The sequence below is a fragment of the Nocardia sp. NPDC127579 genome (assembly GCF_042672005.1).
GTDB lineage: Bacteria > Actinomycetota > Actinomycetes > Mycobacteriales > Mycobacteriaceae > Nocardia.
Map to the genome: position 1 here is coordinate 641,779 of NZ_JBHXVZ010000001.1, position 115,343 is coordinate 757,121.

69 protein-coding genes, 1 tRNA gene and 1 pseudogene (2 of these 71 only partly in view) are annotated in these 115,343 nt (G+C 69.3%); 39 read left to right on the plus strand and 32 right to left on the minus strand.

Annotated elements, in window-relative coordinates; genetic code table 11:
* A protein-coding gene (locus tag ACFVMC_RS02535) for an NAD-dependent epimerase/dehydratase family protein (protein WP_379206186.1) crosses the window boundary here: on the minus strand, window positions 1-129 show its 5' end (the start). 783 nt of this gene lie to the left of the window's left edge; 129 of the gene's 912 nt are visible here — the first part of the coding sequence; its start codon is at window positions 127-129; its stop codon lies beyond the left edge, outside the window.
* Window positions 130-262: 133 nt separating this feature from the next.
* On the opposite strand from ACFVMC_RS02535, the gene ACFVMC_RS02540 reads away from it, so the two are divergent.
* Window positions 263-961: a TetR/AcrR family transcriptional regulator gene (locus ACFVMC_RS02540; RefSeq protein ID WP_379206188.1), complete on the plus strand. Its 699-nt coding sequence runs from the start codon at window positions 263-265 to the stop codon at window positions 959-961.
* 124 nt (window positions 962-1,085) lie between these two features.
* On the opposite strand, the gene ACFVMC_RS02545 is transcribed toward ACFVMC_RS02540, so the two are convergent.
* The 4 genes from ACFVMC_RS02545 to ACFVMC_RS02560 all read right to left on the minus strand — a co-directional run bounded on the left by ACFVMC_RS02545 (window position 1,086) and on the right by ACFVMC_RS02560 (window position 3,897).
* Entirely contained in the window at window positions 1,086-1,655 is a 570-nt protein-coding gene (locus tag ACFVMC_RS02545) for a hypothetical protein (RefSeq protein WP_379206190.1), read from the minus strand.
* A gap of 183 nt (window positions 1,656-1,838) precedes the next feature.
* Window positions 1,839-2,618 (minus strand): hypothetical protein, encoded by a 780-nt coding sequence (locus ACFVMC_RS02550; RefSeq protein WP_379206192.1) that lies wholly within the window; start codon window positions 2,616-2,618, stop codon window positions 1,839-1,841.
* The gene (locus ACFVMC_RS02555) at window positions 2,615-3,133 is read right to left on the minus strand and encodes a hypothetical protein (RefSeq protein WP_379206194.1); all 519 of its coding nucleotides are present in this window, start codon (window positions 3,131-3,133) and stop codon (window positions 2,615-2,617) included. The genes ACFVMC_RS02550 and ACFVMC_RS02555 overlap by 4 nt, the downstream gene beginning before the upstream one ends.
* Window positions 3,130-3,897 (minus strand): hypothetical protein, encoded by a 768-nt coding sequence (locus ACFVMC_RS02560; protein WP_379206196.1) that lies wholly within the window; start codon window positions 3,895-3,897, stop codon window positions 3,130-3,132. The genes ACFVMC_RS02555 and ACFVMC_RS02560 overlap by 4 nt, the downstream gene beginning before the upstream one ends.
* 199 nt (window positions 3,898-4,096) lie before the next feature.
* Between ACFVMC_RS02560 and ACFVMC_RS02565 the strand changes: the two genes are divergently transcribed.
* Entirely contained in the window at window positions 4,097-4,384 is a 288-nt protein-coding gene (locus tag ACFVMC_RS02565; protein WP_379206198.1) for a hypothetical protein, read from the plus strand.
* Here the strand turns inward: ACFVMC_RS02565 and ACFVMC_RS02570 are convergent.
* On the minus strand, window positions 4,277-5,848 hold the full coding sequence (locus ACFVMC_RS02570; protein WP_379206200.1) for an FAD-dependent monooxygenase: 1,572 nt from the start codon (window positions 5,846-5,848) through the stop codon (window positions 4,277-4,279). The genes ACFVMC_RS02565 and ACFVMC_RS02570 overlap by 108 nt on opposite strands.
* Before the next feature lie 90 nt (window positions 5,849-5,938).
* Here ACFVMC_RS02570 and ACFVMC_RS02575 point away from each other — a divergent pair, with 90 nt between their 5' ends.
* From ACFVMC_RS02575 to ACFVMC_RS02590, 4 genes and pseudogenes are all read left to right on the plus strand, one after another.
* Complete coding sequence (locus ACFVMC_RS02575) at window positions 5,939-6,592, plus strand: TetR/AcrR family transcriptional regulator C-terminal domain-containing protein (protein WP_379206202.1); 654 nt, start codon at window positions 5,939-5,941, stop codon at window positions 6,590-6,592.
* 483 nt (window positions 6,593-7,075) lie between these two features.
* Window positions 7,076-21,136, plus strand: coding sequence for an SDR family NAD(P)-dependent oxidoreductase (locus tag ACFVMC_RS02580; RefSeq protein WP_379206204.1), 14,061 nt, complete (start codon window positions 7,076-7,078; stop codon window positions 21,134-21,136).
* Between the two features lie 24 nt (window positions 21,137-21,160).
* Window positions 21,161-42,166, plus strand: coding sequence for an SDR family NAD(P)-dependent oxidoreductase (locus ACFVMC_RS02585; RefSeq protein ID WP_379206206.1), 21,006 nt, complete (start codon window positions 21,161-21,163; stop codon window positions 42,164-42,166).
* Window positions 42,167-42,186: 20 nt separating this feature from the next.
* A pseudogene (locus tag ACFVMC_RS02590) lies at window positions 42,187-53,373 on the plus strand (type I polyketide synthase); the annotation flags it as partial.
* 49 nt (window positions 53,374-53,422) lie between these two features.
* On the opposite strand, the gene ACFVMC_RS02595 reads toward ACFVMC_RS02590, so the two are convergent.
* The 6 genes from ACFVMC_RS02595 to ACFVMC_RS02620 form a co-directional block, all read right to left on the minus strand.
* Window positions 53,423-54,280, minus strand: a complete 858-nt coding sequence (locus ACFVMC_RS02595; protein WP_379206208.1) for a class I SAM-dependent methyltransferase — start codon at window positions 54,278-54,280, stop codon at window positions 53,423-53,425.
* A gap of 52 nt (window positions 54,281-54,332) precedes the next feature.
* The gene (locus tag ACFVMC_RS02600; RefSeq protein ID WP_379206210.1) at window positions 54,333-55,103 is read right to left on the minus strand and encodes a thioesterase II family protein; all 771 of its coding nucleotides are present in this window, start codon (window positions 55,101-55,103) and stop codon (window positions 54,333-54,335) included.
* Window positions 55,100-56,314: a cytochrome P450 gene (locus tag ACFVMC_RS02605; RefSeq protein WP_379206212.1), complete on the minus strand. Its 1,215-nt coding sequence runs from the start codon at window positions 56,312-56,314 to the stop codon at window positions 55,100-55,102. Before ACFVMC_RS02605 ends, ACFVMC_RS02600 begins: the two co-directional genes overlap by 4 nt.
* A 185-nt stretch (window positions 56,315-56,499) precedes the next feature.
* Window positions 56,500-57,342, minus strand: coding sequence for a metal-dependent hydrolase (locus ACFVMC_RS02610; protein ID WP_379207777.1), 843 nt, complete (start codon window positions 57,340-57,342; stop codon window positions 56,500-56,502).
* A 341-nt stretch (window positions 57,343-57,683) separates the two neighbouring features.
* Window positions 57,684-58,601, minus strand: a complete 918-nt coding sequence (locus ACFVMC_RS02615; protein ID WP_379206214.1) for an NADP-dependent oxidoreductase — start codon at window positions 58,599-58,601, stop codon at window positions 57,684-57,686.
* A gap of 13 nt (window positions 58,602-58,614) precedes the next feature.
* Window positions 58,615-61,881, minus strand: coding sequence for a BTAD domain-containing putative transcriptional regulator (locus tag ACFVMC_RS02620; protein WP_379206216.1), 3,267 nt, complete (start codon window positions 61,879-61,881; stop codon window positions 58,615-58,617).
* A gap of 137 nt (window positions 61,882-62,018) precedes the next feature.
* Here ACFVMC_RS02620 and ACFVMC_RS02625 point away from each other — a divergent pair, with 137 nt between their 5' ends.
* Window positions 62,019-62,492, plus strand: coding sequence for a hemerythrin domain-containing protein (locus ACFVMC_RS02625; protein WP_379206218.1), 474 nt, complete (start codon window positions 62,019-62,021; stop codon window positions 62,490-62,492).
* A 28-nt stretch (window positions 62,493-62,520) separates the two neighbouring features.
* Complete coding sequence (locus ACFVMC_RS02630) at window positions 62,521-62,898, plus strand: DUF4267 domain-containing protein (protein WP_379206220.1); 378 nt, start codon at window positions 62,521-62,523, stop codon at window positions 62,896-62,898.
* Here the strand turns inward: ACFVMC_RS02630 and ACFVMC_RS02635 are convergent.
* On the minus strand, window positions 62,884-63,954 hold the full coding sequence (locus ACFVMC_RS02635; RefSeq protein ID WP_379206222.1) for a saccharopine dehydrogenase NADP-binding domain-containing protein: 1,071 nt from the start codon (window positions 63,952-63,954) through the stop codon (window positions 62,884-62,886). The two genes, ACFVMC_RS02630 and ACFVMC_RS02635, sit on opposite strands and share 15 nt — an antisense overlap.
* Window positions 63,955-64,054: 100 nt before the next feature.
* On the opposite strand from ACFVMC_RS02635, the gene ACFVMC_RS02640 reads away from it, so the two are divergent.
* A complete protein-coding gene (locus ACFVMC_RS02640) occupies window positions 64,055-64,963 on the plus strand; it encodes an AraC family transcriptional regulator (protein ID WP_379206224.1) in 909 nt (302 codons plus the stop codon).
* Between the two features lie 30 nt (window positions 64,964-64,993).
* On the opposite strand, the gene ACFVMC_RS02645 is transcribed toward ACFVMC_RS02640, so the two are convergent.
* From ACFVMC_RS02645 to ACFVMC_RS02665, 5 genes are all read right to left on the minus strand, one after another.
* Complete coding sequence (locus ACFVMC_RS02645) at window positions 64,994-65,398, minus strand: type II toxin-antitoxin system VapC family toxin (protein WP_379206226.1); 405 nt, start codon at window positions 65,396-65,398, stop codon at window positions 64,994-64,996.
* A complete protein-coding gene (locus tag ACFVMC_RS02650) occupies window positions 65,391-65,666 on the minus strand; it encodes a type II toxin-antitoxin system Phd/YefM family antitoxin (protein ID WP_379206228.1) in 276 nt (91 codons plus the stop codon). Before ACFVMC_RS02650 ends, ACFVMC_RS02645 begins: the two co-directional genes overlap by 8 nt.
* A gap of 85 nt (window positions 65,667-65,751) precedes the next feature.
* Complete coding sequence (locus ACFVMC_RS02655; RefSeq protein ID WP_379206230.1) at window positions 65,752-66,249, minus strand: SDR family NAD(P)-dependent oxidoreductase; 498 nt, start codon at window positions 66,247-66,249, stop codon at window positions 65,752-65,754.
* A gap of 32 nt (window positions 66,250-66,281) precedes the next feature.
* Complete coding sequence (locus ACFVMC_RS02660) at window positions 66,282-66,704, minus strand: GDSL-type esterase/lipase family protein (RefSeq protein WP_379206232.1); 423 nt, start codon at window positions 66,702-66,704, stop codon at window positions 66,282-66,284.
* Window positions 66,705-67,171: 467 nt separating this feature from the next.
* A complete protein-coding gene (locus ACFVMC_RS02665; protein ID WP_379206233.1) occupies window positions 67,172-68,380 on the minus strand; it encodes an amidohydrolase family protein in 1,209 nt (402 codons plus the stop codon).
* A 61-nt stretch (window positions 68,381-68,441) separates the two neighbouring features.
* Here ACFVMC_RS02665 and ACFVMC_RS02670 point away from each other — a divergent pair, with 61 nt between their 5' ends.
* Together ACFVMC_RS02670 and ACFVMC_RS02675 are read left to right on the plus strand one after the other, a co-directional pair.
* Entirely contained in the window at window positions 68,442-68,942 is a 501-nt protein-coding gene (locus tag ACFVMC_RS02670; RefSeq protein WP_379206235.1) for a MarR family winged helix-turn-helix transcriptional regulator, read from the plus strand.
* A gap of 205 nt (window positions 68,943-69,147) precedes the next feature.
* The gene (locus ACFVMC_RS02675) at window positions 69,148-69,405 is read left to right on the plus strand and encodes a hypothetical protein (protein ID WP_379206237.1); all 258 of its coding nucleotides are present in this window, start codon (window positions 69,148-69,150) and stop codon (window positions 69,403-69,405) included.
* Window positions 69,406-69,783: 378 nt separating this feature from the next.
* Here ACFVMC_RS02675 and ACFVMC_RS02680 read toward each other — a convergent pair.
* From ACFVMC_RS02680 to ACFVMC_RS02695, 4 genes are all read right to left on the minus strand, one after another.
* Window positions 69,784-69,856, minus strand: a tRNA-Arg gene (locus ACFVMC_RS02680).
* A gap of 21 nt (window positions 69,857-69,877) precedes the next feature.
* Entirely contained in the window at window positions 69,878-70,555 is a 678-nt protein-coding gene (locus ACFVMC_RS02685; RefSeq protein WP_379206238.1) for a DUF1542 domain-containing protein, read from the minus strand.
* Between the two features lie 67 nt (window positions 70,556-70,622).
* Window positions 70,623-72,074, minus strand: coding sequence for a flavin-containing monooxygenase (locus ACFVMC_RS02690; protein ID WP_379206240.1), 1,452 nt, complete (start codon window positions 72,072-72,074; stop codon window positions 70,623-70,625).
* A 75-nt stretch (window positions 72,075-72,149) separates the two neighbouring features.
* Window positions 72,150-73,109 carry an alpha/beta hydrolase gene (locus ACFVMC_RS02695; protein WP_379206241.1) on the minus strand — a complete coding sequence of 320 codons (960 nt, stop codon included), beginning with the start codon at window positions 73,107-73,109 and terminating at the stop codon, window positions 72,150-72,152.
* 180 nt (window positions 73,110-73,289) lie between these two features.
* Here ACFVMC_RS02695 and ACFVMC_RS02700 point away from each other — a divergent pair, with 180 nt between their 5' ends.
* From ACFVMC_RS02700 to ACFVMC_RS02725, 6 genes are all read left to right on the plus strand, one after another.
* The gene (locus ACFVMC_RS02700) at window positions 73,290-74,726 is read left to right on the plus strand and encodes an MFS transporter (protein ID WP_379206243.1); all 1,437 of its coding nucleotides are present in this window, start codon (window positions 73,290-73,292) and stop codon (window positions 74,724-74,726) included.
* A 49-nt stretch (window positions 74,727-74,775) separates the two neighbouring features.
* Window positions 74,776-75,483 carry a ParA family protein gene (locus tag ACFVMC_RS02705; protein WP_379207778.1) on the plus strand — a complete coding sequence of 236 codons (708 nt, stop codon included), beginning with the start codon at window positions 74,776-74,778 and terminating at the stop codon, window positions 75,481-75,483.
* Window positions 75,483-76,370: a ParB/RepB/Spo0J family partition protein gene (locus ACFVMC_RS02710; RefSeq protein WP_379206244.1), complete on the plus strand. Its 888-nt coding sequence runs from the start codon at window positions 75,483-75,485 to the stop codon at window positions 76,368-76,370. The genes ACFVMC_RS02705 and ACFVMC_RS02710 overlap by 1 nt, the downstream gene beginning before the upstream one ends.
* Before the next feature lie 107 nt (window positions 76,371-76,477).
* Window positions 76,478-77,935, plus strand: a complete 1,458-nt coding sequence (locus ACFVMC_RS02715; RefSeq protein WP_379206246.1) for an aminotransferase class I/II-fold pyridoxal phosphate-dependent enzyme — start codon at window positions 76,478-76,480, stop codon at window positions 77,933-77,935.
* Between the two features lie 53 nt (window positions 77,936-77,988).
* Window positions 77,989-80,319, plus strand: a complete 2,331-nt coding sequence (locus ACFVMC_RS02720; RefSeq protein WP_379206248.1) for a galactose oxidase-like domain-containing protein — start codon at window positions 77,989-77,991, stop codon at window positions 80,317-80,319.
* 76 nt (window positions 80,320-80,395) lie between these two features.
* Window positions 80,396-81,412: an adenylate/guanylate cyclase domain-containing protein gene (locus ACFVMC_RS02725; RefSeq protein WP_379207779.1), complete on the plus strand. Its 1,017-nt coding sequence runs from the start codon at window positions 80,396-80,398 to the stop codon at window positions 81,410-81,412.
* On the opposite strand, the gene ACFVMC_RS02730 is transcribed toward ACFVMC_RS02725, so the two are convergent.
* The gene (locus tag ACFVMC_RS02730; RefSeq protein WP_379206250.1) at window positions 81,413-81,556 is read right to left on the minus strand and encodes a hypothetical protein; all 144 of its coding nucleotides are present in this window, start codon (window positions 81,554-81,556) and stop codon (window positions 81,413-81,415) included.
* A gap of 124 nt (window positions 81,557-81,680) precedes the next feature.
* Between ACFVMC_RS02730 and ACFVMC_RS02735 the strand changes: the two genes are divergently transcribed.
* Both ACFVMC_RS02735 and ACFVMC_RS02740 read left to right on the plus strand, forming a co-directional pair.
* Window positions 81,681-82,454 (plus strand): RluA family pseudouridine synthase, encoded by a 774-nt coding sequence (locus ACFVMC_RS02735; RefSeq protein ID WP_379207780.1) that lies wholly within the window; start codon window positions 81,681-81,683, stop codon window positions 82,452-82,454.
* A 142-nt stretch (window positions 82,455-82,596) separates the two neighbouring features.
* On the plus strand, window positions 82,597-83,445 hold the full coding sequence (locus ACFVMC_RS02740; protein WP_379206252.1) for a metallophosphoesterase: 849 nt from the start codon (window positions 82,597-82,599) through the stop codon (window positions 83,443-83,445).
* Window positions 83,446-83,448: 3 nt separating this feature from the next.
* Here the strand turns inward: ACFVMC_RS02740 and ACFVMC_RS02745 are convergent, their stop codons facing one another.
* On the minus strand, window positions 83,449-84,534 hold the full coding sequence (locus ACFVMC_RS02745; protein WP_379206253.1) for an AraC family transcriptional regulator: 1,086 nt from the start codon (window positions 84,532-84,534) through the stop codon (window positions 83,449-83,451).
* 118 nt (window positions 84,535-84,652) lie between these two features.
* On the opposite strand from ACFVMC_RS02745, the gene ACFVMC_RS02750 reads away from it, so the two are divergent.
* The 6 genes from ACFVMC_RS02750 to ACFVMC_RS02775 all read left to right on the plus strand — a co-directional run bounded on the left by ACFVMC_RS02750 (window position 84,653) and on the right by ACFVMC_RS02775 (window position 90,636).
* Window positions 84,653-86,119 (plus strand): flavin-containing monooxygenase, encoded by a 1,467-nt coding sequence (locus ACFVMC_RS02750; protein WP_379206255.1) that lies wholly within the window; start codon window positions 84,653-84,655, stop codon window positions 86,117-86,119.
* A 33-nt stretch (window positions 86,120-86,152) separates the two neighbouring features.
* Complete coding sequence (locus ACFVMC_RS02755; RefSeq protein ID WP_379206257.1) at window positions 86,153-88,252, plus strand: ABC transporter ATP-binding protein; 2,100 nt, start codon at window positions 86,153-86,155, stop codon at window positions 88,250-88,252.
* Window positions 88,249-88,986: a CbiQ family ECF transporter T component gene (locus ACFVMC_RS02760; protein WP_379206258.1), complete on the plus strand. Its 738-nt coding sequence runs from the start codon at window positions 88,249-88,251 to the stop codon at window positions 88,984-88,986. Before ACFVMC_RS02755 ends, ACFVMC_RS02760 begins: the two co-directional genes overlap by 4 nt.
* A gap of 92 nt (window positions 88,987-89,078) precedes the next feature.
* Complete coding sequence (locus ACFVMC_RS02765) at window positions 89,079-89,588, plus strand: YbaB/EbfC family nucleoid-associated protein (RefSeq protein ID WP_379206260.1); 510 nt, start codon at window positions 89,079-89,081, stop codon at window positions 89,586-89,588.
* Window positions 89,585-89,905 carry a hypothetical protein gene (locus tag ACFVMC_RS02770; RefSeq protein ID WP_379206262.1) on the plus strand — a complete coding sequence of 107 codons (321 nt, stop codon included), beginning with the start codon at window positions 89,585-89,587 and terminating at the stop codon, window positions 89,903-89,905. The genes ACFVMC_RS02765 and ACFVMC_RS02770 overlap by 4 nt, the downstream gene beginning before the upstream one ends.
* A gap of 101 nt (window positions 89,906-90,006) precedes the next feature.
* Window positions 90,007-90,636: an ammonium transporter gene (locus ACFVMC_RS02775; RefSeq protein WP_379206264.1), complete on the plus strand. Its 630-nt coding sequence runs from the start codon at window positions 90,007-90,009 to the stop codon at window positions 90,634-90,636.
* Window positions 90,637-90,697: 61 nt separating this feature from the next.
* Here ACFVMC_RS02775 and ACFVMC_RS02780 read toward each other — a convergent pair whose 3' ends face one another.
* Window positions 90,698-91,918 (minus strand): lipase family protein, encoded by a 1,221-nt coding sequence (locus ACFVMC_RS02780; RefSeq protein ID WP_379206266.1) that lies wholly within the window; start codon window positions 91,916-91,918, stop codon window positions 90,698-90,700.
* 398 nt (window positions 91,919-92,316) lie between these two features.
* On the opposite strand from ACFVMC_RS02780, the gene ACFVMC_RS02785 reads away from it, so the two are divergent.
* Both ACFVMC_RS02785 and ACFVMC_RS02790 read left to right on the plus strand, forming a co-directional pair.
* On the plus strand, window positions 92,317-92,955 hold the full coding sequence (locus ACFVMC_RS02785; RefSeq protein WP_379206268.1) for a cysteine hydrolase family protein: 639 nt from the start codon (window positions 92,317-92,319) through the stop codon (window positions 92,953-92,955).
* Between the two features lie 57 nt (window positions 92,956-93,012).
* The gene (locus ACFVMC_RS02790; protein ID WP_379206270.1) at window positions 93,013-93,867 is read left to right on the plus strand and encodes an aldo/keto reductase; all 855 of its coding nucleotides are present in this window, start codon (window positions 93,013-93,015) and stop codon (window positions 93,865-93,867) included.
* Here the strand turns inward: ACFVMC_RS02790 and ACFVMC_RS02795 are convergent.
* Complete coding sequence (locus ACFVMC_RS02795) at window positions 93,848-94,975, minus strand: NAD(P)-binding domain-containing protein (RefSeq protein ID WP_379206271.1); 1,128 nt, start codon at window positions 94,973-94,975, stop codon at window positions 93,848-93,850. The genes ACFVMC_RS02790 and ACFVMC_RS02795 overlap by 20 nt on opposite strands.
* Window positions 94,976-95,065: 90 nt before the next feature.
* On the opposite strand from ACFVMC_RS02795, the gene ACFVMC_RS02800 reads away from it, so the two are divergent.
* Genes ACFVMC_RS02800 through ACFVMC_RS02815 form a run of 4 tightly spaced genes read left to right on the plus strand, consistent with a single transcriptional unit; the run spans window position 95,066 to window position 99,539 of the window.
* A complete protein-coding gene (locus ACFVMC_RS02800) occupies window positions 95,066-95,794 on the plus strand; it encodes an enoyl-CoA hydratase (protein ID WP_379206273.1) in 729 nt (242 codons plus the stop codon).
* 12 nt (window positions 95,795-95,806) lie between these two features.
* Window positions 95,807-96,958, plus strand: coding sequence for an MBL fold metallo-hydrolase (locus ACFVMC_RS02805; protein WP_379206275.1), 1,152 nt, complete (start codon window positions 95,807-95,809; stop codon window positions 96,956-96,958).
* A 51-nt stretch (window positions 96,959-97,009) separates the two neighbouring features.
* Window positions 97,010-97,216, plus strand: coding sequence for an antitoxin (locus ACFVMC_RS02810; protein ID WP_379206276.1), 207 nt, complete (start codon window positions 97,010-97,012; stop codon window positions 97,214-97,216).
* A gap of 46 nt (window positions 97,217-97,262) precedes the next feature.
* On the plus strand, window positions 97,263-99,539 hold the full coding sequence (locus tag ACFVMC_RS02815) for an ATP-dependent DNA ligase (protein WP_379206278.1): 2,277 nt from the start codon (window positions 97,263-97,265) through the stop codon (window positions 99,537-99,539).
* A gap of 157 nt (window positions 99,540-99,696) precedes the next feature.
* Here ACFVMC_RS02815 and ACFVMC_RS02820 read toward each other — a convergent pair whose 3' ends face one another.
* From ACFVMC_RS02820 to ACFVMC_RS02840, 5 genes are read right to left on the minus strand one after another with little or no spacing between them, the layout of a single operon-like run.
* Window positions 99,697-101,247 (minus strand): carboxyl transferase domain-containing protein, encoded by a 1,551-nt coding sequence (locus tag ACFVMC_RS02820; RefSeq protein WP_379206280.1) that lies wholly within the window; start codon window positions 101,245-101,247, stop codon window positions 99,697-99,699.
* Between the two features lie 13 nt (window positions 101,248-101,260).
* Window positions 101,261-101,863, minus strand: a complete 603-nt coding sequence (locus ACFVMC_RS02825) for an ATP/GTP-binding protein (RefSeq protein ID WP_356975158.1) — start codon at window positions 101,861-101,863, stop codon at window positions 101,261-101,263.
* Entirely contained in the window at window positions 101,844-102,218 is a 375-nt protein-coding gene (locus ACFVMC_RS02830) for a DUF742 domain-containing protein (protein WP_194817231.1), read from the minus strand. The genes ACFVMC_RS02825 and ACFVMC_RS02830 overlap by 20 nt, the downstream gene beginning before the upstream one ends.
* Before the next feature lie 7 nt (window positions 102,219-102,225).
* The gene (locus tag ACFVMC_RS02835; RefSeq protein ID WP_011207200.1) at window positions 102,226-102,639 is read right to left on the minus strand and encodes a roadblock/LC7 domain-containing protein; all 414 of its coding nucleotides are present in this window, start codon (window positions 102,637-102,639) and stop codon (window positions 102,226-102,228) included.
* Window positions 102,636-106,220, minus strand: coding sequence for an ATP-binding protein (locus tag ACFVMC_RS02840; RefSeq protein WP_379206281.1), 3,585 nt, complete (start codon window positions 106,218-106,220; stop codon window positions 102,636-102,638). The genes ACFVMC_RS02835 and ACFVMC_RS02840 overlap by 4 nt, the downstream gene beginning before the upstream one ends.
* Before the next feature lie 302 nt (window positions 106,221-106,522).
* On the opposite strand from ACFVMC_RS02840, the gene ACFVMC_RS02845 reads away from it, so the two are divergent.
* From ACFVMC_RS02845 to ACFVMC_RS02870, 6 genes are all read left to right on the plus strand, one after another.
* Window positions 106,523-108,526, plus strand: coding sequence for an AMP-binding protein (locus ACFVMC_RS02845; RefSeq protein ID WP_379206283.1), 2,004 nt, complete (start codon window positions 106,523-106,525; stop codon window positions 108,524-108,526).
* A gap of 110 nt (window positions 108,527-108,636) precedes the next feature.
* Entirely contained in the window at window positions 108,637-109,020 is a 384-nt protein-coding gene (locus ACFVMC_RS02850; protein ID WP_379206285.1) for a hemophore-related protein, read from the plus strand.
* A gap of 55 nt (window positions 109,021-109,075) precedes the next feature.
* Window positions 109,076-109,774 (plus strand): response regulator transcription factor, encoded by a 699-nt coding sequence (locus tag ACFVMC_RS02855; RefSeq protein ID WP_379206286.1) that lies wholly within the window; start codon window positions 109,076-109,078, stop codon window positions 109,772-109,774.
* Window positions 109,771-111,099 carry a sensor histidine kinase gene (locus tag ACFVMC_RS02860; protein WP_379206288.1) on the plus strand — a complete coding sequence of 443 codons (1,329 nt, stop codon included), beginning with the start codon at window positions 109,771-109,773 and terminating at the stop codon, window positions 111,097-111,099. The genes ACFVMC_RS02855 and ACFVMC_RS02860 overlap by 4 nt, the downstream gene beginning before the upstream one ends.
* A gap of 39 nt (window positions 111,100-111,138) precedes the next feature.
* Complete coding sequence (locus tag ACFVMC_RS02865; RefSeq protein WP_379206290.1) at window positions 111,139-111,840, plus strand: helix-turn-helix transcriptional regulator; 702 nt, start codon at window positions 111,139-111,141, stop codon at window positions 111,838-111,840.
* A gap of 96 nt (window positions 111,841-111,936) precedes the next feature.
* On the plus strand, window positions 111,937-112,317 hold the full coding sequence (locus ACFVMC_RS02870) for a VOC family protein (RefSeq protein WP_379206291.1): 381 nt from the start codon (window positions 111,937-111,939) through the stop codon (window positions 112,315-112,317).
* 72 nt (window positions 112,318-112,389) lie between these two features.
* Here ACFVMC_RS02870 and ACFVMC_RS02875 read toward each other — a convergent pair whose 3' ends face one another.
* Entirely contained in the window at window positions 112,390-113,511 is a 1,122-nt protein-coding gene (locus tag ACFVMC_RS02875; RefSeq protein WP_379206293.1) for a citrate synthase 2, read from the minus strand.
* A gap of 121 nt (window positions 113,512-113,632) precedes the next feature.
* Here ACFVMC_RS02875 and pdxH point away from each other — a divergent pair, with 121 nt between their 5' ends.
* Both pdxH and ACFVMC_RS02885 read left to right on the plus strand, forming a co-directional pair.
* On the plus strand, window positions 113,633-114,361 hold the full coding sequence (gene pdxH, locus ACFVMC_RS02880; RefSeq protein ID WP_379206294.1) for a pyridoxamine 5'-phosphate oxidase: 729 nt from the start codon (window positions 113,633-113,635) through the stop codon (window positions 114,359-114,361).
* A gap of 48 nt (window positions 114,362-114,409) precedes the next feature.
* Window positions 114,410-115,343, plus strand: partial view of an MFS transporter gene (locus ACFVMC_RS02885; RefSeq protein ID WP_379206296.1) — the 5' portion only. It continues 350 nt past the right edge of the window; only the first 934 of its 1,284 coding nucleotides appear in the window; it begins with the start codon at window positions 114,410-114,412; its stop codon lies beyond the right edge, outside the window.

The window sequence follows — 115,343 nt, forward strand, 5'->3', positions numbered from 1 at the left end:
CGTGATGCGTGGATGGTGGGGCCCGGATCCGCTGCGGGTGAGCAGGCGGACGTCGTCCCCCCGCTCGGCGAGCAGCAGCGCCGTGGCCGTTCCCACGGGTCCGGCTCCGACAACGATGTGCAGGGACATGACAGTCCTCGATTCCGCTCGGTGTTCTACTTCGAGAACAGTGTTCTCTATGCCCGTGAACGGTAACTCCGCGTCCGCGATCGCGTCAAGAACAGTGTTCTCGAAACCGTCACCCGTTCTCTACACTGGTGACATGTCCGCTCCCTCGCTGCGCGCCCGAGTCCGCACGGAAATGATCGAGGAGATCAAGTCCGCTGCCCGCCGCCGTCTCGCCACCGACGGCGCCGATCTCTCCCTGCGCGGCGTCGCGCGCGATCTCGGCATCGTCGCCTCGGCGCTCTACCGGTACTTCCCCAGCCGCGACCACCTACTGACCGCCCTGATCCTCGAGGCCTACCAGGCACTGGGCGCGGCGGCCACCGTAGCCGCCGAGCAAGCGCCCGCCGTCGCCTACCGTGCCCGCTGGCTAGCCGCCTGCCACGCGGTACGCGAGTGGGCGCTGGCGCACCCGGCCGAATACGGCCTGCTCTACGGCACCCCCGTCCCCGGCTACCAGGCCCCCGCCGACACGGTCGCCCCGGCCGCGGTGGTCGTCCTGCTGCTCTGCGATATCACCACCGACGCCTCGACCGCCGGCCACCTCACTCCCCCGTCCCTGCCGACCCGCCTCCCCAACCCGGTCCGAGCCGACCTACGAGCACTCATCGACCAGCGCGGCGGCACCACTCGCCTGACCGAGGACACCCTGGGCCGCGTATTCGCCGCCTGGACCCAGCTTTTCGGCCTACTCGGCTTCGAGGTCTTCGGCCGCTTGGACGGCAGCATCACCGCCCGCCCCGAATACTTCGACCACCAAATGAACCTCCTGGCCGACCTGGTCGGACTGCCCTGACCCATTCCTCTTTCCGGCAGCCGCAGTCGTACGCACCGCGCATGATCGCGCCGGATCCACCAGGCCGACAACCGCGATGCGGCACCGAAACGGAGCGCCGCACCGGGTAGGCCGGGGGCGGTTCTCAGGGCTGGCCGCCCCAATACGCGTAGCCCGAGTCGATCAGGTCCTGGCCGCCGCAGTGGATTTCGCCGATGATCGCGCCGATGATCGCGCCCGGGATTATGCCGATGATGACGAAGAGGAGGCCGACGCCCGCACCGATGAGCGCGCCGATGCCGGCGCACGGTGCGGCGCGGTTCAATTCGTAGTTCCACCAGTCGAGGGAGGAGTTGAAATTCTCGCGGCGGAGGACAGGGGTGGCGGCGGCCAAGGTCAGCCGGTGGCCGTTATCGGTGATCGCGGCGGTGAGCGGGAACTGGTGGCCGCCCGCGGAGAGGGACAGCGGAATGGTCGCGACCGATTCTCCGGCGTCGTTGCGCAATTGCACCACCGAACGTTCGGCGTCGAGCGTGAAGGCGCCGCCGGCGACCGTGGTGACCATCGATGCCGCGTCGGGCAGGGCTTCGACCTGGTAGGTCACCCCGCGGTCGACCCGCGACATCCCGGGGTCGGCCTGCGCGGGCGCGGCCGAGATCACCCCCGCCGCAACGCCGATGGACGTGAGCACAGCCACCGCGAACTTCTTGTTCATGAACCACTCCTCGAATTGGTGAGCGATACATACTCCGACAATGCCGCGTCAATTCCCGGCGATTTCCCCGAGGCACTGTGAATCTAGCGCTATCCGGCGGCAAATCCGCGTATTGGATCGAATTTCCGTGCCCCGGAATTCCGCGCGAATCTCACCCGCCGAATAGTCTCCACCGGAGGCGTATCAGGCCAGATACGTGGTGACCGTGTAGATCAGGGCGGGATAGGCGGCGGTGAAGGCGAACAGGAAGTTGATCAGGCCCATGGTGATCGCGATTCCGAGATGCAACAGCAGGCCGGCCGCGAGGAAGGCCCACAGGGGCGCGCCGGGCAGCACGCAGGCGAGCACGAAAAGGACCTCGAAACCGATGACGAACCAGCCCATGAGCGTTGCCAGCGCGGGACGGGCGCGCAGCACCGCGGCCAGCCCCGGTGAACCGAAGGTCTCGGTCGACAGGATCTGTGGGAGGCAGCTGCCGTCACGCCAGACCGGCGAGGCGAGTTTCGCGACCCCGGCGATCAGGTAACTCAGGATCAACTGGCCGGCCAGGAAGATCAGCAGGAGCCGGCCGACGTCGCCACCGACCGTCAGTACGCCCGCCGCGACCACGGTGCTCAGCGCGGACATCTGGTCGGCGCCGTCCAGACCGTGCCCGGAGCGGTACAGGGTCACCGCGCAGCAGCCGGCGAGGACCCAGGCGAGCGCGGCGGCCGCCGGAGCCGACAGCGCGAACACGGCGACCCCGCACCCGCCCGCGACCAACTGGGCCGCCAACACCCAGCGATACACCGGCCACGCCATCACCCGGCGCAGCGACCGGGACCGGCCCGCACCGACGACCTCCCAGGACAGCAGCCCACCGGCGGCGTATTCGCGCCCCGCTCGCAGATCACGGAACGCCGAATACGCCGCGCCGAGGCCGCAGATGGTCAAAACCCAACAGGCCGTGTCGTATTCGGTCACGGTCGGGCTCCGTCCAACCGGTGCATCGCGGAGGTGAACACGACCCGGGGTGGATCACCGCGCAGATTCGTCAACACCACCACGAACTGCACCCCCACCGCCGTCACATCGTGCCGCGCCGCCACACAGCGCGCCAGCAACAGTAGATACGGCGGGCTGACCATGATCTCGACCTTCCGTCCGGCGTCGGAGGGGTTCGCATCGGGCCCCGCCGACAGGAGCGTGGACAGCTGCGCCGAGGCGTCCCCGACCGCCTTGCGGGTCCGCCCCGGCGGCCGCGCGTCCGGCCAGACCGCCCGCAGCGGACTGACCTCGCCGTTGGACAGCAGGTCGCGATAGCAGAGCACGCGGTCGTCGATCGCCGGCCGAGGAGCGAAGAACGTCCAGGAGGGCACCAGAGGCGCGAAGCACGCGGGTAGTGCCCTTCCGACGACCTTGCCGACCAACGGCATCGGCACAAGCACGGTCACGAGCAGCCAGCTCGCCAGCACTGCCGCGGTCAGCACGGTGATCATCCCAGCAGCCGCCTGCGCACGCCGAGCAGCTCGGTGACCGACGCGGCCGGAGCGTCGTGCCGGCCGGCGATCTCGTCGATCACGTCCTCGGGCAGCTTGCTGGTCACCACATCGGCGACGCATCCGTGCGCCTGGGTGCGGTCGTGCAACGCCGCGTCGTGAATATCGTTGGTGATCTGATCCATCGAGCACATCCAGCCGTGCGGCCAGCGGGCGCCGACGTGGATCTCCCGCAGCCCCGGGTCGATGGCACCGAGCAACTGCCGCTCCAGATCCGAAAGTTCCGGCGACCGGCGCACGATCACGTAGTCCAGCTCGAGCTCCGCCGGGACCTCGGGCTGCCGGTATTCCACGATCTCGAAATCGCTGTCCGGTATGACGCCGCCGGTGTACGGGAACGTGAGGGTGCCGTACGCGCGCTGCTGGGGCAGCACCGCACGCTCCGCCAATGTCCTTCCGGCACAGCGGACCTCGAAGTGCATCGGACTGCTCAGCGCGCTCTCCTCGGACACCTCGACCGGCTCCTCGGCCCGTGCGCACGCGCGCAGGCCCGCCCAGTCGCCGCGCGTGATCAGCTCACGCAGCCGCTGCCACTCGGGCGCCGCCCGGTGACCGAAGTACACCACCACCGTGCCCGCGGGCGGCAACAGCCCGCTCACCGGCGCACCGTCCACGTCCGAAGGGACTGTGGCGGTTTCGATGCTCGGCTTGGCCGGCACCCGCCGCTCACCGTCTTCGAACTGCCGGATGATCGCGTCTGTCATGGCAAACCCCGTCCTCTCGTCGTCGACCACTGCGGCCACCCCTTTATTCGCCACGACACAGCGGGCGGATCGGGGCAAATCTGGCATTTCTCCCTGCCTGATCCCGCCGCCCGCGCGCCGCTCGAAAGGGGTTCTCACCTGCGCTTTAGCGGCGTAGAGTGGCAGATCTACCGCGTCCTAGAAACCGCAGGAGCATCCGATGGCTTTCCTGTTCTGCAATACGCGACAGATGCAATTGGGGCCACAGCATCCACCGACCATCGGGGAGCACAAGGCCAATATCGCGCACGTGCTGAATCAGAGCGCGTTCAGCAGCGTGATCGTCAATGACGCCGAGGTCGCGGGCAACCGGGCCGGCATGCGTCTGTCCATCCTCCATCTACCGATCGGCAACGGACGGTTCTACGAGCAGGTCATGGCGGCCGGCACCGAGCGCGACCCGACGCTCGGGCTGGTCAACGAGATCGTCAGGGCCATCACCTTCTGACCGGCCGACCCAGGCGGTGAGCGCCTCGGCCAGTCCGTCCCGCCGGGGTCCGTCACCCGCCCAGGCGGCATAGCCGTCGGGGCGAAGCAGAATCGCGCCCGGCGTGGGTATCTCGCCGACCCCGGGGATACTCCACCCTCGATCCCGGCATTGGGCGTGCACGACGTCGATGCGCCCGTCCCAGCCCGACAGTCCGGGAATACCGTTGAACACCAGCAGAATCGGGCGACCCGTCCGCAGCAGCCGATGGACCCGGGTGCCGCCGTCGGCGGTCACCAGTTCGGCGTCGGGCACCCGCCGCCCGGCCAGCGGATGGTCGCACGCGGTGTCGTATCGGATGTCGAGCGCGGTGATCATGAGCCCGAGCCGGTGCCGGACCTGATCCAGATCGATGAGCTCGCCGAAGGTGTCGCGCAGCGCGTCCATATGCGCACCGGGTCGCATGAGTGCCGTCTGCGCGCGAGTATTGCGCAGCACGCGGGCCGCGATCGGATGGCGCTCTGCCTCATAGGTGTCGAGTAGGTCCTCGGATGCGTTGCCGCGCACTATCATTCCTAGTTTCCAGCCGAGATTGACCGCATCCTGAATACCCAGGTTCTGCCCTTGTCCGCCGGCCGGGTAGTGGATGTGGGCGGCATCCCCGGCCAGGAACACCCGCCCGGCGCGATAGCGGTCGGCTTGGCGCGCCGCATCGCTGTAGTGGGTGACCCAGCGCGGGCTGTGCATGCCGAAATCGGTCCCCGCGAGCTCGCGGAAGTGCGCCCGGAACGCATCGAAGGTCAGCTCGGCGCCGCGCTCGAACACGATGTCATGGCGTTGCAGGACCAGCCGGAACCAGCCGGGCTGCAACTGCACCACCGAGAAGTCGCCCACCGCGGCGCGCTGGGCGAAGAACTGCCGGGCCGGCGGTTCGGCGAGCTCGACGTCGGCGATCATGCCGGTGACGGTCGCCTCCGTCCCCGGGAATCCGATCCCGGCGAGCTTGCGTACCGTGCTGCGACCGCCGTCGCAGCCGACGAGGTAGGCCGCCCGGATCCGGCGCGGGTCGGCCCCGCCGAGGTCGATCTCGACGCCATCGACGTCCTGCCGCAGGCCGGTCACCGGCGTGTACCAGTGCGTGGGCGCACCCGAAGCCGTTGCGTGCGTGTCGAGTTCGTTCTCGATCAGCGATTGGAGAATGGCCAGCGTGTAGGGGTGGCGGGTGGCGAAGTCGCCGAAGTCCAGCGGCAGCCCGCCGAAGTGGCCCGCATCCAGGATGCGGCCCTGCGGTAGCAGCCGATCGAGTAGTCCACGCTGATCGAGGATCTCCATGGTGCGCGCGTGGATGCCCCCGGCGCGCGACTCCCCTGTCCGCGCGGGCAGCGCGTCGAGCAGGACGACATCGACTCCGGCGAGCCGTAGTTCGGCGGCCAGCATCAGCCCGGTCGGTCCGGCCCCAGCGATCACGACCTCGGTGTTCTCCATGGCATCTCCTTAACAACATTAAATTCTTTAACGTTGTTAAGGAGAGCAGAACGTTGTTAAGCTGTCAAGGAATCGATCGGAGGTGAATGGTTGAAGCTCGACACCCAGGTCATCGCCACGGCCGCACTGGGCCTGCTGGACGAGACCGGCCTCGACGGCCTCACCATGCGCAAGGTGGCGGGCGCGCTGAATGTGCAAGCGCCCGCGCTGTACTGGCATGTCAAGAACAAGCGCGAGCTACTCGACGTGATGGCCAGGGCCGTGTTCGTCGAGGCCGTCACCGGAGTCGAAGCGCCGGGCCGCAACGAGGACTGGCAGAGCTGGATGATCGCGCTGGCCAGTCGTTTCCGTCGCTCCATGTTGCGCTACCGCGACGGCGCCAAGGTGCTCGCCGGCACCTATGTGGCCGACGAAACCCTATGGCGCACGATCGAATTGACCTTGCGCACCCTCGACGACGCGGGCCTGCCACGCGCCGACGCCGAACGCCTGTTCCCGATCATCCTGCACTACACCGTCGGCTTCGTCATCGAAGAGCAATCTCGCCTCGGAATCGATTACGCCGCCGGGAATCCCTACGACCCCGGCCACCTGCGCGACGAGATCGATTCCGATCGCTACCCCCGCGCCGCACACCTGGTCAGCGCCGCTTTCACCACCGATTCCGACGCCGAGTTCGACCACGGGTTGCGTGTCATCCTCGCCGGGATCACCTCCCTGCGAACCGATTCCGAACCCGGGTGAAACAGAGCGGTCGCACATCAATGTGATCTGGCACAATCCCGCCGGGCGCCGGTTTGTGCCCTCAGGTAGGCTACCGGCCAGTAGCTGATCCAGGGTTACGGTCCAGCATGGGTTCGAAGGACGGTCCGGCAGGTCGGATCGGGCAAGGCAGAGTAAGGGGCAGGTGTGGATCAGCCGGCCGAGGTGGCCATTTGTCGTTGTGCGCGAAACGGTGTGGTGCTCGCGTCGTAACTCCCTTGCGGGCGCAATCCCGCTCATCACTTCTCGGGGGGATTCGAGTTTGCCGAGGAGACTCCATGTTCGACAACGCCACTTTCCACGACCCTGTTTTCCCGACGCGGGGCCGCCGCTGTACCGAGCGTGCGACCACCCCGATCAGCGCCCCGGTGCGCACCTCAAATCTGTTGGTGTAGTAGGCATTTCACTCATGCCCGGTTCTGAGGCGCGCTGGTGCGAGCGCGTCGTGCGAAAGGTTGTTCAGCGGTGACCCGATCAGACTTCCCCGTAGCTGTCGTAGGAATGGCGTGCCGGCTGCCGGGAGTTGCTGATCTCGACGACTTCTGGCGATTGCTCGGCCAAGGTCGCGCCACCGTCGGCACCGCACCGGCGGCGCGCGCGCAGCTCAGCGAACGCGCGAGCTTCCTGGATTCGGTGAGCGACTTCGACGCGGAATTCTTCGGCATCGCGCCCAACGAGGCCCGCTCGATCGATCCACAGCAGCTGCTCGCACTCGAGCTGAGCTGGGCGGCACTCGAGGACGCCGGTATGGCCGAGGTGGCCCGGGAACCACGCGCGGGCGGGGTATTTCTCGGTTGCACCAGCGGTGACTTCGCGGAACTGGTCACGGCCACCGAGGGGCCGGGCATCACACGCCACTCCCTATGGGGCGCGACGCGCGGCATCATCGCGAACCGGGTATCGAACTATTTCGGGTTCCACGGCCCCAGCCTCCTGGTCGACAGCGCACAGGCCTCCTCACTCGTCGCGGTGCACCTGGCCTGCGAGAGCCTGCGCGCGGGCGAGACCGAGATCGCGCTGGCCGGCGGCGTCAACCTGATCCTCTCGCCGACCAGCGGGGAACGGATCGAACACTTCGGCGCGCATTCGCCACAGGGCCGGTGCTTCACCTTCGACTCGCGCGCCGACGGATTCGTGCGCGGCGAGGGCGGTGGCGTGGTCGTCCTGAAGCCGCTGGCGCGGGCGGTCGCCGACGGCGACCGGATTCACGCCGTGATCCGTGGTAGCGCGGTCAATACCGGCAATGAGCGGCGGGTGCTGAGCGCGCCGAGCCGTGACGCGCAGGCCGCCGCGATTCGCGCCGCGCTGGCGGCGGCCGAGGTGGCCGCCGATTCCGTGCAGTACGTCGAGTTGCACGGCACGGGCACCCCGGCGGGCGATCCGGTCGAGGCCGCGGCACTCGGCGCGACCTACGGCTTGGATCGCGCGCCGAACGCACCGCTGGCGGTGGGTTCGGTCAAGACCAATGTCGGCCATCTGGAAGGGGCCGCCGGAATCATCGGCCTCATCAAGACCGCGCTCTGCCTGCGCCATCGCGAACTGGTCGCGAGCCTCAACTTCGAGCGGCCGAATCCGGCTATCCCCCTTGATGATCTGCGCCTGCGCGTGATCAGCGGATCGGAGCCCTGGTCCGCGGCCACCGTTCGGCGGGCGGGGGTCTCCTCGTTCGGCATGGGCGGCTCGAACGCCCACCTGATCCTCGATGAGGCGCCGATCTCGCAGCAGCCGGTACCCCGCGGCCCCGAAACCGACGATGGCGTACCGATCGTGCTCTCCGCCCGCGACACGGTGGACCTGCGTGCGCAGGCGAGCCGGCTGCACGACTGGCTCCTGCGGCACCCGGAGCTCGCGCTCGCGGATGTGGCGCATTCGCTGCTCACGACACGTGCCCATATGCCTTGCCGGGCAGGGTTTTCGGTGTCGAGCAGGGAGCAGCTGCTACGCGAGCTGGAAGCGCTCGCCGAGCCTGACTCGGATGTCGGCGCGCCGCAGTCCGACGTCGACCCCTCCGCCGCACCCGTGGCACCCGCCCCGCGAAGCGAGGCAACCACGGCACTCGCGCCGTCCGCGGCACTAGCGGCATCCACAGCACCCGAGGCACCAGAGACATCCACCGCACCCGACATCGAATCCTCGAGGGGTGACGGCACGCAGCCTACCCATGCGTCGCTTCTCGAATCGTATCGGTCTGGGGCGCAGGTTGATTCGGATGCGTGGCGGGTAACCGGATCTCGGATCGACCTGCCGCCGTATGCGTTTCGCCGCCGGGAGACAGGTCTGTCCGCCGTACCGTCGCCCGCCACGGCGGACCGTTCGCCGGACGCCGGTGTGGCCACCGAACCGGCGGCTCCTGCGGTAAGCGTGCTGGCGCACACCCTGCGCACCATTCCCGAATTCCAGCACCACGCAACGGTTCTCACCGTGGTTCGGGAACAAGCGGCCGCAGTGCTCGGATACGAATCGTCCGAGTCGATTCGCGATGATCTGCCATTCACCGATCTGGGCTTCGACTCGCTCAGCGGCGTGGAACTACAGAAGCGCCTGACCCAGGCCACGGGTGTGGATCTGCCGCCCGCGCTCATCTTCGATCACCCGACCGCCACCGCGGTGGCCGAACTGCTGACCGCGCGCGCCACCGCGGCCGGTGCACAGCGCACCCGCGTCACCCGACGGACCAGATCGGACGAGCCCATCGCGATCGTCGGAATCGGCGCGCGGTTCCCGGGCGGAGTCGCCTCGGCCGAACAGCTGTGGGAACTGGTCGATTCCGGACACGACGCGATCGGCGAGTTCCCCGCGGATCGCGGCTGGGATCTCGAGCGCCTCTACGATCCCGACGCCGACAAGGCGGGCACCGTGTACACGCGCCGAGGCGGATTCCTCACTGGTGCAGGCAATTTCGATCCCGGATTCTTCGGCATCAGTCCGCGTGAAGCGTTGGCCATGGACCCGCAGCAGCGCGTGTTCCTCGAAACCGCCTGGGAGGCACTGGAAGACGCGGGAATCGACCCGACAACGTTGCGCGGCAGCGACACCGGCGTCTTCGTCGGAGCCTGCGCCTCCGGATACGCCAACCTGGTGACCGGCGACCTGGAGGGTTTCCGGCTGACCGGTACCTCACACAGCGTCATCTCCGGACGGCTCGCCTACGTGCTCGGCCTCGAAGGGCCCGCGGTCACGGTGGACACCGCGTGCTCCTCCTCGCTGGTGGCGCTGCACTCGGCCTGCCAGGCCCTGCGCCGGGGCGAGAGTTCGCTGATCCTCGCCGGCGGTGTGACCATCGCCGCGACTCCGGACCTGTACGTCGACTTCTCGCGGCAGCGCGGGCTCTCCCGCGATGGCCGCTGCAAGGCATTCTCCGCCGGTGCCGACGGTGTGGGCTGGTCGGAGGGTTCAGGTGTGCTCGTCCTGGAGCGCCTGTCCGATGCGCGCCGGCTGGGACACAACATCTTGGCGGTCGTGCGCGGCAGCGCGGTCAACCAGGACGGTGCGAGCAATGGGCTCACCGCACCCAATGGGCCGTCCCAGCAGCGGGTGATCGAACAGGCCCTGGCCGACGCCGGACTGTCGGCCGCCGATGTCGACGCCGTCGAGGCGCACGGCACCGGGACGACACTGGGCGATCCGATCGAGGCGCAGGCGCTGATCGCCACCTACGGGCAGGCGCGCGACGACCGGGAACCCCTGCGGATCGGATCGCTCAAATCGAATATCGGCCATGCGGTCGCCGCGGCCGGTGTCGCCGGTGTGATCAAAATGGTTCAGGCGCTGCGGCATAGCCGACTACCGCGCACGCTGCACGCGGAAACGCCGTCGCCGCACGTGGATTGGCGAGCCGGGGCGGTCCGGCTGCTGACCGCGGCCGAGCCGTGGGAACGCGGGGAACGGGCGCGCCGAGCGGGGGTGTCCTCGTTCGGGATCAGCGGCACGAACGCCCATGTGATCCTCGAGGAAGCGCCGGTCGACGCCACGACCCCGCGCGGCGACTCGGGTTCCCCGGGCGGGCACGACCAGCCACTGGCCGACTCCAGCAACGGCGAGCACGACCTGCCGCGGGCCAACTCCAGCAACGGCGAGCACCACCAGCCGCGGGCCAACTCCAGCAACGGCGAGCACGACCTGCCGCTGGTCATCTCCGGCAAGGGCGAGGTGGCGCTGCGCGCGCAGGCCGAGCGCCTGTACCAGTGGCTGACGCGACACCCGATGCTGGATCTCGCCGAGGTGGCCGGTGCGCTGACTGATACACGCGCACAACTGGATTCGCGCGCGGTGGTTTTCGGCGCAGACCGCGAGCAACTGCTCGAGCGGCTGCGCGCATTCGCCGACGCGGGCAGCGGCATCGTGACCGGAAACGTCGTCACCGGCCGGACCGCGTTCCTGTTCACCGGGCAGGGTGCTCAGCAGGTGGGAATGGGTGCAGAGTTGTATCGCGCCTTCCCGGTCTTCGCGACCGCGCTGGACGAGGTGTGCGCACAACTCGATCCGCTGCTCGGGCAGTCGCTACGCGAGGTGATGTTCACCGACAGCGCGGGTGTGCTCGACCGTACCGAGTGGACCCAGCCCGCGCTCTTCGCGTTCGAGGTCGCGCTGTACCGGCTCCTGGAATCGTTGGGAACCGTGCCGGATGTGCTCGCGGGCCACTCGATCGGCGAACTATCGGCCGCCCACATCGCCGGTGTGCTGTCCCTGCCGCACGCCTGCGCCCTGGTGGCCGCCCGCGGCCGATTGATGGGCGAACTCGCCTCGGGCGGTGCGATGCTCGCTGTGGCCGTAGACGAGGCGCGCGCACACGACATCACCGCCGGGGCCGACGCGCGACTGTCGCTGGCCGCGATCAACGCGCCCGGCGCGACGGTGCTGTCTGGTGACGCCGAGGCGATCGACGCCGTCGAACGGGAGCTGGCCGCCGCGGGCATCCAGACCACCCGGCTGCGGGTGAGTCATGCGTTCCATTCCGCGCACATGGATCCGATGCTGGCCGAGTTCCGCGCGATCGCGGAGCGTCTCACCTATCACCCGCCTCGGGTGCCTATCGTCTCGACGGTCACCGGGCAACTGGCGGACGACGGCATCGCCACACCCGAATACTGGGTGCGGCAGGTCCGGGCCACCGTGCGCTTCGCACCCGGAATCGACACGCTGCTCGCCAGCGGAGTACGACGATTCGTCGAGGTGGGGCCGCATGCCGTGCTCAGCGCGATGACCACGCAGTGCGTGGCCGCACAGCCCGCCCTCGAGTCCTCGACCGCGATCGCCGCCACCGCACGGCGGTCCAACAGTGAAGTGCCACAACTGCTCTCGGCTCTGGCGCAGATTCACGTCAGCGGCGGAACCCTCGATTGGCGAGCCCTGCTGCCCGCCACCGCCGGGCAGCGAATCCCGTTGCCGACCTATGCGTTCCAGCATCAGCGGTTCTGGCTGCACCCGACGCGGGCCGCCGCGACCGGCGCATCGGATCACCCGATCCTGACCGGCGTCGTCGGCGTCGCGGGGACCGAGGAATGGCTGGTCACCGGGCGACTATCGCTGCGCGAACATCCGTGGATCGCCGACCACCAGGCGCACGGCGTCGTCGTGGTCCCGAGTGCGGTCCTGGTGGAATTCCTGCTGAGCGCGGGCGCGCGGATCGACTGCGCCGTCCTGGACGAACTCACGCTACAGGTGCCGATCGTGCCGTCCGAGGACGAGGAGATCGAGCTCCAGGTCGCGGTGCGGCCGCTCGAGTCCGGGCGGCGGCAGTTCGACTTCTACTTCCGTAAATCCGCGACGGAACCGTGGGTGCTCAATGCGACCGGCGCACTGGCACAACAGCATTCGCAAGACTCAGCGGCGCTGCGATGGCTCGAGCAGACCTCGCGGCCTTCTGACGCCCCTGCGCTCGAGCAGACCCGGCACGCTTCCGAAGCGCGACCACTGGACCAGCCCCGGCCGTCCACCGAGGCTCGAATGTTCGACCAGACCTGGCCGCCCGCCGACGCCCAGATGCTCGACGCGGCAGATATTCCGGCCCTGATGACGCAGGGCTCGGGGCTGGAGTACGGCCCGGCGTTCAGTGGCGTCCACACCGTGTGGCGGCAGGCGGACGCGGCCCTCTCCGAGATCGTCCTGCGCACCGAGACAGCGGATGCGGCAGGCGCTTTCGCGCTGCATCCGACGCTGCTGGATATGACCGTGCATGCCGGTCTCGCCGAATTGCTCTGGCGTGGAGTGGATCACGACCCGAGCTCGGGGAAGTTGCTGTTCCGCTGGGGCGGTGCGCGGTTGCACCGAACCCCAACCGGTGGATCGGCTCCGGTGACAGCACTGCGGGTCGCGGCGGTGGCGACGGGACCGGAGACCATCTCCGTCGCCGCGGTCGATTCCGCCGGACGGCCGATCCTCTCGGTGGACGCGGTGGTCATGCGCCCGTACGACGTACGGGGATTCTTCGAAGGCCGCTCCGACGACAACGCCGACGTGTATCGGGTGCGCTGGGAACGCGGGGGCGAGGTCGTCGGCGACCCGGTATCGCCCGCGACGCTGACCGGCACCACGGTGGCGGGTATCGACGAGTCCTACGCCTCGGTCGAGGCGGTCGCCGGGGCGGAGCGGATTCCGGCCGCGGTGGCCTACCGCGCGGGATTGTCGAATGCCGAAGCGGCCGACCCGTATTCGGCGACGAAACGAGTCGTGCACGAGACACTCGCCCGGCTGAATTCGTGGCTGCACGACGAACGGCTCGCGGACACACGCCTGGTGGTCGTCACCACCGGCGCGATAGGCGTCGCCGACGAAGCCCCCGATTTCGTCGCGGCGGCAGTCTGGGGTCTGGTGCGCACGGCTCAGACCGAGAACCCGGGCCGGTTCGTCCTGCTCGACGAAGATCCGGTTGCTCCGCTGGACGCCGAAGCGCTCATCGCCGTATTGCGTACGGACGAACCGCAAGTCGCACTGCGCGGCTCCGACCTGCTCGTACCGCGATTGGTGCGCTCCGAAATACCAAGCGCCGAAGCGCTCTTCGGCCACAATTCGCCGAGCGCCAGGGCCGAGGGTCAGTTCGGTACCGACAGGCCGAACACCGACGCCCCGTTCGGGACCGGAACGGTGTTGATCACCGGTGGCACCGGTGGATTGGGTGCCTTGTTCGCTCGGCATCTGATCGCCGAGCACGGCGTCCGGAGTCTGGCGCTGACCTCGCGGCGCGGTGCCGAGGCTCCGGGAGCGGCGGCGCTGGCCGAGGAATTGGCCGCGCTCGGTGCTCGGGTTCAGCTGATCGCCTGTGATGTCGCCGACCGGGATTCGGTGCGCACCCTGGTGGGTGGTCTGCCCGAGTTGAGTGCCGTGATCCACACGGCGGGTGTGCTCGACGACGGCACCATCGGGTACCTGACCGTCGAGCAGGTCGACCGGGTGCTGGCGCCGAAGGTCGCGGGTGCGTGGCACCTGCACGAGGCGACCCAGGGCGTGAATCTTGCCGCGTTCGTGGTGTTCTCGTCGGTGGCGGGCGTGATCGGGTCGGCCGGGCAGGGCAACTACGCCGCGGCGAACAGTTTCCTCGACGCGCTGGCCGAGCACCGCCGCGCGACCGGATTGCCCGCGATGTCGCTGGCCTGGGGGCCGTGGGGCGAGGCGGGCGGCATGGCCGGCGACCTGGATCAGGTCGCGGTCGCGCGGTGGGATCGCCTCGGGCTCGGGCAGATCGAACGCGCGCAGGGACTGCGCCTGTTCGATGCCGCGCTCGCGCATCGGTCCGCGCGCCTGGTGCCGCTGCGTTTCGACGCCGCCGCGCTACGTCGCGGATCGGATCGGCGCGCGCTGCCCGCGGTGCTGCGCGATTACGGACGACGTCCCGCCGAGAGCACCGGGTCCGCGGCCGCCGCGGGCGGCACGTTGGCCGCGCGACTGGCGGGGGCCGGTGCGGACCGCAGTGCCGAAATGACCCTCGAGACGGTGCGCGCTCAGGTCGCCGCGGTGCTCGGCCACGCGTCGGCCGACTCGATCGATGCCGCGACGCCGTTCCGGGAACTCGGCCTCGATTCGCTGGGCGGAGTCGATCTGCGCAACCGGCTCGGCAAGGCCACCGGCCTCTCGCTGCCCTCGACCCTGGTCTTCGACTACCCGACGCCCGCCGCGGTGGCGCAACTGGTCCAGTCGCGAGTCGCGCCGCAACCGGCCGCGAAACGCACGGCGCGGCCGGTGGTGTCGAGCGCCGCGCACGTCGATGAACCGATCGCGATCGTCGGTATGGCTTGCCGCTACCCCGGCGGAGTCGAATCTCCGGACGCGCTCTGGGATCTGGTGTTCACGGGAACCGACGCGATCAGCGACTTCCCGGCCGATCGCGGCTGGGACCTGGACCGCCTGATCGACCCCGACCCTGATAACCCGGGTACCACCTATTCCGGCCGCGGCGGATTCGTCTCCAACGCAGCCGATTTCGATGCCGGCTTCTTCGGCATCGGACCCCGGGAGGCAGTCGCGATGGATCCGCAGCAGCGTTTGCTGCTCGAAGTGTCCTGGGAGGCACTCGAACACGCGGGTATCGACCCGACTTCGTTGCGCGGTAGCGATACCGGCGTCTACACGGGCGTGATGTATCAGGACTACGAAACACTCACCCGCAACGCGGGTCCCGAGGTCGAGGGTTACGCGCTGACCGGATCGCTTGGCAGCGTGGTCTCCGGCCGGATCGGCTACGCCCTGGGTCTGGAAGGCCCCGCGCTGACGGTGGATACCGCGTGCTCGTCCTCGCTGGTGGCACTGCATCTCGCGTGCCGGGCGCTGCGTCAGGGCGAGAGCTCGCTGGCTCTGGTCGGCGGGGCCACCGTGATGGCCACGCCCGCTGTCTTCCTCGATTTCTCTCGGCAGCGCGGACTCGCCTCGGACGGGCGCTGCAAATCGTTCTCCGCGGCCGCCGACGGTGTGTCGTGGTCGGAGGGCGCGGCCGTACTGGTCGTCGAACGGCTCTCGGACGCACAGCGACTCGGCCACGACGTGCTCGCGGTCGTGCGCGGCAGCGCGGTCAATCAGGACGGCGCCAGCAATGGCCTGACCGCGCCCAACGGCCCGGCACAGGAGCGGGTGATCGCCGAGGCCCTGGCCGACGCGGGAATCGCGCCGTCGGAGGTGGACGCCGTCGAGGCGCACGGCACCGGCACCACCCTGGGCGACCCGATCGAGGCGCAGGCGCTGATCGCCGCGTACGGCCGGGATCGCGGCGGCGAGCCGCTGCGGATCGGCTCGCTCAAATCCAATATCGGGCACGCGCAGGCGGCCGCGGGTGTCGGCGGCATCATCAAGATGGTGCAGGCCATGCGGCACGGCGTGCTGCCGCGCACCTTGCACGCGGACGAACTCTCACCGCATGTCGACTGGTCCTCCGGCGCGGTGCGGGTGCTGACCGCAGCCGAACCCTGGCACCGGCGCCCGGCCCGGCTGCGCCGAGCGGGCGTCTCGTCCTTCGGCATCAGCGGAACCAACGCGCACATCATCTTGGAGGAGGCACCCGCGGCCGCGACCGCACCGGCCCCGGGCCCGCGCGTGAATCCCGAGGTCGCCGCACTGTTGGTGTCGGCACGGTCCGAGGCGGCGCTGCGCGCGCAGGCGGATCGGTTGCGGCAGTGGATGATCGAACGCCCGGAACTCGCCGTGCGGGATGTGGCCGCGGCGCTGGCCGGCACCCGGGCGCGGCTGGACTGGCGGGGCGCGGTGGTCGGCCACGACCGGGACGAACTGCTCGGCGGATTGGCGGCCCTTGCCGAGGGCCAGACCACGCCGAGCGTTGTCGCCGACACGGCGCTGCCGGGGCGGGTGGCGTTCCTGTTCACCGGGCAGGGTGCGCAGCGACGCGGCATGGGCGCGGGGCTCTACCGGGACTACCCGGTCTTCGCCGCCGCCCTGGACGAGGTGTGCGCCGAATTCGATGGCCGGCTCGGCGGATCGCTGCGCTCGGTGATGTTCGACGCGCCCGAAAGCGGGCTGAACCGAACGGAATTCACCCAGCCCGCGCTGTTCGCCTTCGAGGTCGCGCTGTTCCGGCTGCTGGAATCGTTCGGCGTGATCCCGGATGTGGTGGCCGGGCATTCGATCGGCGAACTCGCCGCGGCGTACGTCGCGGGCGTGTGGACGCTGCCGGACGCGTGCACGCTGGTGGCGGCGCGCGGCCGGTTGATGGGCGGCCTGCCCGAGGGCGGCGCGATGCTCGCGGTGGCCGTCGACGCGGAGCAGGCCGAGGCGGTGGTGGCCGAGTACGGTGATCGTCTGGCGATCGCCGCGATCAACGGGCCTGCCGCCGTGGTGTTCTCGGGTGACGAGGACGCCGTCGCCGAGGTCGAGCGGCTCTTCGAACAGCGCGGCACCCGGACCAGCCGGCTCCGGGTCAGCCACGCCTTCCATTCGGCGCGCATGGACCCCATGCTGGCCGAATTCCGCACTGTCGCCCAAGGATTGAGTTACCGGCAGCCGCTGCTGCCGATCGTCTCGAATGTCACCGGCACCGAAGCCGGTGACGCCGTCCGCGACCCGGAGTACTGGGTGGCGCAGGTGCGCGGCTGCGTGCGTTTCGCGCCGGGCATCGACACCCTGATCGAACGCGGTGTGCGCAGGTTCGTCGAGGTCGGCCCGGATGCGGTGCTCACCGCCATGACGGCGTCCTGCTTGGCGCGGCACCCCGAGGTGGAGGCGAAAGCCACCGCCGTGGCGACGTCGCGGCGGTCGGTGGACGAGCCGACCGCGTTCGTTTCCGCGTTGGCACGGGCGGATACCGCCGGTATTCCGGTCGACTGGCCGCAGGATCGGCCCGCCGCCCGGATCGACCTGCCCACCTACGCGTTCCAGCGTCAGCGCTACTGGGCCCGGCCGGTGCTGCCCAACGATGTCGAGCGCTCCGGCCTGGAGGATGCCGGTCATCCGCTGCTCGGTGCGATTGTCCGCCTGCCGGATTCGGAGCAGGTGGTCTGCACCGGCCGGCTGGCGCGCGGCACGCATCCGTGGCTCGAGGACCACGCGGTCGCGGGCACGGTGCTGCTGCCCGGCGCGGCCCTGGTCGAGCTCGCGCTGCATGCCGGAGCGATAGCCGAGCGGCCGCGACTGGCCGAGCTCGTGATCGAAGCGCCGCTGCCGATACCGGCGGGCGCGGGCGTCGAGCTGCGCCTGGTGGTCGACCCCGGTGCGGACTCGAACAGTGTTACCGCACAGTTCTATTCGCGCACAGACGGCGAATCGCAATGGGTGCGGCACGCGGTCGCGACGCTGACCGACGACTCGTTCGCACCGGCTCACTCGGACGACATACACGAGTGGCCGCCCGCCGACGCCACGGCGATCGCCGTCGAGGACGGCTACGCGGCGCTGGAAGACCGCGGCTACGGATACGGACCGGCCTTCCGCGGTGTGCGGTCGGCGTGGGCGCGCCCCGGCGAGGCGTTCGCCGAGATCGTGCTGCCCGATTCGGTACGCGACCAGGCCGGGGAATTCGGGCTGCACCCCGCCCTGCTCGATTCGGCGCTGCATGCGATCCTGCTCGGTGGACTGCTTCCGATGCCGCCGCACGGTTCGGTCGCCGTGCCGTTCTCCTGGGAACATGTCGATCTGCGCGGCGTCGGCGCGAGCGCGCTGCGGGTGCACGCGAAGGCCGCCGGGCCCGAACGCGTCACCCTGACCTTCGCCGACCAGGCCGGCTCGCTGATCGGCGAGGTAGGCGGACTGACGCTGCGCGCCATCGCGACGGGCGCGCTCACCGGGGCGCAGCGCGACCGTCTCGGATACCACGTCGAGTGGGTGCTCCGGGAAAGCGATGGTGCGGCGGAGGTCGCGTGGGAGGGCAACGGGGACAACGAGATCGCCGTGATCGACGGGCGCAGGCACGTGGTCCTGCGCGTCGCGCCGGTACCGCCGGACGAGAGCTCTTCCGCGCTCCCCGACGCGGTGCGCGCGACGGTCATCGAGGTCGCCGAGCGGCTGCGACGAGCGCTGGACGGTGCCGATCACCTCGTGGTCGTCACCGACCGGGCGGTCGCGGTCGAGGCCGGTGCGCACGTCGATCCGGCAGCGGCCGCGGTGTGGGGGCTGCTGCGCACCGCGCAGAGCGAGAACCCGGACCGGATCAGGCTGGTGGACCTCCGCGGCGGCGACCATCGGGCAGCCGTGGCCGCGGCCTCGGCGTTCACCGACGAATCCCAACTGGCCGTTCGTGATTCGGCGGTGTACGTCCCGCGCGTCACCCGCGACTCGGGCGCGCTGACCGCCCCCGACACCACGGGCTGGGCGCTGACCCTGCGAGACCGGGGCACCTTGTCGACGGAGAACTTCGGGCTCGACGAGACCACGGGCGCGACGGCCGCCCTGCTGCCCGGCCAGGTCCGGGTGAGCATGCGTGCAGTCGGCCTGAACTTCCGGGATGTGCTCATGGCACTGGGCACCTACCCGGACCCGCTCGGCCGGATCGGCGGCGAGGGCGCGGGCGTCGTGCTCGAAGTCGCGTCCGACGTCACCGAATTCGCCGTGGGTGATCGCGTTTTCGGTTTCACACCCGGCATGGGTTCGATGGTCGTGGTCGACCGTCGACTGCTCGCGCCGATGCCGCGGGGCTGGTCGTTCGCCCGGGCCGCGGCCGTGCCGATCGTGTACGCGACCGCCTACTACGGTCTGGTCGACCTGGCCGCGGCCCGCTCCGGTGAGACCCTGCTGCTGCACGCCGCGACCGGCGGTGTCGGCATGGCCGCGGTGCAGCTCGCGCGGCACCTGGGCCTGCGCATCTTGGCGACGGCGAGCAAGCCCAAATGGAACGTGCTGCGGGACATGGGCTTCGACGATGCCGATATCGCCGATTCGCGCAGCCTGGACTTCGAAGCCGAGTTCGGCGCGCGCACCGGCGGCGCGGGCGTGGACATCGTGCTCGACTCGCTGGCAGGCGATTTCGTGGACGCCTCGCTGCGGCTGCTCCCCCGCGGCGGCCGGTTCGTCGAGATGGGGATGATCGATCGGCGCGACCCGGACGAGGTCGCCGCACAGCACCCCGGCGTGCGCTACGCCAGCTTCATGCTGATGGAAGCGGGGCCGGACCGGCTGCGCGAGATCCTGGAAACGCTCGTCGGCCTGTTCGACAGCGGCGAGCTGCACCCGTATCCGATCACCGCCTGGGATCTGCGCCGCGCGCCCGAAGCCTTCCGCTATCTGAGCCAGGCCCGGGGCGTCGGCAAGAACGTGCTCACCGTCCCGACGCCACTCGGGGGCGCGGGCACCGTGCTGATCACCGGCGGCACCGGCGGTTTGGGTGTGGTGGCCGCACGTCACCTGATCACCGTGCACGGCGTCCGCAGACTGGTGCTCGCCAGCCGGCGCGGCGCGGAGTCGCCCGGCGTGCCGGAGACGGTCGACGAACTCACCGCACTCGGCGCGCACGTCGAGGTCGTGGCGTGCGACGCGGCGGATCGGGCGGCACTGGACCGGCTGCTCGCCTCGATCCCGGCCGAGCATCCGCTCACCGGGGTCGTGCACGCGGCCGGTGTACTGGCCGACGGCCTGCTGGCCACGATGACCGACGAGCAGATCGTGCGGGTCCTGCGTCCCAAGGTCGACGCCGCGTGGAATCTGCACGAGGCCACCGCGCACCTGGACCTCTCGGCCTTCGTGCTCTATTCCTCGATCGCCGGGGTGCTCGGCACCGCGGGCCAGGCCAACTACGCCGCGGCCAACACCTTCCTCGACGCGCTCGCCCACCAGCGCCGCGCCGAGGGCCTGCCCGCGACCTCCATCGCCTGGGGACCGTGGCAGCAGAGCAGCGGAATGACCGGCGATCTGACCGAGGCCGACCTGGCCCGCCTGCGCCGCGAGGGCCTGCTCCCGCTGGACGCCGAAGTGGGCATGGACCTGTTCGACGCGGCGGCGGCGACCGGGCTGCCGACCGCCGTGGCGGTGCGCATCGATCGCGACGCGCTCGGCGATCCGGCCGATGTCCGCCCGATCATGCGGGCACTGGCCAAACCCTCGACCCGGCGCGGATCGGTCGCCGCACCGACCGAGGCCGCCGCCGACTCGGGTCAGCTGGTCACCCGGCTGCTTGGTCGTTCCTCCGAGGAACAGAAGCGGGTCCTGCTCGGCGTGATCGGCGTGCATGCCGCCGCCGTGCTCGGGCACACCGGGGCCGAAACGCTGGACGCGGACAAACCGTTCAGCGCGATCGGGTTCGATTCGCTCGGGGTGATGGAGTTCCGCAACCGGTTGAAGACCGCCGCGGGCGTGCAGTTGCCGGCCACCGCGCTGTTCGACCACCCGACACCGGGAGCGCTGGCCGAGTTCCTCCGCCACGAGCTGGCGCCCGCCGACGCCGGCGCGCGAGCGCTCGCCGCCGAAGTCGACTCGCTCACCCGAAGTTTCGCCAATGCGGAACTGACCTCCTCGCAGCGATCCGATCTGGCCGAGAAATTGTCCGCGCTGCTGCGCAGGCTCGAGGACGTGGACGGCGATCGGGTGGAGCTGGGCGATGCCGCCGGTGACCTCGAATCCGCCGACGACGACGAGCTTTTCGAATTCATCGACAGCCTCTGAGCTGAGAGACCAGGAGTTGCACTGATGGCCGACGACGACGAACTACGCCGGTACCTCAAGAAGACCGCCAAGGAGCTGTACGAGACCAAGCAGCGCCTGCGCACGCTCACCGATCGGATGCAGGAACCGATCGCGATCGTCGGTATGGCGTGCCGGTACCCGGGCGGCGTGCGCTCGCCCGAGCAGCTGTGGCAGTTGACGGCGACGGGCGGCGACGCCATCGGCGGCTATCCGACAGATCGCGGCTGGGATCTCGAGCGGCTGTTCGACCCGGACCCGGACGCGGCGGGCTCCATCTACACCCGCGAGGGCGGATTCCTCGACGATATCGGCGATTTCGACGCCGGCTTCTTCGGCATCGGCCCCCGCGAGGCCGCGGCGATGGATCCGCAGCAGCGCCTCATGCTGGAGGCGGCCTGGGAAGCGCTCGAGGACGCGGGAATCGACCCGATATCGTTGCGCGGCAGTGAAACCGGCGTCTTCGCCGGTGTCATCCACCAGCACTACGGTCCGCGGATCGGCTCGCCCACCATCGGCGCCGAGACCGAAGGCCATGCGTACCTGGGTGTTTCGAACAGCGTGCTGGCCGGGCGGATCGCCTACACGTTCGGTTTCACCGGCCCTGCGATCGCGGTGGACACCGCGTGTTCGTCCTCGCTGGTAGCGATCCATCTGGCCTGTCAGGCGCTGCGTTCCGGTGACACCGAGGTGGCGCTGGCCGGTGGCGTCACGGTGATGTCGGATCCGTCGCTGCTGATCGCCTTCGCCCGGCAGCGGGCCCTGTCGAGCGACGCGCGCTGCAAGGCGTTCGCGGCCGCCGCCGACGGCACCGGTTTCTCCGAGGGCCTCGGCATGCTTGTGCTGGAACGACTTTCCTACGCCCAGCGTGCGGGCCACAACGTGCTGGCGGTCATTCGCGGCAGCGCGGTCAATCAGGATGGCGCGAGCAACGGGCTCACCGCGCCCAACGGCCCGTCCCAGGAACGGGTCATCACCCAGGCATTGGCCAGCGCCGGGCTGGAGCCCGCCGATATCGACGCGGTCGAGGCGCACGGCACCGGCACCATGCTCGGCGATCCGATCGAGGCGCGGGCGCTCATCGGCGTCTACGGCGCCGGACGCCAGGGCGAGCCGTTACGGCTGGGCTCGCTGAAATCCAATATCGGTCACACTTCGGCCGCCGCCGGCGTCGGCGGCGTGATCAAGATGGTGCAGGCCATGCGCCACGGAGTGCTGCCACGCACGCTGCACGTGGATGAGCCCACGCCGCACGTGGATTGGTCCGCCGGTACCGTCCGCCTGCTCCAGGACAGCCACCCGTGGCCGGCCGGGGAGCGCGTGCGCCGGGCAGGTGTGTCGTCCTTCGGCGCCAGCGGGACCAACGCGCACCTCATTCTCGAAGAAGCACCTGCGGTGGACGTCACGGCCGCGCCGGAGACCACGCCGCGCGCCACGGCCGATCAGGTCGCGCTGGTGGTGTCCGCCAAATCCGAGGTCGCGCTGCGCGCGCAGGCGGATCGCCTGCGGCAGTGGCTGACCGAGCACCCCGACCTGGCCCCGCACGAGGTGGCACACGCCCTGCTGAGCTCGCGGGCGCTGCTCGAGTGGCGCGGTGCGGTCACCGGGCGCGACCGCGCGGAGCTGCTGGCCGGATTGGCGGATTTGGCTGCCGACGGGCCGAATTCGGTAGCGGCGAAGGCTGTTTCCGGCGCGACCGCATTCCTGTTCACCGGTCAGGGCGCGCAGCGGGTCGGAATGGGCGCCGCGCTCTACGACGCGTACCCGGCCTTCGCCACTGCGCTCGACGAGGTGTGCGCGGTGCTGGATCGGCCGCTGGGCCGATCGCTGCGCGAAGTGATGTTCAGCGATCCCGACGGTGTGCTCGATCGCACCGAATGGACGCAGCCCGCGCTCTTCGCGTTCGAAGTGGCGCTGTTCCGACTGCTGGAATCCTTCAGTGCCGCACCGGATGTGCTGGTCGGCCACTCGATCGGCGAACTGGCGGCCGCCCATGTCGCCGGAGTGCTTTCGCTGCCACACGCCTGCGCGCTCGTGGCGGCTCGCGGCCGCCTGATGGGTGCGCTGCCCGAGGGCGGCGCGATGCTGGCCGTGGGCGTCGACGCGGCGCGCGCGTCCGAACTCGTTGCGGCGGTGGCCGATCGAGTTTCGATCGGCGCGGCGAACGGCCCCGCCTCGACGGTGCTGTCCGGCGATACCGAGGCGATCGAGAGCCTCGAGCGTGAACTCGCCGCCGCGGGGATCCAGCACAAGCGGCTGCGGGTGAGCCATGCCTTCCATTCGGCGCGGATGACCCCGATGCTGGAGAAGTTCCGTTCGGTCGCGGCGAAACTCACCTACAACACCCCGGTCCTGCCGATCATCTCGACCGTCACCGGCGAACCGGCCGGAGCCGCCCTGACCGATCCCGAGTATTGGGTGGAGCAGGTCCGCGCGACCGTCCGCTTCGCACCCGCGATCGACACCTTGCGCGCCGACGGCATCAGCCGCTTCGTCGAGGTCGGGCCCGACGCGGTACTGACCGCCATGACACGCGAATGCCTCGGCGAGAACGCCGATCTCGCGACGACCGTGGCCGTGGCGCGACGGGCCTCCGACGAGGTCGCGCAGTTCGTCGCGGCCCTGGCCCGAATCCAGGTCAGCGGGGCGCGCGTCGACTGGCGCCCGGCCTTCGCCGGACCCGAGACGACCGATATCGCCCTGCCCAAGTACGCCTTCCAGCGGCGGCGCTACTGGCTGCAACCCGACCACGGCGTGACCGCCGACCTGTCGGACCATCCGATCCTCACCGGCGTCCTCGGCCTGGCCGGGTCGGACGAGTGGCTGTTCACCGGCCGGCTGTCGACGGCGACGCATCCGTGGATCGCCGACCACATGACCTACGGCGTGGTGGTCCTGCCCAGCGCCACGCTGATCGAGTTCCTGCTCGTCGCCGGCGGCCGGATCGGCTGTGCGGCAATCGAGGAACTCACCTTGCAGGCACCGATCGTGCCCGCCGCCGGCGCCGAGATCGAACTCCAGGTGCTGGTCCAGGCACCCGACGCGACCGGGCATCGCCCGTTCGAATTCTATTTCCGCACCTCGGCTTCCGACGAGTGGGTGCACAATGCGACCGGTTCGCTCGCCACCACCGCCGAGCGTGAGCCGGACGTGCTGGCCCGGCTGCGGGCCGAATCGTGGCCGCCCGCCGACGCACAACAGCTCGACAGTGCCGCGCTGCCCGCACAGATCGCCGCGGACGCTGGACTCGAGTACGGCCCGGCGTTCCTCGGGGTGCGACAGGTGTGGGAGCGCGCGGACGCCGTCTTCTCCGAGATCGCCCTGGACCCCGACCTCGGGGCCGCGCCCTCGGGTCGCCACACCCTGCATCCCGCGCTGCTCGACATGGTGATGCACGCCGCCTTCTCCAGGCTGATCTGGCGAGACGGCAACCCTGATCCGAATATCGGCAAGTTGCTGTTCCGCTGGGCCGGCGCCCGGTTCCACCATGCCGCGGGTGCGCGGCCCGCCGAGGTGTCCGCGCTGCGGGTCATCGCGGTCGCCCAAGGGCCCGAAGCGGTGGCGGTCGCCGCCGTCGACCCGGACGGCAATCCTGTGGTCTCGGTGGATGCCGTGGTGATGCGGCCCTACGACGTCAAGGAATTCCGCGGTGCGCTGGCCGCCGATGCCGCCGCGCTGTACGAAGTGCGCTGGGAGGTGGATCCGACCCCGGGCGAAACCGTCACCGGGGCCACCCTCGCGCTGTTGGCGGCGCCGGACACGGCAGCCGAGTTCGACACCCGATACGCGACGGTCGCCGATCTCGTTGCCGCCGAAGAGCTTCCGCACGCCGTCGTATTCCGAGTCGAATCCGATTCGACCGCACCGGCTTCCGGTGAACCGCACCGCGTGCGCGCCCGCGTGCACTCGACCTTGGCGCTGTTGCGCTCCTGGCTCGCACAGCCGCGCTTGGCCGACACCCGGCTGGTCGTGGTCACTTCGGGCGGTACCGGTGTCCCGGGCGAATCGCCTGATCCGGTGGCTGCCGCGGTGTGGGGTCTGCTGCGCAGCGCGCAATCGGAGCATCCCGATCGATTCGTCCTGATCGACGAGGATCCCGCCGCGCCCGCGCGGCCCGGCCGCATCGCGGCCGCCGTGGCCATGCGCGCACCACAGGTCGCGCTGCGCGGAGACGACCTCCTGGTGCCCCGGCTCCGGCTCGTGAACGAGACGGACAGTGCCACGACCGATTCCGCGGCCGACCTGGCCACGGCGACGGTCCTGATCACGGGCGGCACGGGTGGCCTCGGCTCGCTGTTCGCCCGGCACCTGGTCGCCGCATACGGTGTGCGCGAGCTGGTGCTGACCTCACGGCGCGGCCCGGAGGCCGCGGGAACCGCCGAGCTGGTCGCGGAATTGGCGGCGCTGGGTGCGCACGCTCGGGTCGTCGCCTGCGATGTGGCCGACCGCGAGGCGGTGCGCGCGCTGCTCGACGACATCGCCTTCGCCATCCCGATCGCGGTGGTGCACACCGCCGGTGTGCTCGACGACGGAACCGTCGCGGCGCTGACCGACGCGCAGGTCGACCGGGTGCTGGCACCGAAGGTCGACGGCGCGTGGCACCTGGACGAACTGACCCGCGACCGCGATGTCCGCGCATTCGTCCTGTTCTCCTCGATCGCGACCGTCCTCGGCACCTCGGGCCAGGCGAACTACGCCGCCGCGAATGGTGCGCTGGATGCGCTGGCCCAGCGCCGGCGCGCGGCCGGACGTCCGGGCACCGCGCTGGCCTGGGGTCCGTGGAATCAGTCCAGCGGCATGACCGGCGGACTGGATCGCGGTGCGCTGGCGCGCTGGGAACGACTCGGCCTGAGCCCGCTCGCCGACGCCGAGGGCATTCGTCTCTTCGACGAAGCGCTCACGCGTGGCGCGGCCCGGCCGGCGCCGATCCGGTTCGACGCGGCGGCCCTGCGCACCGCCGACGAGTCCGAGGTGCCCGAGGTACTGCGCGGCTTCCTCCCCCGCCGGACGCGAGCCGCCGCACCGGCTGCCGTCGCGGCGGGCGGTGCGCTCGCCGCTCGGCTGGCCGAGCTGCCCGCGGCACGGCGCGCCGAGGCGGTGCTCGAGGCCGTCCTGGTCGAAGCCGCGGCGGTCCTGGGACACGATTCCATGGCCGATATCCGGCCGGATCAGCGTTTCGACGAGATCGGATTCGATTCCCTCGGCGGCGTGGAGTTCCGCAACCGGCTCGGCAAGGCGACCGGGGTGAAGCTGCCCTCCACCTTGGTGTTCGACTATCCGACACCGGCGGCGGTGGCCACGATGATCCAGGGGCGGATCGAGCCGGCGCAGCGTGCGAGCACGCCGAAACCGCTGCGCCGGGTGCGCGCCGACGAGCCGATCGCGATCGTCGGAATGTCGTGCCGGTTCCCCGGCGGCGTCACCTCACCCGAGGAACTCTGGGACCTCGTCGCCAATCGCGTCGACGCCACCGGCGAATTCCCTGCCGACCGCGAGTGGGACCTGGACCAGCTGTTCGACACCGACCCCGACAAGCCGGGCACCGTCTACACCCGGCGCGGCGGATTCCTCTACGACGCCGCCCAATTCGATCCCGGCTTCTTCGGGATCGGGCCAAGCGAAGCGGCCGCGATGGATCCGCAGCAGCGGCTGCTGCTCGAAGTCTCCTGGGAGGCACTGGAACACGCGGGCATCGATCCAGAGTCGCTGCGCGGCAGCGATACCGGCGTCTTTGCCGGCGCGGGCTTCTCCGGGTACGTCGACCGGGTGCAGGGCGAGCTGGAGGGGTACCGGCTCACCGGCACCACCAGCAGCGTCGTCTCCGGGCGCGTTGCCTACGCCTTCGGGCTGGAGGGGCCCGCGGTCACCGTCGACACCGCGTGCTCGTCCTCTCTGGTCTCGCTGCACCTGGCGTGCCAGGCGCTGCGCCAGGGTGATACGTCGCTGGCGCTGGCCAGCGGCGCGACCGTCTTCGCGAGCCCGTACCTGTATGTCGATTTCGCGCGGCAGCGCGGCCTGTCCCCCGACGGCCGCTGCAAACCGTTCTCCGCCGGAGCCGACGGCGTCGGCTTCGCCGAGGGCGTGGGCGTGCTGGTGCTCGAGCGGCTCTCCGACGCGCGCCGCCTCGGACACGAGGTACTGGCGCTGGTCAGCGGCACGGCCGTGAATCAGGACGGCGCCAGCAATGGCCTGACCGCGCCGAACGGTCCGTCGCAGGAACGCGTCATCGCCCAGGCGCTGGCCAACGCGGGTATCACCGCGGCCGATGTGGACGCGGTGGAAGCGCACGGCACGGGCACCCCACTCGGTGATCCGATCGAGGCGAACGCGCTGATCGCCGCCTACGGACAGGACCGCGGCGAGCGCGACTCGCTGCGTATCGGCTCGATCAAATCGAATATCGGGCACACGGTCGCCGCGGCCGGTGTCGGTGGCGTGATCAAGATGGTGCAGGCGCTGCGCCACGAGACGCTGCCGCCGTCGCTGCATGCCGAAACCACGTCGCCGCACGTGGATTGGTCCGCCGGTGCGGTGCGAGTGCTGGCCGAGGCGGAGCCGTGGCCATCCGGTGGCGCGGTGCGCCGCGCGGGTGTCTCCTCGTTCGGTGTCAGCGGCACCAACGCGCACGCGATCATCGAGGAGGCGCCGCGGACAACGGTGCTGCCGGTCGATCGGCCGGCCGAGGAGGAGGCAGCGCCGCTGCTGCTGTCGGCGAAGACCGAGACCGGCCTGCGGGCGCAGGCCGCGGCGCTGTCGCGGTGGCTCACCGAGCATCCCGGGCCCGCGCTCGATGATGTCGCCTACTCGCTGGTGACGAGCCGCGCCCGATTCGAGTGGCGTGCCGCGATTCTCGCCGAAGATCTGGACTCCGCGCGTACCGCGCTGTCCGCGCTGGCCGCGGGCGACACCGCCTACGGCGTCGCGCTGGGCCGGGCCCGGTCGCGGCCCACCGCCTTCCTGTGCACCGGTCAGGGCGCGCAGCGGGCGGGGATGGGCCGCGAACTGTACGAGGAGTTCCCGGTTTTCGCGACCGCGCTGGACGAGGTCTGCGCGCACCTGGATCCACTGCTCGATGCTCCCCTGCGGGAGTTGATGTTCACCGGTCGCGATGCGGGATCGGCGGACGCGCTGGACCGCACGGAAATCACCCAGCCCGCGCTCTTCGCCTACGAGGTAGCGCTGTTCCGCTTGCTCGAATCATTCGGTGTGACAGCGGAATTCCTGATCGGTCATTCGATCGGCGAACTCGCCGCGGCCTATCTGGCCGGGGTGTGGACGCTGCCCGACGCCTGCCGGATGGTGGCGGCCCGCGGCCGTCTGATGGGCCGATTGCCCACCGGTGGTGCGATGCTGGCGATCGCCGCACCGGAGCTCGAGGTCGCGGCGCTGCTGGCCGAGACCGGACAGCTGTCCTTCGCCGCGGTGAATTCCCCGTTCTCGGTGGTTGTTTCCGGTGACGAGCAGGCCATCGCGCTGCTCGCCGCGAGCTGCGGCGAGCGCGGCTGGAAGAACTCGCGGCTGCGGGTGTCGCACGCCTTCCATTCACATCTGATGGATCCGATGCTGGCCGAGTTCGCCGAGGTGGCGGCGTCGGTGACCTATCACGAACCGCGAATTCGCCTGATCTCCACGGTTTCCGGCGGGCTCGCCGGTGCTGAACTGCTCGACCCCGGCTACTGGGTCCGCCAGGTGCGCGAGGCGGTCCGTTTCGGGGACGCGATCGCCACGCTGACCGCCGCGGGCGTCCGCCGGTTCGTGGAACTCGGCCCCGACGCGGTGCTGACGGCGATGGTGCACCAGTGCCTGACCGCCGAGGTCGAGGCGGACGCCGCGGCCGTGGCCGTCGCGCGCCGTGGCGCGCCCGAGGTGCGTCAGTTGCTGGCCGGTCTGGCGCAGGCGCAGGTCGCCGGTGTCGAGGTCGACTGGACGGACTACTTCGCACGACGCGCGGCGTCGCGAGTGCCGTTGCCCACCTACGCGTTCGAACGGCGGCGGTACTGGCTCGAGTCCGCGCGCGCCGGGGCGGGGGTCGAATACGCGGGTCTGCATCCGGTCGACCACCCGCTGCTGGGTGCGGTGGTCTCCGCGCCGGAGTCGGGTGAGGTGCTGGTGACCGGTCGCCTGTCGATCGCGGCGCAGCCGTGGCTGGCCGATCACGTCATCGCGGGAGCCTCGATCTTCCCCGGCACCGGATTCGCCGAACTCGCGATCTCGGCCGGGCGCGCCGTGGACTGCGGGGTGCTCGAGGAGCTGACCCTGCAAGCGCCGCTGGTCCTGCCCGCGACCGGCGGTACCCGCATCCAGGTGGTGCTCGGCGGTGGCGACCGGGACTCGCGATCGGTCGCCATCTACTCCAGCGCGGATGACCTCGAGGGCGAGCAGTGGACGCTGCACGCGCGCGGCCGCCTGACCGATGACACCGGCCGTACGGCGGTTTCGCACTCCCGTTCCGCCGCCGGTACCTGGCCGCCCGCGGCCGCCACCGAATTCGACGTCGCGGCCGGATACACCGCCCTGTTCGAGCGCGGCTACGAATACGGCCCCGCTTTCCAAGGTGTTCGCGCGCTGTGGCGCGACGGCGCGGACGTTCTCGCCGAAATCACCACGCACGACGCGCTTTCCGGCGCGTTCGCCATCCACCCGGCGCTGCTGGACGCCGCGCTGCACGCGGGCCATCTCGTGGACGCGCTGGAAAGCGCGGCGGGTGCACCGGATTCCGCGTTCACGGTCGAGCGCGGCCAGATCGCCCTACCGTTCGCCTGGGAGTCGGTCGCGATCTCGGCGTCCGCCGGATCCGTGCTGCGGGTCCGGCTGAGTCCACGCGGATCCGCCGTGACGGTCTCGGTCGAGGACGAGCACGGACGATCCGTTCTGACCGGATCCGTGACGCCGCGCCCGATCCCGCTCGATCAGTTCGCCGTCGGTACCGACGCGTCCGCTCCCGTGCTGGATCTCGTCTGGTCGCCGGTCGACTCCACCTCCAGCGAACTCGCGGACGGACTGCCGCGGCTTTCGACCTTCCGGCAGGACTCGGACCGGTCCGACTTCGATCTGGTGCTCGCCGGTACGGAGCCCGGCCCCGCGAGCGGCGCGACCGCGCCTGTCATCGTCGTCGAGGCCGGTTCCGGATGGTCCGGCAGGACAGCGGATTCCGACATCGTGGCCGCCACCCACGCCGAGGTCACGCGCGTTCTCGACCTCGTGCGCGGCTGGCGGAGCGCGGCGCTGCCCTCGACTCTGCTGATCGCCACCCAGGGCGCGGTGGCACTGCCCGGCGAGGAGCCACGGGATCTCGCGGGTGCCGCGGTGTGGGGGCTGGTGCGCTCGGCACAGGCCGAGGATCCCGAGCGAATTGTGCTCGTGGACAGCGACAGCGAGCTCGATGCCGCGCTGGCGGCCGCCGTGCTGGCGGTCGGCGAGCCGCAGGTGGTCGTGCGGGATGCTCGCGTATACACCGCCCGCCTGACCCGATCCGGTTCCCCCGCACCGGAATCGGCTGAGCCGCGTCCGTTCGGTGCCGGTACCGTCCTGATCACCGGTGGCACAGGCGGATTGGGTGCGACCGTCGCGCGGTATGTCGTCGCCGAGCACGGCGTTCCGTCGGTGCTGTTGGTCAGTCGGCGCGGGCCGCAGGCCGAGGGCGTGAGCGCACTGACCGCCGAATTGGAACAGTTGGGCGCGCACGTGCGGGTGGTGGCGTGCGATGTCACCGACGCCGGCGCGCTCACCGCGGCGCTGGCCGAATGCCCGGCGCAATGGCCGCTGTCGGCCGTCGTCCATGCCGCGGGCGTCCTCGACGACGCCACGATCGATGCGCTGACCGCGCGGCAGATCGACGCCGTGCTGGCGCCGAAGGTCGATGCCGCGTGGCAGTTGCACCAGGCGACGACGGACGCGAATCTGGCTGCGTTCGTGGTGTTCTCGTCGATATCCGGCACGGTCGGCGGGCCCGGACAGGGCAACTACGCCGCCGCCAACACCTTCCTGGACGCGCTCGTCGCACACCGCAGGGCGCAGGGACTACCGGGTCAGTCACTGGCGTGGGGTCCGTGGGCGAGCGGGATGGGCGGCCGATTGTCCGCGGCCGACGCGGCCCGGCTCGCGCGGAGCGGACTCACCCCGCTGTCGGAGCGGCAGGCGCTGGCGGGCTGGCGGGCGGCGCTCGCGGCACGGCGCGCGCTCGCGGTGATCGCGTCGCTCGACACCGCCGCGCTGCGCACCGGACTCGAGTCCGGGCTGCTGCCGCCGGTGTTCCAGGATCTGGTTCCGGCGGCGAGACGCCGGGTTGCCCGTGGCGCGACCGCCGCACCGGCGCGACGGCTCTCCACGCTCGATACCGCCGAGCGGCGACAGGCGGTGTTCGATACCGTGCGTGCCGAGGTCGCGGCGGTCTTGGGCGGCGGCGGGGCGTCGGCCATCGAAGCCGATCGCGCCTTCCAGGATCTGGGATTCGATTCGCTGAGCGCAGTGGAACTACGGAATCGGCTGAAAGCCGCTACCGGAGTGGCCCTTTCGGCCGCCGTGGTCTTCGACTATCCAACACCGCAGACACTGGCGAACTACATCGCGGACGAGTTGGCCGGCGTCGGCGAGAGCGTCACGGTCACGGCGACCGAGGCGGTCGATGACGACCCGATCGTGATCGTGGGTATGGCCTGCCGCTACCCCGGCGGCGTCGAATCACCCGAAGACCTCTGGAAACTCGTCGCCGACGGCATCGACGCCACCACCGAATTCCCCACCAACCGCGGCTGGGACATCGACCGCATCTACGACCCCACCGGCGAACTACCCAACCGCTCCTACACCCGCTCCGGCGGATTCCTGCACACCGCAGGCAATTTCGACCCCGCCTTCTTCGGCATCAGCCCGAACGAAGCCACCACCATGGACCCACAACAATTCCTGCTACTCGAAACCTCCTGGGAGGCATTCGAACGCGCCGGAATCGACCCGAACACCCTGCGCGGCAGCGCCACCGGCGTCTGGGCCGGAATGATGTACCACGACTACCCCAACAACTCGGCGACCGGTTCGGTCGCCTCGGGCCGGGTCTCCTACACCTTCGGGCTGGAGGGACCGTCGATCACCGTCGACACTGCCTGCTCGTCCTCGCTGGTAGCCATGCATCTGGCGGCGCAGTCGCTGCGCTCGGGGGAATGCGAGCTCGCGCTGGCCGGTGGCGTGACGGTGATGGCCAGCCCCGAGACCTTCGTGGAGTTCTCCAGGCAGCGGGGGCTGTCGCCGGATGGCCGCAGCCGATCCTTTGCCGACTCCGCCGACGGTGTCGCGTGGTCCGAGGGTGTCGGTGTGCTGGTGCTGGAACGGCTGTCCGCCGCTCGGCGCAACGGCCACAGCGTCCTGGCCGTGGTCTCGGGCTCGGCGGTGAACCAGGACGGGGCCTCCAACGGCCTGACCGCACCCAATGGTCCGTCGCAACGCCGGGTGATCCGCCAGGCGCTGGCCAACGCCGGTGTGGCGCCGGAGGAGGTGGACGTGGTCGAAGGCCACGGCACCGGCACGGTGCTGGGCGATCCGATCGAGGCCGAAGCCATCATCGCCACCTACGGCCATGATCGCGCGGCGGAGCAGCCGCTGTGGCTCGGTTCGTTGAAATCGAATCTCGGGCACTCGCAGGCCGCGGCGGGCGTGGGCGGCGTGATCAAGATGATCATGGCGATGCGGCACGAAACACTGCCGCGCACACTGCATGTCGATCAGCCCTCGACGAAGGTCGACTGGTCCGCGGGCGAGGTGCGGCTGCTCACCGAACAGCGGCCCTGGCCCACCACCGATCACCCACGCCGCGCGGGGATTTCGTCGTTCGGCATCAGCGGGACCAACGCGCACATCATCCTCGAACAGCCACCGCGGGAGCGCGGCGTCGCCGCCCGCACGCCGGGCGCCGACATCGCGCCGTGGGCGCTCTCGGCGCACAGCGCCGCCGCGCTCACCGCTCAGGCCGCGCGCCTGTCCGCGGCGGTGGCGGACCTCGAACCGGTCGATGTGGGCCATTCGCTGGCCGCCCGAAGCGTTTTCGAGCATCGCGCGGTGATCATCGGCGACGACCCGCGCGTCGGCGTGCGCGCGCTGGCCGCCGGTGCGGCGGTCCCGGGCGTGCTCTCGGGGCGCGCGATACCGGGTGCGACGGGCTTCGTCTTCTCCGGTCAGGGCTCGCAATGGGCCGACATGGCGACGGAACTGCGCGTATCCCCGGTGTTCGCCGAGGTATTCGACGGGATTGTCGCGGAGCTGGACGGTCTGCTCAGCGAATCCGGCTCGTTGCTCGACGCGCTGGGATCCCCCGAGGCGATCGACCGGACGGTGTTCACCCAGGCCGGCCTGTTCGCCTTCGAGGTCGCGCTGTATCGGATGCTCGAATCCTGGGGCGTGCGACCAGATTTCGTGGCAGGCCACTCCATCGGCGAGGTCGCCGCCGCGCATATCGCCGGTGTGCTGTCCCTGTCGGATGCGTGCGTGCTCGTCGCCGCCCGCGGCCGCCTGATGCAGGCGCTGCCCGCCGAGGGGGCGATGCTCGCCGTCGGGGCCACCGAGTCCGAGGTGCTGGCGCTGCTGGGCCCGGATGTCTCGATCGCCGCGGTCAACAGCCCCGATTCGGTGGTGGTCTCGGGCGCGAGCGCGGGTATCGACGCACTGGCGCACCACTGCGCCGAGAATGGCTGGCGGACCAACCGTTTGCGTGTTTCGCACGCGTTCCATTCGGCCCTGATGGATCCGATGCTGGCGGAGTTCGAGGCCGCCATCGCCGGTGTGCGGTTCGAGATGCCGTCGATTCCGCTGGTATCGACGGTATCCGGCGCCCGCGTGACCGACGAGATGTCGGACCCCGGCTACTGGGTCCGGCAGGTACGCGAACCGGTGCGGTTCGCCGACGCGGTGACCACGATGGTGGGCGCGGGCGTCACGCGGGTCCTCGAGATCGGGCCCGACGCCGTCCTGACGCCGATGGTCGCTCGTACCGTCGACGTGCTTCCCGACACCGACCCGGTGCTGGCCCTGGCCGTGGCCCGGCGCGACGACGCCACCACGGCCACGGCGCTCACGGCGGTGGCGAAGCTGTTCGTCGCCGGGGCCGCGGTGGACTGGGCCCGGTTCTATTCGGCCGCGGGGGCGCAGCGGGTCCATCTACCCACCTACGCCTTCCAGCACGAGCGCTACTGGCTCGACGCGAAGACCCATCTGTCGACCACGTGGCTGGCGGGGCTCGCCGGCGGCGCGGACGCCGCCGGTCTGGCCCCCGCCGAGCACCCGCTGCTGGGCGCCGTGGTGCCGCAGCCCGATACCGGCGGAGTGAGCTTCACCGGCCGGTGGTCGATCGACTCGATCGACTGGCTCGCCGATCACAGCGTGCTGGGCACCGTCCTGCTGCCGGGTACCGGATTCGTCGAATTGGCTTTGCATGCCGGCAATTCGGTCGGTTGCGGTGTGGTCGAGGAGCTGATCCTGCACGCGCCCCTGCCGTTGCCCGCCCAGGGCAGCGTCGATGTGCAGGTCGTCGTCGGCGCCGCCGACGGCACCGGCCGACGGCGCGTGAGCATTCACTCCCGGCCGCTCGAACAAGCCGAGTGGACCAAGCACGCGGAGGGTGCGGTCGTCGCCGCGGACGGCCGCGCCGACTTCGATTTCGTCAGCTGGCCGCCGGCGGGCGCCGAATCGATGGCGGTCGCCGACGCTTACGACGAACTGCTGGATCTCGGATACGGGTACGGCCCGTACTTCCAAGGGCTCCAGGCGATGTGGCGGCGCGGCGCGGAGTTGTTCGCCGAGGTCGCACTGCCCGATCCGGCGGCCGCGCAGGGATACGGCCTGCACCCGGCCCTGTTCGACGCCGCCATGCACGCGTTCATCGTGCACAGCATCCGAGGTGGGCGCGAGGGCGGTCCAGCGCTGCCGTTCAGCTGGAACCGGGTGGCGCTGCACGCCGCCGGGGCGGCGGCGGTGCGGGTGCGGATCGCCGGTGCGGGTGAACGTTTCTCGCTCCAGATCGCCGATACCGCAGGCGATCCCGTGCTCTCGGTCGAGAGCCTGGTCTCTCGTCCGGTGTCGGCGGAACAGCTGGGCGCCGGGCGAATGCCGGACGCACTGTTCGGGATCGAGTGGCAGCCCGCGCCCCCGCCCGCTGCCCCGGTCGATCCTGCCCGGGTGGTGCTCCTCGGTGACGCGGACGGAACCGAGCTTTCGACGGTGCACGCGGATCTCGGTGCCTTGGTCGCCGCGCTCGATGCCACCGGCGACGCTCCCGAAGTCGTCGTTTTCACCTGCCCCCGCGACGACAGCGCGGTGCCGCTGGCAGCGCGGGCGATAACCGTCGGCGTGCTCGGCCTGCTGCAAGCCTGGCTGACGGAACCGCGACTCGGCGATACCCGTCTCGTGGTGGTCACCGAACACGCTGTGTCGGTCCATGATTCGGCGATCGATCCGGCGCAGTCGCCGGTGTGGGGCCTGGTCCGCGCCGCTCAAGCGGAGAACCCGGACCGTTTCCAGCTGCTCGACGTCGAGACCACCGGTGATTCCGGTGCGCTCGTACGGGCGGTCGCTGCCCTCGGGACCGAACCGGAAGCCGCGATGCGCGACTCCCTCGTGCGCGTGCCGCGTCTGGTCGGCGGGCTCGGCGGCACTTCCGCACCGCCGGACGACGTGCCGCCGAGGCCGGGAACCGTGTTGGTCACCGGCGGCACCGGCGGTCTGGGCGCGGTGATCGCCCGGCATCTGCTCCTCGAATACGGTGTGCCGCACCTGGTGCTGACCTCCCGCCGTGGTCTCGACGCGCCGGGCGCCCTCGCGCTGCGCGACGAATTGGCCGGGCTCGGCGCGGAAGTCACCGTCGCGGCCTGCGACGTGTCCGACCGCGCCGCGCTCGCGACACTGCTCGCGGATCTGCCGGAGCTCACCGGTGTCGTGCACGCGGCGGGCGCCGCGGACAACGCGGTGCTCGCATCGATGACCGCACAGCGGATCGATGACGTGTTCCGCCCCAAGGTCGACGCGGCCTGGCATCTGCACGAGCTGACCCGCGACCGGCCGCTGTCGATGTTCGTCCTGGTGGCCTCGGCCGGCGGGCTGGTGCTGGCGGCGGGACAGGCCAACTACGCGGCCGCCAACGTCTTCCTGGACGGGCTCGCGGCGCATCGGCGCGGCCTCGGATTGCCCGCTACCGCCATCGATTACGGCATGTGGGAACGATCCAGCGGTCTCGGCACCGCGCTGACCGGCGAGGATTTCGACCGGCTGCGCCGCCAGGGCTTCCCGCCGCTGTCCGAGGCCGACGGTCTCGCGCTGTTCGACGGTGCGATCGTCTCGGGCGAGTCCCAGGTGGTCGCGCTGCGCGTCGATCGGGCGATCCTGCGCAAGCGGGGCGAGCAGCTGCCCGCCCTGGTGCGCGAACTGGTGCCCGCGCCCGTCAAGCGCGCGAGCCGACCGGATTCGGCGCTCGCGCTCGATCTGGCGGGTCTGCCGGAGGCCGACCGGGACAGCGCGGTGCTGGATCTGGTGCGGTCGGTCGCGGCCGAGGTGCTCGGTCACGCCTCGCCGGAGGCGATCGAACCCGGACAGGCCTTCCAGCAGCTCGGCTTCGATTCGCTGAGCGCGGTCGAGTTCCGCAACAAGCTCAATACCGCGACCGGACTGCGTCTTCCGGCCACGACCGTCTTCGATTTCCCCAACCCGCGGGCGGTCGCCGAGTTCATCGGGTCGCAGCTGGCGGGCAGTGCGCCGGTCGAGCAGCAGGCGGTGCGGCGGGTCCGGGCCGACGACGAGCCGATCGCGGTGGTCGCGATGGCCTGCCGGTACCCGGGTGGCGTCACCTCGCCGGAGGACCTGTGGGAGCTCGTGGTCGAGGGCCGCGACACCAACGGTGAGATGCCCACCGATCGCGGCTGGGACCTCGACGGCATTTACGACCCGGAACCCGGCACGCCGGGCAAGACCTACACCCGCCGAGGCAGCTTCCTGTATTCGGCCGCCGACTTCGACGCGGACTTCTTCGGCATCAGCCCGAACGAGGCCACCGTGATGGACCCGCAGCAGCGATTGCTGCTCGAGGTCTCCTGGGAGGCGCTGGAGCGGGCCGGAATGGACCCGGAAGCGTTGCGCGGCAGCTCGACCGGTGTCTTCACCGGCCTGATGTATCACGACTACGCCCAGGGCAGCGGCAGTGGCAGCGGCGCGGCGGGCAGTCTGGTGTCGGGCCGGGTGTCCTATGTGTTCGGCTTGGAGGGGCCGTCGGTCAGCGTCGACACGGCGTGCTCGTCCTCGCTGGTGGCCCTGCACCTGGCCGGGCAGTCGCTGCGGTCGGGCGAATGCGACCTGGCGCTCGCGGGCGGCGTCGCGGTCATGGCGACGCCGGATATGTTCCTCGAGTTCGGGCGGCAGCGCGGCCTGTCGCCGGACGGGCGCTGCCGCTCGTTCTCCGACGAGGCCGACGGTGTCGGCTGGTCCGAGGGCGCGGGCATGCTCGTCCTGGAACGTTTGTCGGACGCGCGGCGCAACGGGCACGAGGTGCTGGCGGTGCTGGCCGGTTCGGCGGTGAACCAGGACGGCGCGTCGAACGGTCTGACCGCACCGAACGGCCCCTCCCAGCAGCGGGTGATCCGCCAGGCCCTGGCCAACGCGGGTCTGGCCCCGTCGGCCGTCGACGCCGTCGAGGCGCACGGCACCGGCACCACGCTCGGTGATCCCATCGAAGCCCAGGCGCTGCTCGCCACGTACGGGCAGCACCGGGACGCGGACCAGCCGCTGTGGCTGGGTTCGCTGAAGTCGAATATCGGGCACACCCAGGCCGCGGCGGGCGTGGGCGGCGTGATCAAGATGGTCATGGCCATGCGCCACGGTGTGCTGCCGCGCACCCTGCACGCGGAGCAGCCGAGTTCGAAGGTCGACTGGTCCGACGGTCAGGTGCGGTTGCTGACCGAGCAGGTGGCCTGGCCGCAGGTGGATCGTCCACGGCGCGCGGCGGTTTCGTCGTTCGGGATCAGCGGTACGAACGCACATGTCGTGCTCGAACAGGCCCCGGTCGCAGCGGCGGCGACGGTTCCGCCGAGCACTCCCCCCGGCGGCCTGGTGCCGTGGGTGCTGTCGGCCCGCACTGCCGACGCGCTGCGAGCGCAGGCCGAACGCCTGGAACAGGCCGGTGCCGTTCATGATTCGATCGATCTCGGATTCTCGCTGGCGGCGACACGAACGGTGCTGGGTCAGCGGGCGGTCGTCGTCGCGGCGGACAGCGGCGAACTGCGTACCGGCCTCCGGGCTCTGGCTCGCGCGCAGGCCGCACCGCAGGTGGTCACCGGGCGTGCGGTTTCCGGTGGCACCGGATTCGTGTTCTCCGGTCAGGGCGCGCAGTGGGCGGGCATGGCCCATGGTCTGCGGACGTACCCGGTATTCGCCGAGCATTTCGACGCGATCGTGGCGGAGCTGGGTTCGCAGTTGGCGCAACCACTTTCGCTCGAGGACGCGCTGACCGACCCGGCGGCGGTCGACGCGACCGTCTTCGCCCAGGCCGGTCTGTTCGCCTTCGAGGTGGCGCTGTTCCGCCTCCTCGAATCCTGGGGGCTGCGTCCGGATGTGGTGGCGGGGCACTCGATCGGTGAGATCGGGGCGGCCCATGTCGCCGGTGTACTCACGCTGAGCGATGCCTGCGCACTGGTCGCGGCCCGCGGCCGGTTGATGCAGGCGCTGCCGTCCGGTGGCGCGATGGTCGCCGTCGGAGCGCCGGAAGCCGAGGTGCTGCCGCTGCTTTCGGGTGCGACGGCGATCGCCGCGGTCAACGGACCGGCCTCGGTGGTGCTCGCCGGGGCCGAGCACGATATCGCCGAGGTACTGGATCGCTGCGTCGCGAACGGCTGGCGGACGCATCGGCTGCGGGTATCGCATGCCTTCCATTCGATGCTGATGGATCCGATGCTCGCCGAATTCGGTTCTGTGGTCGAAGGATTGAGCTTCACGCAGCCCCGGCTGACGCTGGTGTCCACGGTGACCGGCACGCGCGTCACCGACGAGATGACCGATCCGGGCTACTGGATCCGGCAGGTGCGCGACACCGTCCGCTTCGCGGATGCCGTCGCCACCATGGCGGCTCTGGGCACCACCCGCCTCGCCGAGGTCGGCCCCGACGCCGTGCTGTTCCCGATGCTCGAGCAGATTCTCGACGGCCGGGACGTGACCGCGGTCGCGCTCGCCCGCCGCGAGCAGGCCGACGCCGCCACCGTGCTGACCGGCGTGGCGCGGCTGTTCGTCGCCGGAGCCGAAGTCGACTGGGCCGCGTACTACGCGGGCACCGGTGCGCATCGAATCGACCTGCCCACCTATGCCTTCCAGCGCAAGCGCTTCTGGGCCGAGGGCCGGATCGCCGGTGGCGGCGGTGCGGCGGCTTTGGGACTCGGCGACAGCGGCCACCCGCTGGTCTCCGCCGTGATCTCCCAACCGGAAGACGGGGCGGTCACCTTGGCCGGGCTGCTCTCGGTGCAGGCCCAGCCCTGGCTTGCCGAGCATCGGGTACTGGGCAAGGTGCTGTTCCCCGGCACCGGTCTGGTCGAACTCGCGCTGCACGCCGGAGCGCTGGTCGGCCTGCCGACCCTGGCGGAACTGGTGCTGCGAGCACCGCTGGTGCTACCGGAGAACGGCGGCGTCGCGGTGCGGGTGCGAACCGGAGCCGAGGACGAGACCGGGCGGCGCGCGGTGCGGATATTCGCCTGCCCCGCCGCCGAGGTCGATGCCGCGGCTGACTGGACATTGCATGCCGAAGGCAGCCTCGCCCCGGAAAGCGCACGCGCCGCCGACCTCACCGCCTGGCCACCACCCGGCGCCCACGCGCTCGAGATCGACGGTCTGTACGACGAATTGCTCGCCGCCGGATACGCCTACGGCCCCCGCTTCCAAGGTCTGCGGGCCGCCTGGCAACACGGGGAGCAGGTGTTCGCCGAGGTCGCGTTGCCACAGGCGCAGGACGCCACCGGCTTCGGGCTGCATCCGGCACTGCTCGACGCCGCCATGCACGCGCTGCACCCGGCCGGTTTCCTGGCCACGACCGAGGACGGCGTCGCGTTGCCGTTCGAATGGTCCGGGGTCACCGTGCACGCGGCCGGGGCCGACACTCTGCGCGTCCGGCTGACTCGCGTCGGTGAGCACACCGTCACGGTCGACCTGGCGGATTCGGCCGGTGCCCCGGTCGCTTCCGTGCGGACGCTGGCGTCCCGGCCGATCGATCCGGCGCATCTGCTGGCAGGCTCGTCGGTGCTCGACAATGCCCTGTTCGATGTCGAGTGGACGCCGATCATGGTGCCGGACACCGCGATCGAGGCGGTGACGTGGCCGGAGGTCGGCACCGAGGTACCGGCGGTCGTGCTGTACGACGGTCCGGCGGGCAGTGATCCCGACACCGTGCGGGCAGCGACCCATGCCGCGCTCGCGGTGCTGCAGTCCTGGATCACCGAGGCGCGATTCGACAACTCGCTGCTGGTGGTGCGCACCACCGGCGCGGTGTCGGTGACCGGCGAGGACGCACCGAATCTGGCCGGTGCCGCGGTGCGCGGTCTGGTGCGGTCGGCGCAGGCGGAGCATCCGGGTCGGATCGTCCTGGTGGACGCCGATTCTCGGATCGAGGATCTGCTCGGCGGAATCGCGGCCGCGGCCGAACCGCAGCTCGCGGTGCGCGCCGGGCGGCTGTACCGCGCGCGTCTGGCCCGGGTGACGACCACCGCGGCGAGCATCGAATTCGGACCGGACGAGACGGTCCTGATCACCGGTGCGAGCGGCTACCTGGGCGGCTTGTTCGCCCGGCACCTGGTCACGCGCGGCGTCCGGCACCTGCTGCTGGTGAGCAGGCGTGGCGCCGACGCGCCCGGTGCGGCCGAATTGCGGACGGACCTGGGCGAACTCGGCGCTTCGGTCGACTTCGCGGCCTGCGATGTCACCGATCGGGCCGCGCTCGCACAGGTAGTGGCCGCCGTGCCCGCCGACCGTCCGCTGCGCGGTGTCTTCCACACCGCGGGCGTGCTCGACGACGGGGCGATCGGCTCGCTCACCCCGGATCGGATGGACGCGGTACTGCGCCCCAAGGTCGATGCCGCGCTGCACCTGCACGCGCTGACCGCCGACCTGGATCTGACGGCGTTCGTCCTGTTCAGTTCGGTGGCGGGTGCGTTCGGCGGACCTGGTCAGGGCAATTACGCGGCAGCCAACTCCTGCCTGGACGCGCTTGCGGTGCACCGTCGAGCGACCGGTCACGCGGGGCAGTCGCTGGCCTGGGGCGCGTGGGAGTCCTCCGGCGGCATGACCGCCGAACTCGGCGCGGCGGACCGCGAGCGCATGTCGCGTGCGGGCCTGCTGCCGCTGTCGCAGGACCAGGGTGTGGCGTTGTTCGACGCCGTGGCGGGTACCGAGGTCGCCGCACCGGTGCTCGCCCAGCTGGATCCGCGCCGGATCGGCACGGGCCCGGCGGCCACCCTGGTCGAGGCGCTGGTACCGGCTCGTCGTGCCGCACCCGTCGATTCCGGTGCCGAACTGCGCCGGCGCTTGGCCGACACTCCGGAGATCGAACGATCCTCGGTACTGGTCGAAGTGGTTCGCGCGCAGGCCGCTGCCGTGCTGGGACACGCCGATGCCTCCGCCATCGCGACCGACCGGGCGTTCAACGAACTGGGATTCGACTCGATCACCGCGATCGAATTCCGCAACGGGCTCATGGCGGCCACGGGGCTGCGGCTCCCGGCGACCCTCATCTTCGACTATCCGAGCCCGCAGGCGCTGGCCGGTCATCTGATGGGCGAACTCGTCGTGGCACCCGAACCGGACCGATCGGCGGAGCTGTCCGACACCGATATTCGCGATGCCCTGCAAGGGATTTCGCCGGCCCGCCTGCGGGATTCGGGTCTGCTGACCGCCCTGCTGGCGCTGCGGGACGATCCCGCGGCGGATCAGCCCGGCGAGATCGAGGAATCGATCGACGCGCTGGATCTCGACGACTTGATCAACTTGGCTTACAACTCCGAGGACTGAGCGATATGACGAACTCCGAAAGCACCGCAAAACTCGCCGATGCGCTACGGGCCTCGCTGAAGGAAACCGATCGGCTGCGTGCGCGCAATCGCAAGCTCGACGCCGCGCTGCGTGAGCCGATCGCGATCGTGGGTATGGCCTGCCGCTACCCCGGCGGCGTCGAATCACCCGAAGACCTCTGGCAACTCGTCGCCGACGGCATCGACGCCACCACCGAATTCCCCACCAACCGCGGCTGGGACATTGACCGCATCTACGACCCGACGGGTGAACTCCCGAACCGCTCGCACACGAAATCCGGCGGATTCCTGCACACCGCAGGCGATTTCGACCCAGCCTTCTTCGGCATCAGCCCGAACGAAGCCACCACCATGGACCCACAACAATTCCTGCTACTCGAAACCTCCTGGGAGGCACTCGAACGCGCCGGAATCGACCCGAACACCCTGCGCGGCAGCGCCACCGGTGTGTGGGCCGGAATGATGTACCACGACTACCCGGCCAATGCGAACGCGGGATCGCTTGCCTCCGGCCGGGTTTCCTACACCTTCGGGCTGGAGGGCCCCTCGGTCACCGTCGACACCGCGTGTTCGTCCTCGCTGGTGGCCATGCATTCCGCCGCCGCCGCACTGCGTTCGGGTGAATGCGATCTCGCGCTGGCCGGCGGCGTCACCGTCATGGCGGGCCCGGATACGCTGGTGGAGTTCAGCCGCCAGCGCGGCCTGGCCATCGACGGACGCTGCAAGTCCTTCGCCGACGGCGCCGACGGTGTCGGCTGGGCCGAAGGCGCCGGTGTGCTGGTGCTGGAGCGCCTGTCCGACGCGCAGCGCAACGGCCGCCGCATTCTCGCCGTGATCGCCGGTTCGGCGGTGAACTCCGATGGAGCCTCCAACGGCCTGACCGCGCCCAACGGTCCGTCGCAGCGGCGGGTCATCGAGCAGGCGCTGAGCAATGCCGGAATCACCGCCGCCGATGTCGACGCGGTCGAAGGACACGGCACCGGAACGACTCTGGGCGATCCGATCGAAGCGCAGGCGCTGCTGGGCACCTACGGCCGCGATCGCGCACCCGAACAGCCGCTGTGGCTGGGATCGCTGAAATCGAATATCGGACACTCCCAGGCCGCGGCGGGCGTCGGTGGCGTGATCAAGATGGTCATGGCCATGCGGCACGGGATGCTGCCGTGCACTCTGCACGTCGACCAGCCCTCGACCAAGGTCGACTGGTCCGCGGGCGAGGTCCGGCTGCTGACCGAAGCGCGGCCGTGGCCCGCGGGCGATCGCCCGCGCCGGGCGGGCGTGTCGTCGTTCGGCATCAGCGGCACCAACGCCCACGTCATCCTCGAGCAAGCACCCGCCGCCGAGGCCGCCCCCACCCCGGCCGAGCCGGTCGTGGGGATCACGCCGTGGGTCCTGTCCGCGGCCGGCACCCGCGCGCTCGGCGACCAGGCCGTGCGCTTGCTCGCGCGGCACCGGGACAACGACCTCGCGCCAGAGGATGTCGGGTACTCCCTGGCCGCCACCCGCACCACCCTCGACTATCGAGCGGTGGTGCTGGGTGCGGACCGTGACGAACTGCTCTCGGGCGTCGAGGCATTGGGGCGTGGCGACTCGAACCCCGGTGTGGTGTCCGGCCGTGCGCTGTCGGGCTCGACGGGCTTCGTCTTCTCGGGTCAGGGTGCGCAGTGGGGGGGCATGGCACAGCAGCTGCGGTTGTACCCGGTCTTCGCCACCGCGTTCGACGCGGCTGTCGCGGAACTGAACCCGCTACTCGGCCAATCTGTTTCGCTCACCGACGCCCTGTCCGCGCCGGACCTGATCGATCGGACGGTCTTCGCGCAAGCCGGATTGTTCGCCTTCGAGGTGGCCCTGTATCGCCTGCTCGAAACCTGGGGCCTGCGCCCCAATCTCGTCGCGGGCCACTCGATCGGTGAGATCGCCGCCGCGCACATCGCGGGCGTGCTCTCGCTCGCCGACGCGTGCACCCTGGTGGCCGCGCGCGGCCGGTTGATGCAGGCACTGCCCGCCGGTGGCGCGATGCTCGCCGTGGGCGCGCCGGAATCCGAGATCACACCGCTGCTCACCGCGGACGTGTCGATCGCGGCCGTGAACAGCCCGTCCTCGGTGGTGGTCGCGGGTGTCGACACCGCCGTCGACGCGGTCGCGCTGGTATGCGCCGAAAAAGGTTGGCGGACCAGCCGTTTGCGGGTATCGCACGCATTCCATTCGGCCCTGATGGAGCCGATGCTGACGGAGTTCGCGACGGTGGTGCAGCGCTTGAGCTTCGCCCGGCCGACCCTCCCGCTGGTGTCGACCGTGACCGGGGCCCGGGTGACCGACGAGATGTCGGACCCGGCCTACTGGGTGCGCCAGGTCCGCGCCACGGTGCGTTTCGCCGATGCCGTGGCCACCATGGCGGACGCGGGTGTGGTGCGTTTCGCCGAGATCGGGCCGGACGCGGTCCTCACGCCGATGGTGGCCGCGACCGTGGACGACGTGACAGCGGTCGCGCTGGCACGTCGCGATGACGCGACGACCGCCACCGTGACCGCCACCGTCGCGCGACTGTTCGTGGCCGGTACCGAAGTAGACTGGGCCGCTTTCTTTTCCGGTGCGCGGCCGATCGATCTGCCCACCTACGCGTTCCAGCGCGAACGGTTCTGGCTCGACGCCAGGCAGCACCTGTCGACGACCTGGCTCGGCACCGAGTCCACCGGCGTCGCGGGCCTGGATCCGATCGCGCACCCCCTGCTGGGCGCGGTTGTCCCGCAGCCCGATTCGGGCGGGGTGAGCTTCGTCGGCCACTGGTCGGTGGACTCGATCGGCTGGCTGGCCGAGCACAGCGTGCTCGGCACCGTGTTGCTGCCGGGTACCGGTTTCGTCGAATTGGCCACCCACGTCGGCGAATCGCTCGGCTACCCCGTGCTGGAGGAGCTGATCCTGCACGCGCCGTTGACGCTGCCGACCCGCGACGGTGTGGCGGTGCAGGTCGTGGTCGGCGGCGCGAACGATTCCGGCCGCAGGCGCGTGACGATCCACTCACGCCAGCCCGACGCCATCACTTGGACCTTGCACGCGGAGGGCGACCTCAGCGCCGAGGAGGTGCGGCCCGAATTCGAGCTCACCGCCTGGCCGCCGGCCGGCGCGGAGCCGATCGAGGTCGCCGACGCGTACGGCGAGATGCTGAACGCCGGGTACGGCTACGGCCCGAATTTCCAAGGTCTGCGGGCGATGTGGCGGCGCGGCGACGAGCTGTTCGCCGAGGTGGCCCTGCCGGATTCGGAGTCGGCCGCGGCGTACGGCCTGCACCCCGCCCTGCTCGATGCGGCCATGCACGCGTTCATCGTGCACAGCATTCGCGACAACGGTCTGGATGCGCCCTCGCTTCCGTTCAGCTGGAACCGCGTCGCACTGCACGCGACCGGATCCAGCGCTGTGCGCGTCCGTATCCAGATGCGAGACAGTGGTTTCCAGCTTCAGCTGGCCGACAGCACCGGCCGGCCGGTGCTGTCGGTCGATGCGCTGAACACCCGCCCGATATCCGTGGACCGGCTGCGTGCGGGCCGCGTGGCCGATGCCTTGTTCACCGTGCAGTGGACCGCGGCGGCCACCGGCGGCGCGGTCGCCCCCGCACGCGCCGCGATCCTGGGTGCGCCGGGTACGGCGACGGTACCCGGCTACCCGGACCTCGCGACGCTGGCCGAAGCCCCCGAACTCCCCGAGCTTGTCCTGCTCGAGTGCACCGCGGCCGACGACACGTCCCCGCAGGCCGCACGCGCGGCCCTGCACAGCCTGCTCGCCACGGTGCAGGAGTGGCTGCGTGACAACCGATTCGCCGAATCCCGCCTGGTGGTCCTGACCAAGGGCGCGGTGCGTACCGGCGACGCCGATCCGCTGCGCCCGGCACTGGCCCCGATCTGGGGTCTGGTGCGCGCCGCGCAGGCCGAACAGCCGCACCGGCTGCAACTGCTGGACCTCGACGACGCGGCCGCCGCCGATCCGGCCGCGGTCGCCACCGCCGCCACGGCCCTCGCGACCGAACCGGAAGGCGCGTTGCGCGGCGCGAACCTGTTGGTGCCGCGCCTGATTCAGCATCGGTCCGGCGAAACCGGCCCGAACGCGGCGCTGCGTACGGGCACCGTACTGGTCACCGGCGGAACCGGCGGTCTGGGTGCGCTGCTCGCCCGGCACCTGGTCACCGAGCACGGTGTGCGGCGGCTGGTGCTGACCTCACGCCGCGGAGCGCAGGCGCCCGGCGCGGCGGAACTGCGCGCCGAACTGACCGAACTCGGCGCACAGGTGACGATCACCGCCTGCGATGTCTCCGATCGCGCCGCCCTGGAATCCGTGCTCGCCGGGATCGATTCCGACCACCCGCTGACCGGCGTCGTGCACGCGGCGGGCGTCGCCGACAACGGCCTGATCGCGGCGATGACCGACGAGCGCATCGACGCCGTGTTCGCGCCGAAGGCCGACGCGGCCTGGCATCTGCACGAACTCACCCGGGACCTGTCGCTGTTCGTGCTCGTGTCCTCCGCCGGCGGGCTGGTGCTGGCCGCCGGGCAGGCCAACTACGCGGCGGCCAACGTCTACCTCGACGCGCTCGCCACCTACCGCCGGGCGGCGGGAGCGGCGGCCACATCGATCGACTACGGCCTGTGGGAACGCGCCAGCGGGTTAGGTACGGAACTGTCCGCCGAGCACTTCGAACAGATACGGCGACAAGGCTTTCCGGCGCTGTCCGAATCCGACGGACTCGCCCTGTTCGACGCCGCGGTGGCGTCCGAGGCCGCGCAGCTGGTCGCCTTGCGGGTCGACCCGGCCGTGCTGCGGACCCGCGCCGACCAGGCACCGGCCCTGGTCCGCGAACTGGTACCGGCCACGGCCCCCCGGGCGGCGGCAGCTCCGCTGCTGGAACTGGCCGGTTCGTCGGCCGCCGATCGGACCGAAGAACTGCTGAAACTGGTCACCACGACCGCGGCGGCCGTCCTCGGCCACCAGTCCGCCAGCGCCATCGACCCGCACCAGCCGTTCCAGAAACTCGGGTTCGACTCCCTGACCGCGGTCGAGCTCCGCAACAAGCTCAATGCCGCGACCGGACTGCGACTACCCGCCACCCTGGTGTTCGACCATCCGAATCCGCTGGCCGTCGCCGAACTCATCGACGGGCAGCTCTCCGGCGCGCCCCGGTCACGCGGCACCGCCGCCGTCAGCCAGGTCGGCGCAACCGACGACCCGATCGCGGTGGTCGCGATGAGCTGCCGCTACCCCGGCGGAGTCAGCACGCCGGAGGAGCTGTGGAATCTGGTCGCCGCCGGCGTGGACACCAACGGCGACATGCCGAGCGACCGCGGCTGGGATATCGACGCCCTCTACGACCCGGAGCCGGGTAAAGCAGGCCGGACCTACACCCGGCGCGGCAGCTTCCTGTACGACGCCGCCGATTTCGACGCGGAGTTCTTCGGCATCAGCCCCAACGAGGCCCTCGGGACCGACCCGCAGCAGCGCCTGCTGCTCGAAGTCTCCTGGGAGGCGCTCGAACGGGCGGGTCTCGACGCGGCCGCGCTGCGCGGCAGCGCGACGGGAGTCTTCACCGGCCTGATGTACCACGACTACGCGCGGGCGACCGGGACGGGCAGCAGCTCCGCGGGCAGCCTGGTCTCGGGCCGGCTGTCCTACGTGTTCGGATTCGAGGGGCCCTCGGTCACTGTGGACACGGCGTGTTCATCGTCCTTGGTGGCGATGCATCTCGCCGCCCAATCGCTGCGCTCGGGCGAATGCGACCTGGCGCTCGCGGGCGGTGTCGCGGTCATGGCGACGCCGGATATGTTCCTCGAGTTCGGGCGGCAGCGCGGCCTGTCGCCGGACGGGCGCTGCCGCTCGTTCTCCGACGAGGCCGACGGTGTCGGCTGGTCCGAGGGCGCGGGCATGCTCGTCCTGGAACGTTTGTCGGACGCGCGGCGCAACGGGCACGAGGTGCTGGCGGTGCTGGCCGGTTCGGCGGTGAACCAGGACGGCGCGTCGAACGGTCTGACCGCGCCGAACGGTCCCGCCCAGCAGCGGTTGATCCGCCAGGCCCTGGCCAACGCGGGTATCACCGCCGCCGAGGTCGATGCCGTGGAGGCGCACGGCACCGGCACCACCCTGGGTGATCCGATCGAAGCGCAGGCGCTGGTGGCCACCTACGGACAGGATCGCGCCGAGGACCGGCCGCTGTGGCTCGGGTCCCTGAAATCGAATATCGGACACTCCCAGGCCGCGGCGGGCGTGGGCGGCGTGATCAAGATGGTCATGGCCATGCGCCACGGTGTGCTGCCGCGCACCCTGCACGCCGACCAGCCCAGCACGAAGGTCGACTGGTCCGGCGGAAACGTCCGGCTGCTGCATGAGTCGACGCCATGGCCGGCCATGGATCGCCCACGCCGGGCGGCCGTGTCGTCGTTCGGTCTCAGTGGCACGAACGCGCACCTCATCGTCGAGCAGGCTCCGCCCGCCGCGACCGCTCCGGCGGCGCAGGCGTCCAGAACCGACGACGGTCTGTCGCCGTGGATCATCTCGGGACGCAGCGAAGCCGCTCTGTCCGAACAGGCCGCGCGCCTGGCAGCCCGCTTCGATGGCGTGGATACCGGTGCGCACAAGGCGGATCGGTGGGATATCGGATCCGCGCTCACCTCCGGTCGCGCGCTGTTCGATCACCGCGCCGTGATCGTCGGCGCGGATATCACCGATCTGCTCGCGGGCGTGCGCGCGGTGGCCGCGGGCGCCGTCGAATCGGAGACGAGCGCACGCGTCATGACCGGGCACGCGGTACCGGGCAGCACGGCGTTCGTGTTCTCGGGGCAGGGCGCGCAATGGGCCGGTATGGATCAGCAACTGCGCGCGCACCCCGTGTTCGCCGAGACCTTCGACGCTATCGTCGATGAGCTGAATCCGCTGCTGGAACAGCCTATTTCGCTGCGCGAAGGACTCGCGGACCCGGAATCGGCCGATCGAACGGTCTTCGCGCAAGCCGGGCTGTTCGCCTTCGAGGTCGCCCTGTACCGCCTGCTCGAAGCCTGGGGCGTGAAAGCCGATGTGCTGGCGGGCCATTCGATCGGCGAGATCGCCGCCGCGCATGTGGCCGGTGTGATGTCGCTGCCCGATGCCTGCCTGCTGGTCGCGGCACGCGCGCGGCTGATGCAGGCACTGCCCGCGGGCGGGGCGATGGTCGCGGTCGGAGCATCCGAATCGGCCGTAGCCGGGCTGCTGACCGACGGCGTTTCGATCGCGGCGGTCAACAGCGCCACCTCCGTGGTGGTCTCCGGCATCGAGACCGAAGTCGACGCGCTGGCCGAGGTGTTCGACGAGAAGGGCTGGCGTACCAACCGTTTGCGCGTGTCACACGCGTTCCATTCCGCGCTCGTCGAGCCGATGCTCGAGGAGTTCGCCGCCGCGATCGCGAACGTGCGCTTCGCTCGTCCGAGCATTCCGTTGATCTCGACGGTCACCGGCACGCTGGTGCGCGACAAGATGTCGGAGCCGGCCTACTGGGTGCGGCAGGTCCGCACCACGGTGCGGTTCGCCGACGCGGTGACCGCGATGGCCGACGCGGGCGCCGTCCGCATCGCGGAGATCGGCCCGGACGCGGTGCTCACCCCGATGGCGGTCGACACGCTCGACGCGGCCGGTACCGCGGCGACCGCTGTGGGTCTGGCGCGGCGGCATCGCGCGGACACCGCGTCGGTGCTGGCGGGTGTGGCGGGCCTGTTCGTCGCGGGTGCCGCGGTGAATTGGCGGGCGATGTACGCCGGATCGGGTGCGGCGCGAATCGAACTGCCCACCTACGCGTTCCAGCGCCAGCGGTACTGGATGCCCGACGGCGCCACGACCGGCGGCGATATTCGCGCACTCGGTTTGACCGGAACGGGCCACCCCCTGGTCTCCGCGATGGTGTCGCAACCCGATACGGGCGGCATCACCCTGACCGGTCGGTTGTCGGTGCGGACCCAGCCGTGGCTGGCCGAGCACAGCGTCGCGAATACCGTGCTGTTTCCCGGCACCGGCCTGGTCGATCTCGCGCTGGCGGCCGCCGCGCACGCCGACTGCTCGACGCTGGAGGATCTGGTGCTGCACGCGCCGCTGGTGCTGCCGTCGGCCGACGGGGTCCTGGTCCGGGTGCTGGTCGGCCCCGAGGGCGAGACAGCGTCTCGACCGGTGCGGATCTTCTCGCGGATCGACTCCGAGGCCGGTTCGAGTTCGACGTGGACGCTGCACGCCGAAGGGTCCGTGACAGCGGCCGCGGTGGCCACTCCCCCGTATGATCCCGACCTCGACGAATGGCCGCCGGTCGGCGCCGCGGCCATGCCGGTCGATGAGCTGTACGACGAATTGTCCACCGCCGGTTACGGTTACGGACCGACCTTCCAGGGGCTGCGGGGCGCGTGGCAGCGCGGCGAGGAGATCTACGCCGAGATCGCGCTCCAGGATCCCGCGGCCGCGGCCGGATTCGGGCTGCATCCGGCGCTGTTCGACGCGTGCCTGCACGCCCTGCTCGCGGCGGGCGACCAGTCGGCGGGCGGCGCCACCCTCGCGTTGCCCTTCGAATGGTCGGGCGTGACCATCCACGCGGCGGGAGCCAGCGCGCTTCGGGTGCGTCTGACCCGCCTCGGCGACCACTCGGTATCGATGGATCTGGCGGACTCGACCGGCACCGCCGTGGCGACGGTACGCCAGCTCACGTCGCGTCCCGTCGACGCCGCGCGCCTCATCGCGGCCGCCGACCCGATCGACAACGCGATGTTCCGGATCGATTGGGTGTCGATCCCCGGGACCGGCGATCCGGTCGATGCCGTGACGTGGGACGACCTCGGCGACGATATTCCGGCCGTCGTGACCGTCGACGCGCTCTCGGCCGACGACCCGGAGTCGATCCGCGCGGCCACGCACGCGATGCTGGGGGTGCTCCAGGCGTGGGTCACCGATCCGCGAACCACCCAATCGGTGCTGGTGGTAAGGACTTCCGGCGCGGTATCGGTCGCCGGTGAGCCGATCACCGACCTGGCGGGCGCCGCGGTCGGCGGCCTGGTCCGCGCGGTGCAGGCCGAGAGCGAAGGCCGAATCGTGCTGGTGGACACGGATTCCGAGCTCGACGGACTACTCGGCGGCATCGTCGGCGCCGAGGAACCGCAGCTGGCGGTGCGCGAGCGCCAGCTGTACGGCGCACGGCTCGCTCGCATCGCCGCACCGTCCGCTACCGACGCAGTCGAATTCGGACCGGACGAGACGGTCCTGATCACCGGCGCCAGCGGCTATCTCGGTGCTGAGTTCGCCCGCCATCTGACCGCGACCCAGGGCGCGCGCCATCTGCTGCTGGTGAGCCGTAGCGGCGAAAAGGGCTCCGGCGCTGAGCAATTGCGCGAGGAGCTGCGGACGCTCGGCGCCGAGGTGGAGTTCGCCGCGTGCGATGTGGCCGACCGGGCCGCGCTCGGACGCGTCATCGACGCCATCCCCGCCCAGCGTCCGCTCACCGCCGTCATCCACGCCGCCGGTGTGCTCGACGACGCCTCCGTCATCTCGCTCACTCCCGAGCGAATCGACGCGGTGATGCAGCCCAAGGTCGATGCCGCGCTGCATCTGCACGAGTTGACCGCCGAGCTGCCGCTGCGGAGTTTCGTACTGTTCAGCTCGCTCGCGGGCTCGTTCGGCAATGTCGGCCAGGGCAACTACGCCGCAGCCAACGCCTGCCTGGATGCCATTGCCGCGCAACGTAAGTCACGCGAACTACCGGGCCGGTCGCTGGCCTGGGGCCTGTGGGGCGGCAACGGAATGGGCGGCGAACTCGGTGCCCGCGACCTCGATCGAATGGCGCGTTCCGGACTGCGCCCACTGACCCGGGAACAGGGTTTGGCGTTGTACGACGCGGCGGCGCGGACCGAGGTGGCCACGCCGATCCTCGCCCATCTGGATCCGCAACGGATGAGTGGCGGCACCGGAGCGGCCGCGGTGATGGCCTCCGGGCTGCTGCCCGCGCGCCGCACTGCGAAATCTGCGTCGGGCAAGAAGCTGCGCACCCGGCTGGCCACCCTGCCCGAACACGAACGCCTGCCCATGCTGGAAGAGCTCGTGCGCAAGCAGGCCGCCGCCACCCTCGGCTACGCGGATATCGATCTCATCGCGCCCGAAGGGGTGTTCGGCGAAATGGGATTCGACTCGATCACCGCGATCGAATTCCGGAACTCACTGCGTGACGCCACCGGTTTGGGGCTGCCCGGCACCCTGGTCTTCGACTACCCGACGCCCGAAGTGCTCGCGAAACACCTGGGTGAGCGGCTGGCCGACGGCGTCACCGACATCGCGACCGCCGTCCGCGCGGCCACCGTCCGAGATCGCGCGGCCGGTATCGCCGACGACTCGCTGTACGGCATGTTCCGCGCCGCGGTGGGCAAGGAACAGATGGTGACCGCGTTCATGCTGCTGCACATCGCGGCACAGACGCGCGACCAGTTCTACGTCCACGAGGAACTGGACGAACGGCCCGAGGTCACCCGATTGACCGACGGCGCGGCCACACCGCGCATCATCTGCATCGCCCCGCCGATGGCCGCGGGCGGCGTGCGCCAATACGCCAGGCTGGCCACCAAACTGCGGACCGCCCGCGATGTGCTCGGCGTCGCGCCGGTCGGGTCGCGGGCGGGCGAGCCGTTGCCCGCCGACTACGCCGCGGCCACCAAGGCGCTGCACCGGCCCATCCTCGATGCCGCCGGGGGGCAGCCGTTCATCCTGCTCGGGTTCTCCTCGGGCGGGCTGCTGGCCCACAGCGTCGCCGAGCAGCTGGAGGCGCTCGGCGGGCCCGCGCCCGTGGGCGTGGTGCTGGTGGACACCTACCGGGTGGTCGAAGGCGGTGAGTGGCTGCTCAAGCCGATCGCCGAGAACATGGTCACCAACGAGGCGGCGTTCGATCGATTCGACCCCGCCCGATTGACCGCGATGGGCCAGTACATTCAGGTGCTGCGGTCGATCGAGATGAGTCCGCTCAGCGTGCCGACCCTCTATCTGCAGTGCTCGCAGCGGATGCCCGGCGCACCTGAGCAGGTCGAGGATTGGCAGGCCCGGCCGTGGGACGAGAACCAGCGGCTGGTCGAGGTGGACGCCGATCACTTCAGCGTGCTGCACGAGGGCTCGACTCAGGTCGCCGCGGCAATCGATGATTGGCTGGAAGAACTGGCGTGAGGACTCGGCCGGGAGAGCGACTCGCTCTCCCGGCCGAATTATCCGCGCGCTATTTCGCGTGGGTGAGCCGAACCGCCGCACTCCACGGCATCTGCGCCGCACCGAACATCGGCATCCGGTTGACGGGCATCATCGCCAGCGACCACAGCAGCGTGGGCAGGCGGCGGAATCGGGCCGCGGCACGGAACAATCCGACCACCTTGTCCGCATGCCAGCCGGCGTCGGCGAAGAATCGCAGCGGATCGGCCGGGCCGAATTTCCAGGGTGAATTGCTGAGCAGCTTCTCGTTGGCGCGATTGATCCGATTGACCACGGCTTTGTTGTTCACATCCATGATCCACCAGTTGATCTCGGGCCGCGCCAATGCTTCGGCCAATCCGGTGACCTCGGATTCGGTCAGGTAGAACACCAGTCCCTCGGTCAGCACGAGCGCCTTGCTCGCGCCCTCGAGTGCCTTGTCCAGGAATTCCTTGCGCGCCTTCGGATCCGCGAGATCCACTGCGACACGGGTGAGTTCGCAACGGGCGGTCTCCCCCTTCAGCAGACCGTTCTTCTCCGCGATCAAGTCGGGCAGATCGGCCTCGATCCAGCGCAGATCGGCGGGGAGCTCGAGCCGATACGGCCGCGCATCCAGACCGGCGGCCATATTGATGACCAGATCGCAGCCCTCGGCCAGAGTTTCGATGATCAGATCATCGATGACTTTGGTACGGGTAACCAGGTTCCAACCGGCCATTGCCGCCCGCGTTTCATTCGCGAGGATGGCCTTGCCCGTTTCGCCGGCAAGTCGCTCCGCGAGTGTGTCGTGAAAGAGTGCGTCGGGCCGGGCGGATTCGATCGCGCGATGCGCGGCCACCCAGTGAGCGGTGTCCGAAACATTCGAAATGGGTTCAGCGGTTTGAGCCATAGTTGCAGTCTCGCACAGAAACTCGCGAGGGGTAGGCCCCGCGAGTACCCGGCTAGCTCGACAACGTGCGCGTGGTCCGATCGTGAATCAGTTCGGCGACACCGTGCGAATTGGCATCGATGTAGAAGTGGCCGCCCGGAAACGATGTCTGGGTGAAAGTCCCGGTGGTATGCGTCTGCCACCTGCTCAAGTCGGCAAGACTGGTGGCGGGATCACTGTCGCCGGCCAGCGCCACGACGGGACATTCGACAGTCGCGTCCGGTGCGCCTCGATACGTTTCGATCGCACGGTAATCGCTGCGCGTCACCGACAGAATGAGCGACCGGAAGTCCGGATCCGCCAGCAGCGCGGCCGGGGTGCCGCCGAAATCCAGCAGATGCCTGCTCAATTCCTGATCGCTGTACAGGTGCACCGCGTTCGAACCCGGCTGGGCCGGCGCGATACGACCCGAGGCGAACAATGTGGCCGGGGCGGTCGTCTCGTCCCGTTCGAGCAGACGGCAGGTCTCGAATGCCACCGCCGCACCCATGCTGTGCCCGAACAGCGAGTAGCCCGCGGTCCGGGGAACCAGTTCGCGAATTTCCGGCAGCACTCCCGCGACCAGTTCGGCGACACTGCCGAGCAGCGGCTCGTGCCGGCGATCCTGCCGCCCGGGATATTGCACGCCGAAAACCTGGAAACGCGGCCCGAGCGCACGCGCGAGCGGCCCGTAGGAAATAGCCGACCCCCCGGCATGCGGAAAACAGATCAGCGTATGGGCGTCGGGCTCGGAATCGGCCGACAACTTCCGCAACCAGCGGGCGTTTTCCATGAGACCTCTCACAACAGGACGGGAACCGACTGATGGCCATTGGAGACGAAACTGCCCAGTGGACGGAGTTCGGACGGATCCACCGCCAGCCGCATATTCGGGAAACGCTCGAACAGGGCCGGTAGCGCGATCGCCGCCTCCAGCCGGGCCAGCGGCGCGCCGAGGCAATGGTGCGCACCGTGCCCGAACGCGATGTGTTCCTTGTTGGCCCGGTGCACGTCGAAAGCACCGGCGGTGGGACCGTGGACTCCGGGGTCGCGGCTGGCCGCGCCGTAGGAGGCGAGAATCGGTTCGCCCTGGGCGATCCGAACACCGGCGACCTCGATGTCCTCGACCGCGTAGCGCAGCAGCAGATGCGTGATCGGCGCCTGGTAGCGCAGAGTTTCCTCGATCACCTCCGACCAGGGCACCCGGCCGGCGAGCACCTCGGCCCGCTGCTCCGGATTGCTCAGCAGCGCCACGATCGCCTGGTCGAGCAGGTTGACCGTGGTCTCGTGACCGGCGTTGATGACCAGCATCAAGGTGTCGATCAATTCCTTGTGCGACAACCGGTTGGCGTCCTCGTCCTTGGCCGAGATCAGCGCACTGGTGATGTCGTCGCCGGAGTGGCCGCGCCGGTAGAAGATCAGTTGCCCCATCAGCCCGGCCATTTTGACGACATTGGCCTGCGCCTGAGCCGGTGTGAAGGAGGTATCGAAGAACCCGTCGACGCAGGCGTGGATCGAGGCATCCAAATGCTTGGGCACGCCGAGCAATTCACCGATCACCTGAATCGGTACCGGATACGCGTAGGTCGGCCGCAGGTCGACGACTTCGCCGCTGGGCGTGGCCTCCAGTCGTTTCAGCAGGCCGTCGACGATGGCTTCGATCCCCGGGCGCATCAGCGTGGTGCGGCGATTGGTGAACGCCGGCGCCACGAGCTTACGGAGGCGGCGATGCTGCGGACCGTAGGCGGTGAACATATTCGCCGCAGCGACCCACGGATGCAACGGCCACTGCTGGTTGATCTCGCCGTTCTTGTAAGCCGTCCAGTGCTGGCGCGGATCCTTGGACACCCGGGGATCGGCGAGCAGTTCTTTCAGGACCGCAGCGTCGGTGACCGCCCACGCCGACACCCCACCGGGCAACTCCACCAGCGAGACCGGCCCGCCCAGGCGGATCCGCTCGTTCTCCGCGTTGACATCCGCGCCAGTCGGATCCAGCACAATCGCTTCGGTATTCATGGACTATCTCCTGAGCCGACACATCGACTGGTCAGACCTGTTCTCCCGCTGGTCGCCTGCGGCGAGAACGGGACCGTTGTTGCGGTATAGCGAACCTACCACCCACGGTTTGCGATACAGGCATCGAGCGCACTGCGCACGATACGATTAGTGACCCAATCCACAATCGCGCGACTACCCGGATATCACCGCAGGTGATTGGTGAGACTGCCTGATTCCCCGAACAATTCGGCGGTCCAATGCGCGAGCAGCTCGGTGTTGTCCACATCGTCGGGATGGAATCCGCGCCGGTTGTAGCTGTTGATCCGCCGCACCATGTCCCGGGTCAGGAATGGCGAATGTCTCAGTGCGGCAAAGCTGCGCCCCAGCCGCACCGGGTTGTAGGCCGCGCGATCACCCAGCAGCGACTGTGTGATATTGAAGAACGTGCTGATCAGGAAAGCCGTTGTCGCCCAGCGCATCGCCCAGATGCGCCGGCGCTCGGAGCCGCCGACCGCCCGGTACACGTCGAAGGCGACCGCCCGGTGCTCGGACTCCTCGAAGGCGTGCCAGAGCAGCACGTCGCGAACTTCGGTCTCGCCCAGCAGTTTCCGGGCCCGCTCGTCGGTCAGCATGGTTTCCGCGAGTACGGCCGTGTAGTGCTCGAACGCGGCGGTGAAGGCCAGGCAGGTCAAGGGTGAGAACACCCGCTCGTAAACTTTCATCGCCCAGCGGAAACGACGATCCGTGCGTTCGGTGGGATATCCCATCTCTTGCAGGCGCGCGTTCAACTCACGATGTTCGCGACTATGTGTTACTTCCTGTCCTATGAAACCCTGCACCTGGGCTTTGAGTTCGGGTTCGGTAATGCGATCGGCATAATTGCGGACCGACCTGATGAAGAAGTCTTCGCCCTCGGGAAAGATCCCGGACAGGTAGGCGACGGTATGGCTCATCACCAGATCGTTGTCCGCGAAATGCCTGCGCCAGGAGCTGGTCGGATAGCTGAATCGAATTCGCCGCGCTCGCGCCACCGGCCTCTTGTTCATGTGACCGATACTAGTATCGAAATCGCGCGCGCCACCAGTCGAACGGGAGAATTGGGGATTGTGAACTCCCTTGCACAACAACCATTTCGAAGGGTTCGGCACCGCCGTAGGCCAGGGGAATCCGGCGCGCAAATATTCGGCAGTGCGCCGATCGTCCGGGAGAAACGCCTCCGGGCGCGGTTCGGACAGCGTGCCGTCGGTGGCGGTCGCGAAGCTGGTCAGGGTGGTGATCAGCCGCAGTTCACCGTCCGCGGCGCGCAATCGCAGCGGAACCGCGAAGCCGATGTGCTCGGGGCCCGGATCGACCGGCGGCAAATAGGATTCCAGCTCGGCCGATGCGATCAGGGTTGGAGTACATAGCGGCCGCGGGTTCCGCTCTCGGCCATGGCACGGTGGGCGGTGGCGGCCTCGGTCAAGGGCAGGACCGCGTGCACGCGGGTGGGCAGGCGGCCGGATGCGGCGTGGGCCAGGAGTTGTCCCAGGCGCGGGCCGTCGGACCGCACCATCAGTGTGTGCACCGTGATTCCGCGTTCGGCGGCGGGCGTCAGATTCGGGCGGACACCGACGAAGGAGCCGCCGTCGCGAACCGGACTCAAACCCCAGACCTGCTGGGATGTGGTGTCCACGACGGCATCCCAGCCCGGCTCGGCCGCCGTGCGGAAGTCGGCGCCGAGACCGCGCACGAACGCCTCGTCGGTGGCGCGGGCCAGGCCGGTCACCAGCCAGCCGCGGTCGGGAGCCAGCGCGACCACATTCGCGCCGATCGCACCGGCCGCGCCGGTCACCAGCAATCGGCTGCCCGCGGCCGGCGCGTCACCGAGCAGGTCGAGGATCTGCGCCGCGCTCAACCCGCTGAGCGGCAGCGTCGCGGCCGCGACCAGGTCGAGTTCGTCGGGCACCACGGCGAGATCGGCGGCGGGCACGACGAGTTGTTCGGCGTAGGTGCCGAAGTCACGGTCGAAACCGAGCACGACACCGGCCACCCGGGTCCCGGGGGCCAGGTCCACGCCCGGACCCGCGGCCATGACGGTACCGGCGAAGTCCCAGCCCAGGCCGGTGTGCGCGGGCTGGTTGATCATGCCCATCCCATGGAAGAACCCGCCGACGACACCGAGATCGGTGGGGTTGACCGGCGCGGCGGCGACCGCGACCCGGACCTCGCCGGGGCCGGGCTCGGCGACCGGCAGGTCGATGACCTCGATCGAGTCGGGTCCGCTCGGTACCCGGACGACCGCGGCGCGGAAAGTGGTGTGATTCATGTTCGTGCCTCCATCAGTTCGGTTCTGACGGGTTCGACACTGCTCCTGGGGTTTTGGAATGCACTTGGAGCCGATTTGGAGCACCTCTGGCGTCCGCGGACCAGGCAGGTGCGTTCCAGATGTCGGCGACGGCGGCGGCCCGGGCGAAATGGGCGGCGGCCTCGTCCACGCGGCCGAGAAACCGAGCGAGTTCGCCGAGCGTGTGCGCGACCGGGCGCAGGGCCAGCGACATGCTTTCCGCGCCCGCCGGTGGGCCGTCCCGGTGCGGGAGCAGGTCCAGGTAGCTCTGTTCGGCGGCGGCGCGGTCGTTGGAGGTGATTGCCGCCGACGCGCGCAGGCTGGTCAGGAAGGTGAAGAAGAAGTCGTCCCGGATCGCGGCCGGTGCGGTGCGGGCCCGATCCGCCTCACCGCCGCGGCCCGCGGCGTGCAGCGCGAGGACAAGCAGGTCGGCCGCCATCGGACCGAGCGCGGCGTGCAGGGCACGCACCTCATCCAGGTGCTGGCCCAGTGTGCCGTCGTTGATCCAGATCGCCGCCGGCGCGAGGCGCAGAAAGCCGGCGGCATGGGCCGATCCGGCGCGTCCCATGCGTTCGATGGCCTCGCTGTAGCGGCGCTCGGCGTCGGCGAACCGGCCTTCGATGGCCAGCAGTGTCGCCAGCGACATCTCGGCGGCGCCGATCGCTTCCGGCATCCGGTAGGCCCGGGCGAGATCGAGCGCCGCCTCGGTCACGCGGCGCATGGTGCCCGGATCGTTGGCGGCGGCCGCGTTCGCGGCCTGGCTGAGCAGCCCGTTCACGCGATAGACGGGCAGGTCGTGCTCGACGCTGATCGCCACCAGGTCGTCGGAGTACTCCCCCCGCCCGGATTCGCGCGCGAGCACCAGCAGCGCCGCGGCCCGGAGCCGGGGTGCGACGGCGAGTTCGAGTGCTTCCCGGCCCGCCGCCATGACCGTCGGATCGTGCTCGCCCACCAGCTCGTGGGCATAAGCGATCAGCAGGTGGGAGCGGGTCTCGGCGGCAAGATCGGGCCGGGCGAGCAGACGGCGCAGCCGGTCCACGATGGGGTGATCGACCGAGCCGTAAGTTCGGGCTTGCCACGGCGTGGGTGCGGTCCACGCGGTGAACGCGGCGATCATCAGGTCCTCGCGGCCGATCGACTCGGCGTATTCCACGGCTTGTGCGCGGGTGCCCCGAGCCGCGGCGAATGCTCCGGCCCTGACCTGCGCGCGCAGCAGCCTGCCGAGCAGGCCGACCCGCTCGTCCGGGTCGCCGGAGTTGGCGACGGCGTCGCCGAGGAGCGCGGCCGCCACGTCGTGCGCGTAGCGCGCCTCGGCCAGTTCGGCGGCCCGCCCGCAGAATTCGACGGCCTTCGGCGACCCCGCGCGCGCATAGTGGTGCGCCAAGGCCGCGATATCGCCGGAGTCCTCCAGCGCGGCCGCGATCCGGGCGTGCATCCTGGTGATCCGCATCCGGCTGACCTCGGTCAGGAGCGTGTCGCGGACCAGCGCGTGCACGAAACGGACCCGCCCCGGGCCGGGCTCGTCGAGCAGTCCGGCGATGACGCCCGCGTCCAGCGCGTCCAGCACGGCGTCCTCGTCGGCGTCGGCGGCGCGGACGAGCACGTCCACCAGGCTTTCCCGGCCCGCCACCGCCGCCAGCCGCAGGATCGACACCGCGCTGTCGGGCAGCCTGGCGAAGCGGCGCCGCAGCACGTCCCGGACACCCTCGGGCACTTCGGACAGCGCGATCAGCGCGCCCTCGCCATTGAGCAGCCGCGCGGTCTCCCGCACATAGAACGGGTTGCCGCCGGTCCGCTCGGCGATCCCGGCGACGGTCGGGTCGTCGGCCGCGCATTCGGCGCGCACGAGCTCGGCGACGGCGTCGCGATCGAGTCCGGGCAGATCCAGCCGGAGCGGCGCGGTGCGCGCCAAGGACGCGAGAGTCGTTGCGAGGCGGTCACTCTCGTCCGCGCGGTAGGCGGCGACGATCAGGATCGGGGCCCGTGCCTCGACGCCGCCCAGCAGTTCCAGCGTGGCGGCATCGGCCCAGTGCAGGTCGTCCAGCACGACGGCTACCGGACGGTCCGCGGCGATCGCCGACAGCCAGGCCCACACCGCTCGCCGCAACCGGAAGCGGCCGGTCGCCGCGTCCTCGTGCACGGTCGCCGCGTCCGACAGCATCGGCGCCAGGTCCGCGGCGAAGTCGCCCGGTGGAACGCTCTCGGCAATACTTCGCAGTATCTCCACCCAGGCCCAGGCGGGCGGCGCGCTGTCGAGGTCGGGACAGCGACCGGTGGCCACGAGCCAGCCCTGGCGTGTGAGCCGCGCGCCGAACTGCTCGAGCAGCTTCGATTTGCCGAGGCCCGCCTCTCCGGTGACGAGCGCGACGCGCAGTCCCGCATGCGCGGTTTCCTCGGCTGTCGCCAGCAGCGTCGCCATCTCGCTCGCGCGGCCCACGAACGCTGCCGTACCAGGTCTTTCGGCGGGCGGCGGCGCGGCCGCCACCACGCGCGGCGGGTCCGCGCGAAGTACATCCGTGCGCTGTGTGAGGATCGCCTCTTCCAGAGCCACCAGGTCCGGTCCGGGGTCCAGGCCCAGTTCATCGGCGAGGATGGCGCGGGCGCGGCGGAGCGCGGCGAGGGAGTCGGCCTGGCGGCCGCTGCGCCACAGCGCGAGGGCGTGCAGCCGCCACCCTTCTTCGCGCAGCGGATGCTCGCGCGTGAAGTTCTCGGTATCGGGCACCACTGTCGCGGGGTCGCCGAGCCGCAGTCCGGCCGCGATGCGCAGTTCGCGGGCGACCTGTCGCAACTCGTCGAGCCGCGCCGTCTCGGCGGCGACCCACGGCTCGTCGGCGACCTCGGCGAACGCGGGCCCGCGCCACAGCGTCAGCGCCTCGGTCAGCAAGGCACGCGCCACCCGTGGATCGGCCTGGTCGCGGGCCTCCTCGAGCAGCTCTTCGAAACGCCACGCGTCCACCGCTGTTCGCGGCAGCCGCACCGCGTAGCCCGGCGCCGTGCTCACCAGGATGCGAGCCGGTGCCCGGGGCGGGCGGCCGGGTTCGAGCAGGCGGCGCAGGTTGGACACGTACGCCTGCAAGGACGCGAGGGCACGCGACGGCGGTTCGCCCTGCCACAGGTCCTCGATCATCCGGTCGACCGGCACCACCTGCCCACGCGCGGCCAGCAGCAGCGCCAGGACGCCGCGCTGGCGGGGGCCGCCGAGCGGAATGGACTCGCCATCGGCCTCGGCCGAGAACGAACCCAGTACCCGCACGAAGATCATGGCGCGTCACACGGTACGCGCGTGGCCGAATCCCAGCGTTCCAAGTCGATCGCCATTCCTTTCCAAACTACCGGGGGCAGGGTCGAGGCACTCGAGACACCTGAGGGACAGGAACAATGTGCGTCTACACCCAGGACATGAACAGCTCCCACCGCGTCTTCCGGCGCAATTCCCGATCGCTGATCGACCTCGCGGCGGCGGTCGCGCCGGGCGACACGGCCCGCGCCGCGGTGATCGCCGAGCACTTCCGGGACTACCGGGCCGGGCTGCGGAACCACCACGCGGCCGAGGACGAATTGCTGTGGCCGCCACTGTTTTCCCGGGTCGATCCGGGGGCGGATGTCATGCTGCGCATGCGAACTCAGCACGAGCGCGTCGAAGTCGGCCTGCTCGAGTTGGACGCCGCGGTCCCGCGGTGGGAGTCGGCAGCCGGAGCCGACGAACGTGACACCGTCGTGGCGCTGCTCGTCGATCACCGGGCGGTCCTGCTCGAGCATCTCGACGACGAAGAGGCGACGCTGCTCCCCCTCGCGGCCGCGTATCTCACCGAACCGGAATGGGCCGCCCTGCACGGTGCGCAAGATCGTCATGCCACTCCGCCCTTTCATTGAAAACACCTATCGGACAAAGGAATTCATCATGCAATCGATCATCGGAAACTCCCTTGCCGCTGTGGTAGCCCTCGCCGTCTTCGTCATGGGCACCAGCTTCTTCTGGGCGCCGCAGGCCGCGGCCGGCTTCGGTATCCCGAACTCCCCCATCCAGGACCCCGCCTTCCGCGCTTGGCTGCGCGTCAAGGGCATCCGTGACATGGCCTGCGCGGTAGGCATTCTCATCCTGCTCGCCGCCGGGGCCACCTCGCTCCTCGGCTGGTTCATGCTCGCGCTCGCGCTCATCCCGGTCGGGGACGCGACGATCGTGCTGCTCGACAAGGGCCCCAAGTCGGCCGCCTACGGCGTACACGCCGCCTCTGCGGTCGTCGTATCGGCCACGGCCGCACTATTATTGACCGCCTGAGCGGACAGCCGCGTCGATCCGCCAGGTGATGCCGTGAACGGCAAGGGAATTCAGGAACTCGGCGGGGTCGAAGGCTTCAGCGGGCGCGAGAGCGCCGGGAGTGAGGCCGCCCGCCGCGAGACGTGCAGCCGCCTCCACCGCCATGATCGCGGTGTCGCGATAGGCATCCGGGCCGGTGAGCACGCCGCGTACCGCGGTGCCGTCGGCTCCCGAGGCGTCGAGCACCAGCTCGTAGCGCAGATCGGTGCCGGGCTCGGGCAGCGAATCCAGCACGTCGGGGGTGAAACCCGAGAGCTGGGACAGCATCTCGGCCTCGACCACACCCGCGACGAAGGACACCTCGGTGTGGCGCGGGATGGTGAGAACCGGCGGCTGCTGGAATTTCGCGACCGCGGTCGGCTCGGCGTCCGAGGGGAAGGTCATCAGCGTATGCCGATCGATCGGGCCGGTGCGCAGTTCGCCGTCCTCGTAGTGCCAGCCGCCCGCGCGGAACCAGTCCAGACCGGCCAGCACGGTTTCCGCGCTCCCTCGCGAGCCCCCGCCCTCACCCCGCGTGACCAGGCTCATCACGATCTCGGCCGGTGCGCTCACCTGTCGCGCGGCCAGGTGGCCGAGCAGATCGCCGGGCAGGTTGCTGTTGGTGATGCCGCCGAGGACGGTCACACCGGCGGCTTCGGCGCGCGGGCCATACTCGTCGAAGGCCCGCTTCAGGAACAACTGCTCACCGGAGGTGTCGGTGTAGTGCGCGCCCGCCGCGATCGCCGCGGCAAGCACCGGTTCACCGAAGGTGACATAGGCGGGCAGGGTGCTGATGACCACGTCGACCTCGGCGAACGCGGCCGTCAGCGCGGCCGGGTCGTCCAGATCCGCCAGCCGGATCTCGGCATCGGGCAGGCCCGCGGCGGCGGCCGCGGCGCGCAGACGAGCTTCGTTGCGGCCCACCAGGATCGGGGTGAGGCCACGGCGCTGGAGTTCACGCAGGGCGTAGCCGCCGGTGTGGCCCGAGGCTCCGTAGACGGCGATCACAGGGTTCGAGTTCTTCTCGGTGTTTGTCATGGCTACGAAGTTATGGGGATTCGGCCGCCGGTTGAATGGCTCGCTGACTCATCCCGATGCCCGAATCACTCACTGGTCCATCGACCAGTACATTGGCGTCGTGGACGTGCTCAGTGAAACCATCACCGCCATCCGCACAGGCGCCCCCACCTGCGGAAAGTTCATTCGGCACGCCCCCTGGGGGCGGGCCTACCCGGTGGTGCCCGGCACCGGATTCCATGTGGTGCTGGCGGGCTCCTGCTGGCTGGTTCCCGCCGACGGTGCGCCGATCGCACTGCGCGCCGGCGACGTGATCCTGATGCCGCGCGGCTCCGATCATGTCCTCGTCGACGCCCTCGACAGCCCCGTGACCGAACAAGCACACGTCGGGGAACCCCGCGAGATCACCGGCCCCGGCGCGCGCAGCGAATTGATGTGTGGTGCTTACGCATTGGGCCGTCAGCGCAGCCATCCACTGCTCGACGAGCTACCCGAGTTCGTGCACATTCCCGCCCGCCCAGACGCCGATCCCGGGCTGCGCGGCATCCTCGATGTCCTGGCCGCCGAGCTGGCGCACCCCCGCGCCGGAACCGACGCCGCCGTACCGGCCCTGCTGGAAACCCTGCTGCTGTTCGCGCTGCGCGCCTGGTTCGAGAATCAGGCGCCGGTCGGCTGGGCCGGTGCCTTCACCGACCCGGGCGTCCTCGCCGCGCTGCGCGCCATCCACGACGCCCCGGAACGCGCCTGGACAGTGCCCGACCTCAGCAGTGTCGCCGGCGTGAGCCGAGCGACCCTCACCCGGCGATTCGCCGCCACAGTCGGCGAGCCGCCACTGTCCTATCTCACCCGCTGGCGCATGCTCACCGCCTCCCGCCTGCTCCGCGACACCGACACTCCACTGCTCGGCATAGCCCACCGAGTGGGCTACCAAAGCGAATTCGCCTTCGCGAAGGCGTTCAAACGCGAATACGGCCTCGCGCCAGGGCAATACCGTCGCGCCGACGACGCCCCCGCCGTCATCGCCGTCTGAAACCCCAGGGCCCGAACGCCTTTCAGCGAGTCACAGCTCCACGATCTCGACCAGGTCCTCCAGCCCCCGGAAATCGACGCCGTTACGGGTGTAGAGCGGGAGTCGCCGAGCAGACGCGATCGCGGCGATGAGTAGATCCATCCGGCGCGGGCGTGGATCTCGATTGGCTTGAAGCGTCAGCCCCACCAGTGACCCGTACCGCGTGGCGGCATCCGCGTCGAATGGCAGCGGCTCGAAATCCACCATCGCGGCTCCGAGCCTTTCGGTGCGGGCTGCCCGAGCCGACGCGGTCTTGGCCATCGCGACACCCTGATGTAGTTCCGCCATGGTGATCGCGGTGATCTCCGGAACCATCGGCAGCACCTCGGGATCGAGCAGATCCAGATCGATGTAGGCACAGGTGTCGAGAACGCCCGACTCGTGACGATCACCCATGCCGCCGCTCCCACGGATCGTCTCCGATGCGATCCTCGGTGCCGAAGAATTCATCGGCCTCCCGGCGCATCTCCTCGTAGTCGACACGCGGTAGCCGTCGAGACTTCTCGACCAACTCTTCAGCCGTCAGCCGCCGCCGCCTGCTGATCGGGCGCAACTCGGCGACCTCGACGCCGTTCCGGGTCACCCGATAGGTCTCGCCGGCTTCGACCGCATCCATGACAGCAGCAGACCGATTCCGGAATTCGCGCTGCGTGATGACCTTCATGAAACCAGTGTAGCTACACGTAGCGCACCGCGCTACACGGCCATCGTGAGGAAGCGATACCGGGCAGGTAGTTCGTCGACGGCGGTCAGACCTGGCGAAGCGCCCCGCCGTCGACTGCCCATTCAGCGCCGGTCACTTGGCCGGCGAGCGGCGACAGCAGGTAGGCGATGACCTGCGCGACGTCATCGGGCGTCCCGATGCGGCCGCTGGGGAGGCGACGCACATTACGGACGAAATGGTCCACGGCTTCTTCGGCAGGCAGCCCGAAGCGTGCGGAGAGTTGCTCGGCGAAGCCATCCGGCGCATCGAAAAGGGCTGTCCGGGTCGGTCCGGGAGAAACGACATTGGAACGCACTCGCCGCGGGCCGAATTCTGCTGCCAGCGCCCTGGAAACCGATAGCAGCGCGGTTTTCGCGGCGGCGTAGTCGACGATCGGCGGATCAGGAAACCGCGCGGCTTCGCTGGCGACATGCACGATGCTGCCGCCGCCGTGTTCGAGCAAAGCCGGGAGCGCCGCCCGGGTCATGCGCACCGCGGAGTGGCCGGTGACCAAGACGACTTTCCCCTCGATGTTCAAGTCCATGGATGTTTCCTTCGCATGTGGTTTTTCGGAGGTCAGGTCAGCGGAATGCGCGTCATCGCCTGGGCCATTTCCCGGTAGCCGGCGTCGTTGGGATGCTTGTGGTCACCGCTGTCGAAGGCAGGCAGGAGTCGTTCCGGGTCGGCCGGGTCCGCGAGCGCTCGGTTGAAGTCGACAACGGCGTCGAATTCGCCGGAGGTGCGGATCCAGTCGTTGAATTCGCGGATTTTCGCCGCGGACTCGGCGTTGTAATACTCCGCGCCCTTCATCGGCAGCAGCGTGGCGCCGATGACCTCGATTCCCTTGGCGTGCGCCAACCAGGCCGAGTCGTGCAGCAGCATGTTGCCGCCGATACCGGAGTTGAGCACCGGACGCGGTGTACCCGTGCTCGCCAGGAGTTCGGCCAGTTCGTCCGGCCAGCGATTGTCGGCGTCGGTAGTGGACGGTGATCGAGTCACCGAATGCGACGATGGTGTGCCGTGCCGTGTCGTGCCACCGTCGCGGACCACTTCCCGCGAAACACGCCCTCCGGCCGCCCCATTCCCCGCGGCCACGCCGCTATCGCGTGGCAGGAGATTCCCTACCTCGTCGCCGCCGGCGCGGGTGTCTCGCTGGCCGGTGTCGCCGCCGAAACCCACGCTGGAATTCCCGGCATCACCTGGATCCCGATCGAGGAGCACCATCCGATCAGATTCGCGGCGATCTGGCGGCGTCAAGGCGAGAACGCGCGGGTGCGTAGTTTTTTGACGTACTTGTACGAGACCGCCGGATCACGCGCACAATCGCCGCCCAAGAAAAGCAGCCGGCCCCACGCCCGTCCACGGGAAAGGCAGCGTCAGCGAGTTGATCGAAGAGCAGCGTCGATGATCGGCTATCTGGACACGTCGGCGTCGAAACCGCGGCCGCGCTCGCGGCATGCGGACGCTCAGGCCGCGAGGTAGCGGGCCGACTCGAGCAGGGTGGCGCGCAGGGCTGAGAGGTCGTGATTGCGCAGGCGGCCATTGTGTTTCACGATTTCGCCGGCCACCAGGACGGTGTCCACATCGGCAGGCGTGGCGGAGAGCACCAGCGAGGCGATGGGGTCGGTCAAGGCACTCATCGCGAGCGTGTCGGTGCGCACGACGATGAGGTCGGCTTGTTTGCCCACTCGCAGCGAACCGGTGGTCTCGGCGAGACCGAGGACACGTGCGCCATCGATGGTGGCCGTGCGCAGCACATCCCGGGTGGTGAAATCCTCGGCGAGCCTCGCTCTTTCGAAGAGGTATGCGGTGCGCATGATGCTGAACATGTCGCCGGGGCCGCTCGTCACCGAATCACTGCTGAGCGAGGTAAGGATGCCGTGGGCTTGCAGGCGGCCGACGGCGGGATAGCCGATATGCAACGCGGCTTCGCTGATGGGCGCGATCGAGGCGGTGCCGCCGGTGTCGGCGATGAGACGGAGTTGGTCATCGGTGTAGTAGTTGGGGTGGATGTAGGTGATGTCAGGGCCGAGCAGGCCACTGTTTCGCAGGAAAGCCAGTCCGCGATCGGCACTCTCGCGTCCGTGACCGCCCATGTGGACGGTGATCGGGAGGCCGAGTTCTCGCGCGGCGCGCCATTCCTCGGCAGCGACCTGAGGACCGGCATGTTCGGGACCACTGGCGGCGTAGGCGAAGGTCGTTCGAGGCGTCGTCGAGATCGGGGCCCCAGGGTAGGCATAGACCGCGCGGACACCTGACGCGTGCAATCCATCCACCGCCGCCTCGGTGTGCGCCGGAGTCTCGTTCAGCTGTGACCAGTCGAGCAACGTGGTGGTGCCGGAACTCGCGGCGTCCAGCGCGCCGGCCAGGTTGCCGATGTAGACGTCTTCGGGGCGATAGCGCGGGGCGTACCCGTGCAGGATGCGCGCCAGATAGTCGGCGAGGGTGCCATCGGCGACGGTTGCGCCGAGTGCGGCCTGCCAGGTGTGCCGGTGCGTGTCGACGAAGCCGGGTAAGACCAGCCGACCGGTCACATCGAGCACCTCCGGCGCGCTCAAACCTGTTCCTAGAGCGGCGATTCGGCCATCCTCCAACAGGATGTCGGTGTATTCGGTGACGTGTGGCTGCGGCTCGGTGTCGATCACGATCCCACCGCGGAGAAGCAGAGAACTCATGCCATAAGACTAGATTGAAAGCTTTTGGAAAAGCAATATAGAATGCTAGTAGGCTGTCGGCGTGCGTGACGAAGTCGACGATCTGGTACCCGGCTGGCAAGCAGGTGGGCTCTCCGCCGCGCTGATCGCCAATCTCGAGCTGAGCAAGCGGATTTCGCGGCTGAACGCACTGCTGGAACAAGCCGTACGAGCCGAGATCGCCCACTTCGGGTTGACCTACGCCGAATTCGATGTGCTGGCGGCCCTGCTACGCGCAGGCGAACCGTATCGCCTCAAGCCGAGCGAGCTCAGCCGCTCGCTGTTCCTGACCTCGGGCGGCACCAGCAATGTGCTGCAACGACTTACCGCCGCCGGACGGATCGAACGAGTCGACAACCCCGGCGACGGCCGCAGCCGATGGGTACAGCTCACACCCGACGGCCTGACGGTCGCCCGAGCCGCCATGGCCGGCTCCGGCAGGGTGCATGAACAACTGATGGCAGGCGTTCCCGAGGACGCGATCCGCCGCGGGGCGGACGCTCTCCGCGACATCAACGCGATCATCGGCCGCCGGCCGCGCTGACCCGGTCGACGCCTGGACCGCTCGCCAATCACGGGGACCGAAAATCCGCGCGCCTGGGAATCAATCGACGAACTCTAACTGTTAAACAGCTAGCAACAGTTAGGTAGTCGTATGTTCCCTCCACGCCCCGATAGGCAGACAACATGACCATCCCCCGGAGGTCCTCGCCGACCAAATCGACGCTCGCCGCCCGGAAGTCGATGAGATGACCGGACACTACGCACAAATCGCGTTCACCGACTCCGTCCGGGTCCACCAGACCGCGCACGGCAGTGCCCGCAGCTACGAACGGATGGCCGAGGTGCCCGCGGTACCGGATCGATTGGGCGAGAACGAATCCTGGTTCATCGGCGAACGAGGCAGCTTCTACCTGTCGACCGTGAGCGAGACCGGATGGCCCTACAAAGCGCGTACCGCTTGTTGGACCAGTCGAGACGAAACTCGTCTCGGCCGCAGTCGATGACCAGGAGGTCCGGGAACCGGAAGTTCGGCTCGCCGATCCACGCTCGCGCTGTCCGCGTCGGGAAAGCGAACAGGAGTATCCGACTCGGTATCGAGGCACGAACCGTTCAGCGCGTGCGCGTTCTCGAGTGCCCGGCGCAGTCTGTGGATCACCCGGTCATGGGCCCGACTCTGCCCGACAGCGCACCACACGACCATCCACCAGCTCGAATGGCCCGCCGAACCGCGCAGCAAGGTCTCCGGGGTCCGCAGACAGGAACTCCTCAGCCGTCAGCCGCTGTTCGCCACAGGCACCTACAGCAGTCACGCGGGAAGGCAACCGCACCCCAGGCTAATTCACACGCGGGTTGACCTGCGGAAAACAAGGGTTCCCCCATTGTGCCCTCGGCAGGATTCGAACCTGCGACACCCGCTTTAGGAGAGCGGTGCTCTATCCCCTGAGCTACGAAGGCTGGGCTAGATGGGATCGGAGTCTACCGGGTGGGGTGGTCGGAGGGGGAATCGGTGGGGAGGCCGGATTCGAAGGTGGCGGGGTCGTAGGGGAAATCGGGCATGGCGGTGAAGAGGGAGGTGAAGAGGTCGGGGGTGGCGGGGGGCCAGGTGCCGGTCAGGAGGGCGGGGCGCCACCAGGGTTCGGAGTACCAGCCGGTGGGGACGGGGCGGCCGGCCACCAGGGTGCCGGGGTAATAGAAGGGGGTGTGGTCGGAGGGGGTGGGGGCGGCGGTGATCTGGCGGCCCTGGAAGATGACGGTGCGGTCCTCGGTGACGTGGCCGGCACGGTTCTGATTGGCGAGTTTCGGGATGGCGTGGCCGGGGTCCAGGTGCATGGCGGTGCGGGCGGCGCGGATGTAGTAGAGGCCTTCCAGCGCGGTCTGTTTGGCGACCCGGGCCTGGAGGGGGGTGGTGGCCAGGCCGAGTTGGGCGGCGACCGAGGCGTGACATTCGGCGGCGTCGGCCAGCGCTTGCGTTGCCGCATCGTTGCTGGGTTCCAGGATGTCGAGTTGATCGCCGAGCCGCTGCTGCTCGCGCCTGGCGCCGGAGAGCGCGTCGGCGAACTCCACCTCAGCCAGGGTGGACGCCTGGGTTTTGGGTCTCATCGCGAACAAGATCACGACGATCACCACGACCAGCAGGAGCAGCAGCCACACCATCGCACACTCGCCTTCCGTCGGCGTACCGAAACGGAATCGAGTTTACTGACAGTTTGCTGTCTAGGGATCAGGTGCGCTCGTACTCGGCCGGGTCGAAGCGGCGGGTCTTCCAGCGATAGAGCACCGTGGCCCCGGGCCAGTTGTTCGTGATGCGCCCGGCCGCGTTCCGGTACCAGCTGGAACAGAAATTCCAGGGCGTGTCCTTCAGACGACGCTGCAACCAGTCGTCCCAATTCTGCTCGACCCCGGGCCGGGCCGCGAGCTGCTGTCCGGGCCGCTGCGCCAGATAGCGCACGACCTGGCGGATATAGCGTGCCTGGGATTCGAGCATGTAGATGATCGACCCGGAGCCCACATTCGTGTTCGGCCCGTACATCAGGAACAGATTCGGGAAGTGCGGCACCGAAACACCCAGGTAGGCGCGGGCGCCCTCATCACCCCAGACATCGGCCAGCTTGCGGCCGCCGACACCGTAGATATTCATGGGCGCGAGGAATTCGGTGCCTTTGAATCCGGTGCCGTAGATGATGACGTCGACCGCGTGCTCGACCCCGTCGGCGGTGCGGATGCCATTCGGCGTCACCGCTTCGATCGCGGTGGTCTCGACGGCCACATTGGGCTGGGCCAGCGCCGGGAAATACTCGTTGGAGAACAGCCCGCGCTTGCAGCCCGCCGCGTAGTCGGGGGTGAGTTTCGCGCGCAGTTCCGGATCGGGTACCTGCTTTTCCCGATGCCGGTCGGCGAGGGCGATGACGGGGGCCTTGATCGCTGGAATGTCGGTCAGGGCCAGGGCGAGGACCTCGAAGAACGACCAGATCGCGAACCGTTCGGCCCACCGGGTGGGCGGCACGTGCTTGAACAGCGCGTGGTGCAGTGCGCTGTATTCGGTGTCGAATTTCGGCAGCACCCAGGCGGCCGAACGCTGGAACAGCGTCAGGTGCGCGACCTTCGGCTGGATCCGCGGAATGTATTGGATCGCACTGGCTCCCGTGCCGATACAGGCGACGCGTTTACCGGTCAGGTCGACACTGTGATCCCATTCGGCCGAGTGGAACGCCGCGCCGGTGAAACTATCGATACCGGGCAGATTCGGCAGGGCTGGACGTGAGAGCTGCCCGACGGCGGGAATGAGCACGTCGGCGGTCAGCCTGGTCCCGTCGGTGGTGGTGACCGTCCACTGTCCGGATCGCTCGTCGAATTCGGCGTCGGCCACCTCGGTACCGAAACGGATATCGCGCCGCAGATCGTGCTTCTCCGCGACGCCACGCATATAGGCGTGGATATCGGCCTGTTCCGAGAATCGCCGGGGCCAGTCGGTTTTCGGCTCGCAGGACCAGGAGTACAGCGGTGAGGGCACGTCGCAGGCCGCGCCCGGGTAGGTGTTCTCCCGCCACACGCCGCCGAGGTCGGCGGCCTTCTCCAGAATGGTGAAGTTGTCCAGCCCGGCGCGGCGCAGTTCCATGGCCATGCCGAGCCCCGCGAATCCGGCGCCGATGATGAGGATGGACGGGCTAGTCATACCTCGACAGTAGCGGCCCCGACCTGCACCGCTAAGAGATCAGCGGACAGGAAATCAATATTTTCGGCCACTCGGCTAGAGGCCGAGCGCGTCGAGGATCATCGGGCGAGCGGTAGCCAGCGAGCGCTCCCAGTACGGCCAGGTGTGGGTGCCGTTGACCAGATCGACCCGGCCCGGAATTCCCAAGGCGGCCAGACGATCTCGGAAGATCTGCGCGGCGGTCAGCGACATCGCCTCCAGGCCCATGGCGTTCACCGTGTTGCCGATCCCGTTGGCCAGGTCCAGGACACCGGGCACACCGTTGCCCGAGCTCACGTAGATCGGCAGGCCGCGCAGCTTGTCCGCCTGCACGGTGGCGTCGTTGCGCAGCCACGCCGGATCACCGGCCGGGCCCCACATGTCGTCCACGTTGAACATGCCCTCGTCCCACATGGCGGCGCGCATCGCCTGGTTCCAGGCGGGGAAGGTCGGGTTCACGAAACCCGAGAAGGAACCGGCGAACTTGAACTGGTCACGGTGGTGCGCGGCCAGCGTCAATGCCGCGTTACCGCCCATGGACGCACCGACGATCGCGTTGTTCGTCCGGGACACACCGTATTTGGACAAAAAGGCGGGCAACTCCCGCGTCAGGAAGGTTTCCCACTTGTAGGTGTTCTTCTGACCGTTGGTGCTGCTCGGGCGGTACCAGTCGGTATAGAAACTGGACCGGCCACCGACCGGGAACACCAGGGTGACGTTGTCACCCGCGAACTGACCGATCGCGTTGGTGTCGGAGATCCATTGGCTGTGATCGCCGGGTGCGCGCAGCCCGTCCAGCACGTAGAGGGCCGCGCTGCCACCGCGTGCGGCCCACTGCACCTGCACCTTGATCGGCCCCATGCTGGAGGGCACCATCAGTTCCTGCTGGCCGCCCGCGGGCGCGGCCGTGGCCACTGTCGCGCCGAGGGTCGACAGGATCCCCGCCGTCGCCAGCACCGTGATGATCTGCTTCAGCCGGCCCGCGAATCTCCGGCCGGATCGCGCTGTCGTGCGCACACCGATACCTCCCACCTGTTCGGAAGAAAAATACCGAACTCATTCGAATTCCGCTGTCACACAGTCCCAAATACGCCAATACGACACGCCGGGGACATGGCGCGCGGCAATCGGCGGGCCGGTCCGGATTCGCGTGTCGGACCGAGGTCGGCGCGCGGCACCGGGGTAGGTTCGCAGCGCTTGCTTCGTATTCGCTCGCGGGGGATCGGCGAGGAGGCTCCGATTTCTACCACCGTCATCGACGACGCACCTTTCACCGGATTCCACGCCAGACTCGCCGTCGCGTGCTCTGGCGGCCCGCTGCTGGACGGCTACATCCTGAGCATCGTCGGCACCGCGCTGATCGGCATGACCGCGGAGCTGGATCTCAGCACCACCGACATAAGCCTGATCGGCGCGTCCGCGCTGATCGGCATGTTCGTCGGCGGCGCGCTGTTCGGTGTGCTCACCGACAAGATCGGGCGTGAGTTCATGTACACCGCCGACCTGGTGGTCATGGCGGTCTGCTCGGTGCTGTCGTTCTGGACCGAGTCGGTGTGGCTGATCGTGGTCCTGCGTTTCGTGCTCGGCATGGCCGTCGCCGCCGACTATCCGATCGCCACCTCATTGCTGAGTGAATGGCTGCCCCGCAAACAACGGGGCACACTGCTCGGATTCCAGATTGTCGCGTGGTACGCGGGTTCGGTACTCGCCTATGTCGTCGGCTATTTGTGCCTGACCTTTTTCGGCAATGGCAGCTGGCGCTGGCAGTTGGCCAGCAGCGCGCTGCTCTGCGCGTTCTTCCTCATCGTCCGGCAATCCTCGGCGCCGGAATCGCCGCGCTGGCTGGCTCAGCACGGACGAGCGGACGAGGCAGCAGCGATGATCGAGAAGTTCCTGACGAAACGAGTCGCGCCGACGGACCTCATCGAACCGACCGAAGCCGAACACCAGGGTTCCATCCGCGAATTGTTCACGCCCGCATTCCGTAAGCGCACAGCATTCTGCTCCGGATTCTTCCTGTGCCAGGTGACGGTTCTGTTCGCCATGCTGACCTTCGGGCCGCGCATTCTCGAGGGATTCGGCATGCCGGCGGGCACCTGGATGGACACCCTCGGCGTGGCGCTGATCAGCGTCGTATTCCTGATCGGCTGTCTACCGGCGATGCGCCTGATCAATACCGTCGGCCGTCGGCCGACGATCGTCTGGTGCTTCGCCCTGATGATCTTTCCGGTACTCGCCATGGGCATCTGGCCGCATATGCACGTCGGACTGGCGCTGGTCATGCTCTGCCTCTACGCCTTCTTCTGCGGCGGCCCGAACGTGCTCGACTGGACCTATCCGAACGAGCTGTTCCCGACCCACATCCGGGCTACCGCTGTCGGTTTCGCCACCTCGGTCAGCCGGGTCGGCGCGGCGCTCGGCACCTATCTGCTGCCGTGGTCGCTCGATCATCTCGGACTGGGCACCACCTTCCTGTGCGCCGCCGCGATCACCGCGATCGGCTATCTGATCTGCCTGTGGGGCGCGCCGGAAACGAAGGGCCGCGATCTGAGCGCCGCCTCCGCGGTCATCCTGAAACCGGTACCGCCGAAGCTGCCGCGCGGCGGGCGGATCACCGGCGACGGAATTCTGTGAGCGAGGACATCGACAACTCCCCCGAAATCCGAAGGAGGTGACCGCACGAATGCCGCACGCCGAAGTCGAGCTGATCCTGAATCAGAAAGGTGGAGTGGGTAAATCGACCCTGTCGATGAACCTGGCCGCGACCACCGCCGAAGTTCTGGCCCGCGACCCCGACGAACCGTCGCCCGTCGCGGTGGTCAGCATCGACCCGCAGGGCTCGGCGACCTGGTGGGCCGAGCGAATGAAAGTACTGCCCTTCCACATCGTGCAGACCCACGAGGACGTGGCCGGTCTGCGCAAACTCCGCGAATTGCCCGACATCAAGCAGGTTTACGTGGACACGCCCGGCTGGATGGGCCACGACGGCACTGCCGAGGACCCGCTGGACGGGCTTGCCTACGCCGATGCCCTGCACGCCGCCCTGGACTCGGCCACCCACGTGCTGGTGCCGCTGGAACCCGAACCGCTCGGCTTCGATCCGACGGCACGCACCATCGAAACCCTGATCAAGCCGCGCGGACTGGATTTCCTGGTCGTCATCAACAATTGGGATCCCCGCGACGGCGATGTCGATCTCCAGCAGACCAGGGCCTTCGTCCAGGCGAACGAATGGCCGCTGGCCAATACCGTGGTCCGCCACTACAAGGTGCACGCGCGGGCGTCCGCCGACGGGGTGGTGGTCACCCAGTACCCGAAGAATCGCATCTCATTGGAATGCCGCCAGGATTTCGCCCGGCTGGCACTGGAATTGAAGACGGGTGGTCGCTGATGGCTCGCGGTAAACGCACCGACCTCGCCTCGCTGGTCGGCTCGACCGGCCTGAATTCGCCGGTGGACGGCGTGAATTCGGTGGCCGTCGTCGGTAAACCGGCGCCGTGGACGGCGGCGGTGCTCAAGTCGGCGCCCTCGAATACGGCGCCGCTGGCCGACCTGGTGGCCAATCCACGCAATCCACGCGAGGGCGAGCGGAATCTCGAAGACCTCGAATCGATCGCGGAAATCCAGCTGCAACCCGCGCTGGCGGTCACCCGGGCGGCGTATCTGGCGCTGTGGCCGGAGGACGAACCGGAGCTCGGCACGGCGAAACTGGTGATCATCAACGGTTGCCGCCGTCTGGCGGCCGCCCAGAAGTACGGGCGCGACACACTGGAATTCGTAGTCAAGGACGAGGTCGCCGCCAGCCGGGCCAGCTTGCGCACCGCGGCCATCCGGGAGAATGTCGAGCGGGAGAACCTCGATGTCATCGAGGAGGCCCGGGCGGTCGAGGCCCTGGTCGCCGACTCGGGGACGGCGGCGGCCGCGGCCGCCGCGCTGGGCAAGACCGAGGCGTGGGTGTCTCAGCGCCGGGCACTGCTGAAGCTGACACCGCAGTTGCAGCAGAAACTGCGTGCCGGGGAACTGGCGATCCGGGTGGCCCGCAGCCTGGCCCTGGTGCCCGCCGAGGAACAGGTGGCGCGGTGGCGCGCCGCGCTCGACAAAGCCGATCAGCCGCGGCCGGAGCGGAAATCACCCGAACCCGTCGGCATCGACCAGGTCGCGAAATCGTTCAAGAAATGGGGCGTCGGCACCGACACGCTCGCGCCCGCGCTGCTGGCCCATCTGGACCGGCCCGGCGTGCACGCGCTGATCGCCGAGCTGCGTCAGCTCGTTTCCTGAGCGGCGACCCGATCGCCCCTTCCGCCGGCGGGAGGGGCGATCGCCGTTCTTAACCGCGGTTAAGGCGCTGGTGATTAGCCCGCTGGCGGGCGGGTAGCACGTCAGGCATGGACCACTCACGGGCTCCATTGGTCGAGGCGCTGTCGAACTACCACCGGCTCGGCCGATACGGATTCACGCCACCCGGGCACCGGCAGGGGCGCGGTGCCGACGACCGGGTGCTCGATGCCATCGGCGCGGACGCCTTCCGGTCCGATGTCCTGGCCGGGCCCGGCCTCGACGATCGGCTCGCGCGCAACGGCTACCTGGCCGACGCCGAATCCCTGATGGCCGACGCGGTCGGCGCCGAGCACGCCTTCTTCTCCACCTGCGGCAGCTCACTGTCGGTGAAGGCCGCGATCATGGCGGTCGCGGGTGGGCGGGACGGTGGATTGCTGGTGGCGCGGGACAGCCACAAATCGATCGTCGCGGGCCTGATCTTCTCCGGGGTACTGCCGCGCTGGATCACGCCGCGCTGGGACGCCGAGCGGCACTTCTCGCATCCGCCGTCGCCCGAGCAGGTCCGCGCGGTGTGGGAGCGGTACCCGGACGCGGCGGGCTGCCTGATCGTCAGCCCGAGCCCGTACGGCACCTGCGCGGATCTGGCCGGGATCGCGCAGGTGTGCCATGAGCGCGGCAAGCCGCTCATCGTGGACGAGGCGTGGGGGGCGCATCTGCCGTTCCACCCCGGCCTGCCCACCTGGGCCATGGATGTCGGGGCTGATGTGTGCGTGGTCAGCGTGCACAAGATGGGCGCGGGGTTCGAACAGGGATCGGTGTTCCATCTCCAGGGTGACCTGGTTGATCCCGCGCGACTCAGCGCGTGCGCCGACCTGCTGATGACCACCAGCCCGAGCGTGCTGGTCTACGCCGCGCTGGACGGCTGGCGACGGCAGATGGTCGAGCGCGGCTACGAATTGCTCGATGCCGCACTGGGTGTCGCACGCCGGGCGCGCACCGAGCTGGCCGAGATTCCCGGCCTCGAGGTACTGGAGGAGCAACTGCTCGGGGTCGAGGCCTCCCATGACCTGGATCGCCTACAGGTGCTGATGGATGTCTCCGGGACGGGCGCGACGGGCTATCAGGCCGCGGATTGGTTGCGCGAGCACCGGCGGCTCGACATGGGGCTCATCGATCATCGCCGGGTGCTGGCGACACTGTCGCTCGCCGACGACAAGCAGACCGTCGACACTCTGGTCCGCGGACTCGCCGATTGGCGCGCGGCAGTGAAACCCGGCGAGGCACCGGCTATTTCGCTGCCGTCTCCGGAAGAGCTCCAGTTGGAGCAGGTCCAGCTGCCCCGCGACGCGTTCTTCGGACCGGCCGAAGCGGTGCCGATCGAGCGGGCCGCGGGCCGTATCGCCGCCGAGCAGATCACGCCGTACCCGCCGGGGATTCCGGTGGTGCTGCCCGGGGAGCGTCTGGATTCGGCGGTCCTGGACTATCTGCGCACCGGTCTGGCCGCGGGCATGAACATTCCCGATGCCGCGGACTCCACGCTGGCCACGGTCCGCGTGACAAAGTAGCGAACTTCGGTGTGACTCTGGCGGGATCGGGTGCGACAGCCGACTATGGATGCGTGGCAGGAGAATTGGTTCCGATTCCGGAGTGGTTCGCGGCCGAGAATCAGGATTGCGGGATCGCGGTCGCCGATGTAACCGGGGACGGCACACCGGATGTCGTGGTGCTCATGGTCGACGATCCGCAGGAGCAGAACGCTGGATGGTATCGGGTCGGGGCGGGGCTGGCGGCGGACGGCACGGTCGGGCAGTGGGGGCCGTGGCTGGCCGTGCCGGAGTGGTTCGGCTGGCAGAACCAGGGCGCCGGGATCGCGCTCGCCGATCTCAGCGGTAACGGCCGCCCGGATCTGGTCGTCTTCGTGGTCGACAACCCGCCGGGCCAGAACCAGGGCTACTTCCGGATCGGGCGGGATCTGGCGCCCGATGGACAGGTCACCGGTGGCTGGACGCCCTGGCAACCGGTGCCGGACTGGTACGGCTGGGAGAACCAGGGCGCCGATATCGCGCTCACCCGCATCGACGGACAGCCCACGCTGGTGGTGCTGGCCGTCGACAATCCGCAGGGGCCGAACACCGGCCAGTTCCGCCTGGCCAAGGGCCTGACCGCCGAGGGCGCCGTGGCCGAGTGGACGCCGTGGGTGGCCGTGCCCGACTGGTACGGGTGGGAGAACCAGGGCGCCGGAATCACGGTCGCGGACAATCCGCAGGGCGATGGCCGTCCCGCGCTGCTGGTTTTCGCGGTGGACAATCCCGGCGGCCCGAATTCGGGCGTGTACACGATCGGCTGGGGTCTGGACGGCACCGGCCATTGCCTCGACGGCTGGAGTGGCTGGACCGAGTTGCCGTGGGGCTTCCACGAGAACCAGGGCGCGGCCGTCGCACTGCGCCCGACCGCAGGGCTGCCGGAACTGGTGCTCTGCACCATCGACAACCCGCCCGGGCCGAATACCGGCTACCTCCAGGTCCTTCCGGTGCAGACCGATCTCGAGCATGCCGCGCATCTGGGCCTCTGGCGGATCCTGGACTACGGCACCGAGATCAATCCCGTGCACGCCGCGCTGCTGCACACCGGCGACGTGCTGTTCTTCGCCGGTTCCGGCAACGACCCCGACCTGCACAACGCACACCAATTCCGGACGCGGGTCTGGCATTATCCGCGCCCCGGGCTGGCGGCGCCGGACACACCCATCGATCTGTTCTGTGTCGGACAGACCTTCCTGCCGGACGGGCGGCTGCTGGCCGCCGGTGGCACCGAGCGCTACGACCCGTTCTACGGCCTGAAGGACGCGCTGGTCTTCGACCCGGCCGCCCTGACCTGGAATCCGGTACCGGACATGACATTCGGCCGGTGGTACCCCTCGCTGGTGACCATGCCCGACGGTAACGCCGTCGCCGTGTCCGGTCTCGGCGCCGACAACTTCCTGTCCGTGGTGCCGGAGCGCTTCGACCGCGCCACCGGCACCTGGACCCAGTTGCCGATCCCCGGCCCGATCCCCATGTACGGCCATCTGATCCTGCTCGCGGACGGCCGGGTGTTCTATACCGGCGGTCAGTACGGCGCGAACAACGGTATGCGCCCGAGTATCTGGGATCCGAGCACCGGAGCGGTCCAGGAGGTACCGGGCCTGGCCGAGCCCGGTTCACGCAACCAGTCCGCCAGCGTGCTGCTACCACCCGCCCAGGATCAGCGAGTCATGATCCTGGGCGGCGGTGGTTTCGATATGCACAGTCCCGCACCGGCTTTGGCGGACACCCGGATCGTCGACCTGAAGGCGCCGACCCCCGGGTACGCGGCCGGGCCGCCGATGGAGCACGCCCGCATGCACCTGTGCGCGGTCCTGCTGCCCGATCGGACGGTCCTGGCCACCGGTGGTTCCGGCATGGAGGAGATGGCGCACGCCGCGCCGCCGCACGCCGAGATCTTCGATCCCGCGCAGGGTGCCTGGATGCATACCGGCCCATCGCGCATCGCCCGGCTCTACCATTCGATCGCGCTGCTCACCCCCGACGGCAAGGTGGTGACCGCGGGCTCGAACCCGGCCCGCAAGACCGAAGAGCTGCGAATCGAAATCTATTGGCCGCCTTACCTTTTCCGGGGTCCACGACCGGATCTTCGGCTCGACGCCGACACCGCCGGGTACGGCTCGACGGTGACCGCGACGGTCGACGCGCCACTGCGCGAGATCAATCTGGTCCGGCCCGGCGCGACCACGCACTCCGCCGACAACGAGCAGCGCCTGGTCGATATCGCCTACACCGGCGCGGGCCCGGGGTCGATCACCCTGACCCTGCCGTCGGATCCCGCACTGGCACCGCCCGGCTGGTACCTGGTGTTCGCGGTGAACACCGTGGGTGTTCCCACCACTGGACGGTGGCTCCAGCTGACCTGACTCACCGGGGCCCTGTGAAGTCGCCCAACGCGCTGTCGATGCGGGCGCCGGTTCACCCCCTGGCCGTAAGGTGACGATCATGGAGGACAAGCAGATGTCGGAGCTCGTCCAGCAGGTGGTGGAGTCCCATCTGCTGGACGGGACACGCCGGTACAACCGCCGTGAGGTGGCCGAACGGTCCGGCGTGCCGACCGAGGTCTCCAAGCGGCTGTGGACAGCGCTCGGTTTCCCCGCCAACCCCGACGACGATGCCGTCGAATACACCGAGGCCGATATCGAGGCGGTGCGCAGCTTCCGCGGTATGGGCGTGGTCGCCGCCGCGGGCGTACGCCAGCAGGCCGCGGCCGCGCGCACCCTGGGCCAGAGCATGGCCCGGCTCGCGGAGTGGCAGGCCGACCTGGTGCTGTCGGAGATCGTCACCCGGATCGCCAAGGCCGCGCACAACGGCGAGGAGGTCGATCCCACCGAGACAGCCCGCGCCGCCACCGAGGCGACCATCGCGGTGCTCGAGGAATTGCAGACCTACGCCTGGCGCCGTCACCTGGCCGCGGCCCTGGCCCGCTCCATCGACGGCGGCAGTACCCCCGCCGAGGATTCCACCCGCGAGCTGGCCGTCGGCTTCGCCGATATGGTCGGCTATACCCGGCTCACCCGCCACCTGCACCCCGACGAACTGTCCATGCTGCTGGAGGCGTTCGAATCCACCACCACCGCCGCGATCACCGACAACGGCGGCTGGGTGATCAAGAACGTGGGCGACGAAGTCATGTTCGCGGCCGAGACGGCCGAGGACGCCGCACGCATCGCACTGGCCATCCAGGAGTCGACCATGATGGTCGGCGGTACCCCCGACCTGCGGGTGGCCGTGGCCTACGGCCCGGTCCTCCAGCGTTTCGGCGACCTGTACGGCTCGGTGGTGAACACGGCTTCCCGGCTGACCGGCGTCGCGCGCCCCGGCACCATCCTGGTCGACGACGCCGCTGCCGCGGAACTCGCCGGAAAACCCGAGTTCGACATCCGGCACCTGCGCAGCGTGCGCGTGCGGGGCTTCAACCGGCTGCGCCCGCACGTGCTCCGCGGCAAGAACGGCTGATCAGTCGGGCTTCTTACGCGGCATCATGCTCGGCTTCGGCCGGGCCGCCGTCCCCGCCGGCCGCTGACCCGTCTCCTTCTTCGGCGCGTCCTTGGCCCCGTTACCGACCTGCTTCTTCCCCGCTTCGGTTTCGCTACTGCTCACGACACTCTCCTACTCGCGGCCGAGACACGGTCTCGGAATTCGGAAAAGCGGGCACGGCCAGAATATGTCCGCTCCGGCGCGCGGTGAGGCATTTCCGCCGCCCGATTAAGCTCACCGGGTGGAGATGAACTGGCCGGAGCTGCGCGAACGCTATCTCGTCGACGAAGACACGGCGATCCTCGCGTTGAACAAACCCGCCGGAATCTCGGTCACCGGCGAGCGACACGACACCGATCTCGTTCAGCTGGCCGCCGCTGCGGGTGAGACCCTGTACCCGGTGCACCGAATCGACAAGGTGACCTCGGGCTTGATCCTGCTGGCCCGCGAACTCGCGGCACACGGCCAGCTCACCCGCCAGTTCAACAAGCAGACCGCGGACAAGGCGTACCTGGCGATCGTGGACGACCCTGACCTGCCCGATCACGGCGTCATCGAGCTGCCGCTGAGCGTGGGCCGCAAGAACCGGGTGCGAATCGCCGCACCGCGCGAGACTATCCGCGAATCCGGTTCCGGCCGTTGGTATGTCGACGATGCCGACGTCCTCGACGGCAAGAACTATCCCTCGATCACCCACTTCACGACGCTCGCGCGTACCGCGACACAGGCGGTGCTGGCGCTGCGCCCGGTGACCGGTCGTCGGCATCAGATCCGAGTGCACCTGGCCTGGATCGGTCATCCCATCGTGGGCGATCCGCTCTTCGACCGATCAGGCGCGCATGCCCGGGCGCATCTGCATTCCTGGCGGCTCGGGCTGACCGCGGACTGGCGCACCCCGCCGGAGCTGCGGCTCACCGCCGCGCCGGGTCCGGATTTCTGGGCCCCGATCGACACCGATCCGGACGAGGCGCTCGCGCGCGGCGAGTCCGCGATGGCGACCTGGACCGATCCGCCGATGTGACTGCCGTCACCGATCGACCGGCTCGGCGGCACGCGTGGTGAGCCTCATGGCGACGGATAATGCCCAGGTCACTTAGCCTGGAGTAGCGCCTGCGCGCACTGGCGAAACGCAATGGAGCGACCCCCAGAGAAAGCGGATGCCGATGATCCTGGTGGCTCAGGTCAGCGATACACACTTCGATCTCGGCGACCGCAACGCCGAACGCGCCGCGCGGGTGATGCGGTTTCTGTCGGCCCTGCGGCATCGACCCGACGCGGTCATCATCACCGGCGACATCACCGATTCCGGCCGGCCCGGTCAGTACGCGCAGGCCGCGGCGACTCTGGGTCTGCCCACGCCGTCGGCCGGGCCCTCGGACATCCCGCTCTACTTCCTGCCCGGCAATCACGACGACCGTGCCGCGTTCCGCACCGGCCTGCTCGGCGAACCCGCCGCCACCACCCCGATCAACCAGGTCGCCTGGGTCGGTGCGCCGAGCGCGACGACCGGAGTGACCGTGGCCCTGCTGGATTCGTCGATTCCCGGCGACTCGGGTGGACGCCTCGCCCCCGAGACCTACGACTGGCTGCGCGAGGTGCTGCGCGGCGCGCCCGCCGACAGCCCGATTCTGCTGGCCATGCATCATCCGCCCGCTCCGCTGTTCAGCCCGGTCGTCGACGTGATCGCCCTGGCCGATCCGGATCGGCTGGCCGAGGTGGTCGGCGGCGACGATCGGATTCTCGGCGTGCTCACCGGCCATGCCCACTCCGCGGCGGCGACCACGTTCGCGGGCAAGCCGATGCTGGCGGCGCCGAGCACCGCATCGGTGCTGGGCGGCGAGTGGGAGCTCGAACTTCCCGACCACGTCATGGACTACGCGCCGGATCCGGCGATCGCCCTGCATGTCATCGAGAATCACCGCATCACAACGCATTTCCGCAGTGTCCCGATGAACGGGCGGATCAGCGTGCTGCCCACCGAGCCGCAACCGCACCCGACGCTGCATGTCTGAGTCTCACCGCAGCGCGGCCCGCTCCCGGCGGTAGGCGGCGGGGGTGTTCCCGGTCCAGCGTTTGAACGCGTAGATGAAGGTGGACGACTCCGCGTAGCCCAGCCGGATCGCCACATCGCTCACCGAAAGCGGTGTGGCGGTGAGCATTTCCTCGGCCAGCGCGCGGCGCACCTCGTCCAGCAGCGCGCGATAACTGGTCCCCGCGGCATCCAGGTGCCGGCGCAGGGTACGCGTGCTCATTCTGAGATCGGCTGCCACGGCGTCGATTCCGGGCGGCGCGCAGAATCCCTCGGCGCCGCCGGGCACCAGCAGTTCACGCACCTGGGCCGCGATACCCGTGCGGGCGCGGCGCCGATCCACCAGATCCCGGCACTGCGCCAGGCACATCGCCCAGGTGTGCTCGTTGGCCTGGGGCAGCGGCTGCGCCAGCACGGCCGGATCCAGCGCGAACAGATTGCGCGCCTTCCCGAACCGAGGCGGCACGCCCGTGAACTCCTCGATCCGATCGGCGTAAACCGGTTCCGGGAAACGGAATTCGGCCCTGGTCAGACGTAGCGGTACCCCGAGCAGGTCGGTCATCACCCGGTGCATGGCGGCCACATCGCGCTCGACGAGGAACTGGCGGACATCGGCGGGGACCGCCTCGTCGTGCACCGCCGCCACGAACTCCCCCGGGCTCCATTCGGCGACCGGCAGGCAAAAGGTGAAACTGAGATCCAGGTAGCGCAACGCGAACGCGATCGCCTCGCCCAGCGTCGGGCTGCTGACACACGCGAAGCCGAAGATGCCGAAGGTGGTGATCCGGTAGCGGCGGCCGACCTCGACGCCGAGCGCGGGCACCTGCGCCAGTTCGCGCACCAGATTCCGGATCACCGCCAATTCCAGGTGCGCGTCGATCTGTGCGTCCGGGTCGTGCAGCGCCGATTCGGCCAGCCCGGTCCCGGCCAGCATGCGCGCGGCGGGCACCCCGTGCTCGCCCGCGTAGGCGGTCATGAGCGCGACGCTGGCGATCCCGCGCGGGAAGTTCCAGTCGCGGATCCCGGGATCGCCGACCCGCCGCGGATCGGCGGACGCGAGATCGGAGGACATGCGACCCATTATGGCCGAAATTGTCGATCGACTCCGCGCCCGCCCCTAGAGTAGTAGGGAGCAGTCTGAGCGGCGGATCGCGGACCGGCGCACAGCATCGACCAGCAGGCAGCATCTCATGAGTACTGGCAGCGGGCCCTCGATCATCGTCATCGGCGCCGGATTCGGCGGCATCGGCATGGCGATCGAACTGCGGCGCAACGGCTTTCGCGATATCACCATCCTGGAGCGGACCGCCGACCTGGGCGGGGTGTGGCGGGAGAACGTCTATCCGGGCGCGGCCTGCGATGTGCCCTCGCCGCTGTACTCCTACTCCTTCGAACCGAAACCGGACTGGCCGCAACGCTATTCGGGGCGCGCGGCGATCCACGAGTACCTGCGCGGCGTCACCGAACGGCACCGGCTGCGCGAAGCCATCGTGTTCGGCGCCGAGGTCACCGATTGCGAATTCGACGAGGCCGCCGCGCGCTGGACCGTGCACACCGCCGACGGCGCCGAGCGCGGTTGCGACATACTCATCTCGGCGGTCGGCCAGCTGTCCCGGCCCGCGCTGCCCGCGATCCCCGGCGTCGACAGCTTCGCCGGTCCGGCCTTCCACTCCGCCGAATGGAACGCGGACGTCGAGCTGACCGGTAAGCGCGTCGCCTGCATCGGCACCGGAGCCAGTGCCGTCCAATACATTCCGGAGATCCAACCGCAAGTCGCCGAGCTCACCCTGTTCCAGCGCACCCCGGCCTGGGTCATCCCCAAGTTCGACACCGACTACTCCCCGCTCCAGCATCGGCTGTTCGCCCGCCTGCCCGGCGCGCTGCTCGCCGAACGGTTCGGCTGGTGGGCCATCGCGGAATTCATCTCGCTGGGCCTGGTCGAATTCCCGGCGATCGCGCGGCTGGTGGCGAGTCTGGCGGCGCGGCAACTGCGCAACCAGGTGGCCGATCCCGAACTGCGCGCCAAGCTCACCCCCGACTATCCGATCGGCTGCAAGCGCGGCCTGTTCTCCAACGACTACTACCCGGCGCTCACCCAATCCAATGTGCGCGTCGAGACCACCGCCATCGCGGAGATCGTGCCCGAAGGCGTGCGCACCGCCGACGGCGCGCTGCACGCCGCCGACGTGATCATCTACGGCACCGGCTTCAAGGGCACCGAATTCCTCTGGCCCATGCGGATTTTCGGTCGCGGCGGCCGCAAGCTCGCCGACGCCTGGTCCGGCGGCGCGCACGCCTACTACGGCATCACGGTGCCGGACTTCCCGAATCTGTTCCTGGTCTACGGGCCGAACACCAACCTCGGCGTCGGCTCCATCATCTACATGATGGAATCGCAGGCCCGCTACATCCGCCAGGCAGTCCAATATCTCGCCGACCGCCCCGGCCACTTTCTCGAGGTGCGCCCGGATCTGGAGCAGGCATACAACACCGCGTTGCAGCAGCGGCTGGCCCGCACGCCCTGGAACTTCTGCACCAGCTGGTACCGCACCGCCTCCGGCCGGATCACCAACAACTGGCCCGGCTCACAGACCAGCTACCGCCGCCGGGTCCGCACGCTGAACCCCGGCGACTACACCCTTACCCGCGCTGGCTGAGCCCGGCCCGCGCGCACTGGCAGACTTGAACCCGTGCATGAGCTGACGACCGCGCCACCGCCCGGCGCCCCCGACCACGGCCCGCTGCGGCCGATCGAGCTGGCGACCGGGGCGGTGCTGGGCGGGGTGATGGTCGGCCTGGTCACCATCGGATCGGTGGTGCCGTTCGCGGCGGCCCTCCAGCTGGTGGCGGCGGTGCCCCTGGGCATTCTGGCGCACCGATACCGGCTGCGCGCGGTGGCGACCACCACGGTGGCGGCCACCCTGGTCACCTTCGTCGCGGCCGGACTGCTGCCCGCGATCGGCATACTCGGCACCGCCACCGTCGGCGGGATCATCGGCGGGGTCAAACGCCGCGGGCGCGGCTTCTTCTCGGTACTCGGACTGTCGACGCTGGCCGGGCTGGCCTGGGGCGTGTTCGCGGTCGGCCTACTGCTGGTGTTCGGGCGGACCCGCGGCCTGATCTTCGACGCCATCCGCGAAAGCGCCAACGGCGCGCAGAAGATCATCGACAAGGTGCCGCCCCTGGCCCCGCTCGGACAGACCATCACCGAGGTCACCGTGGCGGTCCTGCGCGGCTGGTGGATCTATATCGGCGCGACAGTCGCCGTCGGCATCGTGGTCACGGCGCTGGTGTCCTGGTTCATTCTCGGTGCGGTGCTGGACCGGCTGGCCTGGCTGCCCAGCACGGACCGGCTGGACGCACCGGTCGACGACCGGCCGATCGATCCGCTGCCGGTCACCCTGCGCGGCGCGGGATTCTGCTATCCGGGGGCCGAAACACCCGCGCTGCGCGATATCGACCTGTCGGTGCGGGTCGGTGAATTCGTCGCGGTGGTCGGCCACAACGGCTCGGGCAAGTCCACGCTGACCCGGATCCTGGCGGGACTGCCGCCGACCACGGGCGTCGTCGAACGGCCGGGCTCGGCGGGGCTCGGACATCTGGGCGGCACCGCGCTGGTGCTGCAACGCCCCGAGAGCCAGACGCTGGGTGTGCTGGTCGCCGACGACGTGGTGTGGGGGCTGCCGGCCGAGCTGGCCGGGCAGGTCGATGTCGAGGGCCTGCTCACCGAGGTGGGGCTGGCGGGTCTGGGCGGCAAGGAGACGGCAACCCTGTCCGGCGGCCAGCAGCAGCGCCTCGCCGTCGCGGCGGCGCTGGCCCGGCGGCCCGCGCTGCTCATCGCCGACGAGGCCACGTCGATGATCGATCCCGACGGTCGCCGGGAACTGGTGGCGCTGCTGGCCGACCTGCCCACCCGGCATCGGATGGCGGTGGTCCTGGTGACCCACCACGAGGCCGACGCGTCCGCTGCCGACCGGGTGGTGCATCTGGCCGGTGGCCGCGCCGTCGACCGCCTGCCGGTCTGGCCGCGCCCGGCTCGGGACGACCGCCGCCGGCCGATGGGTGCGCCGCTGCTGCGCCTGCACGATGTCCGCTACACCTACAACTGCCACACCCCGTGGGAGGCCGCGGCGCTGCACGGTATCGATCTGACGGTGCGCCGCGGCGAGGCGCTGCTGGTGGTGGGCGGTAATGGTTCCGGCAAGTCGACGCTCGCCTGGATTCTGGCGGGCCTGCTGGAGCCGACGTCGGGCACCTGCGAACTGTCCGGCAAGCCGGTGCACACCCAGGTCGGCCGGATCCAGCTGGCCTTCCAGCACTCCCGATTGCAGTTGCAGAAGCAGACGGTCGGCGAGGAGATCGCGGACTGGGGCGGGCGGGCCAAGGGGTCCGGCGCGGCGGGGCGGGCGCTGGACGCGGTCAGCCTGGACCGGTACATGGTCACCCACTCGATCGAGCGGCTCAGCGGCGGCCAGGCCAAGCGGGTGGTGCTGGCGGCGATCGCGACCTGCCGCCCGGAGGTGGTGGTCCTGGACGAACCGTTGGCCGGGTTGGATCCGGGCGGTCGCGCCGATATCGTGGAACTGCTCGCGCACCTGCGGGATTCGGGGCTGACATTGATCGTGATCTCGCACGATGTCGAGGACATGGCCGCGGTCTGCGATCGCACGGTGCACCTCGCGGCCGGGCACATCCTGGAGCCGGATCCGGCGCAGGCCTGGCAATCCGATACCGCGCCGGAGCGCGCGGCCGATCCGGTCTGGCGGCTGGAGCAGGGAGGCACGGCATGAGCATGGTGTTGTTCCGCCAGGTACCGGCGACGAGTCCGGTGCACGGGCTGTGGGCGGGGACCAAGATGATCGCGGTCCTGGTGCTCAGCGTGGTGCTGATGTATCGGCCGACCTGGCCGATGCTCGGGCTGATGACGGTGTTCCTGCTCGCGATCGGCGCGGTGGCCAAACTGCCGCTCAATACCGTGCCGCGGCTGCCGCTCGCGTTCTGGGCGCTGGTCGGCGCGGGCGTGCTGGTCAATCTGACCGTCGGGCTCGCGGCGGTCATGACCTTCCTTCAGCTCACTGTGTTCGGCTTGATCCTGGTGGCGGCGTCGCTGCTGATCGCGTGGACCACGCCCATGGGTGAGATCGCCCCCGCCCTGGCCACCCTCGGCGCGCCGCTGCGCCGGCTTCGGCTGCCGGTGGACGAGTGGGCGGTCGTGGTCGCCCTCATGCTGCGCAGTCTGCCGCTGTTGTTGGAGGAGATCCGGCTGCTGCGCGCGGCGCGCAAGCTCCGTCCGAAGGAGCGGCTGCTGGAACGTGCCGCCGATGCCGCGCTCATCGATATCCTGACCGCCGCGATGGCGGTGGCCACGCGCCGGGCCAGCGAACTCGGCGAGGCGATCACCGCGCGCGGCGGCACCGGGCAGCTCACCGCCCGGCCCAGCGCGCCGACCCGTCGCGACGGTGTCGCACTGGCGCTGGTGGTGGCGGTGTGCGCGGGCACCCTGCTGCTCGACTCACTGATCTGAACCCGGCACACTGGGAACCGATTGCCGTCGCGCCACGTCCAAAAAAGTGACAGAGCCAATGGATGACGGAGCCGGACCGAGGGGAAAAAGGCATGGGTATGGAGGGCGAGGCGCTACGCGCCCGCAACGACGCGTTGCGCGGGGAGGTGGACGCGCTGCTGGCCACCTTCGAGGAGCAGCAGCGCGAGTTCGCGCAGGCCCAGGCGCGGCTGGCCACGGCCACCGTCACCGCCTGGTCCACCGACAACCTGGTCCGGGTCACCGCCAATTCCGCCGGCGTGCCGACCGAGGTGCACCTCGAGCCGGAGGCGTTCAAGCGCAGTACGCCGGAGAAGCTGGGGAATTCCATCACCGAGGCCACGCAGGCGGCCGCCGCGCAGGCGGCCGCGGCGGCGCAGGCCGCGTTCAGCGCGGTCGAACGCCTGGGCACCGAGATTCCCGACCTGCCCGATCTGGTCCCCGGCGCGCCCAGCATCAAGGATCTGGTGCGGACGCTGCTCGAGCCCGACGCCGCGGCCGTCGCGCCGGAGCCGGTCGAGCCCGATCCGGAGGCCGAGGAGGAGTACTACCGCAATCGTTCCTATCTGGAGGGTGGGCGATGACCACGCTGAAGGTCGACCCGGACGCGCTGAAGGCGACCAAGCCCGGGATCTCGACCGTCGCCGACAAGGTGCTCACCGCGATCGCGAATGTGCGCAGCGTGGTCGACGCCGAGGGCGAGTGCTGGGGATCCGACGAGATCGGCACCAACTTCGCGCAGAAATACGTGCCCGATGCCGAATCCGGCCTGAAGGGCATCGAATCGCTCAGCAAATGTGTGGAATCCCTGGCGGGCGGCGTCGATTCGATCGCCGAGGCTTTCCAGAAGCAGGACGAGGCCAATTCCAAGGCGTTGGAAAAGGCGAAAAGTCAGATCTGAAATCCTCATTCCGAATAATCTGATTCGACAGTGTTCCAAACCTCTTGGTATGCCCCGAATTTCGGGGGCTCAGCACTGTTCGACACGGTAGATTTAGTGAAATGTCCCTTCGCAAGATCACAACGGCCGCAGCCGCTCTCCTGGTCGCGGTCGCCCTCGGATCCGGCTCCGCCACCGCGGAACCGGCCGCCGCGCCGCACATCGGATACGAGACGAAACTGGTCGGCGAGAAAATCATCACCACGCTGACCGGCGGCTCGTTCGAACTCACCGGCAACACCGTGGATATCACCGACATGCACGGCAACGCGGTGCTCCGACTGCCGCTGTCGGTGCGCTACGACGGCCTGGAATTCCCGCTGCCGCACACTCTTCGGGATGAGGGCCGCACCCTGGAACTGACCGCGGTCAGGGATATCGCCCGGGCCACCCCGGTCGGCCCGATCGCCTCCCCGGTCGAAAATCAGTACGCCATGGACCAGTTCACCTCACAACTGGCGGTCGCCACCGCCATCGGCGGCTTCCTCGGCACCGTCATCGGCGCGGGCATCGGGCTGGTCGGGTTCCTCGGCGGCGCGTTCGGGCTCGCGACCATCGTGACCGGCGCGGCCATCGGCGGCCTGGTCGGCACCATCGTCGCGGGCGGGCCGACACTGATCATCGCGGGCATCGAACTGGTGCAGACACTGAACGCACCCGACGGCACCACCAAGTGGGCCTCGGCCAAGTAGACCATCTGTCCCACCCCTCGGATGCGGCGCGTACCGGTAACCGGTACGCGCCGTGTCTCTTTCAGCGGCGGGGACAACCCGACGCGGCGGGCACGCCCGCGAAACGATCCGCGAGGAAGTTCGACGCACCGGGGAACTCGCCGACCGCCGAGGGATTGTGGCCGGGCAACTCCGACACCGAGGCGGTGACTGCCGCGCCCTGTGCGCAGTAGCGATCGACCAGGGCGGTGAACCCCGCGAGCGGGATCACGTCGTCGGTTCGGCTGTGGTACAGATACAGCGGTGTGGCCGGGGCGACGCCACCGAGTTCCTGGCGCGCGGTCGCGGCGCGAAAAGCCGGATGGCCCAGCAGATCCGGGATCGCGGCGTACTCGGCGACCCGGGTGCCGTGATACTTCACGACCAGTTCCTCGCCGCAGGCGTGCGCGTCTTCGGCCAGCATGGCGCGGCCGCGCTCGTTGAGCAGGTCGGCTACCCCGGCCTCGGGCGTGTTGCGCACCACGGTATGCACGATGAGCAGCGCCAGTCCGGCCTGCACCCCGCCTTCCACGCCGCGTGCGATCGCGGGCAGATCAGCGGGGACACCGCCGGCCGCAACCCCGGCGAACGGCACATCCGGCGCGTAGGCGGGTTGCAGCTGCGCGGCCCACAATGTCGCGAACGCGCCGCCGGAATAGCCGTAGGCTCCGATCGGGCTCGCGGCACCGACCCCGCCGGGCGCGAAATCGCGGGCCGCGCGGATGCCGTCGAGTACACCGCGACCGGAGTTCACGCCGTCCAGGAAGCGGGACTCCGGCCCTTCGTAATCGCTGATGACCACGGCCCAGCCGCGCAGCAGCGCGGCGGCGATGAACGGCATGTCGGTCAGGGTGTTGAGCCCGACCGGCAGGCCGCCGCGCAGCGTGTAGGACGGCGCGCAGCGGGTGCCCAGGCTGTCCTCGGCGATCTGATAGGACAGCAGCGGACGCGCGCCCGAGCCGGTCCACGTGGTGTTCGGGACCAGCACCGTGGTCATCCCCGCGGTGGGCCGGTCCGCCGAATCCGTGGTGCGATACTGCAATTGCCAGGTCTGAACCGGGAGCGGCAACCCGAACAGCGCGATCGACCGCGACTTCAGCACCGCCCCGTTCGCCGCGGCGGCCAGTCCGGCCGGTTCGGCGTAGAACGGATCGGCATCGGGATGCGCCGGCGGTGCCGCATGCGCCGGCGAGATGCCTGTGAGCAGGAAGGTGACCGCCAACAGGGCCGCCGCGAGCAGCGGGAAAATCCCCCGGCGGCGCACCGCGCCGGTCCGCGGTGCGGCAAGCCTCGCGTGACCGGTTCGTGATCCGAAACGCGTGGAAGTAGCTATTCGGTAGCCAGTCACCGGAGAGAGGGTACGCGTACCCCCGCCGCGCGCGGCCCAAGCTGATCGAAGTGTCGCCACCGGATTCGGCGGCACGGGCAGCCAGCGAGGTATCGCGCTCATCCTCGGCTCCAGAATCGTTCGAGGCGCCAGCCGTCGGGGGCACGGACGGCCGCCACCTCGAGGTCACTCGACCGTAGCCTCCCGCGTGACCTGCGACAACGGGACAAACAACGGCAACCAGACCGCCGGTCCACGTCGGCGGCGGCTACAGTGATCGAAAGTGCCCGGTGCGCAACGGATTCGGCGCACGATCGAGGAAGGAGGCCCCCGCCATGCGGTTCGGCAACGGCCTGGACATACCCGAGGGACACGCCGACCTGTGCGCTCCCGAGAAGCTCGCCCTGGTCGTCTACGACATGCAGGTCGGCGTGCTCGCCCAACTGCCCGACGGCCCCGAGATCATCGAACGTGTGGTCCGGGTCGTCGAGGCCGCCCGCGCCGGCGGCTATCCCGTCATCTTCCTGCGCCACTTCTTCCTGCCTCTGCGCCTGAGCGGCCGTTTCGCGCTGCGCATGGCCATGAACTGGCAGGGCGTGGACTCGGTCGCCGACGTGAAACCCATTCTCCAGCGCGACACTCCGGGCTTCGAGCTGGTACCCGAGCTGCGGCCCCGGCCGGACGAAGTCGTGTTCGACAAGACCACCATGTCCGCGTTCGAAGGCACGCCCCTGGCCGCCACCCTGCGCGATCTGGGGATCCACGCCTACGCCGTGGTCGGCGTCGCGCTCGAGATCGGCATCGCGCCCACCGTCACCCATTCCACCGATCTCGGTTTCATCCCGATCGTGGTCAGCGACGCCGTCGGCGGCCGCGACAAGGAGGCGATGGAACGCGCGTACGCGGATTTCGAGTTCCAGGGACATGCGATCGTCACCGACAGCGCCACCCTGATCCCCGCCCTGGTCGGGTAACCAACACACCTGGGTCGTTCGTTGACGGGCGGGCATCGCACTTCTACGGTCGGAACAGTGACTTTCAAAAGCGAGACCAGCGCTATCCCCTCGATCATCCTGAATGACGGGAACGTGATCCCGCAGCTCGGGTTCGGTGTCTTCCAGGTGCCGTCCGACGAGGTGACCGAGGTGGTGGCAACCGCGCTCGAGGTGGGGTACCGCAGCATCGATACCGCCGCGATCTACGCGAACGAGGAGGGCACCGGCCGCGCCATCCACGATTCGGCACTGCCCCGCGACCAGGTCTATGTCACGACCAAGCTGTGGAACTCCGAGCAGGGCTATGACTCCACGCTGCGCGCCTTCGACGTCAGCATGGAAAAGCTGGGCCTGGACTATCTGGATCTGTACCTGATCCACTGGCCGGTCGAGGTCGCGGGCAAATTCGTCGACACCTTCCGCGCCTTCCAGGCATTGAAGTCACAGGGCCGGATCCGCTCCATCGGAGTCTCGAATTTCACGATCCCCCAGCTCGAGCGGCTGATCAGCGAGACCGGCGAGGTCCCGGCGGTGAACCAGATCGAGCTACACCCGCGGCTGGCGCAACGCGAGCTACGCGAGTTCCATGCCGCCAACGCCATCGCCACCGAGGCGTGGAGCCCGCTCGGGCAGGGCACGCTGCTCGATCACCCCACCATCGTCGCCATCGCCGAGGAGCTCGACCGCACTCCGGCGCAGGTCATCATTCGCTGGCACCTGCAGCGCGGCACGATCGTCATCCCCAAGTCGGTGACACCGGCGCGGATCGCGTCCAATTTCGATGTGTTCGGCTTCGACCTCAACGAAGGTCAGATGGCCGCGATCGACTCCATGGATACCGGCGAACGCTTCGGTCCCGACCCGGAAACCTTCACCGCGGGCTACCAGTGAGCCTCAGATAGTCACCGAGTTCGCGCGCCGCCGCCCGCCCCGCGCGGTTGGCGCCGATGGTGCTCGCCGACGGGCCGTAGCCGATCAGGTGGATGCGCGGATCGACCGCGACCTGGGTGGCCAGCCGCCCGGTCATGGTGATGCCCCCGCCGGGGCCGCGTAACCGCAGTGGCGCCAAATGATCCAGGGCGCTACGGAATCCGGTGGCCCACAGGATCACATCCGCCGCCTGGAACGCACCGTCGGCCCAGCGGACGCCGCCGGGTTCGATGGCGGCGAACAGGGGCAGGCGGTGCAGGGCGCCGCGCGCGTCGGCGGCGCGCAGGCGGTCATCCCAGCGCAGACCGGTCACCGACACCACGGAACCGGGCGGCAGACCGCGCCGCACCCGGTCCTCCACCATCGCGACGGCCGAACGCCCCGCTTCCGGAGTGAAATCGTCGTCCCGGAACACCGGCTCCGAACGCGTGACCCACGTGGTCGTGGTGACCTGGGAGATCTCGTCGAGCAGCTGCACCGCGGAGATTCCGCCGCCGACGACCACCACGTGCTTGCCGCGGAACTCCCCGGCGCTGCGATAGTCGCGGGTGTGTAGCTGCCGGCCGCTGAACGATGCCGCGCCAGGATAGACCGGGATGAACGGGTGTTCCCAGGTGCCGGTGCCGTTGATCAGCCCGCGGACCCGCAGCGCTCCGGCCGAATCGGTTTCGGCGGTAAGGATCTCGCCGCGTCCGGCGGCCACTCCCGGATGCTGGTCCTCCGACGTCCGGTCGCACACCACGTTCACCGTCACCTGACGGCGCACCCGCAGATCGAATTCCTTCTCGTACAGCGCGTAATAGTTCGGCACGGCCGTGGCCGCGGGCGCGGACCGCGAACCCGGCGGCAAGGTGTCGGCGAAGGACATTCCGGGCAGATCGTGCACCCGATTGACCGTGGTGAGCGTGAGCGAGGGCCACCGGAATTGCCAGGCACCGCCCGGCCCCGGCGCGTGATCGACGATCAGGAAGTCGCGTTCCGGCGCCAGACCCAGCCGCCGCAAGTGGTATCCCGCCGACAGTCCGGCCTGACCAGCACCGATCACCAGGATCTCGAAATCTGTCGGCACGAGTGGTGATCGTAACGCCCTCAGCGAACACGGCACTCTGCTGTGGCACAGTAAAGGTAATCGATCCAAACGTTGAGCCGGGGAGTGTGCATGCTCGCAGTCAGCCGCGATGGCGATGTCGTCACGATCGAATTGCAGCGCGAAGAGCGTCGCAACGCGCTCAACAACGAGTTGGTCGTCGCGCTGCGCGAGGCGGTACTGGCGGCGGTCGCCGACGACGCCCGGGTCATCGTGCTGACCGGCCGGGGACCGATCTTCAGTGCCGGCGCCGATCTGTCCGGGGTGTACTCCGACGAGTTCCTCTCCGGCCTGATGGACATGCTGCACACCATCGAATCGGCGCCGATCCCGGTGATCGCGGCGATCAACGGCGGCGCGCTCGGCGCGGGCGTGCAGCTGGCGCTGGCCTCGGACCTACGGGTGATGTCGCCGGAGTCCTACATCGCGATTCCCGCCGCGAAGCTCGGTATCTCGGTGGACCGCTGGACGATTCGCCGTCTGGTGTCACTGATCGGCGGCGGGCCCGCCCGGAGCATCCTGCTCGGCGCGGCTCAGGTGTCGGCGTCCGACGCCTACGGCTACGGGTTCGCCAATCGGCTCGGCTCGCTCGAGGACGCGCAGGCCTGGGCGAAGTCGATCGCGGAGCTCGCGCCGCTGTCGCTGCGGCATCTGAAACTGGTGCTCAACGACGACGGCACCCGCGACCCGGAGACAGCACAGCAGCGTGCGGCATTGGAGGCGGCCTGGTCCAGCGCCGACGCACAGGAGGGACGGCTGGCCAGAGAAGAGAAGCGTGCGGCGAAATTCGTTGGGCGATAAGGGGATACGGCGATGAAAGTGAAGAGGATACTGGGCGCCGCCGCCGGTGCGGTCGGTATCGGCTGGCTGATCCGCGCGGTCTGGGACATCCCGTCGGCGATCGGCGCCTCCATGTCGGCGATCGCACCGTATGCGACCGGCGCGGCCAGCTACCGCAACCGACAGTTCCACAACACCGAGCCGAGTAGTCAGCTGGCGCCGGGTTCGGCTCCGTCCCTGCTGATCTCGGCGCTGACCCGGCGCAACGCGGGGCGCCCACGCGGCGTGGTGCCGCTACGGACGCCGCCGCGTCCGGCCGAAGCGGCCGAACTGGCCGTCACCTGGTACGGCCACGCCTCGGCGCTGGTCGAGGTGGACGGCTACCGCGTGCTCACCGATCCGGTATGGAGCGAACGGGTTTCGCCGTCCGCGCTGGTCGGCCCGGCCCGCTTGCATCCGGTGCCGATGCCGCTGGCGGAGCTGCCGCCGCTGGACGCGGTGGTCATCTCGCACGATCACTACGACCACCTGGACAAGGCGACAATTCGCGAGCTGGTGTCCACCCAGTCGGTGCCGTTCCTGGTGCCGCTCGGGATCGGCGCGCACCTGCGACACTGGGGTGTACCCGAACACCGGATCGTCGAATTGGATTGGGGCGGTTCGGTTTCCCTGGCCGCCCTGGGCCGGGAGCGCAACGGCACCGACCTGGTGCTGACCTGCACCGAGGCCCGGCACTTCTCCGGGCGCGGATTGGTGCGCAACACCACGCTGTGGGCGTCCTGGTCGATCGTCGGCCCGACCAAGCGGGTGTACTTCGGCGGCGACACCGGCTTCACCAAGGTGTTCGCGGACGCGGGCGCCGCGCTCGGGCCGTTCGATCTGACGCTACTGCCGATCGGCGCGTACGACGAGCGCTGGCCCGATGTGCACATGAACCCGGAGGAGGCGGTGCGCGCGCACGCCGACCTGTGCGGCGGCGACCCCGCACACGGCCTGCTGGTCCCGATCCACTGGGCGACCTTCAACCTGGCATTCCACGGCTGGTCGGAGCCGGTGCGGCGGATGGTGCAGGCGGCCACCGCGGCCGATACCCCGGTGGCCGTGCCGATGCCAGGTCAGCGTATCGATCCGCACGCAGTTCCCGGTATGGCGGCGGATAAGGGCTGGTGGGAGGATATTGGTTGAAACCATTCGGTTTCGATTCGCAGCTCGATCGACAGGAAGGGACCCGGGAAAATGAGTTTCGCGGACAGTCTGAAGGGCCTCGTCGGCAAGGGTAAGGATATGGCGGCCAAGAACGCCGACAAGATCCACGGCGCCGTCGACAAAGCCGGCGACTTCGTCGACAAGAAGACCCAGGGCAAGTACTCGGACAAAATCGACAAGGTGCAGGAGGCCGCCAAGAAGGCGGTACCGCCGGAGCAGCCCGGCTCGCAGGCCTGACCCGCGGCGGGGACCGATTGTCGGTCCCCGCCACTAGAATTCAGGTATGTCTCCCCGCCGCGAGTTCGGTGGCAGTCCGGGCCAGTCCCCCGTCGAGGTTGATCTGACCAACCTCGACAAGGTGCTGTACCCAGCGGCGGGAACCACGAAGGGCGAGGTCATCGCCTATTACACGGCCATCGCGCCCGCGATGCTGCCGCATATCGCCGGTCGCCCGGTGACGCGCAAACGCTGGCCCGACGGAGTCGAGGAATCCTCCTTCTTCGAGAAGAACCTGCCCTCACACGCACCCGACTGGATCGAACGGCACACGGTCGAGCATTCGTCCCGCCGCGCGGTGTACCCCGTCATCGATTCCGAAGGCGGGCTGGCCTGGCTCGCACAGCAGGCGGCGCTGGAAATCCATGTGCCGCAATGGCGTTTCGACGGTGACCGGATCGGTTACGCCACCCGGATCGTCTTCGACCTCGATCCCGGGCCCGGCGCCGACCTCGCCGAATGCGCGCGAGTGGCGCTGCTGGTGCGCGAGATGGTCGAGGGCATCGGCTTACACACCTATCCGGTTACCAGTGGCAGCAAGGGAATTCACCTGTACGTGCCGCTGGACAAGCCGTTGAGTCCGGGTGGCGCGTCGACGGTCGCCAAACAGGTGGCGACGAACCTGGAACGCCTGCACCCCGATCTGGTCACCGCCACCATGGCGAAGAAGGTGCGGTCGGGGAAGGTATTCGTCGACTGGAGCCAGAACAATCCGGCCAAGACGACGATCGCGCCGTACTCCATGCGCGGGCGCACGGTCCCGAACGTGGCCGCGCCCCGCGACTGGAAGGAGATCGAGAATCGGAAGAAGCTGCGGCACTTACGATTCGACGAAGTACTCGCGCGCTGGCGGGACGACGGCGATCTGCTCGCCGAACTCGATCCGCCGCTGCCCGCGTCCACCGGCGACGCGCTCACCAAATACCGGTCCATGCGCGATCCCGCGCGCACACCCGAACCCGTGCCCGCCGCGCCGCCCGCCTCCACCGACGGCAACCGGTTCGTCGTCCAGGAGCATCACGCCCGCCGCCTGCACTGGGATGTGCGGCTGGAACGCGACGGCGTGCTGGCCTCGTGGGCCGTGCCGAAAGGGCCGCCCACCTCCTCGGATCAGAATCGGCTGGCAGTACACACCGAGGATCATCCGCTGGAATACCTGGACTTCCACGGTGCGATCCCGCGCGGACAGTACGGCGCGGGCGAGATGACGATCTGGGATTCCGGCACCTACGAGACCGAGAAGTGGCGCGACGACGAGGTCATCGTGCGGTTCCACGGCGGCCGGCTGCGCGGGCGGTACGCGCTGATCCAGACCAATGGGAATCAGTGGCTCATGCATCTCATGCGGGATCAGCAGGTAGTTGAATCGAATATTGTGCGGCCCGAACGTGTTTCGCGGCCAGCCCGCTTTCCACGTGGGCTGGAGCCGATGCTGGCCATCGAAGGCGATGTCGCCGAGCTCGACGACGCCGAATGGTGCTTCGAGACGAAGTGGGACGGCTTCCGTCTGATCGCTGAAATCAACTCTGGTGCAATGACTTTGCGTAGCCGGCGCGGGAATGTGGTGACCGGGCGCTACCCCGGCATCGGTTCGCTCGCCACCGATCTGTCCGGCCACGATGTGGTGCTCGACGGTGAGGCCGTGGTGTTCGACGACCACGGTGTCGCCAATCTCGGTCTGCTCCAAGCGGATGCGGCGCGGGCGGTGTTCGTCGCCTTCGACGTGCTCTATCTCGACGGCACCTCGCTGGTGCGCAAACGCTATGCCGACCGTCGCCGGGTGCTGGAAGCGCTGGCCGCCACGGCGCCGTCCATGCGGGTGCCGCCACGCTTGGACGGCCCCGGTGCGGCCGCACTTCACTACAGCCAGGAGCAGGGACTCGAAGGCGTGGTCGCCAAACGCCGCGATTCGGTCTACCTGCCCGGCAAGCGCGGGCACTCCTGGGTCAAACAGCGCAACTGGCGCACCCTCGCCGTGGTCGTCGGCGGCTGGCGACGCAGCACAGCCCGCGAGTTCAAATCCCTGCTCGTCGGTATCCCGCACGAAGGCCGCCTCATCTACGTCGGCCGGGTCGGCACCGGCTTCGCCGACGAGGACATGCGCGATCTATCCACACGTCTCCACAAGCTGCAACGCAAAACCAGCCCCTTCGACAACCAGCTCACCGCGGAGGAATCCAAGGAAGCCGTCTGGGTAACCCCGCAAATCATCGGCACCGTCCGCTTCATGAACTGGACCGAGACCGGCCGCCTCTGGCACCCGGCTTGGCTGGGGGAACAGTAACGACCGAACCCGCTTCACCGCTGCTGCACATCGAGCTCACCGGTCAGAGTGGACCTACCTCCAGCCGGAAGTTGGAGGTTCTCGCGACTTCACACATACACCTGTGGGTATGGCGTGCCGAAAGATGCTGTGAAGTCGCGGTCGCGAGGGGCGAGATCTAGGTGGGTAGGCCGAGGCGGCGGTAGCGGTGTTGGCGGATGTGCAGGAGGTGGTCTTCGGGCTGGGTGGTGAGGTGGGTCAGTTCGTCGGCGATGGACTGAACCATGCGGCGGGCGAACGGGATTGGTTCGTCGGCGGCATCGGGGTGCTCTGGGACTATGCGGTCGACTATGCCGTTGGCGAGTAGGTCGGCGGAGCGGATGCCCTGTGCTGCGGCGAGTTCGGGGGCGTGGGTGGTGTCGCGGTGGACGATGGCGCTGGCGCCCTCGGGCGGTAGTGGGGCGAGCCAGGCGTGGGTGGCAGCGAGGACGCGGTCGGCGGGGAGCAAGGCGAGAGCGCCGCCGCCGGTGCCCTGACCGAGCAGGACCGAGACTGTGGGGGTGCTCAAGGTGGTGAGATCGGCCAGGCAGCGGGCGATTTCGGGTGCGAGGCCACGTTCCTCGGCTTCCTTCGAGAGAGCAGCGCCGACCGTGTCGATGACCAAGACCAGCGGGACACGGAGTTCCTGAGCGAGGGCCATGCTGCGCCGAGCTTCGCGTAAAGCGGCCGGGCCCATGGTGTTCTCGCCCTCCTGGCCGGAACGGTCATGACCGAAAACGACACATGGCTGTCCACGAAAGCAGGCCAGGGCGTGGACCACCGTGCGATCCGACTCCCCCTGACCGGTCCCGCTGAGCAGAACCCGTTGCGTCACATGGCGCAACAGGTCGCGGATGCCGGGACGATCCGGTCGGCGTGAGGCCAGCACAGACTGCCAGGCCGGAATATCGGCGCGCGCTGAGTCGACAACCGGCGACAATTCCGAGGCAGAAACGGGGGACGCAGCCGGCGACACGTCAGCGGCTGGAAAGAGTTGGGGCGGCGAGTGTTTCAGTGCCACGGTGCCGTTGAGGACGGTTAGGGCGCGGTGGGCTATGCGGCGGAAGATGGGGACGGGGAGGACGCCGTCGATTACGCCGTTGCGGTAGAGGTTTTCGGCTGTTTGCACGCCTTCGGGGAAAGGCTTGTCGTACAACGCTTTATAGACGCGGGGGCCGAGGAAGCCGATGAGGGCGCCTGGCTGGGCGAAGGTGATGTGGCCGAGGGAACCCCAGGAGGCGAAGACTCCGCCCATGGTCGGGTCGCGCAAATAGACCAGGTACGGGTGTCCAGCCGACTTGTGGACAGCGACGGCGGCGGCGATCTTCACCATCTGCACGAACGCGACGGTGCCCTCTTGCATGCGGGTGCCGCCGGAGGTAGGTGAGGCGATCAGCGGCAAACCCAGTTCGGTGGCGCGTTCGACCGCCGTGACGATGCGCTCGGCCGCGGCGACGCCGACCGAGCCCGCCAGAAAACCGAACTCGCACGCGATGACCGCCACACGGCGACCGCGCAGCGAACCGATACCGGTCAGGACCGACTCGTCGGTACCCGACAATTCCGCAGCCCGGCGCAATTCGTCGCGATAGCCGGGCGAGCCGGCCACCGCCACCGGCGGCCGGTCCCAGCTGACGAACGAACCCGGATCGAGTAACTGCTCGAGTAATTCCCCGGCCGAAATGCGCACCGAGGGAGCGTACTCAGTAGCCCTGCATCACCTTGCGCAGGGCGTACTCGGTCAGCGACACCAGCGCTTGCTTGGCGGGTTCGCGCCTGCGGGCGTCGATCGAAAGGATCGGCACGTCCGCTGACACCGCCAGCGCCTGGCGGATGTCCTCGATCGGGTAGCGCGGTGCGTCGTCGAATTCGTTGAGCGCCACCAGGAACGGTAGGTTGCGCGCCTCGAAGTAGTCGACGGCCGCGAAGCTGTCTTCCAGCCTGCGGGTGTCGACCAGCACCACCGCGCCGATGGCGCCGCGGATCAGGTCGTCCCACATGAACCAGAACCGATATTGGCCGGGGGTACCGAACAGATACAGCACCAGGTCGTCGGCGAGACTGATCCGGCCGAAGTCCATGGCCACCGTGGTGGTCGACTTCATCGGAATGCCGGTCAGATTGTCGATTCCGGTACTGGCGTTGGTCACCAAGGCCTCGGTGCGCAGCGGAACGATCTCCGAGACGGCACCGACCAGCGTGGTCTTGCCGACACCGAAACCACCCGCGACCACGATCTTCGCAGAGGTCGGCTTGCTGGTACGGGTATCGACATGCGCCGTCGAATCATATACGCCGGAGTCCACTGAGAACCCTTTCGATCAGCTCGCGACGTTCATCGTCGCTGGAATCGTCTTTCAAAGTCGCCGAAACGCGGACGTGCCCGGCCTCGATCAGGTCGGCCACGAGTACTCGGGCCACCCCGATCGGAATGCTCAGACGCGCCGCGAGCTCGGCAACGGACGGCGATTCTCTGCACAACTCCACGATTGACGTCTCGATGTTGGTCAGTTCGAACTGCCGCTCCAGGGCGACCGGATGCGATGCGACGAGAGCCTCCAACGCCAACTCCACTGTCGGCCGGGTGCGTCCGGCCGTCAGTGAATACGGGCGAACGAGACTCGGCTCGGCGCTCCCCACGCGGTGATCTTCTATGTCCATCCCACCATCAGGAACCCATCGTGACGCGTGGCGTGGCCTGCACTGTCTGGCCCACACGCTCGACCAACAAAGCCATTTCGTAGCCGACCTGTCCGATATCGCAGGACGTGTTGGTCAGCACCGCGAGGTAAGAGCCGTCACCGACCGCCATGAGCAGCAGGTACCCGTGCTCCATCTCGACAACCGACTGCAGCACGGTGCCGCCCTCGAACAGGTTCGAGACGCCGACCGAGAGGCTGGCGAGCCCGGCGGTCACCGCCGAGAGCTGCTCGGCACGGTCGACGGGCAGCTGTGCGCTCGCGGCCATGAGTAGGCCGTCAGCCGAAACCAGGACGGCGTGGGCTACGCCCGGAACCTCGTTGGCGAAGTTCGAAACCAGCCAATCCAGCTGACGATTCGTACCACCTAGATCGGGGTTCATCGGTCTCCTTTGTCTCCGGTAAGGGGTGCTTTCATTGCGCGGCCATCCCGGACGCCCTGCTGGTGACGACTCAAGCTTGACCTGATCAGTTCGGGATCGCGACGGGGTGCGCGTTCCCTGGCGGCACCGGTGACACCGCCGGGGACAAGCCTCCCGCCCGGATCGCGTTGCGGCAACCCGGCAGCGGTCTTTTTCTCGGCTTGGGCCTCGGCTGCCCGGCGGGCCGCCGACCACCCTTCGTCACCCGGTGATTCGAAGGCGGCGGCCACCTGGGACCGGTCCGGATTCGGATCCGACAGCCACGCCGACATCATTTCGGCGAAGATCGGGCTGTCCATTGTTGATCCGGTCTCGACCGCGGGTTGCAGCCGGGTCTGGAAGAACGAGGCGGCCTTGGCCGGATCCGAACGCATGCTGTGCTTGCCGGGATCGCGTACGGGCGCCTGGGCGTCGGATCCGCCCGAGGACAGCGCACTGTCGGCGACATCGGCGGAGCCGCGATCGGCAGCCGAGGGCAGTCCGACCGACCGCTGCGGGAGCTCCGTGGAGCGCTGCGGCAATTCCGTGGAACGCGACGGCAGTTCGGTCGAGCGCGAGGGCAGTTCGGTCGACGCGGCCTCGCGGCGCGGCAGGCTGCCACCGAGCGGCGAGGCGCCCGGCTCGCGCTGCGGCAAACCGAGCGGCGACGCACCCGGCTGACGCTGCGGCAGACCACCCGGCTCACGTTGCGGCAGACCGCCCGCGGCAGCCTCACGCTGCGGCAAACCACCGGGCTCACGCTGCGGCAAGCCACCTGCCGCGGCCTCACGCTGCGGCAGACCACCGAGCTCACGTTGCGGCAGACCGCCCGCGGCAGCCTCACGCTGCGGCAAACCGCCCGGCTCCCGCGGCGGCAGGCTGGTCGGGGAACGCTGCGGCAGGCCGCTGGCGGCGGGCCGCTGCGGCACCGGCGCGGCACCGGGCTCGCGCTGGGGCAGCGCGGATTCTCGCTGTGGCGCGGACGGATTCGCCCGCGGCGGCTGCACGGTGGCGCCCTTGACGGTGGGCCCGTTCACGCCGGGTTCCCGTTGCGGCAGGCCGCCAGGGGTGACCGGGTTCGCGGGCCGCTGCGGCAGACCGGCATCCGGCTGACGCGTGGGTGCGCCGTTGGTACCGGGCTGCCGCTGGGGCAGGCCGCCGGCCGTGGGCTGTGGCGCGCCGTTGCCGCCCGGTTGACGCTGCGGCAGACCGCCGCTGGTGTCGCGCGGCGGTAAACCTCCGGCGGCGCTGGCCGCGGCCGGATCGGCGGTCCCCGGCTGGCGCGGCGGCGGACCGCCGGCAAGGTTGCGCTTGGGCAGGCTGGCGGCGGCGAGTTTGCCGCGCTGCGGACCGTTCTGGGCCTGACCCGGTGCGGGACGCAGGGTCGGGCCGGACTGCGCGCCTTCCTGGCGCATACCGGCCGCGGCCGCGGCCGAGCCCGGCTGCCGTTGCGGCAGACCGCCGCCGGCGGCGGGGCTGCTCGGGGTGACCGGCGTACTCGGGGTGCTCGGTTCCGGGGTCGGCGCCTGAATCGGGCCGCTCACACCGGGATCCACCGTCACCATGACATTGCCCTGCGGCGTCCGGGTGACCGAGCGCATCTGCATCGACGACGGATTCGATGGGCGTGGCCGTTCGGCGGCGGCGGGAGCCGCCGGGGTCGTGGTTTGCTGGACGCTTGCTTTGCCGTGCACGATCAGGCCTACCGGAACATGCACGGTGACCGTTACACCCGGATCGCGTGCGGTATCGAAGGTCGGGCGCAGCCGCACCGTCAACCCGTGACGTTCGGCCAACCGGCCGACCACGAAGAGGCCCATGTGGCGGGCGGTATCGGGACCCGGCTCCGCGGTCTGCTCCAGCCGCCGGTTGATCTCGACCATTTCGGTCGGCGGCATACCGATGCCGCGATCGGCGACCTCGATCAGCAACCCCTGATCGTGGGCTTGGGCGAAGGTGAACTTCACGTCCGTCTCCGGCGGCGAGGCACGCAGCGCGTTGTCCAGCAGCTCGGCAAAGAGGTGGGCCAGGTCGGAGGCGGCGGGCTCGATCAGCGAACCGCGCGGCGTCGCACCCAGTTTCACGCGCTCGTAGTCCTCGACCTCGGAGATCGCGGCACGCAGCACGTCGGCGATCTCGACCGGGGCGGACTTGGCGCGGCGCTGTTTGGTACCGGCCAGAATCAGCAGGTTGTCGCCGTTACGGCGCATGCGGGCGGCGAGATGGTCCAGGCGGAAGAGGTTCTCGAGCAGGCGCGGGTCCTTCTCGTCGTACTCCATCGCCTCGATCAGGCTGAGCTGATGGTCGACCAGCGACTTGGAACGCCGCGCCAGCGTCTCGAACATGTCGTTGACCTGCGAACGCATCTGCGCCTGGTCGCTGGCCAGACGCAGCGCCTGGCCGTGGATATCGTCGACGGCGCGGGCGAGCTGGCCGATCTCCTCGGCGCTGCGCACCGGCATCGGCTCCAGCGGCACGTCTTCCGGCGCGGCGCCGTTACGCAGCTGGGCGACCTCGTGCGGCAGGTCGCTCTCGGCGACGCGCAGGGCGGCCAGGCGCAGGCGGTGCAGCGGCACGATCATCGAGCGGGCGACGAACACGGCCAGCAGCAGCGCCGCGAGAATCGTGGCGAGCACGACCGCGGTGTAGGTCCAGGCGTCGGTGTTGGCTTTGGAGGACAGTCGCGCCATGGCGGCGTCGATGTCGACGGTGGCCTTGGAGATGATCCGGTCGTAGACGTCCAGGCTGGTCGTCATCGAGTTCTTCAGATCGCCGATCGGGAGCTTGCCCATCGCGACCTCGGGGCTGCTCACCAGCGACACCCGGGTGTCGACACCGGCGCGCAGATCGGCGATGGCCGGATCGCCATCGGGGAAGCGGTGCGCGAGCATGTTGAGCAGCTGCCGCTCGGTGCTGGCGCTGGTGTAGAAGTTGGCCAGACCGGTTTCCTGCGAGCCCTTGATGACCTCGCTGAACGCGGCCAGTTCGGGCAGCAGGGTGCCGCGGGTGTTGATCGAATCGACAAGGCGCAGCTTCGCGGCATCCATGGCCGGGTCGCTGACCTGCGAGACCGCGGTCTCCAGAATGGTGACCGACTCGTTGGTCGCCTTGTCGATCTGGGCTAGGGCCTCGGCGGTATTCGGTATCGGCGCCTTGCCCTGTGCCCGGGTGGCCTTGGCCTGGGTGATCATGCTCTCGAAGGCGGCCCGCGCCTTCGGCAGATTGTCCAGATCACTGAGCGAGCTCTCGGCAACGACCAGCGCTTTGTCCAGATCGGTCAGGTTCTGGTCGGTCACGATCGACGTACCCGGCGCCAGCGAGATCAACTGCGAACCCACAACGGTGTTGTAGGTCGAACGCAGCCCGGTTACCGCCGGGATGACCTCGATGTTCTCCGAAACAGCCTTGAGCCGACCGGCTTCGGAGAACTCTGAGGTAATCCTCGACACGCCGAGCCCGACCGCGACCGCCAGTGGCACGGCGAGGACCGCCGTAACCTTCCAGCGCAGGTCCCAATTGCCAAGCGCCCAGCGCTTCTTGCCGGACCTAGCGGCGTCACGCATCTCCCACTCACTTTCCAAACTGGCCCCAACCATGCGCCATCACATGCTGGCTCGACAGGCGAAGCTGGCCGAGAACTGCGGCTGGCCGAGAAATTGCGTCTATGACGGCCGAAATAAGTGACATCAGATTCTAACGGATCAATAACTTCTTGGGTGACTCCGAGGTGGACTACGGGCCTTGACCTGCCCGTTCCAGGCAAAAGCAAAGGTCACGACACCCACCCGGGCGTCGCGTGAAGTCTGCCACAATCATCCAGATCTATCGAGGCGGGTATCGAGGCGAGGGCTAGGGAGTCACAGGAGTGGGTGCGCAGCACGACTACCGACCGGTCTATCAGACCAGCTTGGTGGATCCCGACGAGTTCTGGACCGGCGCCGCCGAGGCGATCGACTGGGATGTGCCCCCCACGCAAATCGTCGACGCCGCAGCGCGACCCGTGCCCCGCTGGTTTCCGGATGCTCGCCTCAACACCTCCTACAACGCGCTCGACCGGCATGTGCACGGCGAGAACGACAACCGAGCCAACCAGCCCGCCCTAATATACGACTCGGCTATGACCAATACCAGGGGTCAGTACACCTACGCCCAATTGCTGGACGCGGTGGCCGAATTCGCGGGCGCGATGGTCCGGCTCGGCGTGGGCGCGGGCGATCGTGTGGTCATCTACCTGCCGATGATCCCCGAGGCCGTGATCGCCATGCTGGCGTGCGCGCGCATCGGCGCGGTGCACTCGGTGGTCTTCGGCGGCTTCGCCGCACCGGAACTCGCGGCCCGCATCGACGATGCCGAGCCGGTGCTCATCATCACAGCCTCGGGCGGTCTGGAACCGGGCCGCAAGATCGACTATCCGCCGATCGTGCTGCAGGCGCTCGACCTCGCCCGCACCTCCGCGCCCCGGCACGTGATCGTCAAACAGCGGCCGCAGTTCCAGACCATCAAGTTCGCCGAGGAGCAGGCCGCGACCGACTCGCTGCCGAGCAGCGCCGCGACCGTCGCGGTGCGCTGGCTGGACTGGGACGACGCGGTGCACGACGCTCCGCACGCCGACCCGGTGTCCGTGGCCGCGACCGATCCGCTCTACATCCTCTACACCTCCGGGACCACCGGGAAACCCAAGGGCGTGGTGCGCGACAACGGCGGGCACGCGGTGGCATTGGCCTGGTCCATGCGCAATATCTACGACGTGGGCCCGGGCGAAGTCATGTGGGCCGCCTCCGATGTCGGCTGGGTGGTCGGGCACTCCTACATCGTCTACGCGCCGCTGCTGGTGGGCGCGACCACGCTGCTCTACGAAGGTAAGCCGGTCGGCACACCCGACGCGGGCGCCTTCTGGCGGGTCGTCGAGCAACATCAGGTGCGGGTACTGTTCACCGCCCCGACCGCGCTGCGCGCCATCCGCAAGGCCGACGCCGAGGCCACGCTGGCGCACCGCTACGACCTGTCCTCACTGCGCGCGCTGTTCTGCGCGGGCGAGCGGCTGGATCCGGCCACCTACGAGTGGGCGACCCACACGCTGCTCGATACCCGCCCCGACTGCCCGGTGGTCGATCACTGGTGGCAGACCGAGACCGGCTGGCCGATCTGCGCCAACCCGCTCGGCCTGCAACAACTTCCGATCAAGCCCGGCTCGGCGTCGGTGCCGGTGCCCGGCTATCGCCTGCGGGTGCTCGACGCCGAGGGCAATCCGGTGCCGCCCGGGGTCGAAGGCAATATCGTGGTCGGCCTGCCGATGCCGCCCGGCACCCTGACCGGGCTGTGGCAGGCCGACGAGCGGTTCGTCCGCTCCTATCTGTCCGCGTTCCCCGGGCACTACCTGACCGGGGACTCCGGCTATTTCGACGAGGACGGCTATCTATTCGTCCTCGGCCGCAGCGACGACGTGATCAATATGGCGGGGCACCGCCTGTCCGCGGGCAGTATCGAGGCCGCCATCGCCGGGCATCCCGCGATCGCCGAATGCGCGGTGGTCGGGCTGCCGGACGAGCTCAAGGGCCAGCGGCCGATCGCGTATGTGGTGCTCAAAGAGGGTGTTTCGATCGATCCCGAGCGGCTGCGGGCGGAGCTGACCCAGCGGGTGCGCGAACAGGTCGGCGCGATCGCGCAACTGGCCGACGCGGTGATCGTCGCGGGATTGCCCAAGACCCGCTCGGGCAAGATCCTGCGCAAGACGATCCGGCAGATCAGCCAGGGTGACGACTACGAGATCCCCTCGACCATCGAGGACGCCTCGGTGCTGGTCGCGCTGGCCGATCAGGTCATCACCACCCGGGCCGACACCGGTGAGTTCCCGCGCCTGACCCCGTGACGAAACCCGCTCTACTTAGAGGTTTCTCATCCGGCACTAAGACATGGGCCAGAGCGGGGTAATAGCGTCGAGGGCGTATCGGCAACCCCTCGAAAATCGGGAGTGACTCCATGATCCGTTTCCCTGCTCGCCCCACCATCGCCCTGCTCGCCGGCGGCGCGGGGGCCATCGCCGTGCTGCTCGCGCCGGGCGTGGCGAACGCGGGCCCGATGGAATTGGCGGCGCCGCTGCTGAATTCGGACTGCTCCTTCGCGCAGGTGGATGCCGCCCTGCACGCCAAGGCTCCGGCGCTGGCCAACATCCTCGACAACAATCCCGAGCAGAAGGCCGAGCTGAAGGCCAAGTTCGATCTGCCGGTCGAGCAGCGCCGCGCCGAATTCCAGCGCATCCTCGACGAGAACCCCGATGCCGCCGCGCAGGCGCAGAACGATCCGCGCGCCGCGGGCCTGGCGAACACCATCGCCGAGGTCGCCGCCGTCTGCCACACCTACTGAGCCGGTGAGCGTCACCTTGACCGATCCGGCCGAGTTGGCGCGGCACAATGACTCTGTGACGGCAAATCCGACGGTGCTTGTGGTCGATGACGACGAGGACGTGCTCGCCTCGGTCGAGCGCGGATTGCGGCTGTCCGGGTTCCGGGTGCTGGTGGCCCGGGACGGGGCGGCCGCGCTGCGCAGTGTCAGCGAACACGCGCCCGACGCGATCGTTCTCGACATGAACATGCCGGTGCTCGACGGCGCCGGCGTGGTCACCGCCCTGCGCGCCATGGGCAACGAGGTGCCGATCTGTGTGCTCAGCGCCCGCGCCTCGGTGGACGACCGGATCGCGGGGCTGGAGTCGGGCGCCGACGACTATCTGGTCAAGCCGTTCGTGCTGGCCGAACTGGTGGCCCGGATCCGGGCGCTGCTGCGGCGGCGCTCGGACACCCCGCTGCCGGAGACGCCGGGCGCGATCACGGTCGGCCCGCTCGAGGTGGACGAGGCCGGCTATCGGGCGCTGCTGCACGGGCACGAGATCGAGCTCACCAAAAGGGAATTCGAGCTGTTGTCGACGCTGGCCCGCAATGCGGGCGTGGTGCTGAGCCGGGAGCGGCTGCTGGAACTGGTGTGGGGCTACGACTTCGCGGCCGACACCAATGTGGTCGACGTGTTCGTCGGTTATCTGCGACGCAAACTCGAAACCCACGACACCCCGAGGCTGTTGCACACGATTCGCGGTGTCGGGTTCGTGCTGCGGCCGCCGAAATGAGGGCTTTCTCGCTGCGTACCCGGGTCGCGGGCGCGGCGGCGATGGGCGCGATTCTGATCGTTACCCTGTTGAGCCTGATCAGCATTCGCGCGATCGAGCTCAACAATGTGCGCGAGAGCGACCAGCAGTTGCGGCTGGCATCGCATCTGGTACTGATCGACCCGGTGGTCGCGGTCCGGCTGATCGGGGTGACCGGGTTGAACAACGACATCGCCGTCACCGTCCGCGACAACGGCACGGTCACCGCCAGCAGTCAGATCCAATTACCCCAGGCGCCAACGGGTTTCCGCACCGTGGTGGTGCGCGGCGGCAACTATCGGATTCTCACCACCACCGAGAAGCAGATTCCCGGCCGGGTGGTGACCCTGGGCATTCCTGCCGACGAGGCCGCGCGGGCGACCGCCGAACAGCGCCAGTGGGTGCTGGCGGGCGCGCTGCTGGCGATCGCCGCGGCCGCGGCGCTGGGCTGGCTGTTCGCCGGTCGCGCGGTGCGCCCGATCGTGCGCCTGACCCGCCAGGTCGCGGGCCGCAGCGGTTTCGCCGATCCCGCCAATCCCCCGGTCCCCGTCGATGGTTCGGGCGTACGGGAGGCCCAGCAGCTGGCCGACGCGGTGAACACGATGCTGGGCCGGGTCGACGAGGCGCAGGCCGAGACGGCGGCCGCGCTGGCCACCGCGCGCGATTTCGCGGCGGTCTCCGCGCATGAACTGCGCACGCCGCTCACCGCCATGCGCACCGACCTGGAGGTGCTGCGCACCCTGGACCTGGACGAGACGCAGCGCACCGAGATCCTGGCCGATCTACAGCGCAGCCAGGGCCGGGTTGAGGCCACGCTGGCGGCGCTGGAACGCCTGGCCAGCGGCGATCTCACCAATGAACGCGACCACGTGGACACCGATGTGGGCGATCTGTGCGACCAGGCCGCCCACGATGCCATGCGCCACTTCCCCACCCTCGAGGTCAGCATCGACACCGACGCCGAGCTCATCACCCGTGGACTGCCCGCCGGGCTGCGCCTGGCCGTGGACAATGCCCTGGCCAACTCGGTCAAACACGGGCAGGCCACGCACGCCCTGGTGTCCGCGCACCGCAGGCCCGACGGGCATATCGTGATCAGCGTCGACGACGACGGCATCGGCATACCGGCCGACGAGCGGACCGCGGTGTTCGAGCGGTTCTACCGCGGCAGCCAGGCCAGCAAGGGCGGCTCCGGCCTGGGCCTGGCACTGGTCGCGCAGCAGGCCCAATTGCACGGCGGGCACGCCTATTTCGAGGCCAGCCCGCTCGGCGGCGCCCGCCTGGTCCTGGATCTGCCCGCGCGCTGAGTAGCCGAACCTGTCGGTGGGCGGGGCTACGGTGACGGGGTGAACCGAACGGATCGGTTGTACGCGATCGTCGAGGAGTTACGGGCGGTCGCGCCGCGGCTGCGCACCGCGCGGCAGTTGGCGCAGCGGCACAGCGTCAGCCTGCGTACCATCGAGCGGGATATCGCCGCGCTGCAGCAGGCGGGCATCCCGATCTACGCCGATGTCGGCCGCCGCGGCGGGTACGCGCTGGAAAAGAGCATGTCGCTGCCGCCGCTGAATTTCACCGCGGCCGAAACCGTCGCTCTGGCAGTGGCTTTGGCCCGCAATCGGGGCGGCCCGTTCGATCACGCCGGTCGCAGCGCGCTGCACAAAGTACTGGCCGCGATGTCGGACCGCAATGCCGCCGCGGCCCGCGATCTCGCGGCCCGAGTGCGCCTGGTGGAGCCGCTGGGTACCCCGCCGGACCCGGAGCTGCCACCGGTGATCGGGCAGGCGATCGAGCGCGGACTGGTGCTGCGCATGGGCTATCTGGATCAGCACGGACGGATCAGCGAACGCGCGATCGAGCCGGTCGAGCTGGTCAACGGCCAGCGCGGCTGGTATCTCATCGCCTGGTGCCGGCTGCGCGGCGGGTTCCGGGTCTTCCGGCTGGACCGGATGCGCGATCTCACGCTCACCGATCTGCTCGCGCCGATCCGCCCGCGCGAGGGGTATCCGAGCGGCCCGTCCGATCACCAAGTTCGGGCGGTCGGATTGTGATCTGTGGAACCGCTCCGGAAACACCGACACAGGGTTGTCGCCATACGGGGTGATCGTGGTCCGGCAAGCATCACGATCCGACCGAGAGAGACAACCATGACCGACCCCGCCTTCAACACCGTCACGTGGTTCCAGATCGGCACCGACCAGCCGGAGCAGGCCCAGCAGTTCTACGGTGAGCTGTTCGGCTGGCACTTCACCGCCGACCCGGACAGCGGTGCGGCCTACGACCTGATCACCTACCCCGGTGACGCGCAGCCGCACGGCGGTATCTCGCACACCGACGACGCCGCGGACAATCACACCGTCTTCATGGTGCTGGTGCCGGATGTCGCCGCCACCATCGCGCAGTCCGAACGTCTCGGCGGCAAGGTGCTCGTGCCGCCCGTCACCACCCCCAACGGGCTGGTCTTCGCGCATCTGCGCGATGTGTCGGGCAACCGCTTCGGCGTCTTCACCCCCGCGCCGCGGCCCTGACGAACGAGCCGAGCCGGGCAATTCGAGCGGGTTCCGCTCGAATTGCCCGGCTCGACAGCCGTTCTCGGTGAATCAGCCGTGGGTGATGGCCGACCAGCCGGCGACATCCTTCGGCTGCCGCGGTCCCGGGCCGGTGTAGATGGCGGCCGGGCGCACGAGCTTGCCCAGCTGCTTCTGCTCCAGGATGTGCGCGCACCAGCCGGCGGTGCGGCCGCAGGTGAACATCGCGGGCATCATGTGTGCCGGGACCTCGGCGAAGTCCAGGATCACCGCGGCCCAGAACTCCACATTGGTCTCGATGGCGCGGTCCGGGCGACGCTCGCGCAGCTCGGCCAGCGCGGCCTGCTCCAGCGCGGCGGCGACCTCGAAACGCGGGGCGTTCAGTCGCTTGGCGGTGGCGCGCAGCACGCGGGCGCGCGGGTCCTCGGCCCGGTAGACCCGGTGGCCGAAGCCCATCAGCTTCTCCTTGCGGTCCAGGATGCCCTTGACCAATGCCCGGGCGTCACCGGACTTTTCGACGGCTTCGATCATCGGCAGCACGCGGGCCGGGGCGCCGCCGTGCAGCGGGCCGGACATGGCGCCGATCGCACCGGACAGCGAGGCCGCCACATCGGCGCCGGTGGAGGCGATGACGCGGGCAGTGAAGGTGGAGGCGTTCATACCGTGCTCGGCGGCCGAGACCCAGTAGGCGTCGATGGCCTCGGTGTGCGCCGGATCCGGGTCACCCTTCCAGCGCGTCATGAAACGCTCGGTGACGGTGGTGCACTCGTCGATCTTCTTCTGCGGCACGGCGGGCTGGTAGATGCCACGCGCGGACTGCGCGACATAGGACAGCGCCATCACCGAGGCGCGGGCCAGATTCTCCCGTGCGGTCTCGTCATCGATGTCGAGCAGCGGCTCGTAACCCCAGATCGGGGCCAGCATGGCAAGACCGGCCTGCACGTCGACACGCACGTCACCGGTGTGCACGGGCAGCGGGAAGGGCTCGGCGGGCGGCAGGCCGCGGCCGAATTCCCCGTCGACCAGCAGCGCCCACACATCACCGAAGGTCACCCGGCCACCGACCAGGTCCTCGATGTCGACGCCGCGGTAGCGCAGCGCGCCGCCGTCCTTGTCGGGCTCGGCGATGTCGGTGGTGAAGGCCACCACACCCTCGAGGCCGCTGACGAAATCATCGGGTACGGCGGTAGTCATGTTGGGACTCTCCTTGCACTACGGGTCGCATGGTGGTCACTCGTCGATGAGATGGCTCGCCGAGGCACATGCCGATCAGGAAAACGATAACTCTTTGCTACCCCGGAGTAACGTCTGGCCCATGCAGGCGGAGGACAATTTCCCCAGCGACCGCAACCCGGCCGACAACCACACCACCACCGATCTCGCCGCCATGCGCGTCGACTACGGCGTGCTGCACTTCGGCAGCGGCGAGGACACCGACCTGGACGAAACCTGGCTGGCCGGCGGCTGGGAACCCCTGCTCCGGCACTGGATCGAACAGGCCACCGCGGTCGGCATCGCCGAACCGAACGCCATGGTGCTGGCCACCGTCGCGCTGTCCGACGGCGTCGCGCGCCCGGTAGCCAGAACCGTGCTGTGCAAGGGTCTCTCGCCCGCGGGTGTGACTTTTTACACCAACTACGACTCCGCCAAGGGCACCCAGCTGACCGGGGTTCCGTTCGCCGCGGCCACCTTCCTCTGGCCCGCGCTCGGCCGCCAGGTCCATGTGCGCGGCGCGGTGGAGCGGACCTCGGCCGAGACCACCGAGCTCTACTGGCGCTCCCGTCCGCGCGATTCCCAGCTGGGGGCCTGGGCCTCGCAGCAATCCAAGCCGATCGGTTCACGCGCGGAACTGGACCGGATCCTGGCCGAGACCACCGAGCGGTTCGCCGCGATCGACGAGATCCCGGTGCCGCCACACTGGGGCGGTTACCTGCTGCGCCCCGACGAGGTCGAGTTCTGGCAGGGTCGCCGCGGACGGCTGCACAATCGGATCGTGGCGCGAATCAGCGCCGACGGCACCAGGATTCAGCGACTACAACCGTGAGCAATTCCACACTGCCACGAACCTGAACCGCTCGATACGCTCCGATCGGTGAGACTGCTCGCCGACACCACCCCGCTGCGCCATCCCGACTTCCGGCGGTTGTGGACCAGCCAGATCGTCACCGTCATCGGATCGCAGCTGGCCGTGGTCGCGGTACCGCAGCAGCTCTTCGAGATCACCGGCAGCTCGGGCTATGTGGGCCTGGCGGGCCTGTTCGGCGTGGTGCCGCTGATCCTGTTCGGCCTGTGGGGCGGCGCGCTCGCCGATGTGATGGATCGGCGCAAACTGCTGCTGATCACCACGATCGGCATCGGGCTGACCGCGCTCGCCTTCTGGGCCCAGGCCGCCGCCGGACTGAACAACGTGTGGGTGGTGCTGCTGCTGTTCGCCGTGCAGCAGGCGCTGTTCGCCGTCAACCAGCCGACCCGCAGCGCCGCCATCCCGCGCCTGCTCCCCGAGGAACAGCTGGCCTCGGCCAGCGCGCTCGGCATGACCGTGATGCAGTTCGGCGCCATCGCGGGACCGGTGCTGGCCGGGGTGCTGATTCCGTTCGTCGGACTGTCCACGCTGTATCTGATCGACGCGGTCACCCTGCTGGCCACGGTCTGGGCCGTCTGGCGGCTGCCCGCACTCCCACCGACCGGCACCGCCCGCACCGCCGGATTGCGCACGGTCCTGGACGGATTCGTGTACCTGGCGACCCAGCGCATCCTGCTCGCCTCCTTCGTGGTCGATGTGATCGCCATGGTCTTCGGCATGAGCCGGGCGCTGTACCCCGAGATCGCGCACAAGACATTCGGCGATCCGGCGAGCGGCGGAGTGGCCCTGGGCCTGCTGTTCGCGTCGATGTCGGTGGGCGCGGTGCTCGGCGGCGTCTTCTCCGGCTGGATCTCGCAGGTCCGCCGCCAGGGGCTGACGGTGCTGGTCTGCATCGCGCTGTGGGGTGTGGCCATGCTCGGTTTCGGGCTGGCCGTGGGCTTCA

Excerpts from the sequence above, each read along its gene's own strand:
- ACFVMC_RS02540 (WP_379206188.1), top strand. The coding sequence starts at position 263 with ATGTCCGCTCCCTCGCTGCGCGCCCGAGTCCGCACGGAAATGATCGAG.
- ACFVMC_RS02545 (WP_379206190.1), bottom strand. The coding sequence starts at position 1,655 with ATGAACAAGAAGTTCGCGGTGGCTGTGCTCACGTCCATCGGCGTTGCG.
- ACFVMC_RS02555 (WP_379206194.1), bottom strand. The coding sequence starts at position 3,133 with ATGATCACCGTGCTGACCGCGGCAGTGCTGGCGAGCTGGCTGCTCGTG.
- ACFVMC_RS02560 (WP_379206196.1), bottom strand. The coding sequence starts at position 3,897 with ATGACAGACGCGATCATCCGGCAGTTCGAAGACGGTGAGCGGCGGGTG.
- ACFVMC_RS02565 (WP_379206198.1), top strand. The coding sequence starts at position 4,097 with ATGGCTTTCCTGTTCTGCAATACGCGACAGATGCAATTGGGGCCACAG.
- ACFVMC_RS02570 (WP_379206200.1), bottom strand. The coding sequence starts at position 5,848 with ATGGAGAACACCGAGGTCGTGATCGCTGGGGCCGGACCGACCGGGCTG.
- ACFVMC_RS02585 (WP_379206206.1), top strand. The coding sequence starts at position 21,161 with ATGGCCGACGACGACGAACTACGCCGGTACCTCAAGAAGACCGCCAAG.
- ACFVMC_RS02595 (WP_379206208.1), bottom strand. The coding sequence starts at position 54,280 with ATGGCTCAAACCGCTGAACCCATTTCGAATGTTTCGGACACCGCTCAC.
- ACFVMC_RS02605 (WP_379206212.1), bottom strand. The coding sequence starts at position 56,314 with ATGAATACCGAAGCGATTGTGCTGGATCCGACTGGCGCGGATGTCAAC.
- ACFVMC_RS02610 (WP_379207777.1), bottom strand. The coding sequence starts at position 57,342 with ATGAACAAGAGGCCGGTGGCGCGAGCGCGGCGAATTCGATTCAGCTAT.
- ACFVMC_RS02615 (WP_379206214.1), bottom strand. The coding sequence starts at position 58,601 with ATGAATCACACCACTTTCCGCGCCGCGGTCGTCCGGGTACCGAGCGGA.
- ACFVMC_RS02620 (WP_379206216.1), bottom strand. The coding sequence starts at position 61,881 with ATGATCTTCGTGCGGGTACTGGGTTCGTTCTCGGCCGAGGCCGATGGC.
- ACFVMC_RS02625 (WP_379206218.1), top strand. The coding sequence starts at position 62,019 with ATGAACAGCTCCCACCGCGTCTTCCGGCGCAATTCCCGATCGCTGATC.
- ACFVMC_RS02630 (WP_379206220.1), top strand. The coding sequence starts at position 62,521 with ATGCAATCGATCATCGGAAACTCCCTTGCCGCTGTGGTAGCCCTCGCC.
- ACFVMC_RS02635 (WP_379206222.1), bottom strand. The coding sequence starts at position 63,954 with ATGACAAACACCGAGAAGAACTCGAACCCTGTGATCGCCGTCTACGGA.
- ACFVMC_RS02645 (WP_379206226.1), bottom strand. The coding sequence starts at position 65,398 with ATGGGTGATCGTCACGAGTCGGGCGTTCTCGACACCTGTGCCTACATC.
- ACFVMC_RS02650 (WP_379206228.1), bottom strand. The coding sequence starts at position 65,666 with ATGAAGGTCATCACGCAGCGCGAATTCCGGAATCGGTCTGCTGCTGTC.
- ACFVMC_RS02655 (WP_379206230.1), bottom strand. The coding sequence starts at position 66,249 with ATGGACTTGAACATCGAGGGGAAAGTCGTCTTGGTCACCGGCCACTCC.
- ACFVMC_RS02665 (WP_379206233.1), bottom strand. The coding sequence starts at position 68,380 with ATGAGTTCTCTGCTTCTCCGCGGTGGGATCGTGATCGACACCGAGCCG.
- ACFVMC_RS02675 (WP_379206237.1), top strand. The coding sequence starts at position 69,148 with ATGACCGGACACTACGCACAAATCGCGTTCACCGACTCCGTCCGGGTC.
- ACFVMC_RS02685 (WP_379206238.1), bottom strand. The coding sequence starts at position 70,555 with ATGGTGTGGCTGCTGCTCCTGCTGGTCGTGGTGATCGTCGTGATCTTG.
- ACFVMC_RS02690 (WP_379206240.1), bottom strand. The coding sequence starts at position 72,074 with ATGACTAGCCCGTCCATCCTCATCATCGGCGCCGGATTCGCGGGGCTC.
- ACFVMC_RS02705 (WP_379207778.1), top strand. The coding sequence starts at position 74,776 with ATGCCGCACGCCGAAGTCGAGCTGATCCTGAATCAGAAAGGTGGAGTG.
- ACFVMC_RS02710 (WP_379206244.1), top strand. The coding sequence starts at position 75,483 with ATGGCTCGCGGTAAACGCACCGACCTCGCCTCGCTGGTCGGCTCGACC.
- ACFVMC_RS02715 (WP_379206246.1), top strand. The coding sequence starts at position 76,478 with ATGGACCACTCACGGGCTCCATTGGTCGAGGCGCTGTCGAACTACCAC.
- ACFVMC_RS02735 (WP_379207780.1), top strand. The coding sequence starts at position 81,681 with ATGAACTGGCCGGAGCTGCGCGAACGCTATCTCGTCGACGAAGACACG.
- ACFVMC_RS02740 (WP_379206252.1), top strand. The coding sequence starts at position 82,597 with ATGATCCTGGTGGCTCAGGTCAGCGATACACACTTCGATCTCGGCGAC.
- ACFVMC_RS02745 (WP_379206253.1), bottom strand. The coding sequence starts at position 84,534 with ATGTCCTCCGATCTCGCGTCCGCCGATCCGCGGCGGGTCGGCGATCCC.
- ACFVMC_RS02750 (WP_379206255.1), top strand. The coding sequence starts at position 84,653 with ATGAGTACTGGCAGCGGGCCCTCGATCATCGTCATCGGCGCCGGATTC.
- ACFVMC_RS02760 (WP_379206258.1), top strand. The coding sequence starts at position 88,249 with ATGAGCATGGTGTTGTTCCGCCAGGTACCGGCGACGAGTCCGGTGCAC.
- ACFVMC_RS02765 (WP_379206260.1), top strand. The coding sequence starts at position 89,079 with ATGGGTATGGAGGGCGAGGCGCTACGCGCCCGCAACGACGCGTTGCGC.
- ACFVMC_RS02770 (WP_379206262.1), top strand. The coding sequence starts at position 89,585 with ATGACCACGCTGAAGGTCGACCCGGACGCGCTGAAGGCGACCAAGCCC.
- ACFVMC_RS02775 (WP_379206264.1), top strand. The coding sequence starts at position 90,007 with ATGTCCCTTCGCAAGATCACAACGGCCGCAGCCGCTCTCCTGGTCGCG.
- ACFVMC_RS02785 (WP_379206268.1), top strand. The coding sequence starts at position 92,317 with ATGCGGTTCGGCAACGGCCTGGACATACCCGAGGGACACGCCGACCTG.
- ACFVMC_RS02800 (WP_379206273.1), top strand. The coding sequence starts at position 95,066 with ATGCTCGCAGTCAGCCGCGATGGCGATGTCGTCACGATCGAATTGCAG.
- ACFVMC_RS02805 (WP_379206275.1), top strand. The coding sequence starts at position 95,807 with ATGAAAGTGAAGAGGATACTGGGCGCCGCCGCCGGTGCGGTCGGTATC.
- ACFVMC_RS02810 (WP_379206276.1), top strand. The coding sequence starts at position 97,010 with ATGAGTTTCGCGGACAGTCTGAAGGGCCTCGTCGGCAAGGGTAAGGAT.
- ACFVMC_RS02815 (WP_379206278.1), top strand. The coding sequence starts at position 97,263 with ATGTCTCCCCGCCGCGAGTTCGGTGGCAGTCCGGGCCAGTCCCCCGTC.
- ACFVMC_RS02830 (WP_194817231.1), bottom strand. The coding sequence starts at position 102,218 with ATGGACATAGAAGATCACCGCGTGGGGAGCGCCGAGCCGAGTCTCGTT.
- ACFVMC_RS02835 (WP_011207200.1), bottom strand. The coding sequence starts at position 102,639 with ATGAACCCCGATCTAGGTGGTACGAATCGTCAGCTGGATTGGCTGGTT.
- ACFVMC_RS02840 (WP_379206281.1), bottom strand. The coding sequence starts at position 106,220 with ATGCGTGACGCCGCTAGGTCCGGCAAGAAGCGCTGGGCGCTTGGCAAT.
- ACFVMC_RS02850 (WP_379206285.1), top strand. The coding sequence starts at position 108,637 with ATGATCCGTTTCCCTGCTCGCCCCACCATCGCCCTGCTCGCCGGCGGC.
- ACFVMC_RS02860 (WP_379206288.1), top strand. The coding sequence starts at position 109,771 with ATGAGGGCTTTCTCGCTGCGTACCCGGGTCGCGGGCGCGGCGGCGATG.
- ACFVMC_RS02870 (WP_379206291.1), top strand. The coding sequence starts at position 111,937 with ATGACCGACCCCGCCTTCAACACCGTCACGTGGTTCCAGATCGGCACC.
- ACFVMC_RS02875 (WP_379206293.1), bottom strand. The coding sequence starts at position 113,511 with ATGACTACCGCCGTACCCGATGATTTCGTCAGCGGCCTCGAGGGTGTG.
- pdxH (WP_379206294.1), top strand. The coding sequence starts at position 113,633 with ATGCAGGCGGAGGACAATTTCCCCAGCGACCGCAACCCGGCCGACAAC.